We start from the raw sequence: 113,662 nt of genomic DNA on the forward strand, positions 1-113,662 counted from the left end.
TAACGTTGAGATGGGCGTAGAGCTTATCCACCCAATCGCTATGGACAAAGGTCTTCGCTTCGCTATTCGTGAAGGCGGCCGTACTGTAGGCGCTGGTGTTGTTGCTAACGTATTGAACTAAGCATTAACCTGTCAGAGTAATCTGATAGTAGTTAAGCAGTTCGTGAAAAGCCGCTCTCTTTATTGAGGGTGGCTTTTTTTTGGGTGAAATAAGTTGATTAAGTGATATGAGCAAATAAAAATCAGCGCACCGACTTTTAGACATGATATATAGCAAGCGTAGGATGGGCTAGCGGCAGCTTAACTTACCAAGTCTTTGATTCAAAGTCAGATGGTGGGTTAGCCAAAGCGTAACCTACCAATCTATACTTTGACTCCTACGCGACTAGTTTAACCTCTAATATAGGAGTTAGTACTAAACCGCTTATCGATCTCGATTTATAGACCCTGCGTAGAAAAGCCCAACTATTTAATAGTTGGGCTTTTTTGTTCCAGCAAAAATTTAATCAAGGCTCGTAACCGTAAAGGCCGAAATTTATTAGGCAACAAAGTCAGCCAAGCCGTACCCTGAAACTTGGACTTTAATTGCCAATTGGGTAAAACCTCTATTACTGTACCTTTGCTTAAAGCGTCCTCAATCACAAAATCAGGAAAACTTCCGATTCCTAAATCATTCAACACACCATCTAAACGCATACCCGCATGGTTCACGACATAACGTCCACTCACTGTAACGGTTATTTGCTCGATGGGCTCTGATGATATGTCAGTGACTTGCACAAATCGCCATTGATTGTCCTCAGGTGTCTCTCCTAAGTAAAGACAGTCATGATTTTTTAGATCTAGCGGATGCGCTATGGCGTATGAGCTCGACGCTAAGTAGCGCGGTGTCGCACATAACACCTGACGTACTTGCCTCAAGGGTTTAGCAATCAAGTAATCGGACGGTGTTTCGCTTATCTCTATCGCGCAATCAATAGTCTCGCGCAATAAATCTAAAGCATCATCCGTGACCTTAATATGCAAATTGATATCAGGATAGTGCTTAATAAAGTCTATAAATTGTGACCCCATCATATGACTGGCAAAGCTATCAGGTACACCTATCGTTACATCGCCTGCCAGCACCTCGGCGGATTGATTGGCAACCTCCACTGCAAGGTTCGCTTCATCTAACATATTTTGACAATGTTTTAAAAATAGCTCACCTGTGTTCGTTAAACGCATACTACGCGTGGTGCGCTCAATGAGTTTTGTACCTAGCTTATCTTCAAGTTGGTGAATACGCTTACTGACAGAGGAGGGGGTCATCTGTAACGCTTGCGCCGTCGCGCTAAAGCTACCTGACTTAGTAACGTCTTCAAAAATCGCCATATTTATAAGAATACTATTTAAGGTGTTTTTGTTCATCAATCATAAACCTATCAATAAGAATCGATATACAAAAATAAGACTGGCTCATTTGGCAAAACTGTTTAGCGCAATCAGTCATTCTAAGACTGCTAGAGCTTAGGTAATCTATTAGGTACTGTATCTCTAAGTGCTTTGTTTAATGAGCACCTTGCTAAGACCGACCTCTAGGATAAACCGAGACAATGATTAAAACTGTGAGCAATAAATTAAACAATAGACAGCTTTTGTTACTATCCGATATCTGTTTAATCTTAGTTGCTATGCTTTGGGGGTCGAGCTATGGTGTTGCTAAACTCAGCCTACAATATTATCCCGTTCTTGGATTTTTAGCCATACGCTTCGGGCTTACCAGCATAATACTGGCGCCTGTGTTAATAGGCGTCTACAAACAACACACCGCACAACTAAAACGCACGGTCGCAGCAGGTCTGCCACTTGGCACAATTTTACTCGCCATCTTTATATTTGAAACCTATGGTCTGTTTTATACCAGTGTCGCCAACGCCGCTTTCCTAATTAGCCTGTGCATTATCATGACGCCGTTTATGGAATGGTTAATTCTAAAAACCCGTCCGCATAAACTCGTTTTTATATGTGCCATTCTATCACTACTGGGTACGTATTTTTTAACGATGGACGCTCAACATAGCGCTGGCATCTCGCTCAATCTAGGCGATAGCCTTATATTACTAGCTGCAATTGGCCGTGCACTGATGGTAACCATGACCAAAAAGCTTATTGATAATAAGTCTGCAACCATAAAAATAACAACAGAAATTGCTCAACCTATCTCACCACTTGCACTAACGGCGGTGCAATCTATCGTGGTCTTTATTGGTTGTTTGGTGATGTTTTTAGTGATTAACTTACTGTCGGGCGACTCCATTATGCCAAGTCTACCTAACAAATCAGCTTTTTGGCTACCGACCTTTTATCTTGTTATCTTCTGTACCATCTTCGCTTTTTTTGTGCAAAACTGGGCTGTAAAAATCGGTTCACCCAGTCGCGCATCGCTGCTCATGGGTAGTGAGCCTATATTTGGGGTATTGTTTGCGGTGCTGTTATTTAACGAACACGTTGGGGTATTAGGTTGGTTAGGAGGTGGGCTAATTACACTAGCATCTGTACTATTGGTTGCAAGAGGGCGGTAAACACCAGATTATGCATGTTTGTAGAGCAAGCGTAGGATGGGTTAGCCAAAGCGTAACCCACCAAATGTATAACTATAGTCAACGGCGGGTTATGTTTCTTCTTCACTCTCTATGAGATTTTGAATGAGCTATGCTGAAGAAACTGTACAAGTAAACTTGGTAAACTAAGCATATTAAAAACTTTACGGTAAGGTAAAAAGCTTTGCTAATATAAACCCTATTCGTAAACACATCTAATAGAGAAAAAATGCTCACTATCGAATTACTCAATAAAAAATCATCTGAATCTCAAAGCATTATTCAATCTGTTGCAAATATTGAAACTATGCTTCAACCACAAGACGCTTGGTCGTATCAGACAATAATAGACTTGCTTGTACAACATAGTATTGATTTATTAGTCGTTTATAAAAGTGATAAAATCGTGGGTTATTGCCTGTATCAGGTGGTTTTTGAGCAAGCAGAGATCCTGCGCATCGGCACGCATCCTGATTACCAACGCCAAGGTATTGCCTCGCAAGTTTTTGCTAAATTGAATACTGAGTTGATGAATAATAAGGTGGAAAATTTACTATTAGAAGTACGCGCAGACAATTTTTCAGCGATTGCTTTGTATGAACAGCAAGGGTTGGCAGTGATTCATCGGCGTAAAGGCTACTACCAAATGCCTTATCGCCCAGCCATTGATGCATTGATTATGCAGCGTGTGTATCTTTAATAGCCATAAATAGTACAGATGCTATTGGATTGATAAACGTTAGGAATGAAGAAAGGCTTTAGATTACTCGGGGATGGTCTTTTTACAGACTTCAATATCGAGCTCATAGTCACTATCTGCTTGCATGCGTTCTAATATTTCGATGCGCTCGCTTAAGAGCTCTACCATGACATTGATATTGGCCTGCTGTTTTTTGACTTGAGCCAGTTTTTGCTGAGTGAGACTTAGCTGTAAATCAATATCGAGCTGCCCATCATAATAGTCATTAAGACTGTCTCTGATTTCAGTGAGTGTAAAGCCAATAGCTTGTGCGCTCTTAATCAACTCAATGCGCTCAATGCATTCAGGATGAAACTCAGTATAGAGCCGTGAGCCTGCTTGTCGCTTACGCGACTTAAGTAGCCCTAGCTCATCATAATGACGCACGGTGTCTTTGGTGGTATTGGCTTCGCTCGCCAGCTTTCCAATTAATAAAAATGATGTATCAGGTGCCATAATAACCTCGTTGTTTTGTCGCTGTCACAACCATCATGATTTGAGCTGCCAAGATTCCTTGCTATCAAGGAGCGATACACTTAGGGAGTTGTGAGAGTTCTTTTGCCACTTGACTGAATGAGCGGCTATTAGCGTATCCAATTGGGAAAGAAATGCAGCACGTGATAGGGTGGTTGCACCTAAGCTCATGAGATGCTCATTGGGTAATTGGCAGTCTACGAGCGCCACGTTGCTCTGCTCACATAAGCGCATCAAACCCCAAAATGCTAACTTAGAGGCGTTGGATGCACGGTGAAACATCGACTCGCCAAAATAGATATTGCCTATTTTTAATCCGTACAATCCACCAATGAGTGTGCCTGCGTCATCCCAAACTTCGATACTATGTGCAAATCCATAAGCATGTAGCTTGGTATAAGCCTCGATCATCTCATCATGAATCCACGTGTGCTCGCCCTCAGGTAGGTCATCACTGCGCGGTAAACTACAGGCATGAATAACGTCATCAAAAGCTTGATTGAGTGTCACTTGCCAACGCGCGCGGCTTGCTTGCTTGCGTAGAGATTTGCTGGGTTGATAGTCGGTCGGCACAATCACGCAGCGCGGTTCAGGGCACCACCAAGCGATAGGCTCATCTTCATTAAACCAAGGAAACAATCCTTGCGCATAAGCAGAGATGAGCGTCTCGGGCGCTAAGTCGCCGCCCATGGCGACGATACCCACTCCATCAGGATCAATAGAAATAGGATCAGGAAAGTCATAACGCCCAAGACTTTTTAAGGTCTCAGGCGTGATAAGCTGCTCATTGTTATTGGCGTTGTACTGTGAGAAGCTGTTCATTTAGTCTTCTTGATCAGCAGTCAGCGTTGACGCATAAGTATGGTCTAACGCAGTGGCTTCGCCAATCGCATCCAAGTATTTTTCAGCATCAAGCGCGGCCATACAGCCAGTGCCAGCAGAAGTGATGGCTTGACGATAGACGTGATCAGCCACGTCGCCTGCTGCAAACACACCCTCGATACTGGTTTGTGTGGCATTACCATTTAGGCCACTGTTAACGATAAGATAGCCGTCTTTCATGTCGAGCTGCCCTTTGAATAGATCGGTATTAGGCTTGTGACCAATGGCGACAAACATACCAAATACATCTAGTTGCTTAGTACTGCCATCGATCATAGATTCAATAACGACACCATTGACACCCATGTCATCACCGACGACTTCTTTTACTTGATGGTTCCATTCGATTTTGACGTTGCCATTCTTGGCTTTTTCGAACAATTTATCTTGTAAGATTTTTTCAGAGCGTAAACCATCACGGCGATGTACTAACGTGACTTCAGAGGCGATGTTAGATAAATATAGTGCTTCTTCGACTGCTGTATTACCACCGCCAATCACCGCGACTTTTTGGTCTTTATAAAAGAACCCATCGCAAGTGGCACAAGCTGACACGCCTAAGCCTTTAAATTTGGTTTCTGACTCAAGCCCCAAATACTGTGCAGACGCACCCGTTGAGATAATCAAGGCATCACAAGTATAAGTGCCATTGTTACCCGTCAATTGAAAAGGGCGTTCACTCAGATTGACATCATTGATATGGTCATAGACCAATTCTGTACCAAAACGTTCAGCATGAGCCTTCATGCGTTCCATCAGTGCAGGGCCTGTCAAATCATGAGCATCGCCTGGCCAGTTGTCGACTTCGGTGGTGGTGGTTAATTGTCCACCCACTTCCATACCAGTGACCATAACGGGCTTGAGGTTAGCGCGCGCAGCATAGACCGCGGCAGAGTAACCCGCAGGGCCTGAGCCTAAAATAATGAGCTTTTCGTGACGTGGAGCAGTAGTATCAGTTGCCATGAGTGGTTCCTTGCAAAATATACGAATTAAAAATGTGAGTGATAAATATAATAAAAAGACAAACGTCAAAAGGTGCGACTAATATAGTTTTTCTAATTGCTATGAGATAATAACATAAGGGCACAGCGCACAAAGTGCAAGTTTGCTAAAACGAACACAGGTATCATTAGAATCAAAGAATAAATAGCTTTGGAATATAAGTGCAAAAAACAGAGGCTATTTTATAGAATTTAGGCAATACAGTGAGCAATATTTTGCCACTAGTGTTTCGCTAACCAGCTGTTTTCTTGCGCAAAGTGTCTATTGATTTACTTTCTTACACGCTTTCTTTATAAGACTGTCGCCACTACACCTATGTATTTGTTATTATAAGAAGTTATGCCAAGTGTAGTAGGAGCCAAGCGATAACGGTTGTTTAAAGGCTCTATGATCGGCACATGCCAAACAAACACTTCGCTCGGTACATTTATGTCAACACTTTATGTCAGCATGATTAGGCTTAGTCATGCACTGGCGACCATTTAGTATTAATAACAAGGCAGATTTTACGTGATATCAGCACCGCTTATTGAGTATTTAAAAAAGGGAATATTTACCCTCCTTGGGTTAATACTGGCTGTTTATCTGTTTGTCATTTTGATGACGTATACAGGCAACGATCCTAGTTGGTCGCACATCAGTAGTGACATGACCACCATTAATAATATGGGTGGCGAGATGGGGGCGTGGTTGTCTGACCTGCTTTATAGCTTTTTTGGTTTTGGCGCATGGTGGTTGTTGGCGTTTGTGGTCTATGAGTCTATTCTTATTTGGTGGGACAATAAGCCGACGTTTTGGTTGCTACGCGTAGTCGCTTACGTATTTTTGATTCTAAGTGCCAGCGCCTTATTTGCGCAGTTGGTCGCTTTAGTGCAGCAAATAGCAGATCCAGTTACCACAGGTCTGACAGGGGTCGCAGGTGGTATCATCGGTCTCGAACTGCAAGCGCGTTTGGCTCAATTATTGTCGCAGTGGGGGAGTGTGGTTTTTTTAACGGTATTCGTAATTATTACGGCGACCTTTGCTTTTAATATTCATTGGCTAGCGATATACCGAAAAATCATGACCCTGTCATGGCTTGGTTCTGGTGTAAAAAACCAAGATAGTCAGTATGAGAGTGTGCAGGCCGCTGAGAAGAGTCGTCAGCAGCATAATGAAGCCCTAACCGACGAAAAGGTATCGCACGTTGTTCCAGAGTATGACCAGCTGCCCCTTGAGCTGCAAGCAACTGAGCATGAGGATAATACGCAACAATCCGATAGCAGTGGTCGCTTTAATCATGTACTCACCGAATTTTTAGCGAGTTCTGGTTTGGGTGCCAGTGTAAAAGCTTCTATGGCAGCAGCCACGCAAGTATCCGCAGTGGGTGAGGGCGAGCATTTACAAAGCGTACCTGCCACGCCTAGCAGCGCTGGCGTAAGCAACTTTAGTGATAACAAGGTATCTGCTACCCCAAGCCCTGTCACGACTCCTAGCCGTAAAGTAGAGCCGAGCTTTGCTTGGAATGATGCCAATACTGTTGATGACTTATTGGCAAGCGATATGGCTATTTACGACCAGAGCATCCACAGCGCCACTCATGATGCTGATTCTGCTACTCCTGCTTATATCAATAATGCTGAGTCGCCAAAAGAGACAGCAGTGTCTATAAACACGGCAACAGATACGTCAACAGACATGGCAATGCTAGAGCTGGAGACACCAAGCGCGAGCTCTACTGTCAATCCTAATAAAGAAGACGTCGAGCAAGCAGTTACAGAGACAGCAAGCAAGCAAATCGCGCCTAATTTTGCCGATGAGTCTCAGACTATGGCATCAGATGACAGCCATGCAACAGATGAAACGAACGAAACGATTGCTACATTGGCAGAATCTTGGTTGTCAGAACATGCGCCTGTTTCACCTTCTCAAGAAACAGAAGAAGATACTAATAAACCTGAACAGCCAGCACTAAAAACGGCAGTAGAGAATACTTATGACGCCTCTGCTGGGTCATCAGACCAGTTAGCAGACAAGTTATCAAATGAAGAGCAATGGGAAAGTTCATTGTCAATACAAAGTCCTGCTCCAGAAGAGAATGGTGTAAGTATCGTCGCACCAGTCGCTGATATGACGCCGACCAATACGCCACCGACCAACCCAACATTACCTCCTAAGGTAGAAACTAACGTTTCAGCGCCAGCTGCTGAACCGATAGCCGCATCTAAGCCAACGGTCAGCTTTGCGGTGCCAGAGGGTGATAGCGGCAACCATATTACGGATATGATGCCTGAGGATGACAGCCGCGATGACGATAGCGATATACCCGTTATGCCGCATATCAGTGACGATGGCGCTTTTAGTCAAAAATCACGCTCGATGCAAACCGCCGCCTATCGCAGTAGCTTAACGCCTATCCCAGAGATCTCTATTTTAGATAAGCCAGATCCTGATCGTAAGCCAAGCTATACCATCGCTGAGCTTGATAAGTTGTCTGAGCTATTAGAGATTAAATTACAAGAATTCAATGTTAAGGCCGCAGTAGTCAATGCCATTCCGGGTCCTGTTGTTACCCGCTTTGAAGTCGAGCTTGCTGCTGGGGTAAAAGCCAGTAAAGTTACGGGCATTTCACGTGATTTGGCACGGTCATTATCAATGGCATCTTTGCGTGTGGTTGAGGTCATCCCGGGCAAGCCTTATATCGGTATCGAAGTGCCGAACAAACAACGCGAAATGGTGCGTTTGATTGAGCTGTTGAATACCGAAAAATTCCAAGATCCTAAAGCCCAAATCAGCATGGCGATGGGTAAAGATATCGGTGGTAATGCTATTATTACTGACCTTGCGCGCGCGCCGCATATGTTGGTTGCTGGTACGACAGGTTCTGGTAAATCGGTTTTGGTTAACTCAATGCTACTCTCTATGCTACTCAAATATACACCGAACGAGCTGCGCCTGATTTTGATTGATCCAAAGCAGCTTGAGCTGGCAAACTATAACGATATCCCGCATCTACTGACGCCAGTCGTTACCGATATGACTGAAGCCGCCAGTGCTTTGTCATGGTGTGTGGCAGAAATGGAGCGCCGTTATCAGCTGATGAGCTTATTAAAGGTACGTAAGCTTAACGAGTTTAATAAAAAGGTCATCGCTGCTGAAAAATCGGGCAATCCAATGCTCGATCCATTGTGGCGACCTAATGATAGCGTGAGCATCAGCCAAGCACCAAAGCTCAAAACCTTGCCGATGATTGTCATTGTCGCGGATGAGTTTGCCGATATGATTATGCAAGTCGGTAAACAAGCTGAAGAACTGATCACGCGCTTGGCACAAAAATCACGCGCGGCAGGCATCCATTTAATGCTTGCCACTCAGCGTCCATCAGTCGATGTCATTACTGGTCTAATTAAAGCCAATATCCCTGTTCGTGCAGCGTTACGTGTGAACTCAAAAGTGGATTCACGGACGATTCTAGACAGTGGCGGTGCTGAAGACATGCTTGGTAATGGTGACATGCTGTTTTTAGGCCCAGGGCAAATTGAGCCAGACCGTGTACATGGGGCGTATGTCAGCGATGAAGAGGTCAATCGTGTCTGTGATGCTTGGCGTGAGCGCGGTGCGCCTGATTATATTGATAACATGGCAGGCAACTTTGAATTGTCTAGTCCTGGCGGTGGTGGTAGTAGCGGCAATGCTTCTGGTGAGGATGATGACCTGTATAACGATGCAGTGGCATTTATCATGGAGACGCGAAAGGTCTCTGCCTCTAGTATCCAGCGTAAATTTAGTATCGGCTACAACCGTGCCGCTCGTATCGTTGATTCAATGGAAGAGGCCGGATTGGTCAGCTCGATGGGTAAAAGCGGCAAACGTGAGTTGTTGATGTAAAAGATGGTAAGTTTGATTGATTATAAAAAGCGAGTCACGAGAGTGGCTCGTTTTTTTGATTCTCAGGTCTGATATTAAAAATCACATAGTGAACGTTAAAATATTTCATTGAAACTTAAAGATTACTCCTGTATAAAATAGTGAACATTAGTTTTTTATAGCCAAATTGAGTGTGTCGTCATGGAGGACGCTGATAGTGCATATGCGAAGTATAAAAGGTATTAGACCTCTTGCAAAAGTAGTTTCAAACCTCAAAGTATATAACTGAATCCTAAATATTCAATAGACATGCCAAATATAGCCAAACTACTTGAACAGAATGATGCAGGTTTTAAACGTTATACCGGCATCCACAAAGCCACTTTTGAGAAAATGCTAGAAGCCATGCAAGAGCATGAAGCTTCCAAGACCAAATCAGGTCGTCCAAGTGAGCTTAGCTTAGAGGCGCAGATTTTACTAGCACTGACCTATTGGCGTGAATACCGAACCCTTTATCATATTGGTGTGGACTTCAACGTTCATGAATCCTCTGCCAGTCGAATTGTCAGAAAAGTAGAAGACGTCCTTATTCACTCAGGCAGATTTGATTTGCCACGAAAACTGCCACACGGTAAGCCTGAAAATATTAATTGGTCAGCGATCATCATTGATGCAACCGAAACGCCCATTGAACGTCCAAAAAAAACCAAAAGCAGTACTACAGTGGAAAGAAGAAACAACATACCTTAAAAGCGCAAGTCATCGTACATTGGCAAACAGGACTGATATTGGATGTGCAAACCTGCAACGGTTCAGTACATGACTTTAGTCTTTATAAACAAACTTGTCCTGATTGGCTGCCTGAAAACACCAGCTATCTAGCAGACAGTGGTTATCAAGGTATAGCCAAGCTACATAATCAGACCTTTATCCCCTTTAAGAAACCAAAAGGCGGTGAGTTGCTAGCGCTTTGCAAACAGGCCAATCAGTATTTGGCAAAATTTCGTATTCTGGTTGAGCATAAAATAGGTCTGATTAAGCTATTCAAAATTGTGGCTGAACGCTACCGTAATCGACGTCAACGTTATGATTTAAGAATGAAGCTGTTCGCAGGACTGGTAAATCTTGAGCTTAATATCTGACTTTTGCAAGAGGTCTACTCAGTATTAAGCCAAACTAGAGCATTATTCAATTTATTAGCTGTTTTGTAATTATCATTATTATCACGGCTGCAAAAGCAACATTTCGAATTAGAATAGATTGTTGAACTAAATGCGTCACTGGATTTACTTGCTGATGGTATAAATACTGATTCTGTATAGTTAATTGTTCGTTCAACATCTAAAGCTTTGTGTAGAAGAGTTCTTTTTTTAGCTTCTAAATCAACTCTTTTATCTAAAAGAGTATTAAAATTTACTAATGAGTTATCGTTAGTTCCATCAGTAACAGTATCATTATTTGTATTGAAATCTTTGTCAGCTATGAGCTTTAAATAACGCTTATTATTTTGATATATATATTCAGCGGTTGCCTTCGTTTCCAGAAACAAAGGAGTGTTTGTAGTTGCAAAATAAACATCTAGAATTGATTTTATTCTAGCTATACGGCTGGACTCTTCCGATTCATTTTTCGTTATCAGTCTTTCAATTGCTTTTTTTCTCGAATTAAATCAGACAGTTGTTGTTTCAAACTAAAGTATTCACCCTTGACGAATCCAACAAAAATTTTAAATTGGTCAATAGTATCTTCTCTTTTTTTGTTCTCATCAAATCTATAAAATATAGCATGCTTATTGGCTATCAGGTTCTGATGCTGCAACAAGAAAGGCATAATATTACGTATAGAAGGTCTTCCTTTTCTAGCATTATTTTTTCGGTATTCTCTATCTTCTAGGTCTTCCTCTATATCATCTATAGTTAAATTGAAATATCTACCTAATTCTGGATTAAACTTTTTTTTGTCTCGTATTTGATACTCTTCCTTAAAATAACTACTATCAATATCTTTAAGGTTTGGAGCTACGGACACTTCATTAATGTAACGGCTATCATCGACAAGATTCCTTGCAACAACTAAGTATTTTAAGTTTAATGATAGTATGGTGAAAAACCACGTTCCATGCTGTGTAATTTTTCCGTGTGGGATATTATTTTCTGAACTCCCCATACAATAATCAAAAATCTCTAAAATGGCACTTTTACCTGTTGAAGACTTACCAGTAATTATGTTTACTCCTAACCCAAACTTAACATAATGTACTTTGTCGATGTTATCGACCATCCCTATAGAGATAACATGCGCTTTCATACACTTTTAATCCCAAGTAATCTATATATAGTAAGTACATCCAAATCCCCTAAAATATTATACATTTTCTGGGATGCTCTGTAGGACTTGATTAAGTTGCTTTGTATATTTTTAGGATTTTCATCAACCGTAACAGACAAGTTGTCATTAATAACTATCCAATCACTATCTATTGCGTGTTGTATACTGTGGCGGGTTATTTCCTTGTAGTATTGAACGTCATCTGCAAGACCTATTAGGAGATTCTGTTTGCTTTTGAAAGTATGTACAGAGCTTCTGACAGTACTCTTATTTAAAAAATCTCTTCTATCTACATTAAGAACTAATGGAAGTAATAAATAACAAAATAAGTAGTTATTTTCGGACTCTGTCACAGAATCAAAAAAATTAGTGAATAGTGGAGCCATGATGAAAGGGTTATTGTGGATAACATATAGGCTATCGGTAAGCTTAGTCATTGATCATCTACCTTTAGTTTCCATATCATGTCATCATTTTCATTAATCAATTCATGTAAATATCCATTTCTAAAGAATACAGGGGTATCATTATAGTTTTGAAAAGGAGTCGCAGGAGTGGCTAAAAACTTCAGATAAAATCTTTTAGAATCTTTGATCTGTGTTTCTATTTTGGTATCCAAAGACGATAGTCTATACTCTGCTTTGTGTTGGTTTATCAAGTTATCTTCATAACTTCTATAATCTCTATTTTCATACCCCTGCATTTCTTCCGACACAGTTTTTCTTTGTCTATAAAAGTGTTCAATGGCTTCTATACTAATCTCATCATCATATTCAATATCATATATTTTTTTAACGAACGGTAATTCCAATGCTTTTGCTTCTTCTTCCTCACTTGGTTGATAACTTACATAAGTAGCTGGAAACGATAACACTTTGGAAATTAGTTGTTGACTGATTCTTCTCTTTTCCTCAGTAAACTCTTCATACTTTATTTTACCATTAGATTGAGCTATCTGATTATGCACATAACCTATTAGCACCTTTATATAACTCTTATCCTTTCCATCAGACAGGAAACTAGCGTGAGTTTGACATAACCTTTCATGTATTTCAGTATAGCTAGGCGCTTCAGTAATCAGGCTGAACTTTTCTAAAACAATCCTTAGATTACCTCTGTTACTAGCTGACATTACTATTGTAAGGTAACCTAAAGTCGTATCACTCTTAACTTTCTGACTTGAGTAATCATTCTGTATTGTTTCCAACACTTTTATCTTCGATTCGACACTTTTTTCATTAAAATTTTTAAATAAACTATTTTCATTTAATTTCTGAGTAGTAAGTAAGATAAGTTCAGAATATGATTTAAACTTATCATTGTCTAACCAATTGCTTACAGTTTTCCAAAAGCTTTGACTAAGATTATTTAAACTGCCCTGTTCGTGTTTGACTTCAACTTGTGATTCATCTTCAACGGTCACATCACCCCAAATTTCTATGTAGAGTGTTTGATCTTCTGTCAACTCTAAGCATTTTTCTAAAGCAACTAAGTTTTGATAAGTAATACCTTGTACAGAGGCAATAGCGTTATTTTTTAGTTTTGACATCTTTTTATATCCATTTTATGCATGGTAACGACCTAACTTTACCATACATATATCTGCCGAAAATATACTTAATTAACTTTAGTTTGTTTATTAACGCCCCTTAAACTCAGCCTCACGTCTCTCAACCATCGCCATCACGCCTTCTTTTGCATCTTCTGAATGAAAGAGCGGTGGCAGATAGCTATGGATATTCGCCAATGCAGTCGCTGCACCATTGCGACTGGCATCTTGTGCTGATGACAATGCCCCTCTCACACCTAGCGGTGCTGCCTGACAGATCTCTTGCGCCAACGTCAGTGCCCGCTCGAACTCAGACCCATTAGCCACCACTTCGCTGACCAAATTCAGTCTATCAGCCGTTTGCGCATCGAATGCTTTACCAGTAAGTAAATACGGCATGGCTTTTTGCCAGCCTGCTGCTGCGACAAATCGTACCGTCGCGCCACCAAATGGCATGATGCCGCGTTGGACTTCCATTTGTGCAAAGTTGCAGTTATCACTAGCGATGACCACATCACTATTCAGCATCAGCTCGATAGCCACAGTAAAGCACGTACCTTTCACTGCCACGACCACAGGCTTGGTGCGCAATTTTCCGCTAATGCCCCACGGGTCGATTTGGTTATCGTCAAACTCAAACACACCGTCATTTAGCTTGTCTTGCAGCTCTACCAAATCCAGACCTGCGGTAAAATGATCTCCATGAGCAAATATTAAGGCACAGCGTAAATTGTCATCTTCCTCATAGCGAGCGAGCGCTTCAGATAACTGCGCAATCATATGACTGTCAAAGGCGTTGCGTTTATCGGCACGATTTAGCCCGATCAGGCAAATATGGCCGTCTGTTTCTTGTGTAATGCGATTGTCTGTGCGGTTATTATTTTCCATAGTCATGGTCTTGTCCTTTTTAGAATGCTAGTTTGCAGGGTTCACCCTATGCCAAATCAATATTGCTAAAGATTTATTCGACTTACTTTTAATATAGACATACGCCCTCTGCAACGCAAGCACCGTTTTCGCGTTGATGAATAGCTGACATCAATATTAGTTGACCTGATTTGCGATAAGTGCAACTATTATTCAAACTAAGACATGACTCAGAGTATTTTATGGAATTTTGGCACGGTTTTTTGCTGATCACTAGCGTCCATCTACTCGCTGCTGCCTCTCCAGGGCCTGATTTTGTCTTGGTATCACAGCAGACATTGGCAAAAGGTCGACGCACGGGTTTGATTTGTAGCCTTGGTATCACTTTTGGTTTAGCAATACACATTATCTATTCGGTGCTGGGACTGGCAACAGTGATCGCCCATTCACAGCCGCTATTGACCGCTATTAAATGGTTGGGTGGTAGCTATCTGATTTATCTCGGATGGCAAGGTATTCAAGCCAAACCGAAAAAACCATTAGATTTAGCAGATTCAGAAAATGTACGCATTGATACTTCAAACACTAAGTCTACCGAGCAAGCACAGCTGCTTTCTACCAAAAAATCTTTTATTAATAGCGACTCAACTTTCGCCATTCTGCGTCGTGGCTTTTTTTGCAATGTGTTCAATCCAAAAGCGCCAGTGTATTTCGTGGCGATATTTACCCTCGTATTGTCACCTGACATACCGCTTTGGCAGTTAGCAATCTATGGCGTATGGATGATGGTCTTGCAGATGGCATGGTTTAGCACGGTGGTGATGTTACTTTCTATCCCTGCGATTCATCGCCGCTTTCAACGCTTTGAGCATTGGATAGACCGCGTCTTGGGGACAGCCATGATTGTATTAGGATTAAACCTCATTTTGCGTAGCCGATAAGACATTCGTTACATGCAAAATCTGCTAAAATGGTGCATTATATTCAAACATCAAAGCCCGATACTATGACCAGTAAGCCTATGAACCGTCGCCCGACCGCCAACAATCACAGAAACAGATCGCCTGAGACTGCTAAAAAACTCGGTCAGCTACATCCGCGCAATCCGCACCAAGGTCGCTATGACTTTGCGGTATTGACCCGTGCCTTGCCAGAGCTTGCCAAGCATACGATTACCAATCCTAATGGCGAGCCAACGATTAACTTCTCTGATCATCAAGCGGTAAGAGTGCTTAATCAGGCGCTATTGGCCCATTATTATGGTGTCAAGTTTTGGGACATTCCCGAAGGTTACCTGTGTCCGCCGATTCCGGGACGCGCAGATTACATTCACTATGTTGCCGACTTACTTGCGCAAACCAGTCATATCAATGACGATAACCTCCCGCCAACGGGCAAAGAAATCCACGCTTTAGATATCGGTACGGGTGCCAGCGCCATTTATCCGATTATCGGTAGTCAGAGCTATGGCTGGCGCTTTACCGCGAGCGATATCGACCCTATTTCGGTCAATACCGCAGCGTTGATTTGTGATGCCAATCCAAAGCTAAAAGGCGCGGTGAAAGTTAAACTACAACCTAACCCCAAAAAGTTTTTTGCAGGCATCATTGGTCGTCAAGATTACTTCGATGTGGTCGTTTGTAACCCTCCGTTCCATGCTTCATTAGAAGAGGCGATGGAATCCAATACCCGCAAGCAGCATAATTTGCAAAGACATCGTGGTAAGAACGAAAGCGAGCAAGTAAGCCGTAGCTCAACGAAATCTGGCAATGCGGCACAAAACCTAAACTTCGGCGGTCAGCATAAAGAGCTATGGAGTGAAGGCGGCGAGATTACCTTTTTAACCAAAATGATAAAAGAGAGCCAAGATTTTGCCGAGCATGTTGGCTGGTTTACTAGCTTAGTCTCTAAGTCTGAAAACGTAAAACCTTTACAGCTATTGCTAAAGCAGCTTGATGTCACACAGATGCGCATTATTGAGATGAGCCAAGGGCAGAAAAATACCCGTATATTGGCATGGCGTTTTAACACTGACGAAGAGTAAAGAGGAGCAGCTACCGTTTTTAATTCTTAGAGTTTCACGTGAAACAAAAAAGCACCGCTCTGGAACCCAGAGCGGTGCTTTTTATTGAGGAAATGGGTTGAAATGAAATATAGTCAAAATATCCTAAAAACGCGTCGGTATTGCTGATATCAATTTTTTGTAGCCTCTGTCTGCGCAGGCACAGCAAGCAAGAAAAATTGATATCAGCAGTGCGTGATGTATCGATATTGCTTTTCACTCACTATAGTTATTTAGCCAAAAAACATCACCTTTAGCCCAATCGCAATCAGTACAAATCCACCCAGTGCTTCGGCTTTATCCTCTAACCATGTGCCAGAGCGCCAGCCTAAATAAACACCGAACAGCCCAAATACAGCCGTTACTACAGCGATAATTAAACAAGCCAACCAAGCATTCAGCGCCAATAAATTCAGCGTAAACCCTGCCGCCATGGCATCGATGCTGGTGGCAATAGCGAGCGTAAGCATAGTGCGATGATTGATATGGTTGTTTCCAGTATGAATGACTGCAACTTCATCGCCAGCCGTATCAATATCATGGGCTTTTAGATGAAGCGCACTGTCTACCGCATCTTCCCCATCGCCAGTAAACACCTCATACAGCATTTTACCACCGAGACCGATCAATATAATGCCGCCGATCCAAGGCGCAGCAGCAGCCAACCAACCTAGTAAAGCCGCGCCTAATAAATAGCCGATAAGCGGCATAATACCCTGCGCAATACCAAAATATAAACCCGCATAGACAGCTAAACGCAGCAAATATTGCTTGCTCTGTTTTTGCGACTTAGCACCCAGCCCAATCGCAACGGCAAATGCATCCATGGCTAGAGCAACAGCAAGTAAGACAACTTCAATCATTTTATTTTTTCACTTATTATAATGATTTATCTAGTGAAGTTTCACGTGAAACACTACGTCGATCTAATCTTTTACCTTTTCCCAAAAACTACGCTTTTTACCATGCTTTTGTGTGAGTTTAATGACGTAATCTTGATGAGTGATTAGACTAATATAACCCTCAGTTTCTCGGCTAATGAGGACATCAAGTTGCGCTATTTTATTCAAATATCGGGCAGCATGACCATAGGCTTTGCTACGAGAGCTGTCCAAAATATCTTCTATTAGACTGCGATAGATAATGACATGGATCAATTGAGTGCCCACAGGTAACTCCTTTAGCAATTGAGTCAAAGAAGTATAATGCACATCTGCAAACTCACTATGACGAGCGACTGCGACCTGATTGGCAAGTTCAATTTCTCCGATCTCCAGCAGTAGCGATGTCGCCATAAGGACACTTTCTTGTTGTTCTGCCAGCTCATAGGCTCTTTTTCGCCACTGAGCTTGCTGAGTAAGACTGGCCACAGCCATGATAGACTTTAGTCGCGTAGGTGTTGATTGTAGCTCAAACACCTCGCCTAGTACTTCCATGAGCGCATCGGTATCTTTTTGCATGTGGTATATGTGACTCAACCAATCCAAGCGTCTGATTTTATCCATCAAACCATCGCTTTGCCACTCTTCATTTAAGTAGTGTAGCGCCCTATCATAAGCCCCTTGATCAAGCAAAAATGTTAGCAACTCCTCTAGTCTTCGAGGATGAACCGGTCTAGTCTCTTGCATCTCAAAAAAGATCGCTTCAAAAAAACCCACATCACCTAACGCCCTTGTTAGATTTTTTATGGCGATCTCAATTACCATTTTCTCATAGTTAATTGAAAAAGCATCATCGCTTAAAGGGCTATTTTGCCTTTCACTAAGCGTATCTTCATTTGCCTTCTTTGTTTGAATAATTTCACGCTCTTGTTGATAATCAGCGATCAATCCACGTATCTCAGGCTCAGATAACAGCTGATTAATATCTTCTAATAAATTATCTTTAGTACCATAATCATTATCGTCAGCCAGCGCTTTTACTTTCTTTACCCAAGCATGGCTGAGTATATCGCGCTCATCAACAGGTATGTCTCGCTTTTCTTGCTCATAGCAAGTGCTAGCTACTATCAGCCAAGATGAAGTCAAACTCCTATAAATATCACCTATATAACCGTTGGAATCATCAGCACGCCCTAGGCTAGCATTAGTAGACTCTATAAATAACTCAAGTAACGTCAGGCATTCTTGTGGTTGCTCAGGATAAAAGCTCATTATATCACTGGCTAAGTGCTGAAGCTCAGTAGCAAATTCGCTAGACTCCCAATAATCTACAAACTTCCTTCGTCTTCTAAGTCCTTTTAGTGTAGTGGTTAACTTTTTTATAAGTTTAGGCTTATCTGATTGTAATAGCAGACGCTCAATTTTTTTATCGAGCATTTTATCTACACCATACACATCAGAGACAAAATCAATTAAGGCCGTTTTTGATAGTTGTGACAAATATTTCTTTTGTTCTATATTTAGCATAGTATTCTCCCACTATTTTACTGGTAATGTTTCACATGAAAAAAAGCCACCTTGCGAACAAGATGACTTTATACCAATAAATACTTATATTCAAACTTCAAACTTCAAAATTCAAGGTCTATAATCTCAAAGTTTGAAAGCTAAATATCTAGGTTAGAGACCGTTAACGCATTCTCTTCAATAAAGATACGACGTGGCTCGACATGATCGCCCATTAGGCAGGTAAACATATGATCCGCGGCGATGGCATCTTCAATAGTAACACGTAGCATACGACGGTTTTCAGGGTCCATCGTCGTATCCCACAGCTGATCGGCGTTCATCTCCCCTAGCCCTTTGTAGCGCTGGATGGCTAGACCACGACGCGCATCAAGCATCATCTGCTGCCAGAGATAATCAAAGTCACGGACTGGGATATCTTTGCTAGCACCCGTAGTATTCTCGCGGCGGATAAACGCGCTATCCTCAAGCAAAGTGTTCCATTCCGCCGATAAGCGTAGCAACTTGGTATATTCACCTGAATTGATAAAACTTGCATCTAGCAGATAATGATGAGCCAATTGATGCACATAAACCGTGATGCGAGGTAACCATTGTGCTTTAGCCGATAATGCTTCACCGTCAGAAGTGTCGCCATCTTCAGCTGCTACGGCAGGTTTCATACCCAATAAATCTGCAGCGGCTGCATCCATATTTTTTGGTTGCGGCGCATGAATATTAATCAATTCAATCTCAGGGCTCAGATCACTACCGAAGTGCTCAAGCTGAGTTTGCATAGTCTCTTGCCACCCCTGCATAGCAGACTTATCGTAAGTCATGTCAGTGCTAAGCTTCGGCGTATGCGTTAAAGCATCCAAAATCACCGCTGGAAAACGAATTTGCAAACGGGCTTTAATCAGCTGCGTTTGGTTATAATCATTCAATAGCGTCTCTAACGCTTGCCCAGTAATTGCAGGTGCATCCTCACTGATATGTAGCTTGGTATTATCAATCGTAGATGACAGCAGATACGCTTTAAGCGCTTCATCATCTTTTAGATACAGCTCTTGACGACCTTTTTTCACTTTATATAGTGGTGGCTGAGCGATATAAATATAACCACGCTCGATCAGCTCTGGCGTTTGACGGAAAAAGAAGGTCAACAGCAAGGTACGAATGTGTGACCCATCAACGTCGGCATCAGTCATGATGATGATTTTATGATAGCGTACTTTATCAGGATTATATTCATCAGGGCCGATACCACAGCCAAGCGCAGTAATTAGGTTACCCACTTCCGCAGACGATAGCATTTTGTCAAAACGCGCACGCTCAACGTTTAGAATTTTACCTTTTAGTGGCAAAATCGCTTGGGTCTTACGGCTACGACCTTGCTTCGCTGAACCACCTGCAGAGTCACCCTCCACGATATAGAGTTCTGAAAGCGCTGGATCTTTTTCTTGGCAATCGGCCAACTTACCAGGCAAACCTGCGATATCCAAAGTAGTCTTACGACGCGTCATTTCACGCGCTTTACGAGCTGCGTCACGAGCGCGTGCCGCATCGATGATTTTATTAGCAATGGCTTTACTAGCCGTTGGATTTTCTAACAAAAAGTCATTGAACTTATCATGCATGGCCGATTCAACAGCAGATTTTACTTCGCTTGAGACCAGCTTATCTTTGGTTTGACTGGAGAATTTTGGATCCGGCACTTTAACTGAGACAATCGCCGTCAAGCCTTCACGCGCATCGTCGCCCGTCGCCGTCACCTTCTCTTTTTTAAATAAGTTTTCACGATCCATATAACTGTTGAGACAGCGGGTCAATGCCGAACGAAAGCCTGATAAATGCGTACCACCATCGCGCTGCGGGATGTTGTTGGTAAAGCACAATACTTTTTCGTTATAAGTATCTGTCCATTGCAGGGCCACTTCGACACTGATGCCGTCATCTTGCTCACTATCAAAATGAAAGACTTCGTTGACGCCATCTTTGCCCGCATTGATATAACTCACAAACTCTGACAATCCGCCTTTATGTTCAAACTCATGACGCTTATCGATACGCTCATCGGTCAATACGATGCGTACACCTGAGTTCAAAAACGACAGCTCACGTAAACGCTTGGCTAAAATATCATATTCGAAGATAGTGCCAGTAAATACGTCATTACTAGGGTAAAAGCGGATTTGAGTACCGGTCTTATCCGTTGCTTCCATTTGCTGAATGTCAGCATCAGGCACACCATCGGTATACGTCTGATGGTAGTGATAGCCTTCACGCCAGATATTCATTTCCAGCTTTTTAGATAGGGCGTTAACGACCGAAACGCCGACACCATGCAGACCGCCTGAGACTTTATAGCTGTTATCATCGAACTTACCGCCTGCATGCAGGACAGTCATAATAACCTGCGCCGCTGACACACCCTCTTCTGGATGGATATCGACAGGGACACCGCGACCATTATCCATGACGCTGACCGATTCATCTTCGTGAATGACGATATCGATCTGATCACAATGACCGGCCAATGCTTCATCGATAGAGTTATCAACTACCTCAAAGACCATATGATGCAAGCCAGTGCCGTCATCGGTATCACCGATATACATCCCAGGACGCACGCGCACGGCTTCTAAACCGCGTAAGACACGGATATCTTTGGAGCTATAATCAGAAGGTAAACTCTCAGGAACGGCGGCAGGGACAATCGTGTCAACGACAGTATCTGACACCATAGCATCTGGAACTGTCGTAGCGGCTGTCAATTGCTCGTAATCGGTAGGTAATGAATCACTCATGTGCATTCCTTAATCTAGCCATCATCAGCCCATCACGGGCGCACCATTACGGTGACGCCTCACGATGTTATCTTAGACTTAACATTTATAGTCAAAGTCTTTCATGCGTATTAGTAGCTAAATAGCGTTAGCTACAACTTCGTGGCGTGTCTTTAAAGACATAAAATTAGCGCTCAGTTTTTTAATACTAGCTTCTGTTTTTTTGAACATTATTGAAGCCAAGTAAAATAAATAAAACACATATTTATCAGCCACTTAGAATTTTATAGATAATAAAAAAACTCTATATCACGCCATAAGATAACTTGCTGAGAATAGGACAAAAATAAAGCCCCATTTTAGCATTTTTTCCCTTCTAAGTCACTGTTTACTGGCAGTTTTATCACTATTCGTCAAGTATTTTAGGATAGTGAAAATTATGCTGGAGTAAGGATGGAATTTATAGGTCAAATGCAGAGTTGACGACAAAGCAAGGAGGCAATGATATTAAAAATAATTGCTATTGGGCAGATGAGATTTGACCTTGTTTCACATGAAACATATTAGGTTCTGACCAGAATTTATTGACTAGCGGCACGATATCCTCGGTCAAACTGGTCATAAATACCTGACAGGGCAGCTGTGCTAGCGTTGACAATAAAATCTCAATCGCCCTATCATCCAGCTCTGCGGTGATATCATCTAACAGTACCACGGGTGTCACTCTCGATTTAAAATCATTATTAGAGGTATCAGCACCTTTTTCAGTATTAAGTAGCAGCGGCAACTGTGATAAGCGCAATGCGGTAATCAATAGTTTCTTTTCACCACGCGACAACACATTAGCGGCCTGCTCTTTTAAAACGGGTAATTTCGTGTGCACATCGCCTTCTACTGTCGTGCTTTTAGTTAGCTGCCCTTCATGCATGGCTAGCGGCTCGCTAGAGCGCCAATGGACATGGATATCAGCACGGTGGTTACCGATGCGGGTATAGCCCAGCTGCAAATCCTGCTCTAAACGCTCATTAAGCTGCACATCGAGCGCAACATTGGTGTCGTAACCGGCGCTATAGCTCAAGCTTAATTGCTCCGCATAAGTAGGCAATAACTGAGCAATGCTTTGAGCAAAGTAAGGCTGCCATTCGCTAAATATTCGTTCTCGATAGTGATGGATAAGTGCCGCATGATTGCTCAGACCTTTGTCCCATGCTTTTAGCTCAGCGAGTTGAACGTGGGTCAAATGACGCGATTTTTTTAGCAAACTATTACGCTGTTTTAACAGGCGTTGATAAGCCACCCACTGCGGATGAAAGCCTTGTTTCATGTGAAACACTAACCAATCTAACAGCTGCCGACGACTGGCACTGCCCTGCTCTAACATGTCCATCGTCGAGGGATCTATCAATAGTGTGGGTAGCTGCTCCGTTAAGATGCTTTGATTGTAGACCGTGGTTTGATTAAGACGTAGTATCGTCGTCGCATCGGCTTGCTTTTGAATCGCTAAAGTACTGCTGTCACTGAGCTTAGCATGTACCGTCGCGTTGTCTTGATGATGCTGAATATAGCGTTTGGGCTGGTGATGACGAAAGCTCTTGCCTCTTGATAACAAGAATATGGCTTCTAATAGCGAGGTTTTGCCACTACCATTTGCGCCGATAATGACGTTGCAAGCAGTGGCAGGTAGATTGACTTGGCTGAGGTTACGTAGGTGTGAGATTTGTAGACGTTCAATCATAATGTCGACAGCCGCCTATTTTCGCCACCTACAATTTAGCAGGCAAAAGTTTAATTAATTATAGATTTTTCGAGGTTGCAGATGTTAGTTTTGAATGTAAAAACGGTCTTTAAAACAACGCTATAAAGATAGCGACACCGTCTAACAGGACAAGTGCCACGGTCTAACTGTACAGCTTTCTACGAAACTAAAAGCACTATATACGCATTGGCATAATGACATATTGATGGAATTCATCATTCAGCTGATTCACTAGCACTGAGGCGTTAGATTGGCTCATATGCATTTGCAAATCACCTTGGATGACACCTAGCACATCTTGCAGATAGGCAGCATTAAAGGACAGCTCCATCGGCTCTCCTTGATACTTAGCTTGTATCATCTCAACTGCTTCATCTTGCTCAGCGTTATTAGCGCGTACTTCTACCATACCGTCGCTGGCAAAATTAAACACCACGCCACGTGATTTTTCGTTACTCAAAATCGCGACACGGCGTAGCACATCCGTCATTTTCTCTTGATTAAACAGGGCCAATTTATCGGTATTGCTTGGCATGACACGGCGATAGTCAGGGAACTTACCGTCGATCAGACGCGCGGTAAAGGTAACCATTAGATTATCACTCACCTGCCCTGCACTATCCACCTCACCGAATGGCAAGCTTACTTGCAAAAACTCGCGACCGAAACTTAGCGTTACTGCGTTATCTTGATCACCTAGCATTTTACCAAGCTCAGAGGCCAAACGCTCAAGCTCAATGACTGCTTTGCGCGGCAGGATGGCTTGCATGTTCAGATCTGCACTCACATCAATAACACTACGCGCCAATGCCAGTCTATGTCCGTCAGTCGCAACGGTGGTTAGCTGCTGCTGTGAAACATCGAACAGCATACCAGTTAAATAATAACGGACATCTTGAATCGCCATGGCAAACTGGGTTTTATGAATCAAATCAGTAAGACGGCTACGGCTGATGGTCAATGGTGTGATATTTTCAGGATTGCCCAAGCTTGGATAATCTTCGCTAGGCAATGTACCCAAGGTAAAACGGCTCTTACCACTGGTCAGCAAACAGCGCTCGTTCTCTTGCGTGGCAAGACTGACTTGTGCTTGTGCTGGTAAAGATTTGCAGATATCTCTCAGCTTGGTCGCAGGTAAAGTGGTTGTACCTGCTTCCACGCAAGCACCAGCAGGCAATTTCAACGTCGATGTCAGCTCTACCTCTAAATCAGAAGCGGTCAAAATAAGCGCTGACTCAGACAACTGTAGCTTGATATTACCCAAGATAACCATATTGTGGCGTTTGTCAGCGGCTTTGGCGATCAGGTTAATAGCCTTTAGTAACGACTCTCGATTAATCGATAATTGCATGCTTGGTTACTCTTATTTGAATGATTTTTTTATATAAATGTAAAATAATGACTCAATAATACCTTGTCTACTGACGATAATCCATAAGGTATCTGTCTGTTGACACTCGCAATATTATAAACCATATCAGCAGACTAAAATATAGTGTAACCACAGCCTAAAAATAGTGCAGCCACACCCTAAATTTAGTGACTGCATATGCTTTTAACCTGCTTGTAACATCAGCGCGAGTGTCTTGTAATCCTTGTCGAACGCAGGATCGGCGGCGCGCAGCTCATTAACTTTATCACAAGCATGCATCACCGTCGTATGATCACGACCGCCAAAAGACTGTCCAATCTCCGGAAAGCTATCGCTGGTCAATTCACGTGATAATGCCATGGCTATTTGGCGTGGTCTAGCAATACTACGCGTGCGCTTACGCCCCATCATATCCTTGATAGTCACATCATAGTACTCAGCGACCACTTTACGAATATTATCCATATTCACGGCTTGGACACGCATTGCGACGATGTCTTTCAACGCATATTGCACCATTTCGAGAGTAATCTGTGCACCCGTCAAATTGGCATTAGCAAATACTTGATTTAGAGCACCTTCTAAACGCCGAACATTTGAAACAACATTTTGAGCGATGAATAATGCACATTCCTTAGGCAGTGTCATGCCATGTGATGCCGCTTTTTTCTGCAATATTTGTACTCGTGTATCAATCTCAGGCGGATCAACAGCCACCGTCAAACCCCAAGAAAAACGGGATCTAAAACGTTCATCAAACTCAGTCATTTGCGAGGGATGACGATCTGATGCCAAAATCAGTTGCTTGTCACCACTGGTAAAATCTGCAAATAGCGTTAAAAACTCATTACTACTTTTAGTCTTTCCTGCTAAGACATGAATATCATCTACAATCAATAAATCTACTTTTTTTATTTTCTTTTTAAAATCTTCTATTTTATTATTTCTTAATGAATAAACCAATTGATTAATAAATTTTTCAGAAGTGAAATAATAAAAACTTTGATTATTTTTTAAATAGCGATGTGCTACCGAATGCATTAAATGCGTTTTTCCCAATCCTGAAGGGCCATATATAAATAAAGGATTATGACGGTTTTTTGACTGGCGTTTACCAAGCTCATAACAAGCCTTATACGCCAGATTATTAGACTTACCAGTAACAAAAGTCTCAAAGGTAAAGTCAGGGTTTAGATAGCTCAAAGATTTGGCATCAGCAGAGTCTACTAAGGCAGCGTGACGCATGTTGGCATCGATATCTGCACGCGCATTATTCTGATGTATAGATTCAAATTTGTGTTCGGCAGGGGTAGGGGAGGGTTTGTCCTCTTCAAATAGCGAACCTGATTGTGACTGATTATTTTCGTCTGACTCTCGACCCGCATTGTCGACCCGCACGATCACTTCTTCGATAACACCTTGACTATGCTTAGCCACCAGTTGCTGGATATCTTGCAGATGGTTTTTTTTGATATACGTCACAAAATAATCGTTAGGCGCAAGAATGATCAGCGTTTGTGCTTCTTGATGAGCTGACAAAGGTCTTAACCACATAGTAAATACATTATCTTTGACGTTATAACGTAGGTCGTTTAGACATTTATCCCAAATAGTTGCTGTATCTATCATGAAAAACAATAACCCCATAATCCGAAATAATAAAGGTGCCTAAACGGCATAATTGGTCGACCAGCATCCGATATTGTCGCTGAGTGCTATCTCAAAAAAACCATTAGAGAATACGCCAAAATCATATATCAAGCAGGGGGCTAATCTAACACAAATACCCTGTGGATAACATCCTGTTTTTTGTGGATAAGACTGTGGATAGTTTTGTGGATAAGTCAATAACCCAAGTTATCCATATTTCACCCACAGGTTATCCACAGGTTTACCCATAGCCTAGTATTTTGATAATAAAGGATAAATAAGACTTAACCCCAGATAATCGTGCTCCCAATAACAACAATACTTATATATATTAATCATTAATTATTATAGAGCACGACGATTTCTGTGGATAACTTTATGAAATTAAAACTGAGATCAGCCAGTCAGTAACTAATAAATTAATGGAATTCTGCAGTCAGTTGAAAGAATTTAATCATTACGTTGACAACAAAAAATTAGTTTATTGACCAAAATACAATGCAATGGTATAATCCTCCGTTATTACGAATTTAGTCCATTATTTTGATAGGTGAGTTATGAAACGTACATTCCAACCAAGCGTGATCAAGCGTAAACGTACTCACGGTTTCCGTGCTCGTATGGCAACTAAAAAAGGCCGTCAGGTCTTAGCTCGTCGCCGCGCTAAAGGACGTCATCGTCTTACTGTATAATCACTAGATAACGATAAGCATGGCTAATAGTGCTTGTTGTGTTTCTATTGTTTATAGATTGCGATAGTCAATCATCACAACTGACACGTAGCCGTATATCAAAAGCGCCCAAATAGGCGCTTTTTTTGTCTCTATATTTTATGGTTATTTCTGATATTGTCACCAGCTCTTATACTAGGTTGTACTATGTCCACTACTGTCCCAGCTACATCGACTGCCCGCTTCACCAAAGCGCAACGCCTGCTAACGCCTGCGGCTTTCCGTGAAGTATTTGACGCCCCTGAGCGTAAGCTACACCAAAGCCATCTCATGGCTTTTGTACGCACCAATACGCATGAGCAGCCGCGAGTCGGTATGGCGATTACCAAGCGTAAAGTACCTACTGCGGTCGCTCGAAATCTAATAAAACGTCAAATACGTGAGCAGTTTCGTGTAAAGTCCTCAATGTTAGAAAATAAAGATATTGTTTTTATTGTCAAAAAATCAATTAAAAGATTAGATAACAAAGAATTAAAAAATGAAATAATTAATATTTTTAAAAAAATAGAAAAAAAATAAAATGAATTTAATTCATAAAAAAATAAAATTTTTATTATATCGTTTTTTTTATTACACTATTGTCATTTATCAGAAAATCATAAGTCCAATCATCCCTGCCCGTTGTCGCTATTATCCAACCTGTTCTAATTATGGCAAACAAGCTTTAGCGTGGTATGGAGTGCGAAGAGGTAGTTGGCTGTTGTTAAAGCGCATTGGGCGCTGTCACCCATTAGGTGGCCATGGTATTGATTTTGTGCCTCTGCCCTTAGCGGCTTATAATTACCAGTATTTGCCCTCTACTAAGTTGGGCAACGCCAAAAACTCTGGCTTTGGGGTGTATCGAGACGATAAGAGTTATGTGAGCCGCTTAAACTATTTGCTGAAGACCACATAGAATAGGTGCTCGACTGGCTGTTTTGTTAGGTCTTCAGAGTTACCCACAAGTTATCCACACTCTTGGTATCATTCGAGGTGGATTTTTAGTAAAATGATGCACATTTTATGTAAATGACTGCCAATACTGTTGTCATGGCGATAATAGATAACGGTGCTTTGTGTTCATGACACATGCCCTAATTTTTCATTCCCTAATTTTTTAATCTAGGAAAGGTTTATGCAAAAGATATTTCGGGTGATGATCATCATTGCGATGCTAATCACCGCTTATCTGCTGATTTTGGCATGGCGAGATGATTATGCCGATGCACCAGCTGTAGACACGGTACCAGAAGCTGCAACGTCAGTAGGTGCTGACATTCCATCTACGACTGGCGCAGCAGGTGATATTCCGGTACAGACACTACCTGTGGATAACGCGACTGCTGTTAACGGCACTGTGACGGCTACTCCGGCGAAAGATGCTGGTTTGATTACAGTCACTACCGATCGCTATGATATAAAAATCAATCCAGAAGGCGGTGATATCGTTTATGCTGCTCTCAAGCAGTATGACGCGACGCTCGATAGCGAGACGCCTTTTGTACTATTAGAAAATAATAGCAATCGCGTTTACGTGGCTCAGTCTGGTCTGATTGGTCAAGACGGTATTGATACCGCAGAAGGTCGTGCCAATTATAGCCATACTGCTAATAACTATGTAATGGAAAAAGGGCAACAAACGTTGTCTGTACCGCTTACTTATAAAAAAGATGGCGTGACGATTACCAAGACCTTTACCTTTACGCAAGACAAATATCCGATTGATATCAGTTATCAAATTCAAAATGCCTCTGCCGCAGCGTGGCAAGGACAGATGTTTGCGCAGTTAAAACGTGATGATAGTAAAGATCCTGGGATGTCTGATAAAGGCGCGCTAAGCATGGCGACGTATTTGGGCGGCGCTTGGGGCACACCTGATGATCCTTATAATAAGTTGAAGTTCGGTAACTTTAGTGATGGTGAGTTAACGACAACCAGTGATAAAGGCTGGGTCGGCATCGTGCAGCATTATTTTGTCTCTGCATGGACGCCTGAAAATTTCACGGGTAAGTTCTTCAGTCGTGAAACTGCTGATGAGTATTTTATCGGCTTTAACAGTCAGCCAGTTAGTGTTGCACCGAACAAGCAAGTCACACTAAATGCAACGTTATATGCTGGGCCGAAAGTACAGTCTGAGCTTAAAGACGTGGCAGTTGGCTTGAACAAAACGGTCGATTATGGTCTGTTATGGCCAATATCGAAGATCTTGTTTGCTATCTTGGACGGCATTCATAAGGTAATCGGCAACTGGGGTTGGTCAATTATTGTACTGACTATCTTGGTTAAAATTGCTCTCATGTGGTTCTCAAACAAGAGCTACTACTCAATGGCGAAGATGCGTGCCATTGCACCGCGACTTAAAGTGCTCAAAGAAGAGCATGGCGATGATCGCATGAAGATGTCGCAAGAAATGATGGCGATCTATAAAGAAGAGAAAGTCAATCCGATGGCGGGTTGTCTACCTATCTTGATGCAAATGCCGATTTTCTTAGCACTATATTGGGTACTGGTTGAAAGTGTTGAGTTGCGTCATGCCCCGTGGATCCTATGGATTCAAGATCTATCAGCGATGGATCCATGGTTTATTTTGCCATTGCTAATGGGCGCGTCGATGTTTGTACAGCAACAGCTAAATCCGCAGCCTGCTGACCCAATGCAAGCAAAGGTAATGAAATTCTTACCGATTATCTTTACTGCATTCATGCTGTTCTTCCCAGCGGGTCTGGTTTTGTACTGGACAGTGAACAACTTGTTTAGTATGACTCAGCAATATATCGTTAATAAGAAAGTTGACGAAGAGCAAAAGCGACGTACGGTTAAAGTGCTCGACTAATCGACAAGTAGTTAGCTCTATAATAAAAAACCATCGCATAAGCGGTGGTTTTTTTATACGTCAAACCTAGTATTTGCTTATATTGGTACGTGCTAAAAAGTGCAAAATACTGCTATGTAAAGATTGCTTTGTCAGCATGCTTTTAGCCGTCTATAATGGAGTTTTTATCTATTGAGAGTAAGCGTGAATTCTGTCGAAGTGACGTTAGCACTTGGTTCATCTGAAAAGCCTGATTCCTCTAAAAATCATAAGTCATCTGGATTGGCCACCATTGCCGCAATTGCCACACCGCTTGGGCGCGGTGGTGTTGGGGTTATTCGTCTGTCAGGTGCGCGTGCTTATGACATTGCCTGTCAGCTCACTGGTAAGGCTGTTTTTGTTCCGCGTATGGCCAGCTTTTGCCGTTTTTATCAAGAGGATGGCACGACCATTGATGAAGGCTTAGTGTTGTACTTTAAGGGGCCGCACTCATTTACTGGTGAAGATGTGATTGAGCTGCAAGGACATGGCGGCATGATTTTGCAAAATCAGCTGCTAGCACGGGTGTTTGAATTGGGCGCAAAACAAGCCAGTGCAGGGGAGTTTTCTTACCGCGCTTTTGACAACGATAAGCTGGATTTGGTACAGGCAGAGGCTATCGCTGATGCGATTGATGCGACCAGTGCTGCCGCTGCCAGTAGTGCTATACGCTCGCTAAGTGGTGAGTTTTCACAAAAAATTAATGAATTGCTTGAGCAGCTTATTCATCTGCGTTTACATGTTGAAGCCGCCATTGATTTCCCCGATGAAGAAGATGTTGATTTTTTATCTGATGGCGTTATACAAACCAATCTTGAGAACACGCAACAAAAGATACAGCAAGTACTGTCGACCGCAAAACAAGGTCAGCTATTACGCGATGGTATTCACGTGGTATTGGCAGGCAGACCAAATGCTGGCAAATCGAGCTTGCTGAACCGTCTAGCAGGACAAGAGCGCGCTATCGTCACTGATGTCGCAGGTACGACACGCGATACGCTACAAGAGACCGTGGTACTGAATGGCTTGACGCTGCACCTAACCGATACAGCTGGCCTACGTGAGACGGAAGACACCGTAGAGCGTATTGGCATTGAGCGCGCGCGTACCGCTATTACGCAGGCTGATATGCTGATGATGGTCTATGATGTGACTCGCGACCTTGAAGAAGAAAGTACGCCACTACAGCTGGCTGAGCAGTTATTTGGCAAACTACCAGAGGCTAAGCGATTATTGATTATTGCCAATAAAAGCGACTTACTAAACGGTTTGAGTGACGAGGATGCCATGTCCGCTTCACAGATTGAAATTAAGAATCGTGGTTACGAACAAGTCAATGTTTCATGTGAAACAGGCGCTGGTATCGATGCATTGGTCGAAGCGTTGTGTGCTAAAGTGGGTTTCCATCCGCCCGAAAACAGTCTCATTGCCCGTACGCGGCATTTAGATGCACTCAGACGCACAGCAGACTATTTGGCAGAAGCACACGAACAATTAACCGTCTTTCAGGCAGGTGAGTTGGTGGCTGAAAGCTTACGTCAAGCTCAGCAAAGCTTGGCTGAGATTACTGGTGAGTTCAGTGCCGATGATCTACTGGGTAAAATTTTTGGCAGCTTTTGTATTGGCAAGTAGCTTTTTTAAGCCAGCATAATCAATGGCTTTGTTGAGCTGCGCTTGAATAAAACTTTGATGTTGCCGCCTTTAATATTAAGACAAGGAAAGTAGTATGCATTGCCCGTATTGTAATGCGTCAGAGACCAAGGTAATTGATTCGCGGCTAGCGGCAGAAGGTGCGCAAGTCCGTCGCCGCCGTTCCTGTAATAGTTGCCAAGAGCGTTTTACCACGTTTGAGATGGTAGAAGTAGTGATGCCAAGAATTATCAAATCAAGCGGTAAAATTGAGCCTTATGATAACGAAAAGCTGCGCCGCTCTATACTATTGCCGCTACAGAAGCGTCCCATCACCATTGATGAGCAGGAGGCAATGATTAGCCGGATAGAGAAGCGCGTACGGCAAATGGGTGAGCGTGAAATTAGCAGCAAGGTCTTGGGCGAGATTATCATGAGCGAGCTTAAAACGCTTGATGATGTCGCTTATGTACGCTTTGCTAGTGTTTACCGTGACTTTCAAGACATCGATGCTTTTCATCAAGAAATCGCTAACATCCGCCCCACCGAAAAAACTGACGATAACGTTAAGTAGGGTCTGTTGAACATTCAAATATTAGGACTGCTGATCGCTATAATCGCATCAAACTTTTTATCAAATCAGGCGTAAACCGACGATAATGTCTAGACCTTAGCTAGGTTTACAACAACGTTTGGGGTGATTTTAGCCACTGCCAGTACCACATTTGAATATTCAACAGACCCTAGTCTTTATTAGCTACTTTCTTATTAAGTGTGACCTCTTTATGACGCTCTCAAATCACCAACTTTCAAACCATGAACAAAATGCTCAAGACCAGTATTTTATGATGCTTGCTATCGAGCAGGGTAAGCGAGGTCTCTATACTGCGAGGCCCAATCCAGCGGTAGGATGCGTCATTGTTCAGGCAGAGTCTATTGTCGGTCAAGGCTTTCATCCGAAAGCAGGGGAGCCACATGCCGAGGTGTTTGCCCTGAAAGAAGCAGGTACGCGAGCAGTAGGGGCAACTGCTTATGTAACCTTGGAGCCCTGTAGTCATACAGGACGTACGCCACCTTGTGCGCTTGCGCTGATTGCTGCGGACGTTAAGCGAGTGGTGATTACAGGTCTAGATCCCAATCCACAAGTCGCTGGACGCGGTGTACGTTTACTAGAAGAGGCAGGTATTGACGTCACTATTGGTGTATTAACGCAGCAAGCAGAGGCCTTAAATCGCGGATTTTTGAAAGCAATGCGCACTCAGATGCCTTATGTTCGCCTTAAGATTGCCACCAGTCTTGACGGTCGTACCGCGATGGCGACAGGGGAGTCAAAGTGGATTACAGGTGCCGCTGCCCGCGAGGATGTGCAAAATCTGCGAGCCCGTAGTGGGGCGATTATCACGGGTAGCGAAACCGTTATCGCTGATAATCCTCAATTAAATGTACGCTCAACTCAATTGGGCGTACTATCTGAGCAAGTTCCCGCTCCCAAAGTTGTCGTACTTGATAGGCGTCAGCGCTTAGCGCACAGCTTACAGTCTGATTATCATTTATGCCGCCGTCCTGAAACACTATATTGGCATGAAGATAACTTAATGGCATTATTAAGGAATTTAGTCAGCGAGTATCAGTGTTATGAAGTATTGGTTGAAGCTGGTGCGAGCGTGGCAGGCAGCTTTCTAGCCCAGCAGCTGGTCGACGAGCTTATTGTTTATCAAGCGCCTTGTTTGTTGGGAGCACAGGCTCGCCCAATGGTTGACTTTAATCCACTATCGTTGGCGCAGCAGCTGCGTTTTGATATCGATAGTTATGAAAAAATTGGCGCTGATCTAAAACTGACCTTATTGCCTTTATAACTCGGTTATCCATCACTGGTCTGCTCACAATATGCGTTAGATGTGTGCGGAATGTGGATAAATTAGTAAATCTATTAATGGTTTCACATGGAACTGTGCATAACTTTGTTTCACATGAAACAGAAAAGTCTGTTTTTATGAATAATATTAATATATATGTATAAAAATCAATGGTTTATGGTTTATTATGAAAGTTTTTAGGTTTTTACGCCGATCATGACTTTCTGTGGATAACTTGGTAAAAATATAGGTTTTTAATAGAATACGGGTTGATTTACTATGACTTATCCACAACTTATCCCCTATTACGCTCAAAACAGGTGTGTTTCACTTAAAAGCTGTGTGTTTCACTCAAAAGTTAAGGCAAGCAAACGCTGCCATCAATATTGATAAATGCCAATACGTTGTCTATGACGACAATATAATAATGAGATGAGGTTGATATGTTTACCGGAATTATAGAAAGTGTCGGAAAGGTTAAATCCATGCAGCCTACGGGTGGTGATATACGCTTGACGATAGAGTCTGATGGTTTAGATTTCAGTGATGTGAAACTGGGTGACTCTATTGCTTCTAATGGTATTTGTTTGACGGTTGTGGATTTTGGCAGCAATCATTACTCGGTTGATGTCTCACGTGAAACAATTGCGCATACAGCGTTAGAAGATCTAAAGCCAGGTCATATCGTTAATTTAGAGAAGGCGATGTTGCCAACCACACGTTTTGGCGGCCACATTGTCGCAGGTCATGTGGATGGTGTCGGCGTCGTGCGTAAGTTGCAAAAAGACGCGCGTTCTATCTATATTGAGATCGAGATACCGCAAGCGTTGGCGCATTATACAGCGACCAAAGGTTCTATTACCCTTGATGGCATTAGCCTCACCACGAACTTGGTACGCGATAATATCGTCTCGTTAAATATCATCCCGCACACCGCACAAGTTACCAATATTGCTCAGCATTGGCTGGTGGGTGATAAGGTTAATGTTGAAGTGGATATCGTCGCGCGCTATTTGGAGCGGCTATTAACCAAATCACAAACTGACAGTAAGTCAGCGCAAAATACACCAAGTAATATCACTGAGACTTTCTTGGCTGATAATGGCTTTATGAGATAGTAAGTAAAATGAGTAAGTAGGGTTTTTCAGCATATTCTTTATATTGACTAAGGCGTGCCCTCATTTTGATAATGATAAAAATGAGGGCACGCCTTAATTTTTAATAAGGCTCTGTAACACTGTTTGTAGCTTATTTTTATTGATAGGCTTGGTCAAAAATTCATCCATCCCTACGGCAAAGCAAGCGTCACGATCCTCTGTCGAATTATTTGCCGTCAACGCCACAATAGGAATATCACTTCCTTGCGCGCGAATGGCCTGAGTCGCTTGTAAGCCGTCCATAACCGGCATTCGGCAGTCCATCAAAATAAGAGCAATCTCTTTATGCTGCGCTTGCAATTGACTCAACGCCTGCTGACCATCTTCTGCGACCACCGTACGATAGCCAAGCTTGGTTAATATCTTACAAACTATTTTTTGATTGGTCGGACTGTCTTCTACCACTAAAATAAGCGGCGCTGCGATCGCATCGTTGACAGTATCTGTGATCACGTTATCTGTGATTGCGGTATCTGTAGTCGCGTTATCTGTCTCTGTCTCTGTTACTGGTGCGCCATTTTCTTTATTCACTTTTTGGATTGGTGCAAACGTCTGTCTGGCTGGAAGGGTTAAGCGCAGCAGCTCAGATAACAATAAAGCACTGTCTAAAGGTTTGGCCAAAAAACCATCACATTGATCTAACAGTACAGAGGAGATACGGCGCTCAGGCTTCATGCTCAGCAGTATTTTAGGCATCGAGATAGTGGCCAGTAACTGGCTTAAGGCCTTACGCCGGTTATGACTGATTGTTTTAAGGTCACCTTCTACTGGCTTGGGCAATACAGTAGCGTTGCTCTCATAATATTCATAATCTAGTAGCAGAATGGGTGCCAGTGTTTGCGCATTCTCGGAGAGCTGTTCCGTTAACTGCCTAATGGTCGCACTATTGATCGAGGTATGAATAGTGGCTGGTATGGATAGATAGTCGCACAAACGTTGCAGATGTTCCGCACCCAGCGTTTGATTCATCACTGCAACCAGATGAATGTGAGTCAACTGTTCATGAAAACGATAGACTGGCTGATAGTTTGGACGATGACAAGGCAGGTATAGATCAATGCTGATACCTTCATCGGCGGTGCTATTTGACTCAATAAAGCCGCCCAATAATTGTGCAAAGCTATTCGCCGTATTGAGTTCTAAAATTGCTTCAATAGAAGGCTGCTGTACAGGATAGTTGGCTGGGTTGTTTGCTTGATTGATATAAGTAAAATGCTGCGTTTGCTGCTGCGATGGGTTACTCGTCCCAGTACTTTGTAGGCTAAACTTCACCCAGTTATGCGGATTTTCTGTTGTGCTGTCTTCGCGGATAGCCAGCGGCTCATTCTTGGTGGCTGATGGTAAAGGGTTGTCGGTCATTGCTTCAATCGTCAGAGAAACAGAGCCTGCAAGAGTGGATGTGATGGTACTGTCTAATAAATTTAGCAAAATTTGGCACAGGCGTTTGTGATCCGTATTGATATAACGCGGGCAGCTGGGGGCAAAAAAGTAATGCAGCTCGAGCCCTTGTCGCCGAGTATCATCTGTGACTAAGTCATTGACATGTTGTCCCAGTTTGTAGATATCGACAGACTCAATCCTAAGACGGGTTTTCTTGACGTCGAACTCTCCTACACCCAGCATGTCATTGAGACTTGCCAGCATAGAGTCGCTTGACCTCATTAGCGTCTGTAACACCGCATTCTGCTGCACAGAAAAAGTCTCGGGATTCAGGGTTTCAAGAGTGTCGATCATAGTCTCTAGTGGTCTATGCAACTCATGATATATAGCGGGTTTAAGCCCATTAAATTCGTCAATTTTTCCTTGCAGCTGTTGGTTTTGTTGTTGTAGATGCGCGTTCTGATGGATGATTTCATTGACATTATTAAGCAGCACCGTAAAGCCATGCACTTGTCCGTGCTCACCAAACCAAGGGGTAATATGCAATTGATAGGCTTGTTGATTCTCTAGACCGTGAACGTTTAGAGTACGGGTGACATACAAGTTAGAGAGTTTTTGTAGTAGTAGCTGAGTGGGTTCATCGTCAGCCGAGACAAAATCCGTCAACTGGTAGTTGGTATCGCTTTGAAATGGGGTGGCAAATACCTGCTCAAAACGTTGATTAAAAAAACTGATCTGACCGTGACGCATGATCATGACCATCGGCAGCGGTGCTTGCTCAACCAAACGCTCAAGACGATGTTGCAGGGTTTGTATACGTCGGTGGTTACTATGGAGTTGGTAACTGATACGACTGAGCGCATGACCTAGGCGCAAAAACTCAGCCGTAGAATTTTTGTTAATAAATGGTGGCGGCAGATAAGCGTCTTTCGCCTTACTACTTAAATTATCGGTATAAGCTATCAGCTGTTGCCAGTTACTTTGGCGATTTAACGTATAAAGTAACGCTATGATGAAGAACATGATCGCCGTCATTAGCGGTAGCCAATAGCGATAGGATATCCAGTCTATCTCAAATGGTTTGTGGCGTAATATGATATAGAGTTTGTGACCACTCTCAAGCTCAATGGTCCCTGTTAAATTACTAGAGTTGAGCGTATAGGCACCATAATTATTGCTATCAGAGGGCAGTGAAGTAAGGACATTAGGGAAGGTGACGGTGGTAAATGCACGCTCATTAGGACGGACATAGCGATGGATATGAGTCTGCCCAGATGGCATCATAAAAATAATCTGATAACTGACACCTGCAAAAGAAGGCTCAGCCAATATTTCTTGAATGTCAGAGTTTAGAGGTTCTGCGTGTTCAGTAACGGCATGCTGCAATGATTCAAACGTGTCTATACTCTGCTGCTGATGATGCGTGTTGAGGTCATCAAACTGCGCGAAGTAATACAGTGACAACATGGCCAGCAGTGTCACTGTATAAAAGAGTAGCAAACGCTGTAAAGACTGAAACTGTTGCATGAAAGCCTGACCCTGTATCGGAACGATAAAATACAATTATGATGCGTCTGTCACCAATCAGATAAATGCGCGACACTTGTTATGGGTCTGTTCTATAGTCGATTCAATTTAAAAGTAGTACAAGGTAACCGAGTGTAGATGTATATTTGATATTTCAAGCGAGGTTAACGCTATAATATTTTTATAGTGGAATGACTATATGTTGATAAGTCGCTTAGCTCAATTAATAAGTCGCTTGGCTCACTATAAATGATGACACGCCCTAGTGTTACTAGTGACAAACGAGAGATCATTGAATAAAAAATTCACTACGTGCCAATAATAAGTTCCCATAGTACAAAGACTTCCTATATATAAACCTCTTTATAAAAGGATGTTAAAAAGAGATCGTGACGGGCTTTATTGCTATTATAAAGATAAATGGGCTTATTAGTAACGCTGGATTGACACTATTACAATCATGGCACAACGTCGTAAACTCACCTATAATGGGCACATCAATCATATATTATAATGCATGACTATGAACACAATTGCTTCCGTCTCTGATCTGTCTATGGATTCTACTAAACCTCAGCAAAACCCCATTCTTGGTGATCAGCAGGGTACCAGCCCGTTAAGGGTCATATTTGCCGGGACGCCTGAGTTTGCAGCGATTAGCCTAGAGGCTTTGATTCGCCAACAAGAATCTCTGAATATAGAGATTGTCGCGGTGTACACGCAGCCTGATCGCAAAGCAGGTCGCGGACAAAAGCTATCCGCTTCTGCTGTCAAGCAAGTGGCATTAGCCAATGATATTGCAGTCGAGCAACCGCTCACCTTTAAAAAATCTAGCACCGAAGGGTTGGCGGCGCGGCAAACCTTGCGTACTTATCAGCCAGACGTGATGATTGTCGCCGCTTATGGCTTGATATTGCCGATTGGTGTATTGGACACACCTACTTATGGTTGCCTAAATATTCACGCTTCATTATTACCACGCTGGCGCGGTGCTGCACCGATTCATCGTGCACTCTTGGCCGGAGATGATGAGACAGGCATTACTATTATGCAGATGGACAAAGGTCTTGATACGGGCGACATGCTTTATAAAGTCAGCGCTAGTATTGCGCCTACTGATACGGCCGCCAGTTTGCATGATAAGATGGCTGAGCTTGGTTCGACGGCCATTGGCACTGTGCTACAAGACTTGGTACATTACCAAAAACAGGCTGTATCTCAGGATGACAGCCAAGCCAACTATGCTGAAAAACTGGTCAAAACGGAAGGCGAAATCGACTGGTCGCAGCCTGCTGCCGCTATTGAACGCCAAATCCGAGGACTGACACCATGGCCGGGTGCTTATACTTTTTTGGCAGGGCAACGTGTCAAAGTATTGGCTAGCTTATCTGTGAATGCATCTCAGCAAACCAATGAGCCTGTTGGCACTGTTATCAGTGTCGGACGCAAAGCGATTTTAGTCGCTTGTGGCAAAGAGAGCGAAGCTGAATCATCAGCCACTACTTTAGCCATAACTCACTTACAGTTTGCCGGTGGTAAGCCGATGACTGCTGAGCAAATTTGCCATGGCAATCAGCTAAATGATGGCGATCAATTTACGACAGAATCAAAATAACTTTTACTTATATTTAACCTACTTGCACAAGACGCTATCGACAATACGTCAAGGAAATAAAATTTAATGAGACAAACCAGCACTGCGCCAAGAAACAACAAGCTCAAACCGTCAAGCAACCTTATCATGAATGGCAGTGTGCGCGTGCGCGTGATTCGTACTTTGCTCGCTATTCAAAACGGTCAGTCGCTCTCAAGCGTCCTTGATCCATTATTGAATAGTTTGCATGATGGTGACAAAGGCTTCGCCCATGCGCTATTGCTCACGACATTGCGTCAGTGGCATGCGCTGGCACGTTTGCTCGATACTTTAGCAGACAACCCTATCGATGAGGTTGAGGTGCGCACCACCATTCAAGTAGGCTTAGTACAGTTGCTCTATTTAGAAGTGGCTGATCATGCCGCGATTCATGAAACCGTTGAAGCTGCCAAAGAAATTGAGTTCGCTCATTCAACTGGTTTGGTGAATGCTATTTTGCGTAAAGTCGCTAAGAACCCAAGCAAATTCCGTAAGAAGTGCGATAAAAAGCATAGTCTACCGAATTGGCTCGCTTATCAGCTTAAGCAAGACTGGAGCGAGGAGTATGATGAGCTGACACAAGGCTTGCGCCAACCAGCCCCGATGTTTTTACGAGTAAATTCGGCGGTTACTTCGGTAGAGGATTATCAGCAAGCACTCGATGGGGCAGAAATTGATGCAGACATCGTTGAGCTAACGACTGGTTTTAAGATAGCGAATTCGTCAGAGTCTGCCACTGCTACAATGCTATCAACCAAAGGTCTCCGGCTGCATCAAAGCACTGCCGTTAACGCTTTGCCTGAGTTTGCTTTAGGGGTTGCCAGCGTTCAAGACATGCATGCCCAGTTAGCTGCACCAATTATTAATAAAGCATTGATGGCTAAGCTTAGCGCTGAAAATAACAGCGCTGAAAATAACAGTGCTAACGATACTGACAGCGACAGTGATGAAAGCAATAATAATGAGATACACATTCTAGATGCTTGCGCGGCACCTGGTGGCAAGCTGGCTCACTGGTTAGAACTTATAAGTTCTAAGAACGAGTCATCGTTGTTTCACGTGAAACAAGATAATGCTGAAACGTCGCCTGAAACAGCTAATATCAAGGTAACGGCTATCGATAACGAAGCACCACGTATCGAGCGTATTCGTGAGAATTTACAGCGCCTAAATCTGAGTCAGCATGATTTGCAGCAAGCAGATAACAGCATCGCACTCAACATCGTCTGTGCAGATGCGACCAGATGGCAGCATGGCAAGAATAAAAAAGCGGCTACCAATGAACCCGTATTTGATGCGATATTATTGGATTCTCCTTGTACCGCGACTGGCGTGATTCGTCGCCATCCTGATATCAGTATCCTGCGTACCGAAGAAGATATCGAGCAAACGGCGCTGTTGCAAGCAGACATCTTGCATAACTTATGGCCACAACTCAAAGCTGGTGGTTATCTGCTGTATGTGACATGTTCTATCTTAAAGCAAGAGAATGTCGAGCAAATGCAGGACTTTATCACTCATCATAATGATGCAGTAGCGATTGAGTTTACTGACGATTGCAGCTGGGGTATCGAACAAGCAATAGGTCGTCAGTGCTTACCGATTGATAGCGCGAGTGGTGATGGGTTTTATTATGCGTTGTTGATGAAGAGTTAAAGTAATGACTACTCAAGCTAAAAAAGTATTGGGTGATTTACGGCAGTCATACTTAATGTTAGAAAATGAAACGAATTATGAGAGTTTTAGAGTACTATGGGTTGCTGCTATTACTCTAGCGAGAGCAATTGGACATATATTAGATAAAGTTGACTCTCGACAATCTGAACTAATGAAAGTAACTGTCAGCAATAAATGGAAAAGTCTTAAAGAAAACAAAGAAGTAGCAGCCAATAAAATATTTTTTGAGTTCATTGAAGATGAAAGGAATAAAATTCTAAAAGAATATGAGTTTGGACTACTATCTTCCCCTATTGATTTATTTGTTGTAGATACTGACTCTATTCCTAGTAAATTTACGTTAGGTGATGGGATTTATATACCTTTACAAAATGGATTTTATGTTGGGACTGATTGTAGAGATGTTCTAGCTGAAGCCATTCAGTGGTGGGAAGAGTACATAAACGAGATAGATGCAGAAATAAAATAAATTCACTATTCAGTAGCTAGAAAAATTGACAGGACAAAACATGAAATACATAAGTACACGTGGTCAGACAGCGCCGATGGATTTTAGTGATGTGCTTTTGATGGGTCTTGCCCCAGATGGTGGTTTGATGTTGCCTGAGCATTATCCAAACATTGATAGCGCTGTACTCGATGAATGGCGTACGCTTAGCTATCCGCAGCTTGCGATGGCGATTATGCAGCGCTTTGCCACTGATATTCCTGTGGCTGATTTGCAAGACCTCATTGAGCGTACTTATACCGCGGAAGTATTTGGTAGTGAAGAGATTGTTCCTGTCCGCAAGATTGAAGACAATTTATATATTTTAGGACTATCAAATGGTCCTACATTGGCATTTAAAGATGTTGCCATGCAGTTTTTGGGCAATGCCTTTGAGTATGTGCTTAAGAAAAAAGACGCGCGTATTACTATTATTGGCGCGACTAGTGGTGACACGGGTAGTGCGGCAGAGTATGCGCTACGTGGTAAAGAGAATATCGAAGTCTTTATGCTGTCACCGCATGGCAAAATGAGTGAGTTCCAACGTGCACAGATGTATAGTTTGGCGGATGCTAATATCCATAATATCGCTATTGATGGTATGTTTGATGATTGCCAAGATATCGTCAAGGCATTGCAGCAAGATGCTGAGTTTAAAGCGGCTTATAACCTAGGCACGGTAAACTCTATCAACTGGGGTCGTATCCTAGCGCAAATCGTTTATTACTTTAAAGCCTATTTTGCAGTCACGACGAGCAACGATGAAAAAGTCAGCTTTAGCGTACCGTCAGGTAACTTCGGTAATATCTGTGCCGGTCACATCGCTCGTGAAATGGGACTGCCAATTGATCGTTTGATTGTCGCTACCAATGAAAACGATGTGCTAAATGACTTCTTTAACCAAGGTGCTTATCAGCCGCGCCCGACTGAAAAAACTTACATTACCTCAAGCCCATCGATGGATATCTCCAAAGCGTCCAACTTTGAGCGTTTTGTTTATTTGCTACTAGAAAAAGACAGCGCGCGCGTTCATGAGTTGTTTGAAGGGGTGAAATCTGGTCAAGGTTTTGACTTATCTGACTTGATGGATGCAGTCAACAGCCGTTACGGTTTTGCGGCTGGCAAGTCTACCCATAACGACCGCCTGCAAACCATAAAAACGCTTTATAAGCAGCATGGTGAGTTGGTTGATCCGCATACTGCTGACGGTATCAAGGTCGCTAAAGAATTGCAGCAAGAGGGCGAAATCATCGTTTGTGCAGAGACAGCATTACCCGTCAAATTTGCTGACACGATCGTTGAAGCGATTGGGCCAATAGACATCGCTCGCCCAGCGCATACCGAAGGCTTGGAGAGCTTACCACAGCACGTGGTGGTGCTAGATAACGACGCTAAGCAAGTAGCTGAGCAAATTCGCCAGCATGTCAGACCAAATCCAGCCTAAATCAACGCTGGACTTGTTATTAGCTTTGTTTAACTATTAAACAAGCGTCCATATAAAAGTTACGCCATTGTAATAAAGTGTTTATGATTGTGTTATGGTAGATATAATTGTAATATTGGAAACAGCGTCGGCGACTCATCATTTTGCTAGACGCTTTTTTAGCAATCACACCAGCCAATTACACTGAACAGCTGCCCTATAGGCGTTATGATAACCGTACTGTTAAGTCCTTGTATGCTCTTAATTGCTTGTCATTGATTTTAATAATGCTCAAGGATTAAGATTAAATAATGGGTCTAAATAGTATTAATTGTGGCGACAACAGCGGTACATATTGTGGATATAACAATGAAGATGAGCTTAAAAACGATAGCAAAAGCCCTGTTGATCACGACATTTAGTAGTGCAATGCTAATGACTACTGCCCACGCTAACAATCCAGCACCAACCATTAAAGCGGATGCGCCCAATCGCTATACGGTCAAAAAAGGCGACACATTGTGGGATATCTCAGGACGCTATCTAGACAGTCCATGGCGCTGGAAAGAAATTTGGGCGACCAATAAGCAAATCAAAAATCCCAACCTTATTTATCCCAACGATATTCTTATCTTATGTGTGATTCAAGGTAAGACTTTGATTGGTGTCGATACGGGTGAGGGCTGTGCTGGGATTGAAAAACAATTGACCGGTACTGCAGTTGCCACCTCGGTAACGGTCACGTCGACGGCGAATAGCATTCCACCTATTCCATGGTCTGCTATCCAGCATTGGCTAGATAAAACCATCATCGTTAATCCAGCAGATTTCAATACCACACCTTATATATTAGCATCTAAAAAAGGCAACTTAATCACGGCAAGCGGTGATAAAGTGTATGCCAAAGGCGTGCCGCTTATCGTTGGTCAGCGTTATGGTATCTACCGTGAAGGTGAGATGTATGTCGAGCCAAAGACTCAGAAAGTCATAGGTCTCGAAGTGACCCAAGTAGCGACTGGATTGGTTACTTCTACAGAAACCAATGGCGTTACCAGTTTGCAACTTACCGACAGCTACGGTAAAGAAGTGCGTGAAGGTGATCGCGTTTTTGTTGAGTTAAACAACTCTATCCCGCCTGTATTTTACCCAACGCCTGCAACGGTTAGCCGCGGCGGTATGATTGTCCGTGTCATGGACTCAATCAGTTCAGCGGCGAAGGGCAGTGTGGTCGCGATTAATTTGGGCAGCGCAGAGGGTGCCAAACCCGGCGATGTGTTGACTGTCTATCAAAAAGGGGCGTTGGTACGCGATACCAAAGATAATGATGCCTCTGTACGCTTGCCAAGTGAGCAGAGCGGTATGGTCATGGTGTTCAATACTTTTGACCATATCAGCTACGCTTATGTGCTTGATTCTGAGCTACCGCTCAATGTGGGTGATCAATTACTACCTCCCCCTTATCTATAAGCCAGACTTCTTGAGTCCGTTGAATCCGTAAATGCGAGTCAGACCATTATGACGGCAGTTTCTCCAGTGTTATCCGACGAGCAGCGCGCAATATTGGCGCTGTGGACCGAGGTGAATGCGTCATTATCGGCTTATCATAAACTTATTACTTCTTTTGGTGCGGCAGAGCTTGCTTGGCAAGCCAAAGCAGAAGCATGGCGTCAGTTGGGTATTCACCATACGCATCTTGCCCGCCATGAACAGCCAGAGCACACGCAAGCCAGTATCGATAAAATTCAGCAAGCGCTCAACGAGGGACGCTACGGTCTGCTATTTTCTGATCAGCCTGACTATCCTGCCCAACTCTTACAAATCTATGACCCACCGCCATTATTGTTTTATCGTGGTAATCATGCACGCCTGCATCAAGCACAAATAGCCGTCGTCGGCAGTCGAAAACCCACCGCCCATGCGCAAAAAATTACTTTCGATATGGCACAGTATTTGGCGCAAGCTGGTTATATCATCACCAGTGGTCTTGCCATGGGGGTCGATAAGCGTGCGCATTTGGGTGCGCTGGCTCAGACAGATACTGAGTATCAAGGTCGAACAATTGGAGTCATGGGTACAGGGATTGATGTCAATTATCCCAATCATCATGATAAGTTGTTTACTCAAATCATCGATCAAGATGGCTGTATTATCAGCGAGCTGTTACCACACACGCAGCCGCATAAGCATACTTTTCCACGCCGCAATCGCTTGGTGGCGGGTTTAAGCTTAGCCACTATTGTCACCGAAGCGACTATTCAAAGCGGCTCACTGATTACCGCGCGCCTAACCTCTGAGCAAGGCAAGCAAGTTTTTGCGATTCCCAGTCATATTGACAATAGCAATGCTGAAGGCTGTCACCATTTGATACGTGAAGGCGCGACGCTGATTTATCATCCGCAGCAAGTAATCGAGGATGTAAATGGTCAGCTGGATTATGACAATAATGGCTATCGACCAGCACAACAGACAGCCAAGGCCAATCATAAGCTATCGAATAGTCATCAACCTTCTCATGCCGCAGAGGCAGACTCTTTGGCAACGACGAGCCAATCGACACCGTCTAACATCAAATCCCCTAAAAGCGCTATCATCGTCCCAGAGCATTTAGCGCTGGTCTATGAGCAGCTTGATTGGCATGGACAAGATTTAGACGCGCTATTGGTCAGTACCAAGCTTACGCCACCGCAGCTGATAGGGCAGTTAATGGAGCTTGAGTTACTAGGCGTCATCAGCGTGCAAGGTGGGCGTTATTTACGCGTTTAAAGTCGTATTTTCTCTACTTTTATGTTTTTCTACTTATTAATTTTAAGTGATTGAATACGGTACAATTTCATAAATATAGTCAGTGAAAAGTAGTATCGAACCATCACGCACTGCTGATATCAGCTTTTCTTGCTTGCTGTGTGTGCCTGCGCAGACAGAGGCGACAAAAAATTGATATCAGCAATACCGTCGCGTTGTTAAGATATTTTGACTATATTTGAATTTGGCTCACTTAGTCAGCTTCTCTCCTATGTTATTATTAATGCTTAAACTCCTACCTTTTCGAAGCCTTCAAGCCATGAAAAAATCTGCATCCTTTACTACTGATTCTGTCGTTCAAGCTGCTACGTGGCTAAAAGAAGGGCAGTTGCTTGCGTATCCCACCGAAAGCGTTTGGGGTATCGGTTGTGATGCTTACGACGAGATAGCCGTTCAGCGCATTTTAAATATCAAACAGCGTCCACAAGCCAAAGGCATGATTGTCGTTACTGACAGTGCGGAGCGTTTAATGCCTTTACTAGAGCCTTTAGAAGACAGTCAGCGCCAACAAATTATCAAGAGTTGGCAGGCAGATAGCGACAATATAGAGCTGCAATGCAAGCAAGCGCATACTTGGTTGTTACCTATTCCGCAGGCTCTAACGACAGTGATACCTTCTTGGATAACCGGGCAGCATCAAACAGTGGCAGTTAGAGTTATTGCCCATCCTATGGTTCGTCAATTGTGCCAACAATTGGTCGACGTTCAAAACCCCTTTGGGCTATTGGTTTCTACAAGTTGTAATCCATCAGGGCAACTGCCTGCTACGACTTTCACTGATGCATATGGGTATTTTGGCGAGCAAATCAGCTACTTGCAGGCTGACACTCTAGGCTATACATTGCCTAGTCAAATTCGTGATGCAGCGACAGGATTAATTGTTCGCTAGACAAATTACAGTTATTTAAAGGTTGATATTTATATCTATTTCACTATTGACAGAAATAAAAGAATAGCGCAAGATAAGTTAATCTAATCGTATAAAAAATTAAGTGAATGGCTCTTATGAAACTAAATCCTGTGACCGAAAAATTTATCTTACATTGGGGTGAAATGGGTTCGCAGTGGGGCGTTAATCGCACCATGTCACAGATACATGCGTTATTGTTTATCATTGGCAAGCCACTAAATGCTGAAGAAATCACTGACACACTTGGCGTCGCGCGCTCTAACGTTTCAAACAGTATTAAAGAGTTGCAGCATTGGGGCTTGGTACAAAAGATTTCGATATTGGGTGACCGTCGTGACCACTTTACGACCAATACCGATGTTTGGGAGTTGGCACGTATTATTGTCGTTGAGCGTCAGAAGCGTGAGCTTGAGCCAACAGTGCAGTTTTTACAAGAACTTATGGACAGCCCTGAATTTGAACATGAAAATAATGAGGTAAAGTCACGTATCCGTGATACCCAAGAATTCGTTAGTACCTTAACTACATGGTCATCTGAGATGCTTAAGCTGCCCACAAGCATCCTCAAAAAAGTCCTCAAACTTGGCGCTAGTATTAAAAAGGTTTTGCGTTAATAGTAAGCTGTACGATTTAAAATAAAAATTTTGCGATATTATTTCTGTTTTGACAGAAATATATGTAATAAATATAAAGGCCAGCTAAGTTTAAGTGACACGAGCTTCAGGAAAAGTAGCAGCAAGAAACAACAACGACAAATGGATGTGTAAAATGACAGTCAATCAAACACACGCTAATAAAGAGCAAGCCATTAAAAAGGCTATCGCTGCAGTCGAGTGGCAAGACTTGCGCCAGTTAACGCGCGGTCAAATCGCTTATAACGTTATTTTGCCTTATCCATTTTTGTTGTTGTCTTGGTGGTTCGCCAGCCAATCTTGGTATGTCTTAGCATGCGGGGCTTCTTACTTATTTTTTGCTGCCGCATTTCGCCAAGCGCACGATGGTTATCATCATAGTTTAGGGACAGGTAAGCGTACGACCACCGCGATATTACTATTGCTTAGCGTGCTACTGATGACCAGTTTGCACAGCATTCGAGCCACGCACATGGCACATCATCGTGATCCGCTGGGCGATAGTGACATTGAAGGAAGTCTAGCAAAAGTGTCATGGTGGCAAGCACTGCTCGGCGGGATAACTTATCGGCTCGATATTTATCGTCAAGGACTGCGTCTAAGCAGCCGTCGCAATCAAAGCTTGGCTTGGCTAGAATTTGGCTTGATTGCTTTAGTTATCTTGGTTGCCTTCGTACTGACCGTATTTACTGTCGCTGTTCCTGCTCTGACCATGTTAGCGCAAGTATTGATATACCACATATTGACCATGATGTTGGCCAATGCTAGCGTTGGCATCATTGCTGTATGGGGTGTGCACCATGATTGTGATGAGACAATCGCTCGCACTGAGCGTAATTCTGTAGTCAACTTGCTGACCTTCAATTTACTCTATCACGTAGAGCACCATCTCTTTCCTGCTGTGCCATCCAATCATTTACCTGAGCTTGCTAAGCGTTTAGATGCAGCAGCACCACATCTGACTAAGGCACATGTATTGCCAAATATGGCGACTGTGATGGAATTTATAAATCATTATGCGAGTAAGTTAAAAGATAAAGATCAAAATAGTAATGATAGTGAATGTCCTATTCGTAAGCGTTTTGCTTAGTAGAATGGACAGGCATGTCAGCATTACTTACTTTAGAAGAAAATGTTGAATGCTTGAGCTAATCGACTGAAAAAATAGCTAAAAAACTGTCTCTAAGGATATCGTCATGGGTTCAGATTCTAACAAAGGTCATGAAAATTATTCAAAAGCAAATATCATAGCATCCTATTTATTTTTTGGTGGAGCTATTGGTGGCAGCTTAATAGGATTAATAATAGCTATATTTGTGGTTTCAGAAGCTATCTTGCAAAATGATGTCTGGCAGAATATCGGTAGGTCAATAGTGCTAGCTATATTAGCAGTACCCATCTGTGCATTCTTTGGTTTCATGATAGGTTTGATCCCTGCAACATTGACTGGTTGTTTAGTCGCGAGTTTGAAACTATACCGCAATCATAAAGGTTTATCGTATTCAGCTATCATCGGTACAATATCGACGGTTATCTGTACTTTTCTACTCATGGTTTTTAACGATATCCCTTTTTCATTTGCTGCTTGTATCTTTGCTACCTTGATTGGAAGTTCTAGTGGATATTTCACAGGGTTATTTGTCTTACCAAAGGCATGATTCACAGAGATAAGTTACATAATTAATCATCAATTATCCACAGTAACTTCATTAGCTTTGCCAACGCCGTATTTATACTCAATTCACGATGAATGTTAATGGGATAAATAGAATGAAAACTAATAATGAGTTAGGTACGTATCCTTATCTACAAGTTATTATTTCGTTTGCAGGGCTTGGTAGCATAGTTGGTGGATTGATTGCAGAGCTGGTTTTATTATTTATTTTTAGGGATGCGGATTTTGCGCAGATTGGTTATCAGCCATTGCTATATGTCGGTCTGCTTGGTTTTATTCCTGCTTTATTAACAGGCATTATTGTCGCTACTCAACAGATATGGCGCGGTGATCATAAGAGTCTACGCACGACATTTTTGATTGGGTTTATAACGTCAGCAGGTTATATGGGTGCAATCATCTTATATTTAGGCATCAGCTCCTTGATAGAGGTTGGCGTGCTACTGGCCTTTATGATTGGTATAGGACTATTTGGCGCTATCAATTCAGCCATCGCTGGCTGCATTGCTTTACCAAAAGCATGTAAAAGTCGTTTTGATATAAAAGTTAAAAAAGAAGACGATGACTATAGCGAATTAAGTTTTACTAAACGATAAGCGAAAAATATAAGGAATAGGACATGAATATTTTAATCAGTGGTGGCTCAGGATTTTTAGGTAGTGCCTTTAGCAATGAAATTATGTCGCGTTACCGTGCCCAAAATAAAGCGCTGCATATTACTTGGCTGACGCGTGATAGCAGCCAAGCACATCCGAATGATATCGAAATGATGACTTATGATGAGCTGGCGAGCTCGGATAAAAGCTTTGAGGTTATTTTAAACCTAGCAGGTGCAGGTATCGCTGACTCGCGCTGGAGCGATGAGCGCAAAGAGCAACTTATGGCGAGCCGTATTAAGCCTACTGAGTCCTTATTGGCATTTATTAAGCGCACCAGTATCAAACCTAAGCTATTAGTTAGTGGTTCAGCGATTGGTTGGTATGGCACGCAAGGTGACAAACCTCTTACCGAAAGCAGTGGTTTTGAGACTGATTTTGCTCATCGATTATGTAATGAATGGGAGCAGCTAGCATTGACAGCAACCGAATATAGCGTGCCCGTGGCTATTGTGCGTACAGGTGTAGTGATTCATCCTGATGGCGGGATGCTCGGTAAGTTATTAACCCCATTTAAAATGGGCGTCGGTGGACAATTGGGTAATGGCAAGCAAATCATGAGTTGGGTCAGCCGTGAGGACTGGGTAGGGGCAGCGATATTCATCATTGAGCAGCATCTTGCTGATGATGCGAGCAGTCAAACCACCCATGAAAATACCCTACAGACTACAAATGATACGACAGCGGTCGTGTATAACCTAACGGCACCCAATCCCGTGAACAATCATACTTTCACCAAAACACTGGGGTCATGGTTACACCGTCCGACATTTTTTACTTTGCCAAATTTCTTACTTAAGCTGATGTTTGGTGAGATGTCGACGCTACTCATAGATGGACAAAAGGTATTGCCGCAAGCACTACAGAGCGCAGGTTATGAGTTCCAGCAGCCAACGCTAAAGCAGGCGTTGGAAGGACAGAAGTAAACTTTCGAATACATTTGAGGAATAATTATGAACAAAAAAGCAGTCAGTTTAATTCTACTATCTACGCTGTCAGGTTCTATCACTACAGCTTGTAGCGATAATGCCGATGTAAAAACGCAAACGCCACAATCAGAATTAACAGCGGAACCAAAACCGGAACTGAAAATAGCGGCTACTGACTCAAAGGAAGGGTCGATTATACAAACTGATTCTAATGCAGAGGATAAGGCAGTCGTGATGAGTAGCGGCGAAAATGTTTTAGGGATAAAGCAGGCAGAGACTTTTCAAGCTATATATGCCTCAACTTGTATGCAGTATTTACTCAAGCTTGATGAGTTGCGAGGTAATCTCAAAGCTTTACCTAAATTTCCTACCGCACAAGCTTCTCAACTTTTAGCAGGTGAAACAGGTTCGGCTTGGCCAGTACCTGCTGATACCGGTAGTTATATATTGGCAATTCCTGATAACAAGAACCTTTGTGCTATTTATGCCAAAGAGTTAGATGCTCAATTGGCTAATCAACAATTTACTGAGGTTTATAGCAAACCCCCGTCACCTTTTATCGCCACTCAAATAGATAACACCACCAAACCAGTGGGAGGAGGTGTTAAAACAACTTTGTCATATAGTTGGAGTGCGCCTGATACACAGAGAAAGATGCTGTTTATGTTGACGATTGATGATTCTGCGACTACAGATGTCAAAGCGATGTATACGGCTTCGATAATGAGTGAATAGATGTTTCATGTGAAACATACCCAATTTGTTGTTTAAGATTTATGTTTCATGTGAAACAAAATGGAGGTGTGTATGAGTAGTATTGAGAGCAGTGCTACAGTTACTGTGATCAACTATCCAAAAGGGAAGGTAATAGGGATTTATGGATTATTAGGTGGTGCGATAGGTGGCTTAATTCTCATCTCATATATCATTGTGATAACTATAGTTAAAGAAAGTATTTCTGTAAACGATGCTCTCGACTTTCTTAAAATGTTAGCAGCTGGTGCGGTTTTTGGTTTTTTTCTGGGTTTGTTACCAGCATTTTTAACGGGTTATTGTGCATCTAAATTGGAGATATATTTCGATTCTATAATAAAGGTATTTCCACTATTTATAATTGGTTTTACGAGCACTTTTCTATGCATAGTTTGGTTTATGCTAGAGTCGGCTTCGATAGATTCTGTAATAGGAATTGTCTTGTTTTGCTGTATCGGTGGTGCAAGTGCAATAGTCACAGGTCTTATCGCATTACCTAAACATAAATAAAATTTATCCATATATTTCACTTTTGACAGAAATTAAATAAATAACACTAAATAACTAAATCAAGTGGTCGCGCCAGTAAGACAGCTACTGCTTATCACTAAGTAAGGAGAACATCATGCGTCATCCTTCGTTAGCCAATATTGAATGGCAAGATTTGCGTCAGCTCAAGCCCACTGAGACCGTTTACAATATCTTTTTATCGTTACCATTTTTATTATTGTCATGGTGGAGCGCGTGGCAGGGGTTTTGGCTACTTGCGCTGGCTGCGACGTTTTTCTTTTTTACTGCCGCACTTAGACAAGCCCATGATTGCTATCACCGCACTTTAGGTGTGAGCAAAGTCGCCACTGAGCTCATGCTGTTTCTTCTCAGTATCACGATGCTCTGTAGTACGCATGCTATTCGGCACACCCATCTCAATCATCACAGAGATCCGCTTGGAGACAGCGATGTCGAAGGTAACTGGGCACGCCTGCCTTGGTATCAGGCGATATTAGGCGGTGGTGTTTTTTCTATTATGATTCAGTGGTTTGGTTTGACGCATGGTAGCCGCCGCAATCGTATTCTCGTTGGCTTTGATATGCTGCTTATTTTCGCAGTAATTGCCGCTGCTTTTATCACGATGCATCCCGTATTGGTGTATCACGTATTGGTGATGATATTGGCCAATACGATGGTGGGGTTCTTTGCCGTATGGAGCGTCCATCATGGTTGTGATGAGGTGGTATATGCCCGCAGTGAGCGTCATCCCTTAATTAACCTACTGACTTTCAATTTACTTTACCACATTGAGCATCATCTGTTTCCAGCAGTACCAACCAATCATTTACCGAAGCTTGCCAAGCGTTTAGATGCTACCGCACCTCAGTGGACGCAGCAGCCAGTAATCGCTTTGTTGGCCCCAGCCAATCAGTATCCAGTAGTACACATGATTGAACATAGTGAACATGAACGAAAAATCTAATAGCCTCGATGCTGAGGTATCACTTATAAAGGAGTTCTAACATGATTATCCAAAATCATATCAACAGCTATCGAGAGCAAGCGAGTTTATCCATTACCATGTACTACGATGATGCGTGTGTGATATGCAGCACCGAGGCGCACAATATGAAAATGCGCCAGCCGGAGAAGATACACTTAGTTCCTGTAGAAGAGGGGCTTGATGCGTTAGTCGCCGCAGGATTTAGTCGCAATGATGCGATGACTTATATGTGTATGCAAGACAGCTACGGCAATTGGTACACGCACATGGATGCCGTGCGGCTGCTCTACAGGACGGGCGGCGTTAAATGGTCACCGTTGTTGTTTTTGCCAGTAGTCAAACAACTGGGTGACTTTGCTTATCCGTATGTCGCGCGCAATCGCTATAAAATTCCGAATTGGGTGACCAAATTGCTCTATGGCAAAGCGCTGATGCAGGCTTGTGAAAACGGCGTTTGCAAAATAGCACCAGATAAACGTTGAAGTGCTTTTACTGGCTACTATTTAATTTTATGGCAACAGCAGTCTAGAGGCAAAGCATATGAAGTTTTCGTGGAAAAAAGGAGGCTATGTTCAGAGCATTCAGCTTTTAACGTAAGATAGCATCCTCTTCATCTGATTAGATCTTACTATGTGGTTCTTTATCATTTTCACTCAGTTGCTAGCTGTTATGACCAGCGTTCTTCTCTGCTGGTTTGTAAAGCCAAAAACTACGTCTGCTAAAATCGCGCTGATAGCTGCTGTCTTTATTATTAATAATGTGGCTCTCATTTATGGTTTGACTGAGTTTTGGGGTGAGCGCTTTCATGTCTATTTGGTCGTTAGTATTTTGCAAGGTTTTATGCTTTATGCTGGTGTGATAACGGCTGCGGTAGCGCTACTCGTTTATCAGGTCATCAAGCGAAAATCTCGTCCAATACTCTTGCGCGCCTTTGCCGTCACGACTTATGTCGCCATTGTTAGCTTAGCGGTATTTAATGCTTACTCGCCCGTTGTACACCGTCTAACAGTCACTATAGATAAGCCACTGGATAAGCCAATGGATATCGCGCTTGTCTCTGATACGCATCTGGGTAGATGGTTTGGCAATCGACAGATAAAGAAAATGGTAAACCTTATCGATGCGCAACATCCTGATGTCGTGGTTATCGCTGGTGACATTATGAATGACAACACCGTTGCTTACGATAATACGAATATGCATGAGCAGCTATCAAAGCTAAAGGCACCGCTTGGCGTCTATGCAACTTTAGGCAATCACGATTATTTCGGTTATGACCAGCAGATCACACAGGCGGTGGAAGAGGCGGGCATCAAAGCCCTTGATAATGAGAGTGTGCTATTAAATGACTCGGTATGGCTGGTGGGTCGCTCAGACGATATCGATCGTACCAGACTGTCAGCTGAGGAGTTATTGACACAAGTACAGACAGACAAACCGGTGATATTTTTGGAGCATCGTCCTAGCGCGATGGATGAGGTCAGCGCCCTGCCAGTCGATTTGCATCTGTCTGGACATACCCATGGCGGGCAGATATTTCCACTAACGATATTGATGGATTGGTTGACACCGCTAAACTATGGCAGCAAAAAAATAGCCGATACGCAGTTTTTGGTGACCTCTGGTTATGGCATCGGTCCCGTACCATTTAGACTGGGTACGCGTTCTGAGATTTGGATAATTACGTTGCAATCTGGTGTATGAGCCATTTAAATGAACAGTGTTACCCTTATGATAAAGCCTCTACCATATCTAAATGGTAGAGGCTTTTATTTGCTGTTAGGCTGGCTAATAGCTACTTTCCTTTTTCCTTGTCTAATTAGCTAAAAACATACTGCATTGACACCATCATACTCAGGGATTCTTCATGCGCTACGCATTTTTCATTACCATTTTTGCGCTATTGCAGCTGTTTAGTTTTGGCGCAGCTCTAAGCGTGCAATGGTGGTTACAGCCTTGGCAGACAGCAAGTTTGCAAACTTCGGTATGGGTCATCATATTCATTATTACCAACGTTTTGCTGCTACTCAGTGTTAATAGAGCATTTGCCAATAGCTATCGCTGGATCAGTGGTTGGATGTTGGCCATGCACTTTATGCTATTGACAGCTTTAGTTACCAGCCTATTTTATGGTGGCTATTGGTTAATCACATCGCTAACTGGTGATGTACTCGCTACACCGGCTACCGTCGATTTTGGGTTGCGCATATTAGCATTGGCAGTATTTATCGGGTTGTTTGTTTATACCCTATATAGCGCTTATGCGCCTGTGGTACGTGAGTTATCTATTGATATTGATAAGCCTTTGGCCAAGCCGCTACGTATTGCGGTCGCTAGCGATTTGCATATCGGGAGATTGTTTGGCATTGGCGCGATAGATAGGCTGCATCATCTCATAATACAAAATGAAGCCGACATATTGCTGATGCCGGGCGATATCATGGATGACAATACACAGGCATTTACCAAATATAAAATGGCAGAAAACTTGGCTGAGTTATGCAAAAGTTTGCCGTATGGGGTTTATGCAACTTTAGGCAACCATGATTTATACGGGCACGAGCAGCCGATTGTCCAAGCGTTGCGTGCTGCTGGCGTGCAGTTGTTAAATGATGAAGTCATACGCCTCACGCACCAAGGGCAAGCACTTTGGCTGATGGGACGCTTTGATAACCATAAGCGTCAGCGTGTCCTTACGACTGAGCTGTTGGCGCAGGTCAATAGCGCTGAGCCATTGATATTGTTAGACCACAGACCAAGTGATATTACTGAGCACAGTCAAATGCCAATTGATTTACAAGTCTCAGGGCATACCCATAACGGTCAGATATTCCCCGCCAACTTCATTGTCAGTGCCATCAACCGCTTGGGCTATGGCTATGAGGTCATCAATAACAGTCACTTTGTGGTGTCATCTGGTTACGGCTTTTGGGGCATTCCGTTTCGACTAGGCTCGCGCTCAGAGATTTGGCTCATCACCCTCACTGGTCAGTAGGTTTTGTACAAAACAAGCAAACGACTTGATAATATAGTTTGTCTGATTGCCAAGACCTTGATGGACACTCATCAAGTTAATAAAACCGTGCGGTGCGCCTAGCACTGTATAGGTTTCTACCTTAACGCCTTCTTTTTGCAAAAGCTCAGCATAAGCCAGTCCTTCATCTCGCAAGATATCTAATTCCGCAACGACGACATAGCTTGGACACAGGTGCGCATTGTCACCGTGCATGACTGAGATAAGCGGGTGGGACTGCGCTAGACCACTGTGCTGAGTGTAGGCAGTATTAAAGACATTTGCATCGTTGTGATCGAGCAGCAAGCCTTCACCATAAAGCTCCCAACTCGGATATTCAGCCTCATAATCAGTGACAGGGTAGAGCGGCAATTGAGCTAAAGGTCGCGGCAAATCAGCCAGTGATTTTTTAAAGGTATTATTGGCTTTTTTAGCAGTCTCAGTAGCTTGATTGTTATCTTGCCATAACGCCTCGATAGGCTTGATAACCTGCTGCGCCACCAGTGCTGCCAAGCAACCACCTGCACTATCACCAGACAATACGATGCGCGATGGCAATGCACCAAGTGACTGAGAATGTTTAGTCAGCCAAGCATACGCCGACAGACAGTCTTTAAGGGCTGTTGGCGCTGGATATTCAGGGGCCATGCGGTAGTCGACGCTCACGACTGCCCAGCCAGTTTGGGCACAGACCGTATGACAAAACTCATGGTGCGTGTCGATATCACCAATACAAAACCCGCCCCCATGAAAAAACAGCATGGCGACTTCATCCGTACTTTTTCCCTCGTTATTCCGCTTCGACTGCTGGTAGCAGCGCACGGTCATGTCACCACCATCCGCATTAGCAATGGTCTTATCTTGCCAGCTGATGGCATTCTCTGAATTTCCTGAGGCATCCGCATTTTGTTGCCAGACGCTAGGCGCTTGTAACGACACCGCATCTGTACCAAATTTCTGCCGTAGTTTGGGTAGCTTATCCAATGCTAACGGGCGTTTGAGCTTATTACTGACAGCAAGTATCAGGCGCAGATGGGCGTCAGCAAGGGGATATTGCTCCGCTGTAGACGCTTTTAATTGGTGATTAACACGTTCGAGTAGCGGCGTTGGCAGATTATCCAACCCTTTTAGCGTATGGTGCAAAACATGATGCTGGTGCGCATTTTTAGCGGCCCCAGTTTTGACGGTCTTGATTGTTTTTGTCAATAAAGCATTGAGCGATGGCACTGGTAAAATAGGCATAAACCCTCTCTTGTAATCGATGTTTAAACAAAACTAGTCGGCTTTATAAGTGAACGATTAATATAGCAGCTAATCGCAAAGTTTATATTATTAGGGTCTGTTGAACATTCAAATATTAGGACTGCTGATCGCTAAAATCTTATCAAATTAGGCGTAAACCGACGATAGTGTCGAGACCTTAGCTAGGTTTACAACAACGTTTGGGGTGATTTTAGCATCAGCCCCAAGTATACAAGCAGGGGCAGGGCTATTTTTTGCCAATACATGGCGAAATTGTCTAACCTAGAATGACTAGGCGTCAAAAATTTCACTGCGTATTGTCTAAAAAATAGCCACTGCCAGTGCCACATTTGAATGTTCAACAGACCCTACATTCAAATCTATCTTAAAAGCTTGACGGTAAAGTGACGCATGGCTCGATGACAAAAACCTAATCATGTCTACCCGTTATTTATCGTAGCATTTATTACGTTATTGACAATAATCCTTATGCTCTGCAATGATTTATCTGGCTAAAGCGAAAAATTCCTCATATTAGGCTTGAAATTTATGGTCATCACCTTTATCAAGCAGCTATTGAAGCGCATTTAAAAAAGAATGAACAAAAACAGTTAGGCCATTAATAAAAGCACAATGATCAGCCCTTGGTCGGTTTGTTGTGCCTTAAAACCAACCATTATATTAATAATCCTAAGGAGCTACCATGAGCGAGCAGAATACGACCCAAGAATCTCTTGAGCAAAATGTGTCACATGACAATATTGACCACGATGAGAGCATTTTAGAAGAAACCTTGAAAGAGTTTGAGCCACAGAATAACTCAGGTGAAGAGATGACGATCGAAAATGACATCAATCTTGACACTTTTAAAGCCCGTATCGCTGAGCTAGAAGGCGAAGTAAAGCAAGCTAAAGAAGGCACCGCCCGTGCCAATGCTGAAGCTTACAACGCGCAAAAACGTATGGAACAAGAAGCGGATAAAAGCAAAAAATTCGCCCTACAGAAATTTGCCAAAGAGCTATTGGACATCGTTGATAATTTAGAGCGTGCCATGGAAAACGCTGATGCCAATGACCCAGTCGCTGAAGGCGTTCAATTAACGCACAAAGCGCTATTAGCACTGCTAACCAAAAATGGCGTAGAAGTCGTTGAACCTCAAGGTGAGAAATTCAACGCTGACTTTCATGAAGCGGTAGGCATTGATCCAGACGCCGAAGCAGATACTGTCGGTACGGTACTACAAAAAGGCTATAGCTTGAATGGTCGTCTGTTGCGCCCAGCGATGGTTCGTGTCGGTCAATAATATTTGAGCTGATATCGTCAGAAGCAGGAACGCTTTAAGTCATCGGTTTATTATATAAGTGGTGAACAATCAGTTTTTAACTGTGCTAAACCTCATTATTAGTAAGGGTTTTCACAAAAAGTCACACAAAAGACAGTTTTTGCGCGGTTTTTGACTTGAAAAAATTAATAAGCAAACCGATATATAGCAACAAGTGACCAACTATGGTCTGAACATATAAGTATTTATATTTAAAATAAATTAGGAGCATTTGATTATGGGTAAAGTAATTGGTATTGATTTAGGTACAACGAACTCATGTGTTGCAGTAATGGAAGGTGACAAAGTTAAAGTCATCGAAAATGCTGAAGGTACGCGTACCACACCATCGATCGTCGCTTATAAAGACGACGAAATTTTGGTTGGTCAGTCAGCCAAGCGCCAAGCTGTCACCAACCCAAACAACACCTTGTTTGCGATTAAGCGTCTGATCGGTCGTCGTTTTGATGACAAAGTCGTGCAAAAAGACATCGGCATGGTGCCTTACAAAATCGCTAAAGCAGACAATGGCGATGCATGGGTAGAAGTCAACGGTAAAAAACTAGCACCACCACAGGTTTCTGCTGAAATCTTGAAAAAAATGAAAAAAACAGCAGAAGATTATCTTGGTGAAAGCGTGACTGAAGCAGTCGTAACTGTACCTGCTTACTTCAATGACTCACAGCGTCAAGCCACTAAAGATGCGGGTAAAATCGCTGGTCTTGATGTAAAACGTATCATCAACGAGCCAACCGCTGCTGCACTTGCCTATGGCATGGACAAAAAGCAAGGCGATAGCACTGTTGCTGTATATGACTTGGGTGGTGGTACTTTTGACGTATCAATCATCGAAATCGCTGACGTTGATGGCGAGCAGCAGTTCGAAGTACTAGCAACCAACGGTGATACATTCCTTGGTGGCGAAGACTTTGACTCAGCATTGATCGACTTCTTAGTAGACGAGTTCAAAAAAGACCAAGACGTCAACCTAAAAGGTGACTCATTGGCAATGCAGCGTCTAAAAGAAGCGGCAGAAAAAGCGAAAATTGAACTATCAAGTGCCCAAAGCACCGAAGTAAACTTGCCGTATATCACTGCTGATAGCAGTGGTCCTAAGCATTTGGTTGTTACTATCAGCCGCTCAAAACTAGAAAGCTTAACGGAAGAACTAGTACAGCGTACTATGGGCCCTTGTAAAATTGCCCTTGAAGATGCTGGCATAAAAATCGGCGACATCGATGACGTTATCTTGGTTGGTGGTCAGACTCGTATGCCACTGGTACAGCAAAAAGTACAAGAATTCTTCGGTCAAGAGCCACGTAAAGATGTGAACCCTGACGAAGCAGTAGCAGCTGGTGCAGCCATTCAAGGCGCGGTATTGTCTGGTGAAAAAACGGACGTATTGCTACTTGATGTAACGCCATTGACCCTTGGTATCGAAACGATGGGCGGTGTCATGACGCCAGTTATCGAGAAAAACACCATGATTCCTACTAAGAAATCACAGGTATTCTCAACCGCTGAAGACAACCAGCCAGCAGTAACGATTCAGGTATATCAAGGTGAGCGCAAAATCGCTAACCAAAACAAACAGCTTGGTCGTTTTGATTTGACGGACATTCCACCAGCACCACGTGGTCTACCACAAATTGAAGTGTCTTTTGACATCAACGCTGACGGTATCATGAACATCTCAGCAACGGACAAAGGTACTGGTAAAGCACAAAGTATCCAGATCAAAGCGGATTCTGGTTTGTCGGACGAAGAAGTTGAACAAATGGTTCGTGATGCAGAAGCCAATGCTGCTGAAGATGAGAAATTCGCTAACCTAGCGCAAGTTCGCAACGAAGCAGATGGTCGCATCCATGCCGTACAAAAAGCGCTGAAAGAAGCAGCAGATAAAGTGACTGATGAAGAAAAATCAACAGTAGAAACGGCTATCACTGAGCTTGAAACAGCGGCTAAAGAAGATGACCATGATGACATCAAAGCCAAGCTTGAAGCATTAGACAATGCTTTCTTACCAATCAGCCAAAAAATCTACGCTGATGCAGGTGCTGGCGCTGAAGGTATGGATCCAAGCCAATTCCAAGAAGGCGCGGATGCTGCTGGTGGCAACCAAGCTGATGACGACGTGGTTGACGCTGAGTTCACTGAAGTAGACGAAGATAAGAAGTAGCACCAAATCCAAAAACGCGATTAGCTGCGTCAAACTTGCTTAGTCTACTCAATGTAGTACTTACGCTCGTTTTCCTTGCTACTCAAGTTTTTGAAAATGGTAGAGTCGATAAGCAGTTAAATTAAGAAACGCATCCTTCGGGGTGCGTTTTTTTATGGCTATAATTTCTGTTAGTAATATTAGGTATAGTCAGTGAAAAGTAATATCGATATATCCGCAATACCGTCGCATTTTTAGGATGTTTTGACTATATGGCTGATTTAGGGTTTAAACGCACTCACAGTCAGTACTTCATAAGTCAAATTAACGCAAGACTGGCCATCTTCGTTTTGTGCAGAAAAATGCTGCCAATAATCTGACTCAAACTGTTGTAAACGCGCTTTCGTCCATCTAAAAGGTGGCGTGTTCCTTGACGATACTTGCGTTTGACTGGTTGAGACACCTGTCAGTTTCATATGCTTCAACACAGCATAGGGACTGATAAATGGTAAGTCGAAACGCTCAATTGAAAGCTCGATATGCTCAAAGCCAGCATTCGTCAATGCTGACTGCCACTCAGTGATATCTGGGTAATTAAGGCCTTGACCTGTTAGCGCTTTAATTTGCAGAAAGTTATTGGACGTAAAGGTGCTGAAGAGTAGTTGACCTCCAGTCTGTAGACGGTGTGCTGATTGCGTGACAAAATTCAACGGATTATCAAACCACTGCACTGCATTGGCACTGACTATCAGGCTGTGTATTCCTTCCAAATCCATGGTTTCAGCATCGCCAATCACGATGTCAGCCGTTGGTAAAATTGATTGCAAGGTAGCCGCTTGTTCAGCGCACAATTCATTGATCAGCCAATGCTGGCTTCGGACATGTTCAGCCAGTAGTCGTGTCATTTGACCTGTGCCCGCACCAATTTCTAATACGCTGCTTTGTTTGGTATGAGCAATATTTTCTAGTAAATACTGACAGACTGTCTGCTGAATACTGGCATGCTGGTCATAGTCGCTGGCACTGGCAAAATGGCGAGCGATGGTTTGTTTTCTAGCGCTAAAACTATCAGGTGTAACGAGTATTTCCATAGGGTGTATTACATCCAAGTAAGTCCATTATCAGTCGATAGTAGGATTGACGTCTCGGTTAGATGACAGACTTATAATTGTTCTATCAACTGCTCACAGTCTTCGTTGGTTAGTTTGGCATTCATGACCAATCGTATACGAGCGGTGTTCGCAGGAACGGTAGGTGGTCTGATGGGCAATGCGTAAAACCCTGCGGCTTGTAACTGTTTTGCTTTGGCAAGCGCACACGCATTGTCGCCCAATATATAGGGGATAATAGGTGAATCATAGCTTATATTTTGAGCAGTTGGCGATGCGCGGTGTTGTTGGTCGATGGCTCGACTAAGCTTGATAGAGATCTGCGCCAGATGTGTGCGTTGGTGGGTCAAGTTTGGCATTTTTGCTAAAATAAAGCGAGTCCAAGCGTGATTGATCGGTGGCAATGCAGTACTAAAAATCAGCGGACGCATGGCGTTGATCAGCCATTGTTTGACGACCTCATCACACATGATATAAGCGCCAACTGACGCAAACGCTTTACCAAACGTCCCCACCAAATAATCAATATCAGCCAATGTGTGAGTTTCTTCCGCCAACCCCAATCCTGTGTCGCCTAACACGCCAATGGCATGAGCCTCGTCAACATATAGCTCAATGCGAGCATCTTTGGCTTTTAATTGTACCAGTTGAAGCAAGTCAGCACGGTCACCATCCATACTAAAAACACTCTCAGTCACAATAATAATGCGCTCAACCGTTTCATCTGCTTGCTCAATAAATCTGGCTAAATGCTCGTAATCATTGTGACGGTAACGACGGTAGGTGACCAGTTTGCTTTGGCTGAGACGCATCCCATCGATAATACTGGCATGCACCAGTTTGTCAGCCAAAATAAGCGTTTTGACTGGTAGCGCCGTCAGAGCTGGCAGGATACCAATATTGGCATGATAGCCACTATTGAATACCAGCACAGATTTTGGGGTAGATAGGCCTTGTTCACCTATGGCAGCTTGATACCACGCTTGCAACTCAGACTCTAGAGCTTGCAACTGGGTATCGTTGCCGGTGAGTAACCGCGAGGAAGTGGCACTCATCTTTGGTCGTTGTGCCACTGGTAACCGATCTATTTGCTTGAGAAACTCGCTTTGTAACTCTGTATCGCTACCCAAACCTAAATAGTCATTACTGGCGATATTCAGCAGTGTTTTACCTTGGCTCACCACATAACGTCCTTGATGTTCTAAGCTTGGTAAACTGCGGTATTGCTGCTGAGACTTCATATGCGTCAATGATTCTTGCAGTTGCACCACGATAGAACTTGTCATATTGATGTCTTCCTTTATCTTATTTTTGACTTTTTAGTGTTCATTGACTGCCTGATAAGTAGGAAGTATTGCACAAATCGGCTACTTGTAACAAAAAATTTCATATCTCGACCTTTGTAACCCATAGGCTGACAAACACTTGCAAATCTTAACTCTGATACTATCAAACACAGACAGACTGTATGAAATACTTTGTTACTATATATTCATCGTTAGCAAGCAGGGCGATGAGGCTTAGAAAGCCATTAAGAATAACTTGCTTGCCCATATAAGTTAAAGGAGCTAATAATGAAAACTCTACAAAAAACTCTATTTGCACTAGCAGCTGGTTCTTTACTAACGGTCAGTGCACAAGCAGCCGTCTCTTATGGTAACGGTTATACCGGTCAGCCATACGTTGGTGTTAAAGTCGGTCAATTCGATCTAGACGTCGATAATGCTGATGATCCAACGGCCTATGGTGTATACGGTGGCTATAACTTCGATCCTAACTTCGGTGTTGAAGCGGAATACGTCGGTTCAGATGATGCTGATTACAGAAACGGTGATCTCGATGCCAAGACTTATGGCGCTTACGGTACTTACCGTTATGCTTTCCCAAACACGGGACTATACGCTAAAGGCAAACTTGGTGTCGCCAAAACTGAAGTAGAAGGTGACTATACTGTTGGTCCGGTTAGAGTGTCAAACTCTACTAGTGACACAGGTATCGCTGGTGGTGTCGGTCTTGGATATTCAGTAAACCCTGACTTCGGTGTTGAGGCTGAATACTCAATGATGGACAGTGATGTCGATGCTAAGTTGTTAACCGTTGGTGCACATCTTAAGTTCTAAATCTCAGATAGATACATGATAAAAGCAAGAAATGGTCAGTCTACTGGTCGTTTCTTACCCCAATAATTCATATAAAAGCAATTAAAAAAAGACGATATTAGGAGAACACAATGAAAATTCTACAAAAAACATTACTTGCACTAGCCGCTGGTTCTTTAATAAGCATGGGTGCACAAGCAGCCGTTTCTTATGGCAACGGTTATACCGGTCAGCCATACGTTGGTGTTAAAGTCGGTCAATTCGATCTAGACGTCGATAATGCTGATGATCCAACAGCCTATGGTGTATACGGTGGCTATAACTTCGATCCTAACTTCGGTGTCGAAGCAGAATATGTCGGCTCAGACGATGCGGATTATCGAGGCGGTGATATCGATGCTAAAAGCTATGGCGCATACGGTACTTACCGTTACCAGTTCCCTAATACTGGCTTATACGCCAAAGGTAAATTAGGGGTCGCCAAAACTGAGATAGAAGGTGACTTCACCCGCAATATCGGCAACACTGAAGTCAGAACTGAGACTTATTCAGAAAGTGATACGAGTCTTGCTGGTGGTGTAGGCCTTGGTTATTCAGTGAATCCTAACTTCAGCGTTGAAGCTGAATACGACAAGCTAGGTAGCGATGCTGATCTTATGACGGTTGGTGCACAGCTAAAATTCTAAATGATTGCTAGTTAATTATAGAATAAGAAACGATCGCTTCGGCGGTCGTTTTTTTGTACGAAAAAAGCTACGGTTAAAGTCATTAAAAAAGAATGCATTAAAAATAATCTTCTGCTAGAATCTCGAATTCAACAATAGTTCAGCTAACTTATGTGCTCTGCTATGTCCACTCAGGCTACATTTTAGTTTTATTTAATAGGAAGACAGATGAATACTTTACAAAAAGCTTTGATCGCATTATCAGTTGGTTCTCTAATGAGTATTAGTGCGCAAGCAGCAGTTAACTACGCTGGGCAGCCATACGCTGGTGTAAAAGTGGGTCAGTACAGTCCAGATGATGTAGAAGATGATGCAGTATCATACGGTGTCTATGGTGGCTATAAATTCACTCCAGAATTTGGTGTGGAAGCTGAATATTTGACGACTAATGATGCAGATGCGTTTGATGACACCTTTGAAAAGTCAGAATATAGTGCTGATGTATATGGTCTCTATGCGACTTATGATTACAATTTTCCAAATACCGGTTTATACGCCAAAGGCCGCCTAGGTGTTGCGAAAAATGAAATTGATGTAGACTATACAGATAAAGTTATTGCTAGCAACAGTGAGAGCTTTAGCGTTTCTGATACAGGTGTCGCTGGTAGCTTAGGATTGGGCTATAACCTCACTCCTATGGCTTCTGTAGAAGCTATGTATAACATCTATCCTGAAGTGGATGATCTCGAGGTAAGTGGCGTTACTTTAGGTGCTCATGTAAAATTCTAAGTTAGCCTGACTGCAAAGAGATTAATAAAAAAACGATCACGGATGTGGTCGTTTTTTTTGGTTGAGGCATTTACAAATACTCATTAGGCTTTTGCCTCCACTCGGCAAAGTCAGCAGTATATTAATGATTTTTAAGACATTATTAACCTAAAAATGTGCTACATTGAAAGTTAGAATGACAAAGACAGGGAATATATCAATGATTGAGATGCTCTGGATGATTGAACCGTGGCATTGGCTGGTATTAGGCTTTGTGCTACTGATTGTCGAGATGTTTGTTCCGACATTTGCCAGCCTTTGGTTTGGTGCTGCTGCTATTATCGTCGCGGCACTGTCGTGGCTATTACCTATCTCGCTCGCCGTCCAAATTGTTATTTGGCTGGTACTTTCTGCGGTGTTTCTATTGGCATGGTTTAAATTTATCAAGCCTCTGTCAGTGGATCGTACCAAGGCAGGGCTAGGCGGTAGCGTCATTATCGGTGAGACTGGTATGATTATCGTACCGCCGCAGCCTGAAAGAGCGGGCATGGTACGGTTTAGTGTGCCTATCGTTGGTGCCGCTGAGTGGATGTGCCGAACGCAAGGAGAACAAGTGGCGGTCGGTGATCGGGTAATCGTGACAGATATCGTTGGTAATGAATTGGTCGTCAGTAGTATGAAATCGCAGGCAGCGATACATAAAAGTGTGCAAATATAATAATAGGGGTGAAATATGGAAAGTTTCAATATCGTAATGGTGGTCTTGATCGCGCTGGTGGTGTTTACCGTATTTAAAGGTGTTCGGATCGTACCGCAGGGGTATAAGTGGGTCGTGCAGCGTCTTGGTAAATATAGCCAAACACTAGAACCAGGGCTAAACCTTATTATTCCTTATGTTGACGATGTGTCTTACAAAGTGACGACCAAAGACATCGTGCTCGATATTCCTTCTCAAGAAGTCATCACGAGAGATAACGTGGTTATTATCGCGAACGCCGTCGCTTATATTAATATCGTTCGTCCTGATAAGGCGGTATATGGTATCGAAGATTATGAATACGGTATTCGTAATCTGGTACAAACATCGCTACGTTCAATCATCGGTGAGATGGATCTAGATAGCGCATTATCTAGCCGCGACGAGATCAAGGCCAAACTCAAGCATGCTATCTCAGAAGATATTTCTGATTGGGGTATCACGCTAAAAACAGTAGAAATTCAAGATATCAACCCGTCAGCGACCATGCAGACAGCGATGGAAGAGCAGGCCGCTGCTGAACGTCAACGCCGTGCAACAGTGACGCGTGCTGATGGTCAAAAGCAAGCCGCTATCTTAGAGGCAGATGGGCGTTTGGAAGCCTCACGTCGCGATGCAGAGGCACAGGTGGTGCTTGCCAAAGGGTCAGAAGAGTCTATTCGTTTGATTACCAATGCCATGGGTACTGAAGAGATGCCGATTGTTTACTTGCTGGGTGAGCAGTATATCAAGGCGATTCGTGAGCTGGCTGAGTCTGATAACTCAAAAATGGTGGTATTACCTGCTGATATCCTCAGTACAGTGAAAGGTATGGTGGGTGATAAACTGAAGGTTTAAGCAATGATGCTTTGATTACATGTACTTTGATCACATGTTCTTTGATCACATAGCTACAACTTATAAAAATAGCCAGTGAGTATGCGAAGCACTGGCTATTTTTTTGACTTAAATTTGATCATACTATTTTTGCTGGTTTTTCAAGCGCGAAACATGAAACATCTTTTCTCACATAATAAAAATACTGATACAAGGAAAAAAACAATGACCAAGCAAAATCCAAATATTGAAATAATCTCAATAGATAATTTCCCTCAAGGCAGCCCATTACCTTATACCGTGCTTGATGCGACACATATTAATGCCGCCTATCCTGAGCAAAAACTAGAGATTCGTGGTGGTGGCTACGGCTCAGACGCAGCAGCACATCCAACCAATGCCAATCAGTTTTATGTACTTACTGATCGAGGTCCCAATGCTGATTTTGATGGGATTGCGGGTAAAGGTAAACAGTTTTTAGTGCCGAATTATATACCGTCTATCGGGCTATTTGAGTTACATGAGGACGGCAAAATTATCAAGATAAAAGAGATAGTGCTAAAAGACAGCAATGGCAATCCTATCTCTGGGCTACCGAATCCAAAAGCATTGGGCGGGACCAATGAAGTGCCCTATGATATCGATGGTCAGCCGATGACTGTAAATCCTAACTTGCCTTTTGATAAAGTAAGCAATCCTATCAAGACTGATATCAATGGCTTAGACCCCGAAGGACTCGCTGCACTTACAGACGGAAGTTTTTGGATTAGTGATGAGTATGGTCCACATCTCGTCCACTATGACGCGGATGGGTTCGAGATTGAGCGTATTAACCCATTTGCTAGTGATGAGCGTAACAATGTGATGATTGATGGCACGTCAGTTTTATTGCCGATGGAGTTTACCAAGCGCCGTGCTAATCGTGGAATGGAAGCGTTAACGATTACGCCAAATCAAACCACGCTGGTAGGCATCATAGAATCGTCAATGGACAATCCTGATAAATCAGGGCGCGGTTCTAGCGTGACGCGAGTTATTACCATTAACCTAAAGTCTGGCCAGATCGCTCAATATTTATATCGTCTGGATGTAGCGGAGCATGTGGTGTCAGGGTTAGTCGCGCTCAGCGATCATGAATTTTATCTCATTGAACATGATCGTAAATTTCCACTCCAAGATGAGTCGGCAAAAAAATATATTTATAGAATTAACCTCTCTCAGGCAACAGACATAGAAACCATTAGTACTGCCAACCACCTAAAGGCGATTAAACAAGATGAGCATGTTGGTCTAACCGTCGAAGGAAAAACGCTCGAGCAGCTTATTGCAGCTGATGAAGATAACTGGCAGGTACTTAAAAATATCAAAATTATGCCTGTTAAGAAAACCCTGGTCGTCGATGTACTTGCTACTTTAGATTATCCACATGACAAGCTTGAAGGTCTGTGGCTACGCCAAGATGGCTCACTTGGGTTGCTAAACGATGATGATTTTTCTATCACAGATTCAGCGATGACAGATACGGACATAGTAGGGCGGGATAATAAAAAACCAAAAAGCACCGTTGAACACAAATATCTCGATAAAGAAAAAACGATCATAGATGCCAATAGGCTGTACATCGTCATGCCTATTGAGTAGTGATAGGTGACGGATGGTAAGCCACCGCATTTAGCAATAAAAAAGACCTCGCTTGAGGTCTTTTTTATTGCTAATAATTAACTCAAAAGCCAGTCTATAGTCAGTAAAAAGCAATATCTATACATGATGCACTGTTGATATAAATTTTCCTTGCTTGCTTGCTGTGCCTGCGCAGACAGAGGCTACAAAAAACTGATATCAGCAATACCGTCGTGTCTTTAGGATATTTTGACTATAGTCAGATAACTTTAGAAAAGCGATTTTGATGCTTCTTTGCCAAGTACTCGTCAAATACCATGGCGACGTTGCGACCGAGTAGGCGACCTTTTGGTAAGACCCGAATCCCAGCGGCATCCATATCGATGAGCTTGTCATCTTGCATCTCGCCCAATTGCTGAATCTCATCAATGAAGTAAGTAATCGCATCGACACCGAATTTCTGATTCACATCTTTAAAGTCGATATAGTCGTGGCAGAGTAGCTTCATAATCACATATTCACGTAAGCGATCTTTAATCGACGTTTTAATTACTTTTACTGCTGGCATGATAGTAAGGTTGTTTTTCGACGCAGCGATATTGGCCTGATACGCTTGTAAATCAGTATCATTCTGCAAAATGTAGCGGGTATTGGCATTGGCAATTTGACTGATAGAGGAGACACCAAAGCCTAGCAAGTCGCAGTCACCCATAATGGTGTAACCTTGGAAGTTACGATGCAGTTTGCCCTCGCGTTGCGCCACCGCTAGCTCGTCGTCAGGCTTGGCAAAGTGATCAATGCCAATGTATTGATAGCCAGCTTCGGTCAGTGTGTTGATGGTATTGCCGAGCATGGCAAGCTTAGCCGCTGGGTCTGGCAGGTCTGCTTCTTTTATTTGACGCTGGGCTTTAAAGCGTTCTGGCAAATGAGCGTAGTTAAATACCGACAGACGATCTGGTGACATCTCAATGATGCGGCGTACGGTTTTATCCAAGGTTGCAGGTGTTTGATGCGGCAGACCATAAATCAGGTCAATATTGATAGAACGGAAACCCAGCTCGCGTGCCTCAGTGAGCACATTCTCGATCATTTCTGCTGAATGCACACGATTGACAGCGATTTGTACTGTTTCGTCCAAGTCTTGCACACCTAAGCTGACGCGGTTAAAACCAAGATTGCGTAGCGTTTTTAATGTCTCGTCACCCAGCTCACGGGGATCAATCTCAATAGAGTAGTCGCCTTCACCTTCGGGTAAAAACTCAAACTGGGTCTGCAAAAAATCCCACAGCTGACCCATCTCTTCATCACTCAAAAACGTCGGCGTGCCTCCACCTAAATGGAGCTGCTTAACGAGTGGTTTGCTGCTGTCATCGGGTGCAGATAATAAACGGCGCTTGTGGCTAATTTCAGTGATTAAGTACTGCAAATAATCGCCTGAATCGCTATTTTTTTTGGTGATGATTTTATTGCAGGCACAGTAATAGCAGAGATGGCGACAGAATGGAATGTGGAAATAGAGCGATAATGGCGCACGGGCTTCGCGATTTTGGAGAATTTTTGTTTCAATGCCATCAGCGATTGGTGAGAACTCTAATGCCGTTGGATAAGAGGTATAGCGTGGCCCTGAACGATTGTATTTACTGATAATCGATTCATCAAATGTAGGTAGCTGCTTGGTCATAATACTGCCGCGCGTACTGGCGTAAGGGTTGTCCGGCTGCATGACAGGGCGTACCGTGGTGGGTTGCTCTCCTGCACGATTATAAGGCTGCTGGGTGTTTGTTTCAGAGTGTTCTGTCATGTGGCATTCCTTTTTGATGCTGTTTGCGCCTATTAAAGCAACCTTATCCACTAGTGATAATAGATAACGTATCAGCGTCTTTTAGCGATAGTAGTGACTTGGTTTGTAAAGGATAGTATAGCAAATCCTTGCTTATAATAGGGTGATTGGTAAGTTCTCTTAGCCTATGGATTTACTTTGTTTTAAAAATAGAAAAACCCCCAGAGTCTATCTGAGGGCTTTTGCTTTTATTAGGGTCTGTTGAACATTCAAATGTGGAACTGGCAGTGTCTATTTTTTAGACAATACGCAGTGAAATTTTTGACGCCTAGTCGTTCTAGGTTAGACAATTTCGCCATGTATTGGCAAAAATAGCTCTGCCCTGAAAGGCTGATGCTAAAATCACCCTAAACGTTGTTGTAAACCTAGCTAAGGTCTCGACATTATCGTCGGTTTACGCCTAGTTTGGGAAGATTTTAGCGATCAGCAGTCCTAATATTTGAATGTTCAACAGACCCTAAAATAACGAAGAATTTTATTCTCTTAACTCAGTTTTAGCACCAACTGCTTGTTTAGATACTTCACCAGCACTAAAAGGCAGACGTATCCAGTCTTTGTCTGCATAACGACGGGTTTGATCACGATGGAAAGGACGTGTGGTATCACCAGCTTGCGAGAAAGCTAACAGCGCTTCCACGACCGGACCTTTGCTATCAAACGTTACCGATTGCATATAAGTTGGACCATTGGTAATTGGACCATAAGTGCCATCGCTGTTTTGACCTGAGCTGGCGACGTTGAAGATGCCTTCACCACCGAAGCCACCATGCATAGGGATTTTTTCACCGTTTTTGTCCGCATCAATAACGAATTGTAAGCTACCTAACGGTGCGTCAAGCGCAATATTTTTACTATTGTAATAGCTAATAGAGTCGCCCAAAGCTTTACGTGTTTTATCATTGATGATTAAGTCACGAGGCGTGTTAACAGGGTCAGCCTTATCGAAGGGAACACTAAATCCTGCATAACTACTAAACCCAAAATTGGTCCAGAATTTTCTAAAGACATGAGCACCTTTACTATCAAGATTGTTACGACGATCCCAATTACTCAAGACAGTACAAGCTTGAGTGGCATCGATAGTCCCACCGTCAGTCAAAGGTAATGTCGGATTAGCTTGGCAATCTGCCAAAACATCATCAAGCACTAATTCAGCGCCATAACTGCGATTTCCGTAGACGACTTGTTGCATATTATCAAGATTAAAGGTATTTCCGCCTAAACCATCTTTATTGCTTAATCGATCAAATATTTGAGTAAAGGCCATACGAGTACGTGGAGATAATGGCGCGGCATCTTCAGAAAGCGGTAACAAGCCACGTCTCAATAACGGTGAAAACCCTGTCAACGGCTGTTCTGCATTACTAAACCAATAAGAGTCATTCGAGTTTAGCGCATAATCATCACGAATTAAGAATGGTAAGTTTGAACCGCCAAAAATACCAGCTTGTGGTGAGTCGGCATCATTGCCCCATTCACAGGCAGCTTTACTGCCATCTAGTGCGGGCAAGTCAGATGCAATCAGAGCATTCAGGAAAATCCCCGCATTAGTACCACAACTTTCTAGCTTTTCTTTAGTGACATTAGGCACGGTCGAGATATCAGCATAGAGCGCCTTGCCATTACGATCGGTGGCGATGGTATTAACAAAGCCTAGGCCTAAAATAGTCTGCATTCTATCGACGAGATCCTCAACGCTAGTGGCCATGTTCATACTACGCCACTGATTAAGTGCTCTTGGATTTTCAGAGGCAGCATCACGAATCGTATAAGCCAGATTGTTCGCACCCCACGTTGGCAAACGACCATCGAGCAAGTTAGCCGCGAGCATAGGCCCATATTGAGACAAATAGATAGGTTGAACCAACGTTTGATTGTCTGGCAATTGAACCGTCACATCGACTTTTTCGATATCACGTTCCTCAACCACACCCGCGCTATTTGTGTATTTGTATTTCAAAGGGTTGCCATCTACTAGATTAAGCTGGTAAAGCGTAAAGCGTTTGGCAGTTGATACGGTATGACTCCAAGCCACGTCTTTATTGAAGCCAATATTGATAAAAGGTTGACCTTGTTGGGCGGCGCCCATCACGTCAAGCTCGCCTGGTATGGTTGTATGAAACTCATAAAAACGCTGGACACCGTTCCATGGCTCATGTGGGTTGCCATATAGGACACCACTATCTGTCCCTGTCACCTCACTACCAAAGGCATAAGCGTTACTACCGCCATTCAGTACATTGATAGTCGTCATGTCAAACTCTTCATCTGACTCTACTGTAGGCTCGACGCTACTCATTCTAGAGCTACCTTGAATGCCAGTAGTTGTAGGAGGAGCTGCCGCTACGATACGGCTGACAAAGTTAGAGAGCCCACCGCGTAGATTGGCTTTACCATAAACTGTCAGTAGGTCATCAATAGTAATCTCTCGAACCCACTCAGCGTTAGCACAAGCAGGATCAATATTCGCCACACCTTTATCTCGCAGATAACGGCTAAAGCCTGCTGCATAGCCTGTGACCGCATCGATAGTTTCAGGATCTTGAGCCGCTAAGAATTCAGCTTTTCTCTCTGGAGAGTTGTACCAAGTATAAAATACATCGCTATCAACATTACCTTCATCGCCTAGATACAGCATGCTCTGACCGCTAGCGACCACAACTTCTTTCGCTAGTGAGCAGAAGTTATCTTCCGCAAAAGCATAGCCGACACCATAGCCCAGCCCTTTATAATCCTTTGCGGTAATATGAGGTATACCAAACTCGGTACGTTGAATGTCAGCTTCATACGTCGATGCAGGGGTATCAGTATCGTCATCGTTAAAGCTATTATCACTATCAGAACAGCCGAATAATGCTAAAGAAACAGCCATTGTGAGTAGGGTGAGCGTGGGCACTCGCCGATTTTTAATCAATATATTCATTGTATTTACCATCCATGGTTAATTTTTACGATTTAAAGCACTGATAATCCTTTTATCTGTCGTGCTCTAAATAGTCAATAAATTACTATTGTTGCTTTCAGTGTACAAATACTCACCAATCATATACCTAAAAGAAATAACTTTACCAGTAATTTAATAAAATTATTTTTCTTATAAAAATAGAAGTTAGAAGCGCTTTTTATTCTTTAAAATCATAGCTCGGCATTCAAAAAACCCATAGATAATGGTTCGTTAAAATGTCGAGAAAGTAAGGTTTAACAGTAGCCAAACCATTTTTATTATAAAATACACGACATTTGCGCACTGATACATAATACTTTATGATCAAAAGCTCCCTTTATTAGGAAATGCTGATGTCGTTTGCTCAAGTCTATACCCGTTCAGTCGTCGGTTTGCATGCACCCAAGGTCATTATTGAGGTGCATTTATCGCAAGGCTTGCCAGCATTGACCATCGTCGGTCTACCAGAAGCCGCTGTGCGCGAGAGTAAAGATAGAGTGCGCTCAGCCATTCTAAATTCCGGCTTTCAGTTTCCCAATCGTCGCCTGACGATTAATTTAGCGCCAGCAGATTTGCCAAAAGATGGTGCGAGGCTGGATTTGCCTATTGCCATTGGCATCTTGGCAGCCAGCGATCAGTTGGATCCAGAAGTACTATCAGGGTTTGAATTTATCGGTGAGTTAGCGCTCAATGGGAATTTACGGCAAGTCACTGGCAGCTTGGCAGTAGCACGAGCGATAAAGGCGGAAGTGTTGGCGTCCAAAGTCTTACAGACAGCAGATAATGATGAACTGGAATTGACGGAGCAGGGTCAAGAGCCACAAACGCCGCAGTTAATCGTCCCGATCGATAATGGTGCCGAGGCTAGCCGTGTCGAGGGTGTAGAGATATTGGCGGCGGATAGTCTAAAAGCCGTTTGCGATCATTTGCAATCTTTGACCAATCCAAATGCCACTTACGAGCGCTTAGAGATTGTACCGCCCGCTGCGATAGAAAAACACACCGGTTATAAAGTGGACTTGGCTGATGTCAAAGGCCAACATCATGCTAGGCGTGCGCTAGAGATTGCCGCCGCTGGTGGTCATTCGCTGTTGTTTACAGGCCCTCCCGGCTCGGGTAAGACACTGATAGCTTCGCGGCTACCGACTATCTTGCCAGATTTGAGTGCTGAGGATGCGTTAGAAGTTGCCAGTACTTATTCAGTGGCAGACAGTGATTATGATTATGGGACAAGGCCATTTCGGCAAGTTCATCACACCATATCAGCGGTGGCTTTGGTCGGTGGTGGCTCACGTCCCAAACCGGGCGAGATTACCCTTGCCAATAAAGGCGTGTTATTCCTTGATGAATTGCCGGAGTTTGATCGTACGGTGTTAGAGGTACTGCGCCAACCATTAGAGGCGAAGCAAATTACCATTAGCCGTGCCAATTCACAGATGACCTTCCCAGCCAACTTTCAACTGGTGGCAGCCATGAACCCGTGTCCGTGTGGCTATGATGGTGACGGCTCGGCAAGATGTCGTTGTCGTCCCGAGCAGATTAAGCGCTATCAAGATAAGCTGTCGGGCCCACTGCTTGATCGCATTGATTTGCATATTACCGTGCCCGCGTTACCGATTGCCGACTTGCAAAATGCTCAAGCTGGTGAAACCTCCGAGCAAGTGCGGATTCGGGTCGCTGCCGCGCACAAGCATCAATTAAAACGGCAAAAAAAGGTCAATAACGAGCTTAGCCCTAGCGAGATTGATAAGTATATTCAGCTAGGAGAGGGCGAACAACAACTATTACAACTTGCTCAGCAACGTCTGAATCTATCGGCACGCGGTTATCATCGAGTCTTGCGCGTTGCTCGTACCATCGCAGACCTTGCCGACAGTGTCGATATCACGAGTGCCCATGTGTCAGAGGCATTGAGCTATCGAAGTAAGTAGCTGGCGTGATGTTCAGTTATTTGTCATTTATCCTTATAAAAGATAATCAACCAAGGCGGCAAAGTCATCAAATGCTTCGGTAGGATTCAGTTCACGAATGTCTTGCCCGTAGTTATAACCATAGGACAGACCAAGGGTGTCCATATTGGCGTTTTGTCCGGCTAAGATATCGTTTCTAGAATCACCAATCATGATTGCTTGCGTTGGGTTAATGCTCAAAGCATTGCAGACATGCAGTAGCGGCGCGGGGTCTGGTTTCTTAACAGCTAGACTATCACCGCCCAGCACTTCGGCAAACAAGTCCTGCCAGCCAAAGGATTGTAATATCTTCGGTACAAAACGAATGGGTTTATTGGTCACTAACGCTAATATATAGCCTGCTGCTTGTAGCTTTTTTAGTCCGCTATCGACATCTGGGTAGGCGACGGTTTTGCTACCGCTAATATTGTTGTAAGCCTCAAAAAACACCTGCTCGGCATGATCAGCTTCTTCGATCGTCAGCTCGCCTTCTAATACCTCTACCTTACCCACCAACGCGCGCTCGACCAGCATTCTGGAGCCGTTGCCGACCCAATTACGTATGCTGTCAATAGGATAGGTCTCTTTGCCAAGCGTGGTCAGCATCGCATTGGTCGCATCAGCCAAATCTGGCACGCTATCGATCAGTGTGCCATCAAAATCAAAAATTAAAAGTTGCTTATCCATTGTTCCTCACTATTGGAAGTCGTTATATTTATTATGTTTGGTATATCGTGCCATACCTTAGCACAGTAGTGTTTTGAGACCAGTCAATTTAGTGTTCTACTGTTCTTAATATCATAAACATCAGCAGTCACTCGATATCTTTGTAACGTTCACGATGCTCTTTTTTCATTTTTAGATAATCTTTGTTCTCGCGGCACTCATCCCATTTTTGTTTAAAAATACGGGCTGACTCTGCTTTGATTGGGTCTTCCTCTTGTCGTGGTAACTCTGCGCGACCATGTGCACCGCTTTGGCCTTTTTTATCATCGGGCACTGGCCCTTTATACTTCTTGCCGCCTTTGTGATTGGCATAGCGACGGGCGCGGGTATAACCCATTTGAATAAATTTGCGCGCCATATCCGCACCGACAAAGTCATCAGCTGCCAGATAATCTAAAAACATCTGATAAATAGCCTCGCTACTTTCAGTCGCAATATCAGGCGTGGCAAAGCGCCAGTGCGGCAGTATCTCAGACTTATAAGGCTCTACCAATAATACGCCTTGCTCACCGCGACCGACGCGATACAGCTCAGGCTGCGCGCGCAAGTCTAAGTTTTTATAATCCAAATCATAATCAAACTCTCTCATCACTTATCCCTATTAGCATTTATCTGTCTTATTTATCATTAACATTGCTATCGAGTATACTGAGCACTGCCGTTTAAAAAACAGCACAGAAATGTTATGCAACCGTGACAGTAAGCGTTTAGCATAAGAAGTGTAGCGAATAGAATCAATTGTTGAGCAGGTCTGAGTAGGTTAAGGTCATGACAGTTAATAGAAATATCCTAAATAAAATCAGCGTAGCCGGCGCGACTTTTGCGATGCTGTTAAAAAGTACCTTTATGATATCAGCGCTGCTGCTGATAAGTGTGCTAAGCACCAATGCCGCCCATAGCGCATGGTTTGAGCGTTTGATTCCGCAAGGTGAGACCTATACGGTACGCGAGATAGATCGTGATTTGGCATTCGTCATTGATGGTTTTATCTATGATGCGCGTACGTCTTGCTTTTTGGCAGTAGGCGATCGGGTGGTGTTTTTTGAAGGCCGTCACGGTATTGATTACCGTGCGACCATTTATGACTTGGATTCACGCGAGCGTTGTAATTTATTATTACGTGGTCGGCTATACGAATAAGAGAAACGCATGAATAAAATCAATACTAAAGAATACGATAAAAATTAAGCATAAAAAAAGCCCCAAACATTAAATGTCTGGGGCTTTTTAGAATACTTTAAACGAATGGTGGCTCGAGGCAGGTTCGAACTGCCGACACACGGATTTTCAATCCGTTGCTCTACCGACTGAGCTATCGAGCCGTCTTCGTTGAGGCGCTATTAAACTAAATATAGGCGTTACTGTCAAGTAGTTTTTGCATCATAAGCGATAAAAGATTAAAAAAAATGACTTATTTATCAAAATATCGCTTTTTAACGCTAAAACTAATCTTTGACACGCAGAAGCTCATACTCGCTCATGATACGGTGAATATCCGCATCAGCAGGGACAAACTCACGCACGCCTTTTTTCACTTCGGCATCATAAACCAGTTTAATAAACTTGGCATCGATAGCACGACCACGATTTTGGGTATGAACAGTAAGATACTGTAAGCGCTTGGCATCAGTTTGCCCGTCATCGAAGCAAGCAACGGCAGCGATAGGCTTGTCATTGAACATACCGACATATAGGTATTGCCCACGCTTAAAGCCTTGCTCAACGATATTTAATACCTCGAGACCATCAGGCTGCGCGTCATCGCTATCGTACAATGCCTGCAAGCGCTCTGCTAGCTCATTGTCGCGAGCAGGTTTTTTAATAAGTGGGGCATCCAAGCTATTAATGGCGATCGCTTCTAAAGGCATGGCAGTTCCTATAAACAAAGGGTTTTTATAGTATAAAGTAGCAGTATGACACAGCACTATGCCATAGAGAGTAGGCTATAGAATATGATGTCTCACAGTCAGTGCGAGTCATGATTGATAATACTGAACACACTATTTTAGCAGAATGCGGTAATTTTGTGCGTGGTTTACCGCTTGACCGTGGCGGTAAATGTTAGGGTTTGCTATGATGAGGCTATATAATATTTAGTACGTATAAACCCTAATGCCTTGATATCTTTTGTATATATCATTTTCTAATACATTTTTTGCTAGTGCTGATTCAGGTACTAGCAACAATGTAATAGGCGCTTTTTTGCCCTATTTATTGACCGCTTTTCACTGATAAAAAACTGATAGAGAGTAGCCATGACAGCCAATACAACGACGACCGCTGATACACCTGAGCAAACTGCACCAAAAAACCTAAATCTACATGGTCGCCCTGAACGTATCGCGACCGTTGAACGCATCACTGCCGAAACGCAAATCACTTGTACCGTGAATCTTGATGGTACGGGTCAAGGTACTGTAGACACTGGTGTGCCGTTTTTGGATCATATGATCGATCAAATCAAGCGTCACGGTTTGTTTGACTTAGATATCAAATGCAACGGTGATACGTTTATTGATGATCACCATAGCGTGGAAGACACGGGTATTACGCTTGGGCAAGCTTTTAATAAAGCATTGGGCGACAAAAAAGGCATCCGTCGTTATGGGCACTTTTATGCGCCGCTAGACGAAGCGTTGACGCGTGCGGTTGTCGATCTATCAGGTCGTCCGGGTTTGCATATGGACATTCCATTTACCCGCTCGCACGTGGGTCGTTTCGATGTTGATTTGTTCAGTGAGTTCTTTTACGGTTTCGTCAATCACTCATGGATGACGGTGCATTTAGACAATCTAAAAGGCAAAAACAGCCATCACCAAATCGAATCAACCTTCAAAGCCTTTGCTCGTGCGCTACGTATGGCTTGTGAATATGATGAGCGTGCGTTAAATACGCTACCATCGACCAAAGAGGCTTTCTAAGGCGCATTTAAGGTTCTTCTACGGTGTCAGTCAAGCTTGGCGTACTAGCTGTACAGCCTGCGCTTGACTTCCTTGTAGCAAAACCTTATCTACACCTTGGTAATAGCCAACAATATAGATAGTACAGTAGTCAAAATATTTAAAAATGAGAACCAATCGATGACTAAAGTAGCACTACTAGATTATGGTATGGGTAATTTGCATTCCGCCAGTAAAGCATTGTCGGCGGTCGGGGCAGAAGTCTCTATCACCAATGACCCCAAAGTTGTCGCTGCGGCAGACAAGATCGTCTTCCCCGGTGTCGGTGCCATGCGCGACTGTATCGCTGGTATGCACGAGGCAGGGATTGATGACGTCATACGCCATGCAGTGTTTAATAAGCCCGTTATGGCCATCTGTGTGGGCATGCAGGCATTGTTTGAGCAGTCATCTGAAAATGGCGGTACAGACTGTCTTAGTATCTTGAACGGCTCGGTAGAAGCCTTTAACCCTACGTGGAAAGACAAACAAGGTGCTACGATTAAAGTACCACACATGGGCTGGAATACGATCAGTGGTATGGACTTTGAGCATCCATTGTGGACGGGTATCGAGGACAATGCGCACTTTTACTTTGTGCATAGCTACTACTGTGAGCCTGCCGATAGCTCACAAGTTGCTGCTGTCTGTGACTATGGTCAGCCGTTTTGTGCCAGTGTCATCCAAGACAATCTATTTGCCACCCAATTCCACCCAGAAAAGAGCCATACCGCTGGCTTGCAACTGCTCAAGAATTTTGTAGAGTGGGATATTTAGCAAAATATGCGTCAAATATTTGATTTAGCAATCAGGTAGGTTCGCAATGGCGTAACCTGAGCGAGGAAGGAGTAAAGCATTGCTTTTCCCTCACGCAAGAGAGTTTGCATTGTCGCAAACTCTTTTTTATTTTAAATTTATACTTAATCGGTTTTTATTTATACTCAGCTATTCTCTATCTCTTATACACGGAATAAAATCGTGGATTTTTATATCTTCAAAAATAGTGTCGTGAATGCCACAGGATTGGAAAAAGATGCTTTACATATTTATGTAGGTATCAGCGTTTATCTATTAAGTTTAATCCTGATGCGTCCAATTTTTAAGAAGTACAGCGTTAGGGCATTTATTGCTTTAATTATGGTGACAGCTATCGCCTTATTGGGCGAGTATTTGGATAATCGCCAGACGATTACCGAGCTTGGCCTCTCAGCGATAGGCAGCGTAGAGCTTAAAGCCAGCATTCATGATTTGATCAATACGTGTCTGCTCTCTTACGTACTATATGGTTTTACCGTATGGACAAAGAGTTTTCAGTCAGTCAGTAAAGTTAAACCTATGATTAAACGACATCAAAAAACGGACTATTAGAGTCCGTTTTTTATTTTGCTCTTTGAGTTTATGATTGCTCATTTTCTGGCTTCATCATACAACTCGCGTACCACTTCACCAAATCACTTTGATACCATGCTTTTGCGTTTGTTCGTCAATAACAATACTCCTATAAGAACATCCACATAAGTGACTTCTAAAATAGCTTCTGCCCAAGTAGGTATAGTCGGTTCAGTATAATTTGGATACAAGGAAGGCGAGTGAAAGTACTACAAGTAGTAGACTAAGCAAGCTTGACACCGTATCCAATTTATAGAGGATTGACTATAGCTATTGCAGCGGTTGTAATTTGACAGATTAAACACGCTCTCTTTACAAAGCTTACGAAATATAAAAAGTCTTATCTATTTAACCCTTTCTCAGTTTGTTATCTTAAGATCAAAGAGGAGCGGTATCGGCGTATATCCTAAGCATATTGTCTTTAAATATCGCCTGATTAGGTATAGTCATTCCACTATAAAAGTATTACAGCGTTAACCTCGCTTGAAGTATCACATATACATCTACACTTGGTTGCCTTGTACTACTTTTAAATTGAATCGACTACATCCATCCTCCATAATTAATAATAAAAAGGAAAAACTATGAATATCCAAGATTTATTAGACAAGGCGAAAGATACCTTAGGTTTAGAATCAATTCAAATTGAGGAAGGGATTTATATTCCCTCCGTATCCTCACTCAAATTGGCCGCACCAAGTAAAACTAACTATGACCATACGGAATACAACGCGCCGTACACTGGTGATAAAAAAATTCTAATGGTCTGCACCGAAGAGCAGTACATGACCATGGAAAATGGTAAAAAATTCGATACTGGCAATCATCCCGTTGAAATGATGGTACCTTTACTGCATTTTAAGCAAGCAGGTTTTAAGGTAGACGTTTTCACCCCTACAGGCGAGTCTGTGAAAGTTGAACAGTGGGCAATGCCAGACAAAGATGACGACGTCAAAAAAATCTATGCTGAATATGAATCAACGCTGAATAACCCAAAAAGTATTGCTAACTTTGTCAAAAACGATATGGCTGATAGTGAAGATTATGCAGCAATCTTTATTCCGGGTGGTCATGGCGCGATGTTAGGTCTGCCCGAAGACCAAAACCTCGGTGAATTGCTACGTTGGGGTCATAATAGAGATTTATTTACTTTAGCTATTTGCCATGGCCCTGCGGCTTTATTAGCCGCTAATCTCGACAGTCCTAATGGGTCGGATAAGTCTGAAAGCGACTTTATCTTTAAAGGCTATAAGATGGTGGCGTTCCCCACTGATATGGATAAGCAAATGCCAAAAATTGGCTATCTGCCCGGTACGATGCCTTGGTACTTCGGTGAAAAGTTAGAAGATTTAGGTGTCACGATTAGCAATAAGCTCGCCTCAGGACAGACGCATCAAGATAGAAAGCTGATTTCAGGTGATGGGCCATTAGCCGCTAATGAATTTGGTAAGATCAGTGCTAAGGCTTTGTTAAAAGAGCTTAGCTAAACTGTTCTCATACGGTCATAGCATAAAAAAACGGACTATTAATAAGTCCGTTTTTTTCGTTTTACTATTTGAAATTTGATTCTAGCAGCTCATCTTATTTTTTGGCCTCATCATACAACTCACGCACCACTTCACCAATCGCTGCAATACCATCGGTTAGTGTCTGTTCATCAGCGGCGATACTCATACGAATACACTCGTGTGCATGCTGATAATCGCTGACATCGACACCGGGGAAGAAGTATTCGCTTGGCACAATAAGCGTACCTTTTTCTTTGAGACGCTCGTATAGCTCAAGGGTGCTAATCGGTAAGTCTTTAAACCACAACCACAAGAATATCGCGCCTTCAGGCTTATGAATCATTAGCGGGTAATCGCCCAATGCTTCTTTTAATAGCTTCACAGCGAGGGTGGCTTGCTTTTGATAAAACGGCTTAATCGCGTTATCAGATAACTGTTTGATACGATCGTTTTCTACCAGTGGTGTAGCAATCGCTGCACCAAAGCGTGTCGGTGCTAGATTCACCACCGCATTCATCGCGCTGACCGCTTCAATTACCTTCGCATCGGCAACGATAATACCAGTACGCATACCGGGCAGGCCAATTTTAGACAGGCTAAAGCAAAGAATCGTATTGTTATCCCACGTCAAATGCGCGTCTGAATAGATGATATTCGGGAAGGGCATACCGTAGGCATTATCAATGATGAGAGGGATGTCATAACGTTTGGCAATCTCGGCTAGATGCGCCATTTCTTCATCGGTCAGCACGTTGCCAGTCGGGTTGGTCGGGCGTGAGCAGCAAATCGCGCCGATACGACCTTCTTTTAGTGCTGGCAAGTTCTCTAATGCTTCAAAATCGACACGATATTTAAAGAAGCCTTCCTCACCATCATGAGTCACTTCATCGATATGCGGCAATACTGCTGCGAAATGCTGACCTTCGACATGCACATCGCTATAGCCGATATACTCAGGGGTCAATGGCAGTAGAATGGATTTGTCGATAGACTCGCTATTCTCATCAGCGAAAGCGCCGCCAAACAGATTAAACAGATAGAAAAAAGCATTCTGTGAGCCATTGGTCAAAGCAATATTTTCTGAGGTAAGGTTCCAATCATAATGGCGGTTAAAGAAGCCAACCAAGGCATCAATAAAGGCCGAATCACCTTGCGGATTAGAGTAATTCGCCATGCTGATAATAGCGCTACTATTGGGTACGCCTGCGTCGTTATCCGTGCCTAGCGCCTTATACGTCTCCAAAAACAGCTCATTGACGGCATCAATTTTGGCAGGGTTACCACCGCCCAGCATGTTGACTGGCTGATCGCTTTTTAGCGCATCGCCTAGATCATCCATCAATTGTGAGATGCCAGTGGGCTGGGTAAATTTCTGACCGAACTTTGAGAATTTCATAAGGCTACCATGCTGTTTGGGAGGGTGTTATAAGTTGGTATTTAACCGATAAAGTTGGGCTAGTATAGCAAATGAAAAGTATAAAATAAGCAAAGTGCGGAGCTGATATTGACTTATATGTCTATACAGCTTATGAAGCAAAAAAAACGTCCTCTACATGAATAGAGAGCGTTTTGATTTGAGGAGCTTAGTGAGGCTTTAGGTGAGTAGAAGAAGTACAACGTATTGCAATTATCTAATAATCAAAACCTTCGTTTTCTTTTCCCTTTTTAGCTTCTTCTAACTCTTGAATTTTGATAGCTTCTAACCATTCAGTGCGTTTAATTTCTAAATACGGAATATACTTTTCTAAGCTATTCTTAATCAAGTGCTCTTTGAGTGAGTCGAAGATATCAAGTTGCTCTCGCATGCCATTGGAGTAACTACCTGTATAACTGTGTATTTCATAGACATTATGGGCTAACACTGCATCTATAACAGACTCAGGGTTATTGCTCTTATCAATTAGATAAACCATTAAGTTACTCCAATGGAATTTTCTAATTCCTATTGAGTCTTCAATCCTTAATAAATTCGCGTATTTAATCCAAAAATCTATCCTTACTTGATCATCTTCACTTATCCATTCAGTTACTGCACTTTCTTCAGCATGAAATAGCAAATCTGAGCGACCCCACGATATAACATTAAATATTAGATATCCATTCTCTACAAATTTTTTGATAAACAGCTTAGTATCAGTTTCCAATAAAGATTTTAAGGCTACAAAGGTGTAATTTTCTTGAGATAATGATAAATATTTTTTTGAGTCAAATAGTTCAATAAATACCTCAAAAGATTTTTCTATACTCTTACTATTAGAGAGTAAAAGCTTAAGCATACTCTTTAATTCAAAAGTTTTATTACTATTGTAGATTGAAGGTAGACGTTCTAAAAAGGGTGAAATGTATTTATCAGATAGATTAACCATGTAGGTTGATTCAAACTGAAAGGTTTGTTCAATGGCATTTTCATAACCATTCTGAATCAAAGAATCAAAAACTTTTTCGAATTGCTCTGATGATATTTCTCCACGTTCTTTTTTCACAGAAATCCAAGCATAGTCGTAAAAATCAATATCTAGTTTTAAGTCTAACAATTTACACAGAAAGTCAAAGTCGTCATATGTTTGACTTAACTCAAAAGTTAACCAAGGTACGACTTGCTTAAATTCATCTGATTTCACTAGCTCTAAGATAGTTGATTTATAGTCACTAAAGGAGTTGTTTTTCAACTCCTTTAACAAGCCTAGTAATAAGTAAGGACGCCTACTTATTGATAAGTCTGTCAGTCCCTGTAAGACGTCATTTAAATTGCTATGTTCTATCAATTTTGGATAGATTACTGTACCGGTGTATTCAAGACTTGGGTTGTCGCTACTCAGTAATAGTGCAAGATAAGAGTGCAAGTCATTGTTGTTCACTAATTCGTTAGAAACATATTGAATAAAATTATTATAATTATAAAAGTTGAGAACTTTAAGCCTCAAGCGTTTATCAGCTTGTCTTTGATATCTTGCTAAATCAAAACCACCTATCAGTATATAATGCTGAATTAACTGTTTTAATTCACTTAACTTAGGTTGAAGCGTAATAATTAAACTTTGCAAGTTTTGAAGAGTTTGAGGGTGTTTCTTTTGTAACTCTTCATAATCATATGCAATAAGCTCATTCAAGGCAATTGAGGCTTTAATAAACGGTTTCCTACTATGGAAATCTAGTATATATCTATCCATAAACCCACCTTGATAACAACTTCGAATGAGTGGTTTTAGCTGACTGGTAAAAATCTCTTTAGCTTCTTCATACCCCAAAATATCAAGTTGGTTCAAAAGGTTTAACAAAAATTCAGTCCAATCCCAAATTTCACCATTGGTCTTGGGTTGATAACCGTAACTATATTTTTTTAAACCATTATCCGAATTGGAGTATAAAATGCCACCCGAATTAAAATCTAATGCTGATTTTAATATGTTTAATAGTATCTCATAATCTTCATTATCGAATAGCTGTTGTAGTAGTGGTTTTTTCAAATCTAATGTAGCTAAGCTTTCAGACATATAAAGACTAAAAATTGAGTCTAAAGTGCTTTGAATAGATGAGTTTTTTGGTTTATTTTTTGCTATAGCCAATAGTAAATTAAAAGACTGGCTAAGATTTTCATGCCTATAAGATAGGAGTTTAAGAAGGTATTCAATTTTAGAGATGTGAGGGTTTGTAGCAGTTAAAAAGAGATTATCTCGAGTATGACGTTCTTCTATTAAGTCTAAGATAGTTCTAGGTTCAATATGGGAGAGTAGTCGCAAGTAATTAATTTCTTCTTCAGAGATAGACCCGTCGAGAAGACTTTCACCTATAACTCCATCTTTATCTAGTATTTTTTGAACAAAATTGTGTACTACTTCATTGTCATGTAGGTAACTCAAACGTTTGATGAGTGACCGCTGTAATCGTGCTGGCATTTTAGTAAATATGTCATATAAATCGTCCTCATCAATCCATTGTAGTGCTTGTTTAGAAAGATGGTTTGCTAAGACATGAGGTAATATGGCTCTGAAATCACCACGTTGTTGAACAACATCTTTAGCCTTTAATTGCTCAATGACTTGTTTTGCGGTTCTAGGTGATATTTCAGTGATATCAGACAATATTTGCAGTTCTGAGTCTGGCTCTGATAAATCCTTAATATTAAATGAAAAAACCAGTGAGAAAACTTGAGCAATCTTGTAGTTCTCTTCATTGATCTGGCCATTTTGATAAAACAAACGCTCAAATAATTGCTGATCATTTAATATAGCAATATTATCTACATTATTCACAGTCGACGCGATAGCAAGAGCTAGTCGATAATTACCCCCTGTTAACTGCGCAATATCATGTGGGATAGGACTGTTGATTTCAGGGTAATGGCGTTCTATTACCTTTTGAACAAGAGTAGGACTATTTGGCTCAAGTTTAAAAACTGACGTTTTTTCGGGTAAGTCATCAGAAATATCATATTCGATAGTCAGTAGAGAAATCTGACTATCGTCATTAGTGATAGATTTAGTTAATATTTCATGTTGGTCACGCCCACAGTTATCAACGATAACGATAAATTTCTTATTTTTCTGTTTAAGACCTTCTATAAAGTGTAGTGGAAGAGGGGATGGTGATTCACCATAATCACAATACCAAACCTCTCTAACGTCTAGTGGATTCTTACCTATACGGTCGTCAAATAGTGCTTGAGCTAATCTAGTTTTACCGACACCAGATAAGCCTACAAGCCGAACAGAGTTTTTAGGCTGTTTTAAATCGTTGCGTATAGCGTTTATGCCGTTGATTACGTGACTTGCATCTTCTCTTTTCTGATTAGGTAGTACTACCTTAATATTGTTATCAGTAAAATATAGAGAGTCTACATTGGCTTGGGTGCTAGACCAATCCTTAAATCTATCCCAACCTTGATAATCATCATTCGTAAAAAAGTGTCTGGCTAAGTCATTATTTTCTACACAGACAAATTCAGATTCAAAAAAGGAATGCTCGTTCCAAATAACTTCAATACCTAATTCAGAGGAGCGATCTTCAATAGCTATAAGAGCTATAGATTTACTATCTTCACCATTACCTTGTCCCCATAACTTATTTGTATAAATCACTAGGTGGGTTAGCTCAGGGTAATTTTCCTTAATTGTATCTAAGGTTTTAATTAACTCATTTTTCTTTGATGATAGGGATATATCATAGAATTTAGATTGAAATCCTATTACTCTGTCTTCTAATTCAAGTGGTTGTTTTTCAATACCTGATTGATTCTTGTATCCAAACCAGCCCTTATTCAAATTATACTCTCGACAAAATAATAGGTAAGTAAACCATTCAAAAGTATCTTGAGGGTTAGCACTGAATTTTGCTTTAAATACATTCCAATCTGGTTGGATTATCATTTTGTACCTTTAAGAGATTGAGTGATGAAATGTTAATAGATATTAGCAAGTACATGACGTTACTGCTAGCTCTGATAGCAGTAGTTCTTCCGATGAACTGAGCTTCTCGTAGACTGATAAATGATATCGAATTAAAAAAACCCCTATAAAGGGGTTTTTCTTTGCAAAGCCAAAATCGAATATGATTAAATCATCGCCCTTACCCTAGCCATAATCCCGCGTCCAATCACCAATCTCACATAAATAATGGCAATGGCAAACAGCAATACGATTAATGCCACACCGCCAATAGCCAAGCTCGTCCACGGCACACTAAATTGTAGATTAAACCATTGCGTGATGGCCGCCCATGCGCCAACGCTAGCGATGACAACGGCAAAGGTCGCTGCACTGATACCAAGTACACCCAGCTCTAAGATATTGAGCATATACAAGTCACGCTTTTGCATTCCTAGCAGCCTAAAGGACGCGCTGTCTTTCATACGATCTTGTGAAGTAGACAGTAGTGAGCTGATCAGCACCATGACTCCAGTGAGCAGGGCAAGCAAGGTGAACACATAGACCAAGCGGCTCATTTGTACCACCAGCTCTTGGATTTGCTTCGCAATGGCAGTGCCATCAATGGTGGTGACAGCAGGGAACTCGCGTACCAGTTTGCCTTGCAGATCTGGAATGGTACTCTCTGACACGTGCGCGGTAGCAAACTGAATCTGCGGTGCAGCCGATAGCACGGACGGCTCAAACAAGAAGTAAAAATACGGGCTTGGGCCACGCTCATAGCGCGTGCGAATACTGGTGATTTGCCCGATGATTTCGATCCCTTGAATGTTAAAACGTACCTGATCACCCATGCCGACATTGAGCATACCTGCGGCAGTGTCCAAGATAGACAAGGGTTTGACTTGTTCATCTGTCGCATCGATAGGGGTGTATAGCGCGTCATCTGTGAGTGATTCAGTGATATATTCGGTCTCCATGACCGTATCTGCGTAGCTCAAGTTAAAGACACGCGTAGGATCATCAAACCCATCAGCAGGCACGATATCTTTTGCCACCACATCATTGGCCGTCTCCACACGCGCACGAATGACTGGATAATAAGTGACGGGCGCCTCAATGATCGCATCAATATCGTCATGTTGATCGCTCTGCACATCGAGCAAAAACAGATTGGGCGCGTCTTCAGGATAGGCATTGATAAACTGCGCATTGATACTATGATTGAGCGTAGTGATAAGCGTCAGTACCGCCACCGATAGTGATAAGGTGACAAAGAACAACGCTGATTGGTTGCCTTTACGCGCAAGGTTATGGATAGCGATACGCTGCATCCAACTGATCTTGGTTTTCGTCGCTACCTTGGCAAGTAACCACAGCCACCCACGAGCGAATAGCCAAAATATCGCCACTAGAGCAATCAAGCCGCCCAATAGCTGTGCCCCTAATGACAGCGAGCCAACCTCATAAGCAAAGAAGGCATATAGCCCTGCCAGCATTAGCCCATACCACAGTAATGGCACGCGTCGATACCAAGGCAGATTTTGCGTTTGCGTGCTCGCACCTTGACTCAGGAGGGTCGCGGGCTTGGTGGTGCTCAGCGTACTCAAACCACGCTGAGCGATCAGTAGCGTCAGGACTAAGGCAATGACAATGGTCTTGATGGCGCTGATTGGATTGATGGCTAGGCCAACGTCAGCAGGCAAGATAGCCACCATATACGGTTGACCGATTTTGAGTAAGCCCAAACTAAGCGCAATCGCTGCGATACAAGCGATAGCGGTCGTGATGATGAGCAATTGATAGTAGCTACGTTTAAGTGACCCAAGCGGCTCGCCTAGCGCTAAGCGAATGGCATTATTAGACTGCTGCTTACTGACAAACGCGCTAATGACGCCATACATGGCGACCGCAGATAGTAGCAACACCGCGATGACCAGTAGTTTTAAAAACATTAGGACATTGTCAGAGATACGCGAGACCGAAGTATCTGCAGACTCTGCGTCAGATAGCTCGATATCTGGATAATTGGTCAGGATGTCTGTGAGCTTGTCACGTTGCGTGGTTATCAGCTCAGGATCGCCTGCCATCTCAATGCGGTAGTTTATTCGGCTACGTTGACCCAATAGGTTGGTCGCTGCAAGCGAGTCTTGATGCATTAAGACACGACCCCCGAACCCAAATGTGGTCAGCGGTCGGTCAGGCTCTTTGGTCAGTACATCACCGATCGTGAATTGCGCATCGCCAATGGTGATACGGTCACCGACATTGGCCTGTAGGCTACTGAGTACTTCTGGTGCGACGATGACACTGTCAGATGTTAGCTGTTCCCACAGCGGCTGTCCTGAGGCAAGCTCCGCTGTGCCGTATAAGGGATACGACGGCGTGACGGCTTTGACGCTGGCAAGCAAGGTTTGCTCATCATTGACCAGCATGGCGCTAAACTGATAGTCATACACCGTCTGGGTATCAGGGATAGTTTCTACCTGCGTCAATACTTCGCTGGGCCAGTCTTGCTTACTGTTTAGGATTAGATCCCCACCAACGAGCGCGCGCTGATTGTCATTGATATAGCTATCAACAGACTGCTGTACAGAGTCGAGGGTCAAATAAGTTGCAAGCGACAGAGTCAACGTCAGTAGAAACAATACAGGATACACCCAGCGCTGCCACCAACTGCGGCTTAGTGCTTGTGAGCCTAGTGTTTGAAACCCTAGGGTACGGGCAAATAGTTGACTAAGGATGCCGCTAGGATAACTGGACTCTTGACGCATACTGGTATCAGTCTTTTTTGTATCAGGCGATTTATTGTCTGTGGGCTTACTATTCATTAAGATACAATCCAGTTATTCATGTAGGTACAATGTGGCCGTCATGCATGGTGATGACGCGATCTGCCATCTCGGCAAGCGCAGGATCATGGGTCACGACCACTAGTGCCGAACCGACTTGCTGTCTTAAGTCTAATAATAGTTGCATAACTTGATCGGCATTTTGCTCATCTAAATTGCCTGTAGGTTCATCCGCAAACACAATCTTTGGGTGCGATACCAGCGCTCGTGCCACTGCTGTACGTTGCTGTTCACCGCCTGATAATTGATTGGGTAAACTGTTACGTCTATGCCCTAAATCGACCGCGTCAATAAGCTCATCTACTCTCGCTTGATTTGGACGTCTCGCAATATCAAGTGGGAAGGCGATATTTTCAGCGACGGTCAGTGTTGGCAGTAGATGAAATGACTGAAAGACAAAGCCCATATCCTGCTGACGAATGACTGCCAGCGCATCTTCGTCAAGACTGCTAAGCATTTGACCTGCCAGCGACACCGTACCGCTATCGGGATAGTCTAATGCTGCGAGTAACCCTAGCAGAGTAGATTTACCCGAGCCTGATTTGCCCATGATGACCACAAACTCGCCAGCGTTGACATACATATCTACGTCTTTGATGATGGATAACTTTTGCTCACCGACTTGCACAGTTTTATTGAGTTTATTAGCGGTGAGTAGGGCAGCTTTTTTAGAATCTGCTTGTGGCATTGATGCGGCCATCGAAGGTGATGATGTCATTACAGTGTCTCGTTAAGTAGTCTCATTTGTCGTATTTTTTGTCATATAGTCAGGTCAATATGAAAAGAGTCAGCGTGACTGATATAAGTTTTTTGTCAACTCTGTCTGCACAGCAAGCAAGAAAAATTTGTACCAGTCACGCCTCATGATGTCGTATATCTATTTTATTTCGTATCGACTATATCGTTTTGAACCGTCTCAGTTGTACTGTCTGCATTGGCTGTTTTTAGTGCTTCCAGTTTGGGCGCTAAGATAGGCAAAATATTGTCATTGACGATAATTTTGTAGCCATCTTTAGTCGGATGAATCGCATCTGCTTGATTGAGCTCTCGGTCACCGCCAACGCCCTCTAAGAAAAATGGAATAAGCGTCAGGTTCATGTCTTTGGCAACACGTGGATAAATGTCTGAGAATGCCGCAACGTATTCACTGCCTAAATTGTCATAGATCGACATGCCGCCTAAGATGACGACACTGCCATTGTCCTGCAGGTGCTTAACCGCAGTACGAATATTGGCTTCAATTGTCGCCACATCGATACCACGTATGGCGTCGTTAGCACCGATGGTTAATATCGTAATATCGGGTTTGGTTTGTGATACCCAGTCTAAACGATTGACCAGCCCTGTACTGGTTTCACCGCTTAGACCTGAGTTGATAACCTTGGCATTAGCGTAGCCCATTTCTTGCAGACGATCTTCTAACTGAGCAGGGTAATTGTCATTTTTATCTACCCCAAGACCTTCCGTTAAGGAGTCGCCAAGGGCTAAAATAGTCAACGATGATGAATCGACTTGTTGCGCGGCAGCACTAGCACTTGTGGTTTCTTCAACCGCTACAGGCGCATTTATAGTTGCCGTTTCAGTGGTTTGTGGCTCGTTAGTCGTTTCTGTGTCAGGAGATTTTTGACAGCCACTTAGCATCAAGCCTACTGTCAATATACCGATACTCATCTTGTAAATAGTTGTGCTATAAACAGGTCGTTTAAGTAGGTCGAAGTTGTTATTTTTCATCATAGATACATCTCTTAATCAATCGAACCAGTGTAGCAAAATAAGAAGATAATCAATATTAGCTTAAAGTTACGGCAAGTAGATTCATTCTATCTTAAAGTTTCTTGCCATCAACCATCGCTGGGCGACTTACCAGCCAAGCAATCACAACGTTGATAATCATCAAAATGAGCATGATGAATAGCGGCAAATCCCAGCTACCAGTCGCCTCATGTAGCCAGCCTGTCCCTAGTGGACCAAAAAACGCAATCAAATAACCGACGAATTGCGCCATACCAGACAGCTCACTAGATTGGTTGGTTGTATAAGTACGTAAGGAGAACAGCATCATACTCAACGTAAAAATAGCGGAGCAGCCAATGCCCATCAGGCCTGACCACAGCCAAGCGAGTTCAGTGGATAAATAACTGATGCCTAAAATACCAATGACATTTAACACCGCTGCAAACACCGCCAGCGCCTGAATAGGGCGGCCACGGTTTACCAGCCATGTTAGGCTCAAGATAGCGATCGGTGCCATAAACTGGAACACCGAAGCCATTTGTCCTGCTTGGACTGCGGATAGCCCTTTACTCACCCAAATAGACGGCAAGAAACTGGCAACGGTGTAAAATAATAATGATTGCAGCCCCATAAAGACCGCAATCTGCCAAGCAAAAGGGGTGCGCCACATGGATATTTCTGAATACTCGGACGTAGGTAGCACAACCGTTTGATGACTAGACGAGCCTAGACGCAAGCGTAAAAATATCCAAATAACGATGGCAAAAATACCCAATAGCGACCATCCACCCAGTGCCCATTGCCAGCCCACTTGCTCAGATAATGGCAGTACCACTCCTGCGACGATACCTGCCGTTACCGTCATCGTTAGACTAAATAGCCCTGTTATCAATGGAATATGTTTGGGCGTGCGCTGTTTGATAACAGGAGCAGCTAAGGTATTCGCAAAACCGATAGCCAAGGTCAGCAATAATGTACCAACTAAAAACCCAGACCAAGTCGGGATAACGGTACGGACAATCATCCCTACCGTTAATAACCCAATCATCGCAATGAGCGTATTCTCAAGACCGAACCGCTTACCAATGGATGGCGCGATAAGCGCGCCCACTGCAAAGCTCAGCATGGGCACTGCCCCTAGCCAACCAATCTGCGTCTCAGAAATATTGAGCGCCTCTTGCACCACTGGCGCAATAGAGCCAAGAGCAACGATCGGTGCACGCATATTGGTGGCGAGCAAAACCATGGCGCATAAGACGAGCCAAAAAGTGAAGCGTGAGGAGGGTAGGTTGGAGGAAGAGGATAGATTGGATGAGGTAGACATAGCAGCACAACGATGACAATGAAAAAGAACACGTTATAAAACAGCGCCGAAACATCGTCGCTTGTAAAATAACACCAAAGAGCATTTATCCAGACACGTACCTAGACGGCAATCGACAGCATAAATCAGAATGAGAGATCGTTGTATAGTCAGGTCAATATAAAAAAGAGACAGCGTGACTGGTATAAATTTTTCGTAGCCTCTGTCTGCGTAGGCACAGAAAGCAAGAAAAGTTTGTGCCAGTCACGCATCATAATGTCGTGTACCCATTTTATTTAGTATCGACTATAGAGCGTAAAACATACGAGTTTTCTAGACTGACTTTGCTAAATCGGCAGGCAGGTTAGTAAGTTGTATGTGGTTGCTTCGAAACTTTATTTGAGACATTGTTTTGAAGCGTTATTTCGAGCTGCTGCTTTAGAACAGTGATAATAAAGGATGGCGATAATAAAAGATGGCATCGCACAATAAAAATAGCGCCAAGTCGCTTTTAAAGGACTTGACGCTATTATAAGAATAGAGGCGACACAAATACTACCAGCGTATGGTAACAACTATGGCTGCTAGACTGATTTGCCTAATTGAGCCGCTCTGAGCGCGTTTTCTTGGTGCTCTGCGATGATTGAGTCGCATTTATTGGGATCATTGCCACAAAACGAGCAATTTTCATCACCCATCAGTTTAGCAACACCGCCGCAAGATCCTCTAAGCGGCTTTTTTTTGACCATATAACCGATGCCCATAAACAGAAAGAACAGGACGAATACGGTAAAGGTAATAGCAAGCATGGGAAGCAATTGGCTAAGCATAGAGGAGACCTCGTTTTAAAAATGGGGCAGTTATCCATAGGGATAACCTATTAATAGTATAGCAAATTTTTACGCCGCTCGTTGATGCTTATGGTGTGCTTTATAGCATCACACTAGGGCATGTTCTCAATTCAACCGATAGCGATCTAAATATGCTAAAAGTGGTTAAACATCGCCAAACATCATCAAATAACTGGGTAATATCTCGATATTATCTGCGCTATTGTCCTTGTTTGACTGCCACTTACCTCACTTTTATCCTCATTTTTAAAATGAGGACACGCCCTAGAAATTTACGGTTGTTTATCTGCTCGCAAGTTTTTCATTGCCGATGTTTGTACTATTTGCCAATCATCAGTACTGTCCAAAGAATCACTAGGTTTGATACCCTCAGCTAATACAACAAACAGTGCGGCTAGATTTTGTTCATTAGCGACTCTCAGTGCCTTTTTATAAGGCATCGCAGTCAGTGCTGTTGCCCATGCATCTGCCAATGCGACCGAGTCTGCAGCAACCGTAACCGAAGGAGCGCCGCCCACGATAGGCTCGCCAGTGGTGGGGTCGATCGTGTGACTATAGTGCTTACCATCAAAGACGATGGAGTTGCGATAGTTTCCTGAAGTCGCTAGATGCATTTGAGTGGTAGTGTTTATAGGTTGACGAATGGCGGATATCGTTTGGCGTTCGCTGACGGTGCTGCCTTCAATAGGGGCATCAATCGCAATTTGCCACGGTTGCTGCTGGTTATTCACGCCAGAGGTCGCAATTTCGCCGCCGATCTCAACCATATAATTACGAATCTGATAATCGTCTCTAAGCACATCAGCGATGACATCGACCCCATAACCCTTGGCAACGGCAGAAAAATCTAGACCAACACCACCTTTGCTTTTATAGATCGATTTATCTTTTTTTATGATGCTTTCAAAGTCTACCAATGCTTTTGCTTGGGCAATCTCAAGTGCTGTTGGCGGGCTTTGTAGACGCTCGACAGTCATAGTGCTACCGAATCCCCACGTATCGACCAATGGCATAACAGTAGGATCAAAAGCACCGCCAGATTGTTCATAAACGACACGTGAGACATTGAGCACGCGACTAAAATCAGCGTCGATAATAATAGGGATATCTCTACCCAATTGATTAAACTTGGATATCGTTGAATCACTCTGGTAAGTCGACATGCTGTCATTAATCTGCTGCAAACGCTTATCAATCGCTGCTTGGATGGCGGCTTCATCTGCATCATCGGGCAGTTGATAGCTAATATGATAGCTTGTGCCCATCGTCTCACCACTCAGATAATTATAGTCTGGTGTTTGCTGGCAGGCACTAATACTTAAAGTGCCGACAAGACCAATGATGCCAAATAGGGCAAGATTCATAGTTTTTTTGGAAGATGAGCTGTATTCGGTATTATTCATAATGTTTTCGGTATGGCGCAAAAATGAGTAGGGTGTAAAACAAGCCATGCTTATTTTACACCCCTTGAGCCCAAAAATACCAATGAAGGCACTATTCAATGACAATTCGTTCGGTCGAGCAGCTTATTTTACTTGTGACTCACGGATAAGTTTATAGAGTTTTGGCGGTGATACCCGATTGACCCTAGTGGCCAGTTTTTCTTGTTTGCCACCAACGATGATATATTCTTTATTATTACCAAGCGCCTTCACGACCTGTTTAGCAAACTCAGTTGCACTCAGCCCTTTACTGGTCGCCTCATCCATCGTGCCTTGCGCGCTACCATCTCCTGTCAGCGCGTTAATAGAAACGTTGGTTTGGATAAATCCCGGAAATATCGTCGCAACTTCTATGCCTTGGTCATGCAATTCCGCACGCAAACTGTTCGCCCACATATGCAAGGCTGCTTTGGCTGCCCCATAAGCGCCGCGATATTGCGTACCGAGTAAGCCTGCAACACTTGATATCATCACTACCTTGCCGCCGCCTTGTGCGATCATGTCAGGCAACACCAATCTTGTCAGACGGGTTTGCGCAAAATAGTCTATCTCCATAATTTGCCGTTCAACATCTTCACTGGTCTCCATAATGAGTGAGCGTTGACTGACACCAGCATTATTAATCAGCCAGTCGATTTTTCCTGTCTGTGCGATAGCAGCGTCATAGGCTTCTTTCGCTTGCTCGGCATCACTAATATCAAAAGGCACGATGATGTGTTTTTTGCTGTGCTTGCAGCTTTTTTTGACCGCTGCTAATTTTTCCTCATCACGACCACTCAAAATAATCCGAGCACCGCGTTTGGCAAAAGCGATGGCTAAGGCTTCGCCAATACCGCTAGAAGCACCAGTTATCCAAATGGTTAATTCTTTCACTTTGGTTTTCATAAGAATCCTTTCTTAAAGCAATAAATAATCAATCATATAGGAGAGGGCAGGTAATCTGCTATTTAGATTTGTAGTCTTATTATTTGAACTTGGTACTTAATCGAAGCCAAAAAGAGAGCCTCAATTGAGACTCTCTTTTATAGTATTAATTTAATCGCGTTTCTCTAACCAGTCGGCTTAACCACCAAAGTCATCAAGCATGATGTTTTCGTCTTCAACACCAAGGCTATGTAACATGTCGATTACCGCCGCGTTCATCATCGGTGGCCCGCACATGTAGTATTCACAGTCTTCTGGATTTGGATGATCTTTTAGATACTCTTCTAGTAAGACGTTATGGATAAAGCCAGTATAGCCATCCCAATTGTCTTCAGGAAGTGGATCAGATAGGGCAACATGCCATTCAAAGTTCGCAAACTCTGCTTCTAGTTGATCATAGTCTTCAACATAGAACATCTCACGAATTGAGCGCGCACCGTACCAAAAACTAATCTTACGATCAGAGTTCAAGCGTTTTAGCTGATCAAAGATGTGCGAGCGCATTGGTGCCATGCCTGCACCACCACCGACGAAAATCATCTCAGTTTCGGTATCTTTGGCAAAGAACTCACCATAAGGACCTGAAACCGTCACTTTATCGCCAGGCTTTAAGCTAAATGTCCAAGAAGACATCTTACCTGGTGGGATACCGTCAGGACCACGTGGCGGTGGACTAGCGATACGAATGTTAAACTTAATCAGGCCTTTTTCTTCTGGGTAGTTGGCCATTGAGTACGCACGGATAACCGGCTCATCAACTTTTGAGACATAGTTGAAAATGCCGAATTTTTCCCAGTCTTCTCTATATTCTTCAGCCACATCGAAGTCTTTATAATGTACTTCATGCGGTGGCGCTTCTAGCTGTACATAACCACCAGCGCGGAAGTTAACTTCTTCGCCTTCTGGAATTTTGAGTACCAGCTCTTTAATAAAGGTAGCAACGTTATCGTTAGAGACAACCTCACATTCCCATTTTTGTACATCAAAGAATTCAGGGTCAATCTCAATTTTCATGTCTTGCTTGACGGCTACCTGACAGGCTAAGCGCATGTGATTGCGGATTTCGCCTTGAGTAAAATAGCCTTCTTCAGTCGGCAAGATAGAACCGCCGCCTTCAATAACGCGGCAACGACACTGCGCACAAGTACCACCGCCACCACAGGCTGAAGATAAGAAAATACCTTCGCTCGCCAGTGTTTGCAGCAGTTTACCACCTGCGGGTGTCACGACGTCATTATCGGGATTATCATTGATATGGATGGTAACATCGCCTGAACTGACCAGTCTTGAGCGTGCCGCCAAAATAATGGCGACAAGGCCCATGATGATCAAGGTAAACATAGCAACGCCACCAATCGCCGTAGCGTAATCCATGGTAGGTATCCTTAATCTATGGAGTAGGGGTGCGAAAAGACGTCATTGCGTTTTTCCTGAACCCCTACCGAATAAATGAATTAAATAGGTCAAATCGCTAAATAAGGTTTTAAGCTTAGCGGTCTAGATTGACATACCGCCGAAAGACATAAAGCCAAGTGACATCAGACCAACTGTGATAAAGGTAATACCAAGACCACGCAGCGGTGCTGGAATGTCTGAGTATTTTAGCTTCTCACGGATACCGGCCAATGCGGTAATCGCCAATGCCCAACCGAAACCTGCGCCTACGCCATATACCATCGATTCGCCAAAGTTATAGTCACGCTCAACCATAAATAGTACACCACCTAAGATGGCACAGTTGACAGTGATGAGCGGTAAGAATACCCCAAGGGCGTTATACAGACTTGGAACAAACTTATCCAAGAACATCTCTAGAATCTGTACGGTCGCAGCAATCAGACCAATATAACTGAGCAAGCCCAAAAAGCTTAAGTCAATATCAGGGAAGCCTGCCCATGCCAGCGCACCGTCTTTTAGGATGAACTGAAATAGTAAGTTGTTTAATGGCACAGTGATGGCCATTACGACGACAACTGCAACACCTAAGCCGATAGCGGTTGAAACCTTCTTTGATACTGCCAAGAAAGTACACATACCTAAGAAGTAGGCAAGCGCCATATTCTCAATAAAGACTGAGGTTATAAATAAGCTAACATAATGTCCCATTAGTGACCGCCTCCATGTGCCATGCCTTTAGACTGCGGCTTCATTACAAACTCGGCTTCTTCAACCTGCTCTGGTTTCCAAATACGAACAATGGCAATGAATAATCCAATGATAAAGAATGCTGACGGTGGCAACAGTAATAGACCGTTTGGAATATACCAACCGCCATCAGTGACAGGCTGTAGGATAGTGATACCAAACCATGTACCTGAGCCAAGTAGCTCACGGATGGTCGCTACAAACAACAGTACCGCAGAGTAACCAAGACCATTACCAATACCGTCTAAAAAGCTGGGTACGGGTGGGTTGCTCATCGCAAATGCTTCGGCACGGCCCATCACGATACAGTTGGTGATAATCAAACCAACGAAGACTGACAAGCCCTTGCTGACATCATAAGCCACGGCTTTTAGCACCTGATCGACCAAGATAACCAGTGAGGCAATGATGGTCATCTGTACAATAATACGAATACTTGATGGGATTTGCTTACGAATAATAGAGATAAAGAAGCTCGAAAACGCCGTTACCAGTGTCAACGCCACACACATCACCAACGCATTGGCCATGCTGGTCGTCACCGCCAATGCCGAACAGATACCTAAGATCTGTAGGGCAATGGGGTTATTATCAAAGATAGGCGAGGTTAAAATACTTTTAGTGTCAGCCATGTTATGCCTCCTTGCCGTTTGCTACTGGTAGAGTCGCTGCCAGTTCGGTTGTCGGTTGAGCGCTCTTATTGTCTGGTTGTGTCGACTGGCTCGCTTGGGCATCAACGCTATCAAGCGTTTTACCGTTCTGTTCACGTAGCAAATCTAGGTAAGGCTTATAGCCTTGCTCACCCAACCAAAACTGAATCATGTTGCTCACACCGCGACTGGTTAGCGTCGCACCGCTGATACCATCAACCCAGTTATCTTTTGGATTGCCCGCTTTGGTTACGCCCGTTGCCACGTCACCGTTTTCGTCATATGAGTGGATACCAGTCCACATCGCGCGCCATTTCGGCTCTTCGATGCGAGCGCCAAGACCTGGGGTTTCTTTATGCTCATAAAAGCTGATACCTTTGATGGTATTCATGTCACTTTCGAGCGTTAAGAAACCATAAATCGTACCCCATAGGCCATAGCCTTGAATCGGCAGTACAACCATCTCAGGCTTACCCGCGTCATCGTTTTTGACATAGACTTTGGCGTATTTAGGTTTACGACCAATACTGGCTGGATCGTTATCACCTAGGTCATCGCTTAGTGCTTTGTTTTTGGTGGCTTGGCTGGCGTCATAAGCATTACGATCAGGGATGCCTGCCGCTTTTAGTGCGGCGTCATCTACATAATTGCCTTTATTCAAATCAATGATTTTTACTTCAAAATCTTTGAATCGCTCAGCAACGTCGTCAGCAGTATCAGATTCAGCATCGTACATATCGGCTGCGACTAAAATGTTTTTGTTGCGGTCTAAGCGCGCATTTTCGACTTGCGCTGGTTTTAGACCCACCGCGACTGCTGAGACCAATACGGAACACACCAAACATAGCGTCAACGCTACGCTGATGGTTTTCGCGTTGTTACTTTTGGGCTTGGACATAGCGAACCCTCCGAGCGGTTTGGCGTTTGATGTTTGCTTGAGTCACAAAATAATCAAACAATGGAGCAAATAAGTTGGCAAATAGAATGGCCAGCATGATGCCTTCTGGGAAGGCTGGGTTGATGACACGAATCAATACCGTCATAAAACCAATCAAAATACCATAAGCCCAGCGGCCTTTATTGGTATGCGCAGCTGAGACAGGATCGGTCGCCATAAAGACTGCACCGAATGCAAAGCCACCAATGACTAGATGCCAGTAAAAAGGTAAGCTCATCATCATATTGTCTTTAGAGCCAATCATATTAAATACAAGAGACGTAGCAATCAAACCGACGACACAACCTGCCATGATGCGCCATGAGGCAATACGCGTCCATAGTAAAACTGCTGCACCCATTAGGATAGCCAGCGTTGATACTTCACCAATACTACCTTGCATATTGCCTAAGAACGCATCACTCCAAGTGATTGCATTACCATAGACATCGACAAAATCCTGAGGTACTACACCAAGTGCCGCTAGGCCAAGTGGTGTCGCTCCTGAGAAGCCATCAACCGCTGTCCATACTGAGTCGCCTGACATGTAAGCAGGATACGCAAAGTATAGGAACGCACGACCCGATAGGGCAGGGTTCAAGAAGTTTTTGCCCGTACCACCAAAGACTTCTTTTGCCACGACCACACCAAAGATAATACCTAGGGCTACTTGCCATAAAGGAATATCTGGTGGTAGACATAGTGCAAATAGTACCGAGGTCACAAAGAAGCCTTCATTGACTTCATGCCCGCGCACGACGGCAAAGATAATCTCACAGAGAATACCAACGCCAAAGGTCACAAGGTAGATTGGCAAAAACTGCATCGCGCCATAGACAAAGCTTGCCCAGATACTGTCTGGGTTATAGCCTGCCATGCTGGTAATGATGGTACGCCAGCCTTCAGGTTGTAAGCCAAGCTGAGTGATAGCCGTTAGTGCTTGATGACCGATGTTGTACATACCCCAAAACATTGCTGGGAACGTACATAGCCATACGGTAATCATAATGCGTTTTAGATCAATACCGTCACGCACGTGTGAGGACGCGTATGCCGTTGAGCTTGGTTGACGCAAAAAAGTATCAAACATCTCAAAGATGGCATAGTATTTTTCATGTTTGCCACCTTTGGTGAAAGACGGCTCCATACGATCGAACATATTGTGTAAAAATTTCATCGTGGTTAGCCCTCCAGTTCAATGCGCGTCAAGTTATCACGCAAAATATCACCGAATTCATATTTGCCAGGAGAAACGAAGGTGCATAATGCTAAATCTTCTTCGTCCAATTCAAGTACGCCCAAGTCTACTGCCGTGATAATGTCTTCAACGATTAACGCGCGCAATAGTTGCGTTGGCAGATAGTCTTGTGGCATGACTTCTTCGTAAACCCCGATAGGCACCATCGCTCGCGGTGAGCCGTTACTCGTGGTGGTAAAGTTATACTTTTTGCCACCAAAAAACTGCGAAATATAGATAGGCAGTTTTGAGAAACGGTTTGCACCTGGACTAAAGAAGTGAAATGCTGGACGCTCATGACCTTCAGGTAAAACGCTGATCTGGTCATGGAAACGACCAACATAGGCACTATTCGAGAATGACTGGCGACCCGATAGCACTGAACCTGAAATAATACGGTTCTCGCCATCGATCAGCTGACCTTTCGTCAAGGCTGTGATATCAGCACCACGTTCAGTTGCGATTAGGTGCGGATTTTTGACCGCAGGGCCTGCTAAGCTAAGCATACGACGTGTATATAAGCGACCGGTGGTAAATAATTTACCAATCGCAATCACGTCTTGATAGCCAATCGTCCAGACGCTCACGCCGCGCATGATTGGATGCAAGAAGTGAATGTGTGTGCCAGCCAGACCTGCTGGATGTTTGCCAGCAAAACTATGATATTCAGTGACATTATTAGCCGCGGTTTTCGCAACTGGCGTCAACTGGGCATCACCATGATGGCAGACAAAGGTCTTTGGGCTGAGCGTCGACAGTACCGCAAGTCCGTCGTTGAACGCTTGCAGTTGCTCATTAATCAGCAGCATCGGGTCAAACGCTAATGGATTGGTATCCATAGCGGTGACAAAGATGGCATGCGGACGAGCACCGATTTCGGGAGCGCGGCTATAGGGACGCGTACGAAACGCCGTCCATTCGCCAGAGGCGAGCAGTTGGGTTTCAACGGTTTCTGAGTCTAGGTCAGCCAGTTGCTGGGAGTCATAGCGCTGAAAGTCTATTTCCTCACCATTGGGATCGACCGCAATGACAAGACTCTCGAACACACGACGCTCACCGCGTTTGATCGCGATAACTTTACCCGCAGCAGGTGCCGTATAGATAACGCCAACCCGTTTTTTATCTTCAAAAACGGGCTGACCTTTTGCTACGGTGTCACCTTCTTTGACATTCATTGTGGGCTTCATACCCACATAATCATAGCCAACGAGTGCCACATGGGCAGGTCTGTGCTCAGATATCTCGCGGGAGGGTTCACCAGTGATGGGCAAATCCAAACCTTTTTTGATGGTAATCATAAGCGAAAACTTAGTCCATAGTCTAAAACGATACCAGACGTCCTGTTTGGTATATCGGTAGCATGAACATCTGCGTCATTTAATAAAGCCCTCATGTATCTCTTCCCATAGCAAGGCGAAGAAAAAGTGCTCAAATATAACGCTTGATCATAACTACTAGTAAGAGTATTAACGCTGACCTTAGACTCCTTAACAACACGTTAATGTCTTATTCGAATTACCAAAGTGGCGACTGGCTACCAAGGTGTATGGCAAAATCATCCAATCAAAGTCTATTGTCAAAGCTGGTTGCTAAAAGCAATTGCTTTAAAAAAGACAGTTTTGCCATACGATTTATTAAAATCTTAAAATTTGTACATCCAGAGTGATGGGCTTAGAAACAAGAGTGAATCAAATAAATAACCGATGAATGCAAAGTATCATTCAAGCGAGATAGTCATTTAGAGCGTAATGGCGCAGATCAATCTATCGCAGATTGCCTGTTTAGAGTTCTAATATCATCCGTTCAACAATATATCAGCCAATTATCTACAAACACAATTGGCTGTTGTTCGATTCATCCTGACCGCCATGCAGCATTGTCTCACTTATGAGTGAATAAAAATGCACAGTACATGGTTGCTATCACTTAGAAACAAATACAAATTTACCTAGGATTATACGCTAAATTGACCTAAAATTGCCAGTTAGTAATTGAATTTACCTAATGTTGCTAGTACCTTCGAGTGCTCAAACTTATGGTTATGGTTGTCGATATTTTTATTTATTCATACTACACGATCATAAAGTTTTTAAGATAATCGTGAGTCGATTTTGAGAGCCAATTTCTATCAGATCATTTTTTGAATGCGGCTTGCTTATCACTGTTTAACTGATTTATTGTTTTACTTTGCCGTTTATTCTTATTTTTTAATATTACGTTTTATAAGGAATGTTATATGTGTGCTGTCCCTGTCATTATCCCCGCTATTGATTTAAAAGATGGTAAATGTGTGCGCTTAAAACAAGGCCGTATGGAAGATGATACGGTGTTTTCAGATGACCCTGTCGCTGTAGCAGCACGTTGGGTAAATGAGGGCGCGCGCCGGTTACATCTGGTCGATTTGAACGGCGCATTTGATGGGGTGCCAGTACATAAGCAAGTCGTCAACGACATCGCCAAAGCTTTTCCGCAGCTGCCTATTCAATTGGGCGGCGGTGTGCGTAATATGAACACTATTGAGCAGTACATCACTGCCGGACTGACTTATATTATTATTGGCACTAAGGCGGTTGAAGATCCTGATTTTGTGACCGAGGCTTGCCGCGAGTTTGCTGGACATATTATCGTAGGTATCGATGCCAAAGACGGCATGGTGGCGACTCATGGCTGGGCGAATGTGACAGACACCAAAGCCACCGAGCTTGCCAAACGCTTTGCCGATGTGGGCGTGTCTTCAATCGTTTATACTGATATTGCCCGTGACGGCATGATGCAAGGTGTCAACGTCGAGCAGACAGTCAATTTGGCGCGCGAAGGTGGCTTGCCAGTGATTGCTTCGGGCGGTGTGACCAATATGCAAGATATCGAATTGCTTAAGCCTTATGGTGATTGTATTGAAGGCATTATTACTGGCCGCGCTATCTATGAAGGCACGTTGGACTTAGCGGAAGCACAACGTTATTTAGACAGCTAATTGATTTAGACAATTAGTGGGTCTAAATGGTTAATAATGGGCTATATTCATTTTTAGCCCATTTAGTTGCTCCCATTAAGTTCTTCACGTTTAGATTGAGGACACTCGCTAGTTTTTAATCGTAATATTACCCAGAAAAAACACTGAGCAAAGGATGCTTATGGCCGCTTATCTTGACCGCCTAATGACACGCAAGTTTTTAATGGTATGGGGTCAGCTGTTGTTATTACTAAGCCTCGTTTTTACTTTACCCGCTTATGCTGCTGGTGAAGATATAGCCAGTGTCACGGCGGCCTTGGGTATAGAGAGTACGCTAGAAGAAGTGCCTAATCCTGTTGCCACAGAAGGCGAGACCTCTGTAGAAGCCGACTCACAAAGTTTGCCACCTGCTGCCGATCCACCTGTGATTAGTGGCGAGAGTACCAACAATGCTCAAATCGAAACCACACCTACCCCTCTAAAAGACAATGACATTCGTCAACGTATCAATGGTATTTTTTCTGAAATAGAAGGGCTGCAGGCGGTCAGTGTCAGCGTTACTCAAGGCGTTGTGACGTTAGCAGGAGAAACTCCCAACGAAAAAAAGGCGCAACAAGCCATTAATTTGACCAACCGTTTGACGGATGTGGTCACCGTCGAGGACAATATCAATCGAACGCTGGATGTTCAGGATAATGTCACGACGGTTTATCAAGGTCTTAAAGCACAAGTTAAAAACCTAGTCAAAGCCGTGCCCTTACTGTTGGTCGGTATTGTTATTTTTGGATTTGTCACATGGTTTGGTAGTTGGTTCTCGAATCGAAAAAAAATGTGGCAACGGCTCACGCCCAATCCTTTCGTCGCTGAACTGTTGGCACAAACCGTCAAAGTAATCTTTATTATTTTTGGTTTGATTTTAGCGCTGAGCTTGATAGGGGCAGAGACAATATTAGGCACGTTACTTGGCGGTGCTGGAGTCATTGGTATCGCAGTTGGTTTTGCGGTCAAAGATACCATTGAAAACTACATCGCCTCATTGATGCTGAGTATTCGTCAGCCGTTTCGCGCTCGTGATCAGATTGTCATCAACGGGCAAGAAGGCATTGTGGTGCGTTTGACCTCACGCGCGACGATTTTAATGACGTTAGATGGCAATCAGCTACGTATCCCAAATGCGGAAGTCTTTAAAGGCACTATTCTAAATTACACCAAAAACCCTGAACGGCGCTTTACCTTTGAGTTGGGTGTCGATGCCAATGACGACCCACTTGCGGCCATTAAAGTTGGTATCGATGCGATATGTCAGTTGGATTTTGTCTTAGATGAACCCAAAGCCATTGCGGTCATTACCAATATTGGTGACTCCAATATTATTCTAGAGTTTCAGATCTGGGTGGATCAATCAGAAACAGATTTTGCCAAGGCACGTAGTATTGCCATACGCGAAACCAAGCACGCCTTAGAAAACGAAGGATTTAGTCTCCCTGAACCCATCTATCGTCTACGCTTCAATGATGAGTTAGAAAAAGCTTTGGAACACCTGCAAGGCAATAACCGCTCTAACCAAGCTAATGGGACTAATGCTGATATGACAATTACACCGACGACATCAGAATCTATAGATATCAATAAAGTCGATAATAGCAGTGCTGATGACAAAGACAAAAAACAAGCCAAAGCCCGCGCTAAATATATCCTACAAGGACGTAATGCTGAAGAGGTGTTGAGCGCCCGTCCTGACGAAAAGTTAATGGAAAAAGTCGAACAAGAAATTGCTGAAAGTTCAGATGAGACTGATTTATTGAGTAATAATAGTCCGCAAGAATAAATATCTAAGCAATCTTAAAACTAGGCATAAAAAATGCAGTGAAACGTATAAGACAGTTATCATATAAAATATACGAGACATTTTTATGCAAATGAAGCATCTGATTATATTCGCCCTAGCTGGTATTGTTCTCTTAATTGGTTTTAACATGTTTAATAGCAATCGCCACGAGAGTCGGATAGCGGCGGCGACCAGTAGCACCACATCGCCGGACACTACTATCAGCTCTGAAGATACCGTGAACGTTACCACAGATATCGCAAACCAGCCTCTTGGTAAGCAGCCTAAAGCCATTCTCGATAATGCCACTGCCCAAATAGAGCAAGCAGAGCAGGTCAGTCAAGAGCGCGTAGAGCAGATGAGTGCTGCGCAGTAGTTGACCAGTTATCACTTACTCATCGCGCACAAAAAAAGGCTAAAGATAAACTTTAGCCTTTTTTATTACGTTCAGTTCTTATTGATAGTTAGCTTTTTTTGCTTGCGCCTCTATTGTTTCGGCTACTGCTTTTTCTAGCGGGGCTCTTCTTTGGCTGATCTTTTTTCGTTTGATTCATTTCGCTAGATTGCAACTTCGCTTTAAGATCAAAGTCGATTTGTAGCAGATCCATATTGACCCCAGCCACTTTTACTTTGACCAAATCGCCCAAGCCAAATAACGTACCTTTATCTTTACCAATGAGTTGCTGTTGCTGCTCATCATAGACAAAAAAGTCATCGCCGACATTAGAGATATGAACCAAGCCATCGATATATAGGTCGGTTAAGGTCACAAATAGACCGAAGCTAGTAACCGTCGTCACCACACCGTCGAACTCTTCACCGACGTGATCTTTCATATAGTGACACTTGAGCCAAGACTCTACGTAGCGTGATGCTTTCTCAGCACGGCGTTCAGTATCTGACGTCTGCGTACCAGCACCTTCTAAAGAGAAGTCCATCACTGGCTGCTGACTTTTGGTCACTTTTGCTTTAATCGCGCGATGCAGCATGAGGTCAGGATAGCGGCGAATCGGCGAGGTAAAGTGGCTATACTCGTCATAAGCCAAACCAAAGTGACCAATATTGTCAGGCGAATAATTCGCTTGCATCATTGAGCGCAATAGCATGCTGTGAATACTAATCGCATCGGGTCTCTCTTTGGTGGCTTCGATAATCCGCTGATAATCCGCTTGCGTTGGATTTTCTTCTGGGAAGCTTAAACCAAAGTTTTTCGCGTATTCATGGACACGTAACGATTTTTCGCCATCAGGTTTATCATGGTTACGATATAAGACCGGTAGCTCATTTTTTAGCGCAAAATTGGCAGCACAGGTATTGGCGAGCAGCATACACTCTTCAATAAGCTTATGTGCATCACCACGAGTACGCGGCAAGATGGCTGCGATACCACCTTTTTCATTGAACTTGATATAAGTTTCAACCGTCTCAAACTCCATTGCATGACGCTCTTCACGCTTTTGCAGCAGTAGCTCATACAATTGATGCAGAGTATCGACAGATTTTTTGACTGCTTTATTGCCTGTTAATGAATCAGGGATACTAGGATCTTTTGGATTCTCAAGATAGGCATTCACTTGGTTATAAGTCAAGCGTGCTTGTGAATGGATCACTCCAGGATAAAAATCATAACCGGTGACCTTGCCTGCGCGAGATATCTTGATATCAGCAACCATACACAGACGATCAAGGTCTGGGTTCAATGAGCATAAACCGTTAGACAGTACTTCAGGAAGCATCGGGATCACGCGATGTGGGAAATATACTGACGTCCCACGCTCGTAAGCATCTTGATCAAGTGGCGAATTTGGGGTGACGTAATGACTCACATCAGCAATCGCTACCAAGACACGGTAGTTACCACCAGAGCGCTTTTCAGCGAATACCGCATCATCAAAGTCACGCGCATCTTCACCATCGATGGTAATGAGGGGCAAATCACGCAAGTCCGTACGACCTTTTATATCTTTTTCAGTCGGCTCTTTATAGTCATTGGCCTGTTTAAGCGTCGCTTCACTGAAATCAGACGGAATGTCGTAGTTGAGCAGGGTAGTCTCGATGATTAATTCACGATCGTTATCATCAGATAAGACTTCAGTGATTTTGCCAGTAGCAAACTCATGCTGATTTGGCCAGTCGATAATATCTACTTTGACTGGTGCGCCTTGCTTAACTTCGAGAGCTTGCACATTCTCTTCAGTCACTGTAATCGGCTGATGGTTATTGGGACTGCCAAGCTCGACACAGTAGCCATCTTCATCACGCGCAAGCGTACCGATGAAGTTGTTTTGACGACGCTCGACGACATCGACGATACGCCCTTCGGTACGACCACGGTTATCCGTTGAGGTGCCAACCGCTTCAACGGTATCGCCATTAAAGACCCAGCGCATTTGCTTTTCATGCAAGAATAGGTCAGGCATGTCGCTTAGTAACACGAAACCAAAGCCTTTTGGGTGCGCAGATACTGTACCCGTTACGATATCTTGCTTGGTCACTGTGCGGTAGCGATAAGGACGACCTTCGCGGTTTACTTGTCCATCGCGTGCCATTGCTTTTAGGCGATTGCCTAAAGCGTCAAACTGATCAGGATCATCAATATTAAAGGCTTTTGCCAATTGTTGATGCGTGACTTCGCCATGCTCATTAATCGTGCCAAGTATCAGCTCACGACTAGGAATGGGATTGTCATATTTTTTTGCCTCACTTGAGGCGTTTGGATCGTTCCAACTCATAAATTACCGTATCTATTTTTAAAATTATTAATAATGGCTATCTTAACACGAACGACATGGCAATATCTTGCGTCAATTGTCTTAAGTGTATTCGGTAGCAGGAAGTTGTCATCTTTAATCGGCAACAACTATCAAAAAATCAAATATCGATATCGACTGTACCTGATTTATTGGTTATTTTTTTACTGTCTATCTCTTTCGATACTTCTAATACTGTCGTTTGATTAGACTTATCCAAATATTTTTGCGCTTTATCGACTTCAGTGGTCAAAGTATTGACCGTCTGCTTCATATTTTCTAGCGCTTCAATTTTGTAATTACTGATCATATCCATCGTATCATAGACATTATTAAAGGCATTTTGTAGTTTATCAAGCTCAATAGTGCTACTGGTTGCTTGCTCATGAATTTCACCAGACTGGCGTTTGAGCATGGCTGAGGTTGACTCAATTAAGCTGCTTGTCGTTTTGTTTAAAGCAGTAATTTGATCAAGTACTAGTTTCTGATTGGTCATCGCTTGTGCAACGACGACAGCCGTACGTAGCGCAGATACGGTGGTTGTGGTTGCTCGATCCACCCCTTTAATCAACTCTAGATTGTTTCTACGAATGGTATCAAGCGCCAGATAACCTTGGACATTAACTGCCAACTGGGTTAAAAAGTCCGTATTTTTTTGACGGACATAAAACAGCATCTCTTCTTTAATAATACGAGCTTTTTCAGGGTCAGTTGCCTCTATGGCATATACTTTTTGCTCTAGTTGCTCATCGATTTTTTTGCCGACGTAGACATACTGGCGAATAGATTGCATCAGCTCCCACATATTGACTTTTTCTTGCTCAATCATCGCATTGTCTTTGAGTAGCTCATCTTTACCATTATATAGACTGGTGACCACCGCGTTAATATGTGATTGTGCTGATTCATATTGGCGGAAGTAATCTTGTACTTTATTGCCAAATGGAATGAGACCAAACAGCTTGCGCGAGCTGGTCAGCTCTTTTTTGCTCGGATCCAAATCTTCGACGATACCGCGTAACTCAGTCAATGATTTTGCAATAGGGGAGTTATCGAACAAGCTGTCATTGAGGCTTTTCGCAGGCAACGCTAACATACGATTGGATATTTGTGCTGATTCGCGGATTTCTTTATTGCCCAAATTATGAATAGATTGCACGTTTTGTTGGAACTCAGCGCTACGTACAGAGTTATTCAGTACATGATCGACGAACGCATCGACCTTGGCATCAAGTTCTGGGATTTGGTTTTCATCCAACTTGACCATCTGATCAGCTTCACTTTTTTGTATTTCTTTGACCGGTTCAGGTGGTGTTAGAGAGATACTTGGCGTAGAGGCGTTTTCGGGTGGGGTCAATTCTTGCATGAAGTTTCCTATAATATCTGAGAGAGGCAGTGTTTTTTGCCAACAACGTTAATAGTCGTGGTACACGGTATCTTTATACATTTAATAATTTTTATTTGCACAAGGTTTCTTGCATAGGAAGAAATGGATATACAACAGACCTTTAGACTACCTTGTAATTAAAAGACTGAGAAGACAGATTTTGTAAATCACGGTCAGTTTAATATATCTATGGAACCGTCTATGACACTATTATTTGTAAGGTTAAATAGTAAAAAACCACCAATATCCCGCAGCATATTGATGGTTAAGATTATAAATATCTACGTCGACTTACAACTATGTCAACTCACAGCCACCACTAACAGTCATCTAACGAATAGATTACTTTTTCTTAGTTGGTCCAAGCAGCATACCCATTTGACGACCTTCCATCTTAGGGTACTGCTCGACGTTTGAGATATCAGCGGTATCTTCAATGATACGATCAAGTTGTTTGCGACCAATATCTTGGTGCGCCATTTCACGTCCGCGGAAACGGATGCTAATTTTAACTTTGTCTTGATCTTCCAAGAAGCTAACGATTTTTCTCAGTTTTACCTGATAATCGGCTTCTTCGGTACTTGGACGTAGCTTCATCTCTTTGAGCTGAGTCTGCTTTTGGTTTTTCTTGGCTTCTTTTGCCTTTTGCTTTTGATCATAGAGGAAATGCTTATAATCCATGATTTTACACACTGGCGGCTTAGCTTCAGGAACCAATTCAACCAAATCTAGACTGTCTTCACGTGCCGCTTTCATCGCGGTGTCGATATCGACCACGCCCATTTGTTCACCGTCTTCTTTGACCAGACGGACTTCTTTGGCACTGATATCTTCGTTGATGTTCAAACGGTTGGACTGTTTAATAGGTATTACTCCTCATCTGTTTTTGGGTTCTGTCGGCCTTTCTCAGCGACAGCTGTCTGTACTAATGCAATAAATTCAGGAACGCTCATCACGCCAAGGTTTTCACCTTCGCGAGTACGGACATTAACACTGCCCGATTCGACTTCTTTATCCCCTAATACTAGCATATAGGGAATACGTTCTAATGTTTTCTCTCGTATCTTAAATCCAATCTTTTCGTTACGCAAGTCACTAATGGCGCGCAAACCTGCATTTTTTAGTTCACTGACGACGTTTTCACAAGCTTCGCCTTGTTTATCGGTTATATTCATGACGACTACTTGCTGTGGTGCTAGCCATACTGGCATCCAACCAGCATAATTCTCAATCAGGATACCGATAAAACGCTCGAACGAACCCAAGATTGCACGGTGTAGCATAATAGGTACTTCGCGCTCATTTTGCTCGTTAACAAATTCCGCATCGAGGCGCTCTGGCATATTAGGGTCAACCTGAATGGTACCGCACTGCCACACGCGACCTAACGAGTCTTTTAGACTGAATTCAATCTTCGGACCATAAAACGCGCCTTCACCTGGCAGATAATCCCAATCAAGCCCTGAATTATCAAGTGCATCGGCCAAAGCTTTTTCTGCAAAGTCCCAAGACTCATCGCTACCGACGCGTTTTTCAGGACGTGTCGAGAGTTTCATAATAATGTTATCGAAGCCGAAATCTTCATAGACAGCAAGCGTTAGCTTAATGAAATCAGCGACTTCTTGCTGAATCTGCGCTTGCGTACAGAAGATATGCGCATCATCTTGGGTAAAACCACGAACACGCATCAAACCATGCAACGAGCCTGAAGGCTCGTTACGGTGACATGAGCCAAACTCTGCCATACGTAAAGGCAAGTCACGGTAAGACTTTAGACCTTGGTTAAAGACTTGTACGTGGCAAGGACAATTCATAGGTTTTACTGCATAATCACGGTTTTCACTCGAGGTTGTAAACATGTTGGTGGCATAGTTGCCCCAATGTCCAGAACGCTCCCACAAGCTACGATCAACAATTTGTGGTGTTTTGATTTCTTCGTAGCCATTATCGTATTGTACTTTGCGCATATATTGCTCAAGTACTTGATAGATCGTCCAGCCATTGGCATGCCAGAACACCATGCCGGGTGCTTGCTCTTGCATATGAAACAAGTTAAGCGCTTTACCAATCTTACGATGGTCACGTTTTTCAGCTTCTTCAATACGCTGGATATACGCTTTTAGATCCTTCTTATCCGCCCATGCTGTACCATAGATACGTTGCAGCTGCTCATTCTTAGCATCGCCGCGCCAATAAGCACCAGACATTTTCGTCAATTTAAATACTTTCAAGAATCGCGTGTTTGGCACGTGAGGGCCACGGCACATATCGACGTATTCTTGATGATGATAGAGACCGAAAGCTTCTTCACCAGGCATATCATTAATCAGCTTGAGCTTATAGTCTTCGCCGCGCTCTTCAAAAATCTGAATCACTTCAGCACGTGGCGTTATCTTCTTTATGACGTCATAGTCTTGCTTTATCAACTGCACCATACGTTTTTCTATGGCTTCCATATTCTCAGGTGTGAATGGCGTCTCACTATAAATGTCATAATAAAAGCCGTCTTCGATTACTGGACCGATGACCATTTTTACATCAGGATAGAGCTGCTTGACTGCGTGCCCTAATAGATGGGCCGCCGAGTGACGAATGATATCGACACCATCAGCATCTTTTGGGGTAACGATTTCCACCTTGGCATCACGGGTGATTGGATCAGAGGCATCAACCAACTGACCATCTACACGTCCCGCAACCGTCGCTTTGGCAAGTCCTGCACCAATACTTTGCGCCACTTCCATGACAGTCGTGTTGCCTTCAAACTGTTTTACGCTACCATCGGGTAAAGTAATCGCTACCATAGTCTATTCACCTTTTTGCGTCCGTTGGCAGTGATGATTGCAACAATCAATCATGTAACCGTAAGACTGCGTCAATTATATCCAACCACTGTGATATGTTGTAAGAGATAGGCATTACTTAAAAGCGCAGACATATAATCGCGTCACGATAATAGAAAACAAGCTGCCTTCTATATTAAGGTTAAGCAGAGATGCTCTTAAGCAATGTTATAAAAGCGGCTATTATAGCAAAAACCGTCTATAAACACTAGATAGCAAGGGATTAGGTCAGCTTCTATATATAGGTGCGCTGTGATCAATATCAAGAGTGATGAATATAGGGGTGATCCGTAGCTACAGATGGACTGTATATTTCATAGCGTAATAAAATGATTCACAGTTTTTGAGGGGCAGACTGAGCTTATTTATAAGTAGGCTGAGCTTATTTATAATAGATAGGAGCTAAACGTCAAAGACTATGTTTAGAATCTAACTTCAATTTTAATAAGTAGTTTGTAGCTAAATAATTGAAATATATAAAGTATTATAAATATCGCAAAATTAATTTAAAAACCTTCAGTAAAATGGTTGACACAGAATTTAAAGCGTCTATAATACGCCCTCATCAAGACGAGCTGGAAGTAACTAGTGTGTAGATTACACATTAATAACCCAGTTAACCTGATGAAACAAATTATAAAAAAGCTTGACAATCCCAATCATTATGATAAGATAGTCGGCTCGCTAGATAGCTTAACCCGCAAGGGATTAAGTCTAAACAGCAAGAGAGTTACCCAATATATCAGTTACTGGACGACAGTGATTGAGCACTATTTAAAAGCATAACTAAAGAACAACTTGTGTGGATTTTTGCTGATTCAGAATGCTAAAAAATAAAGTTGGTTGACTATCTTTTCGATAGGATTCTAACTATAAAAATTATCATTTAAGACAGCAGAAAAACTCAAAGTTAATTCATTACGAACATAATTTTTAGCGATTTTGCCAGATTAGATGAGCCAAGTTTAGTAGCCTCTTTAAAGGGTTACATAGCAAGATTAAACTGAAGAGTTTGATCATGGCTCAGATTGAACGCTGGCGGCAGGCTTAACACATGCAAGTCGAGCGGAAACGATGATAGCTTGCTATCAGGCGTCGAGCGGCGGACGGGTGAGTAATACTTAGGAATCTACCTA

92 protein-coding genes, 1 tRNA gene, 1 rRNA gene and 2 pseudogenes are annotated in these 113,662 nt (G+C 43.0%); 52 read left to right on the plus strand and 44 right to left on the minus strand.

The genetic code is table 11. The features are described 5' to 3' along the window. A pseudogene (locus RH96_RS14725) lies at positions 1-121 on the plus strand (elongation factor Tu); the annotation flags it as partial. Positions 122-465: 344 nt separating this feature from the next. On the opposite strand, the gene RH96_RS02965 reads toward RH96_RS14725, so the two are convergent. Then, positions 466-1,410 (minus strand): LysR family transcriptional regulator, encoded by a 945-nt coding sequence (locus tag RH96_RS02965; RefSeq protein WP_010197131.1) that lies wholly within the window; start codon positions 1,408-1,410, stop codon positions 466-468. A 197-nt stretch (positions 1,411-1,607) separates the two neighbouring features. Between RH96_RS02965 and RH96_RS02970 the strand changes: the two genes are divergently transcribed. Both RH96_RS02970 and rimI read left to right on the plus strand, forming a co-directional pair. After that, positions 1,608-2,564, plus strand: a complete 957-nt coding sequence (locus tag RH96_RS02970; protein WP_227500933.1) for a DMT family transporter — start codon at positions 1,608-1,610, stop codon at positions 2,562-2,564. Between the two features lie 247 nt (positions 2,565-2,811). Further along, a complete protein-coding gene (rimI, locus tag RH96_RS02975; protein WP_010197133.1) occupies positions 2,812-3,282 on the plus strand; it encodes a ribosomal protein S18-alanine N-acetyltransferase in 471 nt (156 codons plus the stop codon). 63 nt (positions 3,283-3,345) lie between these two features. Here rimI and RH96_RS02980 read toward each other — a convergent pair whose 3' ends face one another. The 3 genes from RH96_RS02980 to trxB are packed head-to-tail and all read right to left on the minus strand — an operon-like array spanning position 3,346 to position 5,640. Continuing rightward, positions 3,346-3,777, minus strand: coding sequence for a MerR family transcriptional regulator (locus RH96_RS02980; protein ID WP_010197134.1), 432 nt, complete (start codon positions 3,775-3,777; stop codon positions 3,346-3,348). Between the two features lie 33 nt (positions 3,778-3,810). Continuing rightward, positions 3,811-4,617, minus strand: coding sequence for a leucyl/phenylalanyl-tRNA--protein transferase (aat, locus tag RH96_RS02985; RefSeq protein ID WP_010197135.1), 807 nt, complete (start codon positions 4,615-4,617; stop codon positions 3,811-3,813). Next, the gene (trxB, locus tag RH96_RS02990) at positions 4,618-5,640 is read right to left on the minus strand and encodes a thioredoxin-disulfide reductase (protein WP_010197136.1); all 1,023 of its coding nucleotides are present in this window, start codon (positions 5,638-5,640) and stop codon (positions 4,618-4,620) included. A gap of 549 nt (positions 5,641-6,189) precedes the next feature. Between trxB and RH96_RS02995 the strand changes: the two genes are divergently transcribed. The 3 genes and pseudogenes from RH96_RS02995 to RH96_RS03005 all read left to right on the plus strand — a co-directional run. Then, positions 6,190-9,546 carry a DNA translocase FtsK 4TM domain-containing protein gene (locus RH96_RS02995; RefSeq protein ID WP_010197137.1) on the plus strand — a complete coding sequence of 1,119 codons (3,357 nt, stop codon included), beginning with the start codon at positions 6,190-6,192 and terminating at the stop codon, positions 9,544-9,546. 288 nt (positions 9,547-9,834) lie between these two features. Then, positions 9,835-10,275: a transposase family protein gene (locus RH96_RS03000; protein ID WP_010197138.1), complete on the plus strand. Its 441-nt coding sequence runs from the start codon at positions 9,835-9,837 to the stop codon at positions 10,273-10,275. Positions 10,276-10,283: 8 nt separating this feature from the next. After that, positions 10,284-10,667: pseudogene (locus RH96_RS03005) on the plus strand (transposase family protein); the annotation flags it as partial. Between the two features lie 14 nt (positions 10,668-10,681). Here the strand turns inward: RH96_RS03005 and RH96_RS14930 are convergent. From RH96_RS14930 to RH96_RS03025, 5 genes are all read right to left on the minus strand, one after another. Then, the gene (locus RH96_RS14930; protein WP_010197140.1) at positions 10,682-11,074 is read right to left on the minus strand and encodes a hypothetical protein; all 393 of its coding nucleotides are present in this window, start codon (positions 11,072-11,074) and stop codon (positions 10,682-10,684) included. 86 nt (positions 11,075-11,160) lie between these two features. Then, the gene (locus tag RH96_RS03010; RefSeq protein ID WP_010197141.1) at positions 11,161-11,832 is read right to left on the minus strand and encodes an AAA family ATPase; all 672 of its coding nucleotides are present in this window, start codon (positions 11,830-11,832) and stop codon (positions 11,161-11,163) included. Then, on the minus strand, positions 11,829-12,290 hold the full coding sequence (locus RH96_RS03015; protein ID WP_010197142.1) for a three component ABC system middle component: 462 nt from the start codon (positions 12,288-12,290) through the stop codon (positions 11,829-11,831). Before RH96_RS03015 ends, RH96_RS03010 begins: the two co-directional genes overlap by 4 nt. Continuing rightward, on the minus strand, positions 12,287-13,402 hold the full coding sequence (locus RH96_RS03020) for a hypothetical protein (protein WP_010197143.1): 1,116 nt from the start codon (positions 13,400-13,402) through the stop codon (positions 12,287-12,289). Before RH96_RS03020 ends, RH96_RS03015 begins: the two co-directional genes overlap by 4 nt. Before the next feature lie 90 nt (positions 13,403-13,492). Then, complete coding sequence (locus tag RH96_RS03025; RefSeq protein WP_010197144.1) at positions 13,493-14,296, minus strand: crotonase/enoyl-CoA hydratase family protein; 804 nt, start codon at positions 14,294-14,296, stop codon at positions 13,493-13,495. A gap of 215 nt (positions 14,297-14,511) precedes the next feature. Here RH96_RS03025 and RH96_RS03030 point away from each other — a divergent pair, with 215 nt between their 5' ends. Both RH96_RS03030 and rlmF read left to right on the plus strand, forming a co-directional pair. After that, positions 14,512-15,210 (plus strand): LysE family translocator, encoded by a 699-nt coding sequence (locus RH96_RS03030; protein WP_010197148.1) that lies wholly within the window; start codon positions 14,512-14,514, stop codon positions 15,208-15,210. A gap of 65 nt (positions 15,211-15,275) precedes the next feature. Then, positions 15,276-16,313 (plus strand): 23S rRNA (adenine(1618)-N(6))-methyltransferase RlmF, encoded by a 1,038-nt coding sequence (gene rlmF / locus RH96_RS03035; RefSeq protein WP_010197150.1) that lies wholly within the window; start codon positions 15,276-15,278, stop codon positions 16,311-16,313. Positions 16,314-16,564: 251 nt separating this feature from the next. Here rlmF and RH96_RS03040 read toward each other — a convergent pair whose 3' ends face one another. From RH96_RS03040 to dnaA, 6 genes are all read right to left on the minus strand, one after another. Further along, positions 16,565-17,194, minus strand: coding sequence for a manganese efflux pump MntP family protein (locus RH96_RS03040; protein WP_010197151.1), 630 nt, complete (start codon positions 17,192-17,194; stop codon positions 16,565-16,567). A 63-nt stretch (positions 17,195-17,257) separates the two neighbouring features. Then, on the minus strand, positions 17,258-18,739 hold the full coding sequence (locus RH96_RS03045) for a DUF6880 family protein (RefSeq protein ID WP_010197152.1): 1,482 nt from the start codon (positions 18,737-18,739) through the stop codon (positions 17,258-17,260). A 140-nt stretch (positions 18,740-18,879) separates the two neighbouring features. Beyond that, positions 18,880-21,525, minus strand: coding sequence for a DNA topoisomerase (ATP-hydrolyzing) subunit B (gene gyrB, locus RH96_RS03050; RefSeq protein WP_010197153.1), 2,646 nt, complete (start codon positions 21,523-21,525; stop codon positions 18,880-18,882). A 499-nt stretch (positions 21,526-22,024) separates the two neighbouring features. Further along, on the minus strand, positions 22,025-23,239 hold the full coding sequence (gene recF / locus RH96_RS03055; protein WP_010197154.1) for a DNA replication/repair protein RecF: 1,215 nt from the start codon (positions 23,237-23,239) through the stop codon (positions 22,025-22,027). 196 nt (positions 23,240-23,435) lie between these two features. Further along, positions 23,436-24,611, minus strand: a complete 1,176-nt coding sequence (gene dnaN / locus RH96_RS03060; RefSeq protein WP_010197155.1) for a DNA polymerase III subunit beta — start codon at positions 24,609-24,611, stop codon at positions 23,436-23,438. Positions 24,612-24,815: 204 nt separating this feature from the next. Beyond that, positions 24,816-26,261: a chromosomal replication initiator protein DnaA gene (dnaA, locus tag RH96_RS03065; RefSeq protein ID WP_026037099.1), complete on the minus strand. Its 1,446-nt coding sequence runs from the start codon at positions 26,259-26,261 to the stop codon at positions 24,816-24,818. Positions 26,262-26,839: 578 nt separating this feature from the next. Here dnaA and rpmH point away from each other — a divergent pair. From rpmH to RH96_RS03105, 8 genes are all read left to right on the plus strand, one after another. Further along, complete coding sequence (rpmH, locus tag RH96_RS03070) at positions 26,840-26,974, plus strand: 50S ribosomal protein L34 (protein WP_007394757.1); 135 nt, start codon at positions 26,840-26,842, stop codon at positions 26,972-26,974. A 186-nt stretch (positions 26,975-27,160) separates the two neighbouring features. Next, a complete protein-coding gene (gene rnpA / locus RH96_RS03075; protein WP_010197169.1) occupies positions 27,161-27,532 on the plus strand; it encodes a ribonuclease P protein component in 372 nt (123 codons plus the stop codon). Position 27,533: 1 nt separating this feature from the next. Then, the gene (gene yidD, locus RH96_RS03080; RefSeq protein WP_010197170.1) at positions 27,534-27,908 is read left to right on the plus strand and encodes a membrane protein insertion efficiency factor YidD; all 375 of its coding nucleotides are present in this window, start codon (positions 27,534-27,536) and stop codon (positions 27,906-27,908) included. A gap of 219 nt (positions 27,909-28,127) precedes the next feature. Further along, on the plus strand, positions 28,128-29,825 hold the full coding sequence (yidC, locus tag RH96_RS03085) for a membrane protein insertase YidC (protein WP_010197171.1): 1,698 nt from the start codon (positions 28,128-28,130) through the stop codon (positions 29,823-29,825). A gap of 261 nt (positions 29,826-30,086) precedes the next feature. Then, positions 30,087-31,475, plus strand: a complete 1,389-nt coding sequence (gene mnmE, locus RH96_RS03090) for a tRNA uridine-5-carboxymethylaminomethyl(34) synthesis GTPase MnmE (RefSeq protein WP_026037100.1) — start codon at positions 30,087-30,089, stop codon at positions 31,473-31,475. A gap of 94 nt (positions 31,476-31,569) precedes the next feature. Continuing rightward, the gene (nrdR, locus tag RH96_RS03095) at positions 31,570-32,046 is read left to right on the plus strand and encodes a transcriptional regulator NrdR (protein ID WP_010197173.1); all 477 of its coding nucleotides are present in this window, start codon (positions 31,570-31,572) and stop codon (positions 32,044-32,046) included. Positions 32,047-32,257: 211 nt separating this feature from the next. Continuing rightward, a complete protein-coding gene (ribD, locus tag RH96_RS03100) occupies positions 32,258-33,328 on the plus strand; it encodes a bifunctional diaminohydroxyphosphoribosylaminopyrimidine deaminase/5-amino-6-(5-phosphoribosylamino)uracil reductase RibD (RefSeq protein WP_010197174.1) in 1,071 nt (356 codons plus the stop codon). Between the two features lie 443 nt (positions 33,329-33,771). Beyond that, a complete protein-coding gene (locus tag RH96_RS03105) occupies positions 33,772-34,446 on the plus strand; it encodes a riboflavin synthase (protein ID WP_010197175.1) in 675 nt (224 codons plus the stop codon). A gap of 93 nt (positions 34,447-34,539) precedes the next feature. Here the strand turns inward: RH96_RS03105 and RH96_RS03110 are convergent, their stop codons facing one another. Continuing rightward, complete coding sequence (locus tag RH96_RS03110; RefSeq protein ID WP_010197176.1) at positions 34,540-37,392, minus strand: response regulator; 2,853 nt, start codon at positions 37,390-37,392, stop codon at positions 34,540-34,542. Between the two features lie 523 nt (positions 37,393-37,915). On the opposite strand from RH96_RS03110, the gene fmt reads away from it, so the two are divergent. The 18 genes from fmt (at position 37,916) to RH96_RS03200 (ending at position 55,459) form a co-directional block, all read left to right on the plus strand. After that, positions 37,916-39,007: a methionyl-tRNA formyltransferase gene (fmt, locus tag RH96_RS03115; protein ID WP_026037101.1), complete on the plus strand. Its 1,092-nt coding sequence runs from the start codon at positions 37,916-37,918 to the stop codon at positions 39,005-39,007. Positions 39,008-39,073: 66 nt separating this feature from the next. Further along, positions 39,074-40,681 carry a transcription antitermination factor NusB gene (locus RH96_RS03120; protein ID WP_010197178.1) on the plus strand — a complete coding sequence of 536 codons (1,608 nt, stop codon included), beginning with the start codon at positions 39,074-39,076 and terminating at the stop codon, positions 40,679-40,681. A 4-nt stretch (positions 40,682-40,685) separates the two neighbouring features. Beyond that, entirely contained in the window at positions 40,686-41,171 is a 486-nt protein-coding gene (locus RH96_RS03125) for a hypothetical protein (RefSeq protein WP_010197179.1), read from the plus strand. 40 nt (positions 41,172-41,211) lie between these two features. Further along, positions 41,212-42,633 carry a threonine synthase gene (gene thrC, locus RH96_RS03130; RefSeq protein ID WP_010197180.1) on the plus strand — a complete coding sequence of 474 codons (1,422 nt, stop codon included), beginning with the start codon at positions 41,212-41,214 and terminating at the stop codon, positions 42,631-42,633. Between the two features lie 348 nt (positions 42,634-42,981). Then, positions 42,982-44,079 (plus strand): LysM peptidoglycan-binding domain-containing protein, encoded by a 1,098-nt coding sequence (locus tag RH96_RS03135; RefSeq protein WP_010197181.1) that lies wholly within the window; start codon positions 42,982-42,984, stop codon positions 44,077-44,079. Positions 44,080-44,127: 48 nt separating this feature from the next. Then, positions 44,128-45,375: a DNA-processing protein DprA gene (dprA, locus tag RH96_RS03140; protein ID WP_010197182.1), complete on the plus strand. Its 1,248-nt coding sequence runs from the start codon at positions 44,128-44,130 to the stop codon at positions 45,373-45,375. Positions 45,376-45,673: 298 nt separating this feature from the next. Continuing rightward, positions 45,674-46,303, plus strand: a complete 630-nt coding sequence (locus RH96_RS03145) for an L-threonylcarbamoyladenylate synthase (RefSeq protein WP_010197183.1) — start codon at positions 45,674-45,676, stop codon at positions 46,301-46,303. Positions 46,304-46,419: 116 nt separating this feature from the next. Further along, the gene (locus RH96_RS03150) at positions 46,420-46,938 is read left to right on the plus strand and encodes a GbsR/MarR family transcriptional regulator (RefSeq protein ID WP_010197184.1); all 519 of its coding nucleotides are present in this window, start codon (positions 46,420-46,422) and stop codon (positions 46,936-46,938) included. A 154-nt stretch (positions 46,939-47,092) separates the two neighbouring features. Then, complete coding sequence (locus RH96_RS03155) at positions 47,093-48,046, plus strand: fatty acid desaturase family protein (RefSeq protein ID WP_010197186.1); 954 nt, start codon at positions 47,093-47,095, stop codon at positions 48,044-48,046. A 106-nt stretch (positions 48,047-48,152) separates the two neighbouring features. Beyond that, positions 48,153-48,614 carry a hypothetical protein gene (locus tag RH96_RS03160; RefSeq protein ID WP_010197187.1) on the plus strand — a complete coding sequence of 154 codons (462 nt, stop codon included), beginning with the start codon at positions 48,153-48,155 and terminating at the stop codon, positions 48,612-48,614. A 112-nt stretch (positions 48,615-48,726) separates the two neighbouring features. Further along, complete coding sequence (locus tag RH96_RS03165; protein WP_010197188.1) at positions 48,727-49,227, plus strand: hypothetical protein; 501 nt, start codon at positions 48,727-48,729, stop codon at positions 49,225-49,227. A 23-nt stretch (positions 49,228-49,250) separates the two neighbouring features. Next, a complete protein-coding gene (locus RH96_RS03170; RefSeq protein WP_010197189.1) occupies positions 49,251-50,213 on the plus strand; it encodes a TIGR01777 family oxidoreductase in 963 nt (320 codons plus the stop codon). Between the two features lie 27 nt (positions 50,214-50,240). Beyond that, positions 50,241-50,951: an NMCC_0638 family (lipo)protein gene (locus tag RH96_RS03175; RefSeq protein WP_010197190.1), complete on the plus strand. Its 711-nt coding sequence runs from the start codon at positions 50,241-50,243 to the stop codon at positions 50,949-50,951. 72 nt (positions 50,952-51,023) lie between these two features. Continuing rightward, the gene (locus tag RH96_RS03180) at positions 51,024-51,479 is read left to right on the plus strand and encodes a hypothetical protein (protein ID WP_010197191.1); all 456 of its coding nucleotides are present in this window, start codon (positions 51,024-51,026) and stop codon (positions 51,477-51,479) included. 115 nt (positions 51,480-51,594) lie between these two features. Further along, positions 51,595-52,443, plus strand: a complete 849-nt coding sequence (locus tag RH96_RS03185) for a fatty acid desaturase family protein (protein ID WP_010197192.1) — start codon at positions 51,595-51,597, stop codon at positions 52,441-52,443. A 41-nt stretch (positions 52,444-52,484) separates the two neighbouring features. After that, positions 52,485-52,946, plus strand: coding sequence for a thiol-disulfide oxidoreductase DCC family protein (locus RH96_RS03190; RefSeq protein ID WP_010197196.1), 462 nt, complete (start codon positions 52,485-52,487; stop codon positions 52,944-52,946). 187 nt (positions 52,947-53,133) lie between these two features. Next, positions 53,134-54,168, plus strand: a complete 1,035-nt coding sequence (locus RH96_RS03195; RefSeq protein WP_227500934.1) for a metallophosphoesterase — start codon at positions 53,134-53,136, stop codon at positions 54,166-54,168. A 163-nt stretch (positions 54,169-54,331) separates the two neighbouring features. Next, positions 54,332-55,459 carry a metallophosphoesterase gene (locus tag RH96_RS03200; RefSeq protein ID WP_010197203.1) on the plus strand — a complete coding sequence of 376 codons (1,128 nt, stop codon included), beginning with the start codon at positions 54,332-54,334 and terminating at the stop codon, positions 55,457-55,459. Here RH96_RS03200 and RH96_RS03205 read toward each other — a convergent pair. Further along, complete coding sequence (locus RH96_RS03205) at positions 55,424-56,719, minus strand: alpha/beta hydrolase (protein WP_010197206.1); 1,296 nt, start codon at positions 56,717-56,719, stop codon at positions 55,424-55,426. The genes RH96_RS03200 and RH96_RS03205 overlap by 36 nt on opposite strands. 703 nt (positions 56,720-57,422) lie before the next feature. On the opposite strand from RH96_RS03205, the gene grpE reads away from it, so the two are divergent. Both grpE and dnaK read left to right on the plus strand, forming a co-directional pair. Further along, positions 57,423-58,022, plus strand: a complete 600-nt coding sequence (gene grpE / locus RH96_RS03210; protein ID WP_010197209.1) for a nucleotide exchange factor GrpE — start codon at positions 57,423-57,425, stop codon at positions 58,020-58,022. A gap of 256 nt (positions 58,023-58,278) precedes the next feature. Next, positions 58,279-60,219, plus strand: a complete 1,941-nt coding sequence (gene dnaK, locus RH96_RS03215; RefSeq protein ID WP_010197217.1) for a molecular chaperone DnaK — start codon at positions 58,279-58,281, stop codon at positions 60,217-60,219. 260 nt (positions 60,220-60,479) lie between these two features. Here the strand turns inward: dnaK and RH96_RS03220 are convergent, their stop codons facing one another. Together RH96_RS03220 and RH96_RS03225 are read right to left on the minus strand one after the other, a co-directional pair. After that, positions 60,480-61,289 (minus strand): methyltransferase domain-containing protein, encoded by an 810-nt coding sequence (locus RH96_RS03220; RefSeq protein ID WP_010197221.1) that lies wholly within the window; start codon positions 61,287-61,289, stop codon positions 60,480-60,482. Between the two features lie 71 nt (positions 61,290-61,360). Further along, the gene (locus tag RH96_RS03225; RefSeq protein WP_010197223.1) at positions 61,361-62,593 is read right to left on the minus strand and encodes an 8-amino-7-oxononanoate synthase; all 1,233 of its coding nucleotides are present in this window, start codon (positions 62,591-62,593) and stop codon (positions 61,361-61,363) included. A 288-nt stretch (positions 62,594-62,881) separates the two neighbouring features. On the opposite strand from RH96_RS03225, the gene RH96_RS03230 reads away from it, so the two are divergent. From RH96_RS03230 to RH96_RS03255, 6 genes are all read left to right on the plus strand, one after another. Continuing rightward, positions 62,882-63,427, plus strand: coding sequence for a porin family protein (locus RH96_RS03230; protein ID WP_010197225.1), 546 nt, complete (start codon positions 62,882-62,884; stop codon positions 63,425-63,427). Between the two features lie 110 nt (positions 63,428-63,537). After that, positions 63,538-64,092, plus strand: a complete 555-nt coding sequence (locus tag RH96_RS03235) for a porin family protein (RefSeq protein WP_010197227.1) — start codon at positions 63,538-63,540, stop codon at positions 64,090-64,092. 207 nt (positions 64,093-64,299) lie between these two features. Then, the gene (locus RH96_RS03240) at positions 64,300-64,860 is read left to right on the plus strand and encodes a porin family protein (RefSeq protein WP_010197230.1); all 561 of its coding nucleotides are present in this window, start codon (positions 64,300-64,302) and stop codon (positions 64,858-64,860) included. Between the two features lie 199 nt (positions 64,861-65,059). After that, a complete protein-coding gene (locus RH96_RS03245; protein WP_010197232.1) occupies positions 65,060-65,557 on the plus strand; it encodes an NfeD family protein in 498 nt (165 codons plus the stop codon). A gap of 15 nt (positions 65,558-65,572) precedes the next feature. Further along, complete coding sequence (locus RH96_RS03250) at positions 65,573-66,433, plus strand: SPFH domain-containing protein (protein WP_010197234.1); 861 nt, start codon at positions 65,573-65,575, stop codon at positions 66,431-66,433. 204 nt (positions 66,434-66,637) lie between these two features. Next, complete coding sequence (locus RH96_RS03255) at positions 66,638-68,053, plus strand: esterase-like activity of phytase family protein (protein ID WP_010197237.1); 1,416 nt, start codon at positions 66,638-66,640, stop codon at positions 68,051-68,053. Positions 68,054-68,291: 238 nt separating this feature from the next. On the opposite strand, the gene hemN is transcribed toward RH96_RS03255, so the two are convergent. Next, positions 68,292-69,833, minus strand: a complete 1,542-nt coding sequence (gene hemN / locus RH96_RS03260) for an oxygen-independent coproporphyrinogen III oxidase (protein WP_010197240.1) — start codon at positions 69,831-69,833, stop codon at positions 68,292-68,294. Between the two features lie 514 nt (positions 69,834-70,347). After that, positions 70,348-72,795 (minus strand): penicillin acylase family protein, encoded by a 2,448-nt coding sequence (locus tag RH96_RS03265; RefSeq protein WP_010197242.1) that lies wholly within the window; start codon positions 72,793-72,795, stop codon positions 70,348-70,350. 374 nt (positions 72,796-73,169) lie between these two features. Here RH96_RS03265 and RH96_RS03270 point away from each other — a divergent pair, with 374 nt between their 5' ends. Then, the gene (locus tag RH96_RS03270; RefSeq protein WP_010197256.1) at positions 73,170-74,747 is read left to right on the plus strand and encodes a YifB family Mg chelatase-like AAA ATPase; all 1,578 of its coding nucleotides are present in this window, start codon (positions 73,170-73,172) and stop codon (positions 74,745-74,747) included. A 33-nt stretch (positions 74,748-74,780) separates the two neighbouring features. Here RH96_RS03270 and RH96_RS03275 read toward each other — a convergent pair whose 3' ends face one another. Then, positions 74,781-75,452 carry a phosphoglycolate phosphatase gene (locus tag RH96_RS03275; RefSeq protein ID WP_010197259.1) on the minus strand — a complete coding sequence of 224 codons (672 nt, stop codon included), beginning with the start codon at positions 75,450-75,452 and terminating at the stop codon, positions 74,781-74,783. Between the two features lie 127 nt (positions 75,453-75,579). Next, positions 75,580-76,080, minus strand: a complete 501-nt coding sequence (locus RH96_RS03280; RefSeq protein WP_010197261.1) for a DUF4385 domain-containing protein — start codon at positions 76,078-76,080, stop codon at positions 75,580-75,582. Positions 76,081-76,259: 179 nt separating this feature from the next. Between RH96_RS03280 and RH96_RS03285 the strand changes: the two genes are divergently transcribed. After that, positions 76,260-76,631, plus strand: coding sequence for a hypothetical protein (locus tag RH96_RS03285; protein ID WP_010197263.1), 372 nt, complete (start codon positions 76,260-76,262; stop codon positions 76,629-76,631). A 106-nt stretch (positions 76,632-76,737) separates the two neighbouring features. On the opposite strand, the gene RH96_RS03290 is transcribed toward RH96_RS03285, so the two are convergent. After that, positions 76,738-76,813: transfer RNA gene (locus tag RH96_RS03290), tRNA-Phe, on the minus strand. Between the two features lie 123 nt (positions 76,814-76,936). Then, positions 76,937-77,359: a hypothetical protein gene (locus RH96_RS03295; protein WP_010197267.1), complete on the minus strand. Its 423-nt coding sequence runs from the start codon at positions 77,357-77,359 to the stop codon at positions 76,937-76,939. Positions 77,360-77,746: 387 nt separating this feature from the next. Here RH96_RS03295 and hisB point away from each other — a divergent pair, with 387 nt between their 5' ends. The 4 genes from hisB (at position 77,747) to RH96_RS03315 (ending at position 81,306) form a co-directional block, all read left to right on the plus strand. Next, positions 77,747-78,412 (plus strand): imidazoleglycerol-phosphate dehydratase HisB, encoded by a 666-nt coding sequence (gene hisB / locus RH96_RS03300; protein ID WP_010197269.1) that lies wholly within the window; start codon positions 77,747-77,749, stop codon positions 78,410-78,412. 159 nt (positions 78,413-78,571) lie between these two features. Next, positions 78,572-79,207, plus strand: coding sequence for an imidazole glycerol phosphate synthase subunit HisH (hisH, locus tag RH96_RS03305; protein ID WP_010197271.1), 636 nt, complete (start codon positions 78,572-78,574; stop codon positions 79,205-79,207). Positions 79,208-79,408: 201 nt separating this feature from the next. Beyond that, on the plus strand, positions 79,409-79,798 hold the full coding sequence (locus RH96_RS03310) for a hypothetical protein (RefSeq protein WP_010197273.1): 390 nt from the start codon (positions 79,409-79,411) through the stop codon (positions 79,796-79,798). Between the two features lie 605 nt (positions 79,799-80,403). Beyond that, entirely contained in the window at positions 80,404-81,306 is a 903-nt protein-coding gene (locus tag RH96_RS03315) for a DJ-1/PfpI family protein (RefSeq protein WP_010197275.1), read from the plus strand. A 94-nt stretch (positions 81,307-81,400) separates the two neighbouring features. Here the strand turns inward: RH96_RS03315 and RH96_RS03320 are convergent, their stop codons facing one another. From RH96_RS03320 to RH96_RS03390, 15 genes are all read right to left on the minus strand, one after another. Then, positions 81,401-82,723 carry a valine--pyruvate transaminase gene (locus RH96_RS03320; RefSeq protein WP_010197278.1) on the minus strand — a complete coding sequence of 441 codons (1,323 nt, stop codon included), beginning with the start codon at positions 82,721-82,723 and terminating at the stop codon, positions 81,401-81,403. 235 nt (positions 82,724-82,958) lie between these two features. After that, positions 82,959-86,693, minus strand: a complete 3,735-nt coding sequence (locus RH96_RS03325; protein WP_010197280.1) for a hypothetical protein — start codon at positions 86,691-86,693, stop codon at positions 82,959-82,961. 185 nt (positions 86,694-86,878) lie between these two features. Then, positions 86,879-89,521, minus strand: coding sequence for an ABC transporter permease (locus RH96_RS03330; RefSeq protein ID WP_010197282.1), 2,643 nt, complete (start codon positions 89,519-89,521; stop codon positions 86,879-86,881). Positions 89,522-89,540: 19 nt separating this feature from the next. Further along, the gene (locus RH96_RS03335) at positions 89,541-90,260 is read right to left on the minus strand and encodes an ABC transporter ATP-binding protein (protein ID WP_010197284.1); all 720 of its coding nucleotides are present in this window, start codon (positions 90,258-90,260) and stop codon (positions 89,541-89,543) included. A 164-nt stretch (positions 90,261-90,424) separates the two neighbouring features. Then, positions 90,425-91,276: an arylesterase gene (locus RH96_RS03340; protein ID WP_010197286.1), complete on the minus strand. Its 852-nt coding sequence runs from the start codon at positions 91,274-91,276 to the stop codon at positions 90,425-90,427. Between the two features lie 91 nt (positions 91,277-91,367). Continuing rightward, positions 91,368-92,600, minus strand: coding sequence for a CynX/NimT family MFS transporter (locus RH96_RS03345; RefSeq protein WP_051000709.1), 1,233 nt, complete (start codon positions 92,598-92,600; stop codon positions 91,368-91,370). Between the two features lie 563 nt (positions 92,601-93,163). Then, positions 93,164-93,409, minus strand: coding sequence for a (Na+)-NQR maturation NqrM (nqrM, locus tag RH96_RS03350; protein ID WP_010197291.1), 246 nt, complete (start codon positions 93,407-93,409; stop codon positions 93,164-93,166). A 293-nt stretch (positions 93,410-93,702) separates the two neighbouring features. After that, on the minus strand, positions 93,703-94,794 hold the full coding sequence (locus tag RH96_RS03355) for an FAD:protein FMN transferase (RefSeq protein WP_413540220.1): 1,092 nt from the start codon (positions 94,792-94,794) through the stop codon (positions 93,703-93,705). Positions 94,795-94,956: 162 nt separating this feature from the next. Further along, positions 94,957-95,757 carry an SDR family oxidoreductase gene (locus RH96_RS03360; protein WP_010197296.1) on the minus strand — a complete coding sequence of 267 codons (801 nt, stop codon included), beginning with the start codon at positions 95,755-95,757 and terminating at the stop codon, positions 94,957-94,959. A 177-nt stretch (positions 95,758-95,934) separates the two neighbouring features. Continuing rightward, on the minus strand, positions 95,935-97,170 hold the full coding sequence (nqrF, locus tag RH96_RS03365) for an NADH:ubiquinone reductase (Na(+)-transporting) subunit F (RefSeq protein WP_010197298.1): 1,236 nt from the start codon (positions 97,168-97,170) through the stop codon (positions 95,935-95,937). A gap of 123 nt (positions 97,171-97,293) precedes the next feature. After that, positions 97,294-97,902, minus strand: coding sequence for an NADH:ubiquinone reductase (Na(+)-transporting) subunit E (nqrE, locus tag RH96_RS03370; protein WP_010197300.1), 609 nt, complete (start codon positions 97,900-97,902; stop codon positions 97,294-97,296). Continuing rightward, complete coding sequence (locus tag RH96_RS03375) at positions 97,902-98,573, minus strand: NADH:ubiquinone reductase (Na(+)-transporting) subunit D (protein WP_010197301.1); 672 nt, start codon at positions 98,571-98,573, stop codon at positions 97,902-97,904. Before RH96_RS03375 ends, nqrE begins: the two co-directional genes overlap by 1 nt. 1 nt (position 98,574) lies before the next feature. Then, positions 98,575-99,489, minus strand: a complete 915-nt coding sequence (locus RH96_RS03380; protein WP_010197302.1) for a Na(+)-translocating NADH-quinone reductase subunit C — start codon at positions 99,487-99,489, stop codon at positions 98,575-98,577. Beyond that, a complete protein-coding gene (locus RH96_RS03385) occupies positions 99,470-100,705 on the minus strand; it encodes an NADH:ubiquinone reductase (Na(+)-transporting) subunit B (RefSeq protein ID WP_010197303.1) in 1,236 nt (411 codons plus the stop codon). The genes RH96_RS03380 and RH96_RS03385 overlap by 20 nt, the downstream gene beginning before the upstream one ends. Positions 100,706-100,710: 5 nt before the next feature. Then, positions 100,711-102,063: a Na(+)-translocating NADH-quinone reductase subunit A gene (locus RH96_RS03390; protein ID WP_010197304.1), complete on the minus strand. Its 1,353-nt coding sequence runs from the start codon at positions 102,061-102,063 to the stop codon at positions 100,711-100,713. Between the two features lie 938 nt (positions 102,064-103,001). Between RH96_RS03390 and hisA the strand changes: the two genes are divergently transcribed. The 3 genes from hisA (at position 103,002) to RH96_RS03405 (ending at position 105,922) form a co-directional block, all read left to right on the plus strand. Continuing rightward, positions 103,002-103,739, plus strand: coding sequence for a 1-(5-phosphoribosyl)-5-[(5-phosphoribosylamino)methylideneamino]imidazole-4-carboxamide isomerase (hisA, locus tag RH96_RS03395; RefSeq protein WP_010197307.1), 738 nt, complete (start codon positions 103,002-103,004; stop codon positions 103,737-103,739). 160 nt (positions 103,740-103,899) lie between these two features. Further along, positions 103,900-105,546, plus strand: a complete 1,647-nt coding sequence (locus tag RH96_RS03400) for a mechanosensitive ion channel family protein (protein WP_010197311.1) — start codon at positions 103,900-103,902, stop codon at positions 105,544-105,546. Positions 105,547-105,631: 85 nt separating this feature from the next. Further along, a complete protein-coding gene (locus tag RH96_RS03405) occupies positions 105,632-105,922 on the plus strand; it encodes a hypothetical protein (RefSeq protein ID WP_010197317.1) in 291 nt (96 codons plus the stop codon). Between the two features lie 88 nt (positions 105,923-106,010). Here RH96_RS03405 and rnr read toward each other — a convergent pair whose 3' ends face one another. The 4 genes from rnr to thrS form a co-directional block, all read right to left on the minus strand. Beyond that, positions 106,011-108,278: a ribonuclease R gene (gene rnr, locus RH96_RS03410; RefSeq protein WP_010197318.1), complete on the minus strand. Its 2,268-nt coding sequence runs from the start codon at positions 108,276-108,278 to the stop codon at positions 106,011-106,013. Between the two features lie 139 nt (positions 108,279-108,417). After that, complete coding sequence (locus RH96_RS03415; protein WP_010197321.1) at positions 108,418-109,662, minus strand: toxic anion resistance protein; 1,245 nt, start codon at positions 109,660-109,662, stop codon at positions 108,418-108,420. A 363-nt stretch (positions 109,663-110,025) separates the two neighbouring features. After that, positions 110,026-110,529, minus strand: a complete 504-nt coding sequence (gene infC / locus RH96_RS03420) for a translation initiation factor IF-3 (RefSeq protein ID WP_010197324.1) — start codon at positions 110,527-110,529, stop codon at positions 110,026-110,028. Positions 110,530-110,552: 23 nt separating this feature from the next. After that, positions 110,553-112,487: a threonine--tRNA ligase gene (gene thrS, locus RH96_RS03425; protein ID WP_010197328.1), complete on the minus strand. Its 1,935-nt coding sequence runs from the start codon at positions 112,485-112,487 to the stop codon at positions 110,553-110,555. 1,039 nt (positions 112,488-113,526) lie between these two features. Here thrS and RH96_RS03430 point away from each other — a divergent pair. Next, positions 113,527-113,662 (plus strand): 16S ribosomal RNA (locus tag RH96_RS03430); the annotation flags it as partial.

This window comes from Psychrobacter sp. PAMC 21119 (assembly GCF_000247495.1).
GTDB classification, from domain to species: Bacteria; Pseudomonadota; Gammaproteobacteria; order Pseudomonadales; family Moraxellaceae; genus Psychrobacter; species Psychrobacter glaciei.

Excerpts from the sequence above, each read along its gene's own strand:
- RH96_RS03270 (WP_010197256.1), top strand. The coding sequence starts at position 73,170 with ATGTCGTTTGCTCAAGTCTATACCCGTTCAGTCGTCGGTTTGCATGCA.
- hisB (WP_010197269.1), top strand. The coding sequence starts at position 77,747 with ATGACAGCCAATACAACGACGACCGCTGATACACCTGAGCAAACTGCA.
- RH96_RS03205 (WP_010197206.1), bottom strand. The coding sequence starts at position 56,719 with ATGCCTATTTTACCAGTGCCATCGCTCAATGCTTTATTGACAAAAACA.
- RH96_RS03390 (WP_010197304.1), bottom strand. The coding sequence starts at position 102,063 with ATGATTACCATCAAAAAAGGTTTGGATTTGCCCATCACTGGTGAACCC.
- RH96_RS03235 (WP_010197227.1), top strand. The coding sequence starts at position 63,538 with ATGAAAATTCTACAAAAAACATTACTTGCACTAGCCGCTGGTTCTTTA.
- rnr (WP_010197318.1), bottom strand. The coding sequence starts at position 108,278 with ATGAGTTGGAACGATCCAAACGCCTCAAGTGAGGCAAAAAAATATGAC.
- dnaK (WP_010197217.1), top strand. The coding sequence starts at position 58,279 with ATGGGTAAAGTAATTGGTATTGATTTAGGTACAACGAACTCATGTGTT.
- RH96_RS02980 (WP_010197134.1), bottom strand. The coding sequence starts at position 3,777 with ATGGCACCTGATACATCATTTTTATTAATTGGAAAGCTGGCGAGCGAA.
- yidC (WP_010197171.1), top strand. The coding sequence starts at position 28,128 with ATGCAAAAGATATTTCGGGTGATGATCATCATTGCGATGCTAATCACC.
- RH96_RS03025 (WP_010197144.1), bottom strand. The coding sequence starts at position 14,296 with ATGACTATGGAAAATAATAACCGCACAGACAATCGCATTACACAAGAA.
- ribD (WP_010197174.1), top strand. The coding sequence starts at position 32,258 with ATGACGCTCTCAAATCACCAACTTTCAAACCATGAACAAAATGCTCAA.
- RH96_RS03275 (WP_010197259.1), bottom strand. The coding sequence starts at position 75,452 with ATGGATAAGCAACTTTTAATTTTTGATTTTGATGGCACACTGATCGAT.
- RH96_RS03220 (WP_010197221.1), bottom strand. The coding sequence starts at position 61,289 with ATGGAAATACTCGTTACACCTGATAGTTTTAGCGCTAGAAAACAAACC.
- RH96_RS03250 (WP_010197234.1), top strand. The coding sequence starts at position 65,573 with ATGGAAAGTTTCAATATCGTAATGGTGGTCTTGATCGCGCTGGTGGTG.
- RH96_RS02965 (WP_010197131.1), bottom strand. The coding sequence starts at position 1,410 with ATGAACAAAAACACCTTAAATAGTATTCTTATAAATATGGCGATTTTT.
- RH96_RS03145 (WP_010197183.1), top strand. The coding sequence starts at position 45,674 with ATGAAAAAATCTGCATCCTTTACTACTGATTCTGTCGTTCAAGCTGCT.
- rimI (WP_010197133.1), top strand. The coding sequence starts at position 2,812 with ATGCTCACTATCGAATTACTCAATAAAAAATCATCTGAATCTCAAAGC.
- nrdR (WP_010197173.1), top strand. The coding sequence starts at position 31,570 with ATGCATTGCCCGTATTGTAATGCGTCAGAGACCAAGGTAATTGATTCG.
- RH96_RS03285 (WP_010197263.1), top strand. The coding sequence starts at position 76,260 with ATGACAGTTAATAGAAATATCCTAAATAAAATCAGCGTAGCCGGCGCG.
- RH96_RS03045 (WP_010197152.1), bottom strand. The coding sequence starts at position 18,739 with ATGCTAAATATAGAACAAAAGAAATATTTGTCACAACTATCAAAAACG.
- RH96_RS03165 (WP_010197188.1), top strand. The coding sequence starts at position 48,727 with ATGAAAACTAATAATGAGTTAGGTACGTATCCTTATCTACAAGTTATT.
- RH96_RS03020 (WP_010197143.1), bottom strand. The coding sequence starts at position 13,402 with ATGTCAAAACTAAAAAATAACGCTATTGCCTCTGTACAAGGTATTACT.
- rnpA (WP_010197169.1), top strand. The coding sequence starts at position 27,161 with ATGTCCACTACTGTCCCAGCTACATCGACTGCCCGCTTCACCAAAGCG.
- RH96_RS03400 (WP_010197311.1), top strand. The coding sequence starts at position 103,900 with ATGGCCGCTTATCTTGACCGCCTAATGACACGCAAGTTTTTAATGGTA.
- RH96_RS03160 (WP_010197187.1), top strand. The coding sequence starts at position 48,153 with ATGGGTTCAGATTCTAACAAAGGTCATGAAAATTATTCAAAAGCAAAT.
- RH96_RS03315 (WP_010197275.1), top strand. The coding sequence starts at position 80,404 with ATGAATATCCAAGATTTATTAGACAAGGCGAAAGATACCTTAGGTTTA.
- rlmF (WP_010197150.1), top strand. The coding sequence starts at position 15,276 with ATGACCAGTAAGCCTATGAACCGTCGCCCGACCGCCAACAATCACAGA.
- RH96_RS03405 (WP_010197317.1), top strand. The coding sequence starts at position 105,632 with ATGCAAATGAAGCATCTGATTATATTCGCCCTAGCTGGTATTGTTCTC.
- thrS (WP_010197328.1), bottom strand. The coding sequence starts at position 112,487 with ATGGTAGCGATTACTTTACCCGATGGTAGCGTAAAACAGTTTGAAGGC.
- RH96_RS03325 (WP_010197280.1), bottom strand. The coding sequence starts at position 86,693 with ATGATAATCCAACCAGATTGGAATGTATTTAAAGCAAAATTCAGTGCT.
- RH96_RS03340 (WP_010197286.1), bottom strand. The coding sequence starts at position 91,276 with ATGATGAAAAATAACAACTTCGACCTACTTAAACGACCTGTTTATAGC.
- RH96_RS03280 (WP_010197261.1), bottom strand. The coding sequence starts at position 76,080 with ATGAGAGAGTTTGATTATGATTTGGATTATAAAAACTTAGACTTGCGC.
- RH96_RS03110 (WP_010197176.1), bottom strand. The coding sequence starts at position 37,392 with ATGCAACAGTTTCAGTCTTTACAGCGTTTGCTACTCTTTTATACAGTG.
- hisA (WP_010197307.1), top strand. The coding sequence starts at position 103,002 with ATGTGTGCTGTCCCTGTCATTATCCCCGCTATTGATTTAAAAGATGGT.
- RH96_RS03175 (WP_010197190.1), top strand. The coding sequence starts at position 50,241 with ATGAACAAAAAAGCAGTCAGTTTAATTCTACTATCTACGCTGTCAGGT.
- RH96_RS03015 (WP_010197142.1), bottom strand. The coding sequence starts at position 12,290 with ATGACTAAGCTTACCGATAGCCTATATGTTATCCACAATAACCCTTTC.
- RH96_RS03125 (WP_010197179.1), top strand. The coding sequence starts at position 40,686 with ATGACTACTCAAGCTAAAAAAGTATTGGGTGATTTACGGCAGTCATAC.
- RH96_RS03345 (WP_051000709.1), bottom strand. The coding sequence starts at position 92,600 with ATGTCTACCTCATCCAATCTATCCTCTTCCTCCAACCTACCCTCCTCA.
- dnaN (WP_010197155.1), bottom strand. The coding sequence starts at position 24,611 with ATGCAATTATCGATTAATCGAGAGTCGTTACTAAAGGCTATTAACCTG.
- RH96_RS03230 (WP_010197225.1), top strand. The coding sequence starts at position 62,882 with ATGAAAACTCTACAAAAAACTCTATTTGCACTAGCAGCTGGTTCTTTA.
- RH96_RS03185 (WP_010197192.1), top strand. The coding sequence starts at position 51,595 with ATGCGTCATCCTTCGTTAGCCAATATTGAATGGCAAGATTTGCGTCAG.
- RH96_RS03240 (WP_010197230.1), top strand. The coding sequence starts at position 64,300 with ATGAATACTTTACAAAAAGCTTTGATCGCATTATCAGTTGGTTCTCTA.
- yidD (WP_010197170.1), top strand. The coding sequence starts at position 27,534 with ATGAATTTAATTCATAAAAAAATAAAATTTTTATTATATCGTTTTTTT.
- RH96_RS03320 (WP_010197278.1), bottom strand. The coding sequence starts at position 82,723 with ATGAAATTCTCAAAGTTCGGTCAGAAATTTACCCAGCCCACTGGCATC.
- fmt (WP_026037101.1), top strand. The coding sequence starts at position 37,916 with ATGAACACAATTGCTTCCGTCTCTGATCTGTCTATGGATTCTACTAAA.
- nqrF (WP_010197298.1), bottom strand. The coding sequence starts at position 97,170 with ATGGATTACGCTACGGCGATTGGTGGCGTTGCTATGTTTACCTTGATC.
- hemN (WP_010197240.1), bottom strand. The coding sequence starts at position 69,833 with ATGACAGAACACTCTGAAACAAACACCCAGCAGCCTTATAATCGTGCA.
- RH96_RS03040 (WP_010197151.1), bottom strand. The coding sequence starts at position 17,194 with ATGATTGAAGTTGTCTTACTTGCTGTTGCTCTAGCCATGGATGCATTT.
- trxB (WP_010197136.1), bottom strand. The coding sequence starts at position 5,640 with ATGGCAACTGATACTACTGCTCCACGTCACGAAAAGCTCATTATTTTA.
- RH96_RS03170 (WP_010197189.1), top strand. The coding sequence starts at position 49,251 with ATGAATATTTTAATCAGTGGTGGCTCAGGATTTTTAGGTAGTGCCTTT.
- RH96_RS03000 (WP_010197138.1), top strand. The coding sequence starts at position 9,835 with ATGCCAAATATAGCCAAACTACTTGAACAGAATGATGCAGGTTTTAAA.
- dnaA (WP_026037099.1), bottom strand. The coding sequence starts at position 26,261 with ATGATAGATACAGCAACTATTTGGGATAAATGTCTAAACGACCTACGT.
- grpE (WP_010197209.1), top strand. The coding sequence starts at position 57,423 with ATGAGCGAGCAGAATACGACCCAAGAATCTCTTGAGCAAAATGTGTCA.
- hisH (WP_010197271.1), top strand. The coding sequence starts at position 78,572 with ATGACTAAAGTAGCACTACTAGATTATGGTATGGGTAATTTGCATTCC.
- RH96_RS03155 (WP_010197186.1), top strand. The coding sequence starts at position 47,093 with ATGACAGTCAATCAAACACACGCTAATAAAGAGCAAGCCATTAAAAAG.
- RH96_RS03360 (WP_010197296.1), bottom strand. The coding sequence starts at position 95,757 with ATGAAAACCAAAGTGAAAGAATTAACCATTTGGATAACTGGTGCTTCT.
- RH96_RS03385 (WP_010197303.1), bottom strand. The coding sequence starts at position 100,705 with ATGAAATTTTTACACAATATGTTCGATCGTATGGAGCCGTCTTTCACC.
- RH96_RS03120 (WP_010197178.1), top strand. The coding sequence starts at position 39,074 with ATGAGACAAACCAGCACTGCGCCAAGAAACAACAAGCTCAAACCGTCA.
- RH96_RS03180 (WP_010197191.1), top strand. The coding sequence starts at position 51,024 with ATGAGTAGTATTGAGAGCAGTGCTACAGTTACTGTGATCAACTATCCA.
- recF (WP_010197154.1), bottom strand. The coding sequence starts at position 23,239 with ATGATTGAACGTCTACAAATCTCACACCTACGTAACCTCAGCCAAGTC.
- RH96_RS03200 (WP_010197203.1), top strand. The coding sequence starts at position 54,332 with ATGCGCTACGCATTTTTCATTACCATTTTTGCGCTATTGCAGCTGTTT.
- RH96_RS03415 (WP_010197321.1), bottom strand. The coding sequence starts at position 109,662 with ATGCAAGAATTGACCCCACCCGAAAACGCCTCTACGCCAAGTATCTCT.
- RH96_RS03245 (WP_010197232.1), top strand. The coding sequence starts at position 65,060 with ATGATTGAGATGCTCTGGATGATTGAACCGTGGCATTGGCTGGTATTA.
- RH96_RS03265 (WP_010197242.1), bottom strand. The coding sequence starts at position 72,795 with ATGAATATATTGATTAAAAATCGGCGAGTGCCCACGCTCACCCTACTC.
- RH96_RS03135 (WP_010197181.1), top strand. The coding sequence starts at position 42,982 with ATGAAGATGAGCTTAAAAACGATAGCAAAAGCCCTGTTGATCACGACA.
- nqrM (WP_010197291.1), bottom strand. The coding sequence starts at position 93,409 with ATGCTTAGCCAATTGCTTCCCATGCTTGCTATTACCTTTACCGTATTC.
- thrC (WP_010197180.1), top strand. The coding sequence starts at position 41,212 with ATGAAATACATAAGTACACGTGGTCAGACAGCGCCGATGGATTTTAGT.
- nqrE (WP_010197300.1), bottom strand. The coding sequence starts at position 97,902 with ATGGGACATTATGTTAGCTTATTTATAACCTCAGTCTTTATTGAGAAT.
- RH96_RS03010 (WP_010197141.1), bottom strand. The coding sequence starts at position 11,832 with ATGAAAGCGCATGTTATCTCTATAGGGATGGTCGATAACATCGACAAA.
- RH96_RS03295 (WP_010197267.1), bottom strand. The coding sequence starts at position 77,359 with ATGCCTTTAGAAGCGATCGCCATTAATAGCTTGGATGCCCCACTTATT.
- aat (WP_010197135.1), bottom strand. The coding sequence starts at position 4,617 with ATGAACAGCTTCTCACAGTACAACGCCAATAACAATGAGCAGCTTATC.
- RH96_RS03150 (WP_010197184.1), top strand. The coding sequence starts at position 46,420 with ATGAAACTAAATCCTGTGACCGAAAAATTTATCTTACATTGGGGTGAA.
- RH96_RS03330 (WP_010197282.1), bottom strand. The coding sequence starts at position 89,521 with ATGAATAGTAAGCCCACAGACAATAAATCGCCTGATACAAAAAAGACT.
- dprA (WP_010197182.1), top strand. The coding sequence starts at position 44,128 with ATGACGGCAGTTTCTCCAGTGTTATCCGACGAGCAGCGCGCAATATTG.
- RH96_RS03105 (WP_010197175.1), top strand. The coding sequence starts at position 33,772 with ATGTTTACCGGAATTATAGAAAGTGTCGGAAAGGTTAAATCCATGCAG.
- RH96_RS03355 (WP_413540220.1), bottom strand. The coding sequence starts at position 94,794 with ATGAATCTTGCCCTATTTGGCATCATTGGTCTTGTCGGCACTTTAAGT.
- RH96_RS03195 (WP_227500934.1), top strand. The coding sequence starts at position 53,134 with ATGACCAGCGTTCTTCTCTGCTGGTTTGTAAAGCCAAAAACTACGTCT.
- RH96_RS03380 (WP_010197302.1), bottom strand. The coding sequence starts at position 99,489 with ATGTCCAAGCCCAAAAGTAACAACGCGAAAACCATCAGCGTAGCGTTG.
- RH96_RS03255 (WP_010197237.1), top strand. The coding sequence starts at position 66,638 with ATGACCAAGCAAAATCCAAATATTGAAATAATCTCAATAGATAATTTC.
- RH96_RS03030 (WP_010197148.1), top strand. The coding sequence starts at position 14,512 with ATGGAATTTTGGCACGGTTTTTTGCTGATCACTAGCGTCCATCTACTC.
- gyrB (WP_010197153.1), bottom strand. The coding sequence starts at position 21,525 with ATGAGTGATTCATTACCTACCGATTACGAGCAATTGACAGCCGCTACG.
- RH96_RS03375 (WP_010197301.1), bottom strand. The coding sequence starts at position 98,573 with ATGGCTGACACTAAAAGTATTTTAACCTCGCCTATCTTTGATAATAAC.
- RH96_RS03190 (WP_010197196.1), top strand. The coding sequence starts at position 52,485 with ATGATTATCCAAAATCATATCAACAGCTATCGAGAGCAAGCGAGTTTA.
- RH96_RS03335 (WP_010197284.1), bottom strand. The coding sequence starts at position 90,260 with ATGACATCATCACCTTCGATGGCCGCATCAATGCCACAAGCAGATTCT.
- RH96_RS03225 (WP_010197223.1), bottom strand. The coding sequence starts at position 62,593 with ATGACAAGTTCTATCGTGGTGCAACTGCAAGAATCATTGACGCATATG.
- rpmH (WP_007394757.1), top strand. The coding sequence starts at position 26,840 with ATGAAACGTACATTCCAACCAAGCGTGATCAAGCGTAAACGTACTCAC.